The organism is Niastella populi (assembly GCF_002078015.1).
Taxonomy (GTDB): Bacteria; Bacteroidota; Bacteroidia; order Chitinophagales; family Chitinophagaceae; genus Niastella; species Niastella populi.
Genome location: NZ_LWBP01000254.1, coordinates 1 through 115,343, shown reverse-complemented (window position 1 = coordinate 115,343; position 115,343 = coordinate 1). Strand labels below are relative to the sequence as shown.

General features: G+C 45.3%; 109 protein-coding genes (1 of these 109 running past the window's edge). 50 read left to right on the top strand and 59 right to left on the bottom strand.

The window, feature by feature from the left end; all coding sequences use genetic code 11:
* The 4 genes from A4R26_RS35960 to A4R26_RS33260 form a co-directional block, all read right to left on the bottom strand.
* Positions 1-1,639, bottom strand: the 5' portion of a protein-coding gene (locus tag A4R26_RS35960) for an efflux RND transporter permease subunit (RefSeq protein WP_081171346.1). The gene continues 299 nt to the left of window position 1, outside the view; 1,639 of the gene's 1,938 nt are visible here — the first part of the coding sequence; the start codon lies at positions 1,637-1,639; its stop codon lies off the left edge, out of view.
* Between the two features lie 4 nt (positions 1,640-1,643).
* Entirely contained in the window at positions 1,644-2,924 is a 1,281-nt protein-coding gene (locus A4R26_RS35955; RefSeq protein WP_081171344.1) for an efflux RND transporter permease subunit, read from the bottom strand.
* Positions 2,925-3,011: 87 nt separating this feature from the next.
* Positions 3,012-3,623 (bottom strand): DUF3347 domain-containing protein, encoded by a 612-nt coding sequence (locus A4R26_RS33265; protein ID WP_165760504.1) that lies wholly within the window; start codon positions 3,621-3,623, stop codon positions 3,012-3,014.
* Between the two features lie 185 nt (positions 3,624-3,808).
* Positions 3,809-4,201, bottom strand: a complete 393-nt coding sequence (locus A4R26_RS33260) for an HYC_CC_PP family protein (RefSeq protein ID WP_133054861.1) — start codon at positions 4,199-4,201, stop codon at positions 3,809-3,811.
* A 305-nt stretch (positions 4,202-4,506) separates the two neighbouring features.
* Between A4R26_RS33260 and A4R26_RS33255 the strand changes: the two genes are divergently transcribed.
* From A4R26_RS33255 to A4R26_RS33240, 3 genes are all read left to right on the top strand, one after another.
* Complete coding sequence (locus tag A4R26_RS33255) at positions 4,507-4,812, top strand: response regulator (protein WP_107685932.1); 306 nt, start codon at positions 4,507-4,509, stop codon at positions 4,810-4,812.
* A gap of 308 nt (positions 4,813-5,120) precedes the next feature.
* On the top strand, positions 5,121-5,483 hold the full coding sequence (locus tag A4R26_RS33245) for a hypothetical protein (RefSeq protein WP_081171336.1): 363 nt from the start codon (positions 5,121-5,123) through the stop codon (positions 5,481-5,483).
* Positions 5,484-5,961: 478 nt separating this feature from the next.
* Complete coding sequence (locus A4R26_RS33240) at positions 5,962-6,717, top strand: DUF6089 family protein (RefSeq protein ID WP_081171334.1); 756 nt, start codon at positions 5,962-5,964, stop codon at positions 6,715-6,717.
* A gap of 98 nt (positions 6,718-6,815) precedes the next feature.
* Here A4R26_RS33240 and A4R26_RS33235 read toward each other — a convergent pair whose 3' ends face one another.
* The 6 genes from A4R26_RS33235 to A4R26_RS33210 form a co-directional block, all read right to left on the bottom strand.
* Positions 6,816-7,607, bottom strand: coding sequence for a murein L,D-transpeptidase catalytic domain family protein (locus tag A4R26_RS33235; protein WP_081171332.1), 792 nt, complete (start codon positions 7,605-7,607; stop codon positions 6,816-6,818).
* A 154-nt stretch (positions 7,608-7,761) separates the two neighbouring features.
* Positions 7,762-8,781, bottom strand: a complete 1,020-nt coding sequence (locus tag A4R26_RS33230; RefSeq protein WP_081171330.1) for an MlaD family protein — start codon at positions 8,779-8,781, stop codon at positions 7,762-7,764.
* Between the two features lie 50 nt (positions 8,782-8,831).
* Complete coding sequence (locus tag A4R26_RS33225; RefSeq protein ID WP_081171328.1) at positions 8,832-9,605, bottom strand: ABC transporter ATP-binding protein; 774 nt, start codon at positions 9,603-9,605, stop codon at positions 8,832-8,834.
* Positions 9,605-10,402 carry an MlaE family ABC transporter permease gene (locus A4R26_RS33220; RefSeq protein WP_081171646.1) on the bottom strand — a complete coding sequence of 266 codons (798 nt, stop codon included), beginning with the start codon at positions 10,400-10,402 and terminating at the stop codon, positions 9,605-9,607. Before A4R26_RS33220 ends, A4R26_RS33225 begins: the two co-directional genes overlap by 1 nt.
* Before the next feature lie 85 nt (positions 10,403-10,487).
* Complete coding sequence (locus A4R26_RS33215; protein ID WP_242675088.1) at positions 10,488-11,603, bottom strand: S8 family serine peptidase; 1,116 nt, start codon at positions 11,601-11,603, stop codon at positions 10,488-10,490.
* Positions 11,604-11,982: 379 nt separating this feature from the next.
* Positions 11,983-13,215 carry a DUF2264 domain-containing protein gene (locus A4R26_RS33210; protein WP_242675087.1) on the bottom strand — a complete coding sequence of 411 codons (1,233 nt, stop codon included), beginning with the start codon at positions 13,213-13,215 and terminating at the stop codon, positions 11,983-11,985.
* A 270-nt stretch (positions 13,216-13,485) separates the two neighbouring features.
* Here A4R26_RS33210 and A4R26_RS33205 point away from each other — a divergent pair, with 270 nt between their 5' ends.
* Positions 13,486-13,905: a response regulator gene (locus tag A4R26_RS33205; protein WP_107685934.1), complete on the top strand. Its 420-nt coding sequence runs from the start codon at positions 13,486-13,488 to the stop codon at positions 13,903-13,905.
* A gap of 32 nt (positions 13,906-13,937) precedes the next feature.
* Here A4R26_RS33205 and A4R26_RS33200 read toward each other — a convergent pair whose 3' ends face one another.
* Positions 13,938-16,541, bottom strand: coding sequence for a T9SS type B sorting domain-containing protein (locus A4R26_RS33200; protein ID WP_081171322.1), 2,604 nt, complete (start codon positions 16,539-16,541; stop codon positions 13,938-13,940).
* A gap of 391 nt (positions 16,542-16,932) precedes the next feature.
* Between A4R26_RS33200 and A4R26_RS33195 the strand changes: the two genes are divergently transcribed.
* Entirely contained in the window at positions 16,933-17,184 is a 252-nt protein-coding gene (locus tag A4R26_RS33195) for a hypothetical protein (RefSeq protein WP_081171320.1), read from the top strand.
* A gap of 67 nt (positions 17,185-17,251) precedes the next feature.
* Here A4R26_RS33195 and A4R26_RS35300 read toward each other — a convergent pair whose 3' ends face one another.
* The 3 genes from A4R26_RS35300 to A4R26_RS33185 all read right to left on the bottom strand — a co-directional run bounded on the left by A4R26_RS35300 (position 17,252) and on the right by A4R26_RS33185 (position 18,787).
* Positions 17,252-17,428, bottom strand: coding sequence for a hypothetical protein (locus A4R26_RS35300; protein ID WP_165760503.1), 177 nt, complete (start codon positions 17,426-17,428; stop codon positions 17,252-17,254).
* Positions 17,429-17,678: 250 nt separating this feature from the next.
* The gene (locus A4R26_RS33190) at positions 17,679-18,161 is read right to left on the bottom strand and encodes an acyl-CoA thioesterase (protein WP_081171318.1); all 483 of its coding nucleotides are present in this window, start codon (positions 18,159-18,161) and stop codon (positions 17,679-17,681) included.
* Positions 18,162-18,184: 23 nt separating this feature from the next.
* Positions 18,185-18,787, bottom strand: a complete 603-nt coding sequence (locus tag A4R26_RS33185) for a TetR/AcrR family transcriptional regulator (RefSeq protein WP_165760502.1) — start codon at positions 18,785-18,787, stop codon at positions 18,185-18,187.
* A gap of 304 nt (positions 18,788-19,091) precedes the next feature.
* On the opposite strand from A4R26_RS33185, the gene A4R26_RS33180 reads away from it, so the two are divergent.
* The 3 genes from A4R26_RS33180 to A4R26_RS33170 all read left to right on the top strand — a co-directional run bounded on the left by A4R26_RS33180 (position 19,092) and on the right by A4R26_RS33170 (position 22,666).
* On the top strand, positions 19,092-20,528 hold the full coding sequence (locus A4R26_RS33180) for an MATE family efflux transporter (RefSeq protein WP_081171314.1): 1,437 nt from the start codon (positions 19,092-19,094) through the stop codon (positions 20,526-20,528).
* Between the two features lie 117 nt (positions 20,529-20,645).
* Positions 20,646-21,680, top strand: a complete 1,035-nt coding sequence (locus A4R26_RS33175) for an AI-2E family transporter (protein WP_081171312.1) — start codon at positions 20,646-20,648, stop codon at positions 21,678-21,680.
* 197 nt (positions 21,681-21,877) lie between these two features.
* Positions 21,878-22,666 (top strand): murein L,D-transpeptidase catalytic domain family protein, encoded by a 789-nt coding sequence (locus A4R26_RS33170; protein WP_242675086.1) that lies wholly within the window; start codon positions 21,878-21,880, stop codon positions 22,664-22,666.
* Positions 22,667-22,853: 187 nt separating this feature from the next.
* Here the strand turns inward: A4R26_RS33170 and A4R26_RS33165 are convergent, their stop codons facing one another.
* Positions 22,854-23,510 (bottom strand): hypothetical protein, encoded by a 657-nt coding sequence (locus A4R26_RS33165; protein WP_081171308.1) that lies wholly within the window; start codon positions 23,508-23,510, stop codon positions 22,854-22,856.
* A 12-nt stretch (positions 23,511-23,522) separates the two neighbouring features.
* The gene (gene rpoN, locus A4R26_RS33160) at positions 23,523-25,010 is read right to left on the bottom strand and encodes an RNA polymerase factor sigma-54 (protein ID WP_081171306.1); all 1,488 of its coding nucleotides are present in this window, start codon (positions 25,008-25,010) and stop codon (positions 23,523-23,525) included.
* 236 nt (positions 25,011-25,246) lie between these two features.
* Here rpoN and A4R26_RS33155 point away from each other — a divergent pair, with 236 nt between their 5' ends.
* Positions 25,247-25,492 carry a hypothetical protein gene (locus A4R26_RS33155; protein WP_133054860.1) on the top strand — a complete coding sequence of 82 codons (246 nt, stop codon included), beginning with the start codon at positions 25,247-25,249 and terminating at the stop codon, positions 25,490-25,492.
* A gap of 32 nt (positions 25,493-25,524) precedes the next feature.
* Here A4R26_RS33155 and A4R26_RS33150 read toward each other — a convergent pair whose 3' ends face one another.
* From A4R26_RS33150 to A4R26_RS33125, 6 genes are all read right to left on the bottom strand, one after another.
* Positions 25,525-26,055 carry a hypothetical protein gene (locus A4R26_RS33150; protein WP_081171302.1) on the bottom strand — a complete coding sequence of 177 codons (531 nt, stop codon included), beginning with the start codon at positions 26,053-26,055 and terminating at the stop codon, positions 25,525-25,527.
* 85 nt (positions 26,056-26,140) lie between these two features.
* Entirely contained in the window at positions 26,141-27,358 is a 1,218-nt protein-coding gene (locus A4R26_RS33145) for a DegT/DnrJ/EryC1/StrS family aminotransferase (RefSeq protein ID WP_081171300.1), read from the bottom strand.
* Positions 27,359-27,791: 433 nt separating this feature from the next.
* Positions 27,792-29,360 (bottom strand): glycoside hydrolase family 10-like protein, encoded by a 1,569-nt coding sequence (locus tag A4R26_RS33140; protein WP_081171298.1) that lies wholly within the window; start codon positions 29,358-29,360, stop codon positions 27,792-27,794.
* A gap of 38 nt (positions 29,361-29,398) precedes the next feature.
* Positions 29,399-29,851 (bottom strand): MarR family winged helix-turn-helix transcriptional regulator, encoded by a 453-nt coding sequence (locus A4R26_RS33135; protein WP_081171296.1) that lies wholly within the window; start codon positions 29,849-29,851, stop codon positions 29,399-29,401.
* Between the two features lie 40 nt (positions 29,852-29,891).
* Complete coding sequence (locus tag A4R26_RS33130; RefSeq protein ID WP_081171294.1) at positions 29,892-30,365, bottom strand: DinB family protein; 474 nt, start codon at positions 30,363-30,365, stop codon at positions 29,892-29,894.
* A gap of 299 nt (positions 30,366-30,664) precedes the next feature.
* Complete coding sequence (locus A4R26_RS33125; RefSeq protein ID WP_081171293.1) at positions 30,665-31,696, bottom strand: radical SAM/SPASM domain-containing protein; 1,032 nt, start codon at positions 31,694-31,696, stop codon at positions 30,665-30,667.
* Positions 31,697-31,832: 136 nt separating this feature from the next.
* On the opposite strand from A4R26_RS33125, the gene A4R26_RS33120 reads away from it, so the two are divergent.
* Entirely contained in the window at positions 31,833-32,606 is a 774-nt protein-coding gene (locus tag A4R26_RS33120; RefSeq protein WP_081171291.1) for a glycoside hydrolase family 25 protein, read from the top strand.
* 359 nt (positions 32,607-32,965) lie between these two features.
* Entirely contained in the window at positions 32,966-33,202 is a 237-nt protein-coding gene (locus tag A4R26_RS33115; RefSeq protein ID WP_133054859.1) for a hypothetical protein, read from the top strand.
* Positions 33,203-33,508: 306 nt separating this feature from the next.
* Here the strand turns inward: A4R26_RS33115 and A4R26_RS33105 are convergent, their stop codons facing one another.
* The 9 genes from A4R26_RS33105 to A4R26_RS33065 form a co-directional block, all read right to left on the bottom strand.
* Positions 33,509-34,366, bottom strand: a complete 858-nt coding sequence (locus A4R26_RS33105; RefSeq protein ID WP_081171285.1) for a DUF6089 family protein — start codon at positions 34,364-34,366, stop codon at positions 33,509-33,511.
* A 184-nt stretch (positions 34,367-34,550) separates the two neighbouring features.
* Positions 34,551-35,465 (bottom strand): prohibitin family protein, encoded by a 915-nt coding sequence (locus A4R26_RS33100; protein WP_081171283.1) that lies wholly within the window; start codon positions 35,463-35,465, stop codon positions 34,551-34,553.
* A 147-nt stretch (positions 35,466-35,612) separates the two neighbouring features.
* Positions 35,613-36,038: a YybH family protein gene (locus A4R26_RS33095; RefSeq protein ID WP_081171281.1), complete on the bottom strand. Its 426-nt coding sequence runs from the start codon at positions 36,036-36,038 to the stop codon at positions 35,613-35,615.
* An 89-nt stretch (positions 36,039-36,127) separates the two neighbouring features.
* Positions 36,128-37,000, bottom strand: a complete 873-nt coding sequence (locus A4R26_RS33090) for a sugar phosphate isomerase/epimerase family protein (RefSeq protein WP_081171279.1) — start codon at positions 36,998-37,000, stop codon at positions 36,128-36,130.
* A gap of 99 nt (positions 37,001-37,099) precedes the next feature.
* A complete protein-coding gene (locus tag A4R26_RS33085) occupies positions 37,100-37,675 on the bottom strand; it encodes a gluconate 2-dehydrogenase subunit 3 family protein (protein ID WP_081171277.1) in 576 nt (191 codons plus the stop codon).
* A gap of 125 nt (positions 37,676-37,800) precedes the next feature.
* Positions 37,801-39,516 carry a GMC oxidoreductase gene (locus A4R26_RS33080; RefSeq protein ID WP_081171275.1) on the bottom strand — a complete coding sequence of 572 codons (1,716 nt, stop codon included), beginning with the start codon at positions 39,514-39,516 and terminating at the stop codon, positions 37,801-37,803.
* 225 nt (positions 39,517-39,741) lie between these two features.
* Positions 39,742-41,421, bottom strand: coding sequence for a GMC oxidoreductase (locus tag A4R26_RS33075; protein WP_081171273.1), 1,680 nt, complete (start codon positions 41,419-41,421; stop codon positions 39,742-39,744).
* Positions 41,422-41,472: 51 nt separating this feature from the next.
* Positions 41,473-42,363 carry a hydroxypyruvate isomerase family protein gene (locus A4R26_RS33070; protein ID WP_081171271.1) on the bottom strand — a complete coding sequence of 297 codons (891 nt, stop codon included), beginning with the start codon at positions 42,361-42,363 and terminating at the stop codon, positions 41,473-41,475.
* A gap of 102 nt (positions 42,364-42,465) precedes the next feature.
* Positions 42,466-43,773 (bottom strand): MFS transporter, encoded by a 1,308-nt coding sequence (locus A4R26_RS33065; protein ID WP_081171269.1) that lies wholly within the window; start codon positions 43,771-43,773, stop codon positions 42,466-42,468.
* Positions 43,774-43,948: 175 nt separating this feature from the next.
* On the opposite strand from A4R26_RS33065, the gene A4R26_RS33060 reads away from it, so the two are divergent.
* The 5 genes from A4R26_RS33060 (at position 43,949) to A4R26_RS33040 (ending at position 48,303) form a co-directional block, all read left to right on the top strand.
* Positions 43,949-45,115: a Gfo/Idh/MocA family protein gene (locus tag A4R26_RS33060; protein WP_081171267.1), complete on the top strand. Its 1,167-nt coding sequence runs from the start codon at positions 43,949-43,951 to the stop codon at positions 45,113-45,115.
* Positions 45,116-45,208: 93 nt separating this feature from the next.
* The gene (locus tag A4R26_RS33055) at positions 45,209-46,264 is read left to right on the top strand and encodes a sugar phosphate isomerase/epimerase family protein (RefSeq protein WP_081171265.1); all 1,056 of its coding nucleotides are present in this window, start codon (positions 45,209-45,211) and stop codon (positions 46,262-46,264) included.
* A 56-nt stretch (positions 46,265-46,320) separates the two neighbouring features.
* The gene (locus A4R26_RS33050; RefSeq protein ID WP_081171263.1) at positions 46,321-46,710 is read left to right on the top strand and encodes a c-type cytochrome; all 390 of its coding nucleotides are present in this window, start codon (positions 46,321-46,323) and stop codon (positions 46,708-46,710) included.
* 56 nt (positions 46,711-46,766) lie between these two features.
* Positions 46,767-47,486: a 3-keto-disaccharide hydrolase gene (locus A4R26_RS33045; RefSeq protein WP_081171261.1), complete on the top strand. Its 720-nt coding sequence runs from the start codon at positions 46,767-46,769 to the stop codon at positions 47,484-47,486.
* A 28-nt stretch (positions 47,487-47,514) separates the two neighbouring features.
* Complete coding sequence (locus tag A4R26_RS33040; protein ID WP_081171259.1) at positions 47,515-48,303, top strand: 3-keto-disaccharide hydrolase; 789 nt, start codon at positions 47,515-47,517, stop codon at positions 48,301-48,303.
* Positions 48,304-48,345: 42 nt separating this feature from the next.
* On the opposite strand, the gene A4R26_RS33035 is transcribed toward A4R26_RS33040, so the two are convergent.
* From A4R26_RS33035 to A4R26_RS33020, 4 genes are all read right to left on the bottom strand, one after another.
* Positions 48,346-49,677: a Gfo/Idh/MocA family protein gene (locus tag A4R26_RS33035; RefSeq protein ID WP_081171257.1), complete on the bottom strand. Its 1,332-nt coding sequence runs from the start codon at positions 49,675-49,677 to the stop codon at positions 48,346-48,348.
* Positions 49,678-49,713: 36 nt separating this feature from the next.
* Positions 49,714-50,583: a sugar phosphate isomerase/epimerase family protein gene (locus A4R26_RS33030; RefSeq protein WP_081171255.1), complete on the bottom strand. Its 870-nt coding sequence runs from the start codon at positions 50,581-50,583 to the stop codon at positions 49,714-49,716.
* Between the two features lie 294 nt (positions 50,584-50,877).
* Positions 50,878-51,549 (bottom strand): hypothetical protein, encoded by a 672-nt coding sequence (locus tag A4R26_RS33025; RefSeq protein WP_081171254.1) that lies wholly within the window; start codon positions 51,547-51,549, stop codon positions 50,878-50,880.
* Positions 51,536-52,051: an RNA polymerase sigma factor gene (locus tag A4R26_RS33020; RefSeq protein ID WP_081171252.1), complete on the bottom strand. Its 516-nt coding sequence runs from the start codon at positions 52,049-52,051 to the stop codon at positions 51,536-51,538. The genes A4R26_RS33025 and A4R26_RS33020 overlap by 14 nt, the downstream gene beginning before the upstream one ends.
* 256 nt (positions 52,052-52,307) lie before the next feature.
* Here A4R26_RS33020 and A4R26_RS33015 point away from each other — a divergent pair, with 256 nt between their 5' ends.
* Positions 52,308-52,661 carry an arsenate reductase family protein gene (locus A4R26_RS33015; protein WP_081171250.1) on the top strand — a complete coding sequence of 118 codons (354 nt, stop codon included), beginning with the start codon at positions 52,308-52,310 and terminating at the stop codon, positions 52,659-52,661.
* Here the strand turns inward: A4R26_RS33015 and A4R26_RS33010 are convergent.
* The gene (locus A4R26_RS33010) at positions 52,653-53,255 is read right to left on the bottom strand and encodes a transposase (protein ID WP_081171248.1); all 603 of its coding nucleotides are present in this window, start codon (positions 53,253-53,255) and stop codon (positions 52,653-52,655) included. The genes A4R26_RS33015 and A4R26_RS33010 overlap by 9 nt on opposite strands.
* 357 nt (positions 53,256-53,612) lie before the next feature.
* Positions 53,613-53,999 (bottom strand): transposase, encoded by a 387-nt coding sequence (locus A4R26_RS33005; RefSeq protein WP_165760501.1) that lies wholly within the window; start codon positions 53,997-53,999, stop codon positions 53,613-53,615.
* A 523-nt stretch (positions 54,000-54,522) separates the two neighbouring features.
* On the opposite strand from A4R26_RS33005, the gene A4R26_RS33000 reads away from it, so the two are divergent.
* The 3 genes from A4R26_RS33000 to A4R26_RS32990 all read left to right on the top strand — a co-directional run bounded on the left by A4R26_RS33000 (position 54,523) and on the right by A4R26_RS32990 (position 56,887).
* On the top strand, positions 54,523-54,867 hold the full coding sequence (locus tag A4R26_RS33000) for a hypothetical protein (protein WP_081171244.1): 345 nt from the start codon (positions 54,523-54,525) through the stop codon (positions 54,865-54,867).
* Positions 54,868-54,978: 111 nt separating this feature from the next.
* Positions 54,979-56,145 carry a sensor histidine kinase gene (locus A4R26_RS35530; RefSeq protein WP_207625878.1) on the top strand — a complete coding sequence of 389 codons (1,167 nt, stop codon included), beginning with the start codon at positions 54,979-54,981 and terminating at the stop codon, positions 56,143-56,145.
* Positions 56,138-56,887 carry a LytR/AlgR family response regulator transcription factor gene (locus tag A4R26_RS32990; RefSeq protein ID WP_081171242.1) on the top strand — a complete coding sequence of 250 codons (750 nt, stop codon included), beginning with the start codon at positions 56,138-56,140 and terminating at the stop codon, positions 56,885-56,887. The genes A4R26_RS35530 and A4R26_RS32990 overlap by 8 nt, the downstream gene beginning before the upstream one ends.
* 95 nt (positions 56,888-56,982) lie before the next feature.
* Here the strand turns inward: A4R26_RS32990 and A4R26_RS32985 are convergent, their stop codons facing one another.
* The 4 genes from A4R26_RS32985 to A4R26_RS32970 form a co-directional block, all read right to left on the bottom strand.
* Complete coding sequence (locus A4R26_RS32985; protein WP_081171240.1) at positions 56,983-59,343, bottom strand: ATP-dependent helicase; 2,361 nt, start codon at positions 59,341-59,343, stop codon at positions 56,983-56,985.
* A gap of 186 nt (positions 59,344-59,529) precedes the next feature.
* The gene (locus tag A4R26_RS32980; protein ID WP_081171239.1) at positions 59,530-59,883 is read right to left on the bottom strand and encodes a hypothetical protein; all 354 of its coding nucleotides are present in this window, start codon (positions 59,881-59,883) and stop codon (positions 59,530-59,532) included.
* Positions 59,884-60,054: 171 nt separating this feature from the next.
* Positions 60,055-61,920 (bottom strand): M1 family metallopeptidase, encoded by a 1,866-nt coding sequence (locus A4R26_RS32975; RefSeq protein WP_081171237.1) that lies wholly within the window; start codon positions 61,918-61,920, stop codon positions 60,055-60,057.
* 82 nt (positions 61,921-62,002) lie between these two features.
* Complete coding sequence (locus A4R26_RS32970) at positions 62,003-63,565, bottom strand: hypothetical protein (protein WP_081171235.1); 1,563 nt, start codon at positions 63,563-63,565, stop codon at positions 62,003-62,005.
* 602 nt (positions 63,566-64,167) lie between these two features.
* Here A4R26_RS32970 and A4R26_RS32965 point away from each other — a divergent pair.
* From A4R26_RS32965 to A4R26_RS32955, 3 genes are all read left to right on the top strand, one after another.
* The gene (locus tag A4R26_RS32965; RefSeq protein WP_081171233.1) at positions 64,168-64,407 is read left to right on the top strand and encodes a hypothetical protein; all 240 of its coding nucleotides are present in this window, start codon (positions 64,168-64,170) and stop codon (positions 64,405-64,407) included.
* A gap of 143 nt (positions 64,408-64,550) precedes the next feature.
* On the top strand, positions 64,551-66,800 hold the full coding sequence (locus tag A4R26_RS35950) for a helix-turn-helix domain-containing protein (RefSeq protein ID WP_081171231.1): 2,250 nt from the start codon (positions 64,551-64,553) through the stop codon (positions 66,798-66,800).
* A 20-nt stretch (positions 66,801-66,820) separates the two neighbouring features.
* The gene (locus A4R26_RS32955; protein ID WP_081171229.1) at positions 66,821-67,519 is read left to right on the top strand and encodes a phosphatase PAP2 family protein; all 699 of its coding nucleotides are present in this window, start codon (positions 66,821-66,823) and stop codon (positions 67,517-67,519) included.
* 19 nt (positions 67,520-67,538) lie between these two features.
* Here the strand turns inward: A4R26_RS32955 and A4R26_RS32950 are convergent, their stop codons facing one another.
* Entirely contained in the window at positions 67,539-68,006 is a 468-nt protein-coding gene (locus A4R26_RS32950) for an META domain-containing protein (protein ID WP_165760500.1), read from the bottom strand.
* Positions 68,007-68,145: 139 nt separating this feature from the next.
* Entirely contained in the window at positions 68,146-68,997 is an 852-nt protein-coding gene (gene ypfJ, locus A4R26_RS32945) for a KPN_02809 family neutral zinc metallopeptidase (protein ID WP_081171225.1), read from the bottom strand.
* Positions 68,998-69,287: 290 nt separating this feature from the next.
* Between ypfJ and A4R26_RS32940 the strand changes: the two genes are divergently transcribed.
* From A4R26_RS32940 to A4R26_RS32930, 3 genes are all read left to right on the top strand, one after another.
* Positions 69,288-69,896, top strand: coding sequence for a YceI family protein (locus A4R26_RS32940; protein WP_081171224.1), 609 nt, complete (start codon positions 69,288-69,290; stop codon positions 69,894-69,896).
* A 33-nt stretch (positions 69,897-69,929) separates the two neighbouring features.
* Entirely contained in the window at positions 69,930-71,243 is a 1,314-nt protein-coding gene (locus A4R26_RS32935) for a hypothetical protein (RefSeq protein WP_242675085.1), read from the top strand.
* A 78-nt stretch (positions 71,244-71,321) separates the two neighbouring features.
* Positions 71,322-71,918 carry a hypothetical protein gene (locus A4R26_RS32930; protein ID WP_081171222.1) on the top strand — a complete coding sequence of 199 codons (597 nt, stop codon included), beginning with the start codon at positions 71,322-71,324 and terminating at the stop codon, positions 71,916-71,918.
* Positions 71,919-71,927: 9 nt separating this feature from the next.
* Here A4R26_RS32930 and A4R26_RS32925 read toward each other — a convergent pair whose 3' ends face one another.
* Both A4R26_RS32925 and A4R26_RS32920 read right to left on the bottom strand, forming a co-directional pair.
* Positions 71,928-74,297 carry an ATP-binding protein gene (locus A4R26_RS32925; RefSeq protein ID WP_081171220.1) on the bottom strand — a complete coding sequence of 790 codons (2,370 nt, stop codon included), beginning with the start codon at positions 74,295-74,297 and terminating at the stop codon, positions 71,928-71,930.
* Between the two features lie 343 nt (positions 74,298-74,640).
* Positions 74,641-75,507: an OmpA family protein gene (locus A4R26_RS32920; RefSeq protein ID WP_081171218.1), complete on the bottom strand. Its 867-nt coding sequence runs from the start codon at positions 75,505-75,507 to the stop codon at positions 74,641-74,643.
* A gap of 1,167 nt (positions 75,508-76,674) precedes the next feature.
* Here A4R26_RS32920 and recA point away from each other — a divergent pair.
* Positions 76,675-77,679 carry a recombinase RecA gene (recA, locus tag A4R26_RS32905; protein ID WP_081171212.1) on the top strand — a complete coding sequence of 335 codons (1,005 nt, stop codon included), beginning with the start codon at positions 76,675-76,677 and terminating at the stop codon, positions 77,677-77,679.
* Positions 77,680-78,290: 611 nt separating this feature from the next.
* Here recA and A4R26_RS32895 read toward each other — a convergent pair.
* Positions 78,291-78,917, bottom strand: coding sequence for a T9SS type A sorting domain-containing protein (locus A4R26_RS32895; RefSeq protein ID WP_081171209.1), 627 nt, complete (start codon positions 78,915-78,917; stop codon positions 78,291-78,293).
* Between the two features lie 161 nt (positions 78,918-79,078).
* On the opposite strand from A4R26_RS32895, the gene A4R26_RS32890 reads away from it, so the two are divergent.
* The 5 genes from A4R26_RS32890 (at position 79,079) to def (ending at position 85,974) form a co-directional block, all read left to right on the top strand.
* Positions 79,079-79,531: a methylglyoxal synthase gene (locus tag A4R26_RS32890; RefSeq protein WP_081171207.1), complete on the top strand. Its 453-nt coding sequence runs from the start codon at positions 79,079-79,081 to the stop codon at positions 79,529-79,531.
* Positions 79,532-79,807: 276 nt separating this feature from the next.
* Complete coding sequence (gene uvrB / locus A4R26_RS32885) at positions 79,808-81,850, top strand: excinuclease ABC subunit UvrB (RefSeq protein WP_081171205.1); 2,043 nt, start codon at positions 79,808-79,810, stop codon at positions 81,848-81,850.
* 217 nt (positions 81,851-82,067) lie between these two features.
* Entirely contained in the window at positions 82,068-82,220 is a 153-nt protein-coding gene (locus A4R26_RS35295) for a hypothetical protein (protein WP_165760499.1), read from the top strand.
* 221 nt (positions 82,221-82,441) lie between these two features.
* Positions 82,442-85,309 carry a DNA polymerase I gene (polA, locus tag A4R26_RS32880; protein WP_081171203.1) on the top strand — a complete coding sequence of 956 codons (2,868 nt, stop codon included), beginning with the start codon at positions 82,442-82,444 and terminating at the stop codon, positions 85,307-85,309.
* Between the two features lie 80 nt (positions 85,310-85,389).
* On the top strand, positions 85,390-85,974 hold the full coding sequence (gene def / locus A4R26_RS32875) for a peptide deformylase (RefSeq protein WP_081171201.1): 585 nt from the start codon (positions 85,390-85,392) through the stop codon (positions 85,972-85,974).
* Between the two features lie 18 nt (positions 85,975-85,992).
* On the opposite strand, the gene tmk is transcribed toward def, so the two are convergent.
* On the bottom strand, positions 85,993-86,628 hold the full coding sequence (gene tmk / locus A4R26_RS32870) for a dTMP kinase (RefSeq protein WP_081171199.1): 636 nt from the start codon (positions 86,626-86,628) through the stop codon (positions 85,993-85,995).
* A gap of 230 nt (positions 86,629-86,858) precedes the next feature.
* Between tmk and A4R26_RS32865 the strand changes: the two genes are divergently transcribed.
* From A4R26_RS32865 to A4R26_RS32845, 5 genes are all read left to right on the top strand, one after another.
* Positions 86,859-89,468, top strand: a complete 2,610-nt coding sequence (locus tag A4R26_RS32865) for a hypothetical protein (protein ID WP_081171197.1) — start codon at positions 86,859-86,861, stop codon at positions 89,466-89,468.
* Between the two features lie 458 nt (positions 89,469-89,926).
* Entirely contained in the window at positions 89,927-90,439 is a 513-nt protein-coding gene (locus A4R26_RS32860; protein ID WP_081171195.1) for a hypothetical protein, read from the top strand.
* 106 nt (positions 90,440-90,545) lie between these two features.
* Positions 90,546-91,193 (top strand): DsbA family protein, encoded by a 648-nt coding sequence (locus A4R26_RS32855; protein WP_081171193.1) that lies wholly within the window; start codon positions 90,546-90,548, stop codon positions 91,191-91,193.
* Between the two features lie 19 nt (positions 91,194-91,212).
* Positions 91,213-92,166, top strand: coding sequence for a 1-phosphofructokinase family hexose kinase (locus A4R26_RS32850; protein ID WP_081171191.1), 954 nt, complete (start codon positions 91,213-91,215; stop codon positions 92,164-92,166).
* A 246-nt stretch (positions 92,167-92,412) separates the two neighbouring features.
* On the top strand, positions 92,413-93,501 hold the full coding sequence (locus A4R26_RS32845; RefSeq protein ID WP_081171189.1) for an amidohydrolase family protein: 1,089 nt from the start codon (positions 92,413-92,415) through the stop codon (positions 93,499-93,501).
* Positions 93,502-93,741: 240 nt separating this feature from the next.
* Here A4R26_RS32845 and A4R26_RS32840 read toward each other — a convergent pair whose 3' ends face one another.
* Positions 93,742-94,224, bottom strand: a complete 483-nt coding sequence (locus A4R26_RS32840) for a DUF6265 family protein (RefSeq protein WP_081171187.1) — start codon at positions 94,222-94,224, stop codon at positions 93,742-93,744.
* A gap of 164 nt (positions 94,225-94,388) precedes the next feature.
* Between A4R26_RS32840 and A4R26_RS32835 the strand changes: the two genes are divergently transcribed.
* On the top strand, positions 94,389-94,961 hold the full coding sequence (locus tag A4R26_RS32835; protein WP_081171185.1) for a DUF1579 domain-containing protein: 573 nt from the start codon (positions 94,389-94,391) through the stop codon (positions 94,959-94,961).
* A gap of 184 nt (positions 94,962-95,145) precedes the next feature.
* On the opposite strand, the gene A4R26_RS32830 is transcribed toward A4R26_RS32835, so the two are convergent.
* From A4R26_RS32830 to A4R26_RS32820, 3 genes are all read right to left on the bottom strand, one after another.
* Positions 95,146-95,646 carry an SRPBCC family protein gene (locus A4R26_RS32830; RefSeq protein WP_081171183.1) on the bottom strand — a complete coding sequence of 167 codons (501 nt, stop codon included), beginning with the start codon at positions 95,644-95,646 and terminating at the stop codon, positions 95,146-95,148.
* 20 nt (positions 95,647-95,666) lie between these two features.
* Positions 95,667-96,056, bottom strand: a complete 390-nt coding sequence (locus A4R26_RS32825; RefSeq protein WP_081171181.1) for a VOC family protein — start codon at positions 96,054-96,056, stop codon at positions 95,667-95,669.
* 148 nt (positions 96,057-96,204) lie between these two features.
* Positions 96,205-96,636 carry a DUF1761 domain-containing protein gene (locus A4R26_RS32820; protein WP_081171179.1) on the bottom strand — a complete coding sequence of 144 codons (432 nt, stop codon included), beginning with the start codon at positions 96,634-96,636 and terminating at the stop codon, positions 96,205-96,207.
* A 115-nt stretch (positions 96,637-96,751) separates the two neighbouring features.
* On the opposite strand from A4R26_RS32820, the gene A4R26_RS32815 reads away from it, so the two are divergent.
* Both A4R26_RS32815 and A4R26_RS32810 read left to right on the top strand, forming a co-directional pair.
* Complete coding sequence (locus A4R26_RS32815) at positions 96,752-97,882, top strand: sensor histidine kinase (protein WP_242675084.1); 1,131 nt, start codon at positions 96,752-96,754, stop codon at positions 97,880-97,882.
* A gap of 64 nt (positions 97,883-97,946) precedes the next feature.
* Positions 97,947-98,702: a LytR/AlgR family response regulator transcription factor gene (locus tag A4R26_RS32810; protein ID WP_081171177.1), complete on the top strand. Its 756-nt coding sequence runs from the start codon at positions 97,947-97,949 to the stop codon at positions 98,700-98,702.
* A gap of 285 nt (positions 98,703-98,987) precedes the next feature.
* On the opposite strand, the gene A4R26_RS32805 is transcribed toward A4R26_RS32810, so the two are convergent.
* Complete coding sequence (locus tag A4R26_RS32805) at positions 98,988-99,380, bottom strand: hypothetical protein (RefSeq protein ID WP_081171175.1); 393 nt, start codon at positions 99,378-99,380, stop codon at positions 98,988-98,990.
* A gap of 239 nt (positions 99,381-99,619) precedes the next feature.
* Between A4R26_RS32805 and A4R26_RS32800 the strand changes: the two genes are divergently transcribed.
* Both A4R26_RS32800 and A4R26_RS32795 read left to right on the top strand, forming a co-directional pair.
* Positions 99,620-100,309, top strand: a complete 690-nt coding sequence (locus A4R26_RS32800; protein ID WP_081171173.1) for a DUF5606 family protein — start codon at positions 99,620-99,622, stop codon at positions 100,307-100,309.
* An 87-nt stretch (positions 100,310-100,396) separates the two neighbouring features.
* Complete coding sequence (locus tag A4R26_RS32795) at positions 100,397-102,127, top strand: M3 family oligoendopeptidase (RefSeq protein ID WP_081171171.1); 1,731 nt, start codon at positions 100,397-100,399, stop codon at positions 102,125-102,127.
* A gap of 519 nt (positions 102,128-102,646) precedes the next feature.
* On the opposite strand, the gene A4R26_RS32790 is transcribed toward A4R26_RS32795, so the two are convergent.
* Both A4R26_RS32790 and A4R26_RS32785 read right to left on the bottom strand, forming a co-directional pair.
* Positions 102,647-103,063, bottom strand: coding sequence for a Fur family transcriptional regulator (locus A4R26_RS32790; protein WP_081171636.1), 417 nt, complete (start codon positions 103,061-103,063; stop codon positions 102,647-102,649).
* 26 nt (positions 103,064-103,089) lie between these two features.
* Positions 103,090-103,740, bottom strand: coding sequence for an SCO family protein (locus A4R26_RS32785; RefSeq protein ID WP_081171169.1), 651 nt, complete (start codon positions 103,738-103,740; stop codon positions 103,090-103,092).
* Between the two features lie 125 nt (positions 103,741-103,865).
* Between A4R26_RS32785 and A4R26_RS32780 the strand changes: the two genes are divergently transcribed.
* The 5 genes from A4R26_RS32780 (at position 103,866) to A4R26_RS32760 (ending at position 107,497) form a co-directional block, all read left to right on the top strand.
* Positions 103,866-104,258 (top strand): MerC domain-containing protein, encoded by a 393-nt coding sequence (locus A4R26_RS32780; protein WP_081171168.1) that lies wholly within the window; start codon positions 103,866-103,868, stop codon positions 104,256-104,258.
* Positions 104,259-104,407: 149 nt separating this feature from the next.
* Positions 104,408-105,004, top strand: a complete 597-nt coding sequence (locus A4R26_RS32775; RefSeq protein ID WP_081171634.1) for a NifU family protein — start codon at positions 104,408-104,410, stop codon at positions 105,002-105,004.
* A 327-nt stretch (positions 105,005-105,331) separates the two neighbouring features.
* Complete coding sequence (locus tag A4R26_RS32770) at positions 105,332-105,958, top strand: hypothetical protein (RefSeq protein ID WP_081171166.1); 627 nt, start codon at positions 105,332-105,334, stop codon at positions 105,956-105,958.
* Between the two features lie 72 nt (positions 105,959-106,030).
* Entirely contained in the window at positions 106,031-106,867 is an 837-nt protein-coding gene (locus A4R26_RS32765; protein ID WP_081171164.1) for a hypothetical protein, read from the top strand.
* Between the two features lie 75 nt (positions 106,868-106,942).
* Positions 106,943-107,497: an SRPBCC family protein gene (locus tag A4R26_RS32760; RefSeq protein ID WP_081171162.1), complete on the top strand. Its 555-nt coding sequence runs from the start codon at positions 106,943-106,945 to the stop codon at positions 107,495-107,497.
* Here the strand turns inward: A4R26_RS32760 and A4R26_RS32755 are convergent.
* Entirely contained in the window at positions 107,475-108,302 is an 828-nt protein-coding gene (locus A4R26_RS32755; RefSeq protein ID WP_081171160.1) for an SDR family oxidoreductase, read from the bottom strand. The two genes, A4R26_RS32760 and A4R26_RS32755, sit on opposite strands and share 23 nt — an antisense overlap.
* A gap of 106 nt (positions 108,303-108,408) precedes the next feature.
* On the opposite strand from A4R26_RS32755, the gene pnuC reads away from it, so the two are divergent.
* The 3 genes from pnuC (at position 108,409) to A4R26_RS32740 (ending at position 111,323) form a co-directional block, all read left to right on the top strand.
* Positions 108,409-109,077, top strand: coding sequence for a nicotinamide riboside transporter PnuC (pnuC, locus tag A4R26_RS32750; protein ID WP_081171158.1), 669 nt, complete (start codon positions 108,409-108,411; stop codon positions 109,075-109,077).
* Positions 109,078-109,086: 9 nt separating this feature from the next.
* Positions 109,087-109,617 (top strand): AAA family ATPase, encoded by a 531-nt coding sequence (locus A4R26_RS32745; RefSeq protein ID WP_081171156.1) that lies wholly within the window; start codon positions 109,087-109,089, stop codon positions 109,615-109,617.
* A gap of 62 nt (positions 109,618-109,679) precedes the next feature.
* The gene (locus A4R26_RS32740; protein WP_165760498.1) at positions 109,680-111,323 is read left to right on the top strand and encodes an ArnT family glycosyltransferase; all 1,644 of its coding nucleotides are present in this window, start codon (positions 109,680-109,682) and stop codon (positions 111,321-111,323) included.
* Here A4R26_RS32740 and mtgA read toward each other — a convergent pair whose 3' ends face one another.
* The 4 genes from mtgA to A4R26_RS32720 all read right to left on the bottom strand — a co-directional run bounded on the left by mtgA (position 111,324) and on the right by A4R26_RS32720 (position 115,120).
* Positions 111,324-112,028, bottom strand: coding sequence for a monofunctional biosynthetic peptidoglycan transglycosylase (mtgA, locus tag A4R26_RS32735; protein ID WP_081171152.1), 705 nt, complete (start codon positions 112,026-112,028; stop codon positions 111,324-111,326).
* Between the two features lie 80 nt (positions 112,029-112,108).
* A complete protein-coding gene (locus A4R26_RS32730; RefSeq protein WP_081171150.1) occupies positions 112,109-112,684 on the bottom strand; it encodes a hypothetical protein in 576 nt (191 codons plus the stop codon).
* Positions 112,685-112,783: 99 nt separating this feature from the next.
* Positions 112,784-113,425 carry a LysE family translocator gene (locus A4R26_RS32725; RefSeq protein ID WP_242675082.1) on the bottom strand — a complete coding sequence of 214 codons (642 nt, stop codon included), beginning with the start codon at positions 113,423-113,425 and terminating at the stop codon, positions 112,784-112,786.
* A 156-nt stretch (positions 113,426-113,581) separates the two neighbouring features.
* Entirely contained in the window at positions 113,582-115,120 is a 1,539-nt protein-coding gene (locus A4R26_RS32720) for a GH3 family acyl-acid amido synthetase (RefSeq protein ID WP_081171148.1), read from the bottom strand.
* Positions 115,121-115,343 lie beyond the last annotated feature (223 nt).

The window sequence follows — 115,343 nt, the reverse complement described above, 5'->3', positions numbered from 1 at the left end:
CCTTTTTGGCAACCAGCTGCTGCATGGCATCGTTCAAATAGATCACCATCACAATGCCCGTTTCCACTGCCAGGCCGAACAACGCAATAAACCCAACTGCAACGGCTACGGAAAGATTTACATCCCAGATCCAGATCATATAGGCGCCGCCGATCAAAGCAAACGGGATCGTTATCAGGCTGAGAAATGCTTCGCGCGCCGAATGGAATGCGAAATACATGGAGATGAAGATAATCAGCAACACCAGCGGCAGGATCGTTTTCAGGGTGCGTTCACTGCGTATGAGGTTCTCATACTGACCGCTCCATTCGAGATAATACCCTTTGGGCAGTTTGCTGATCATGGCATCCAGCTTTTCACGCGCTTCATTTACCGTACTGCCGAGGTCGCGTTCACGTACATTGAACAACACCGTACCGCGCAACATGGCATTTTCTGAATTGATCATTGGCGGGCCTTCTGCAATGGTTACGTCAGCCACCGCTTCCAGCGGCACCGGTCCATAATTCATCGTTTGCACCTGCAATCTTTTCAATGCAGTGAGGTTGTTACGAAAATCCTGGCCAAAGCGGGCATTTACCGAGAACCGCTGGCGGCCTTCGACCGTAGTGGTTAGTTTCATACCGCCCAATGCAATCTCAATTACGCGGTTCACATCGTCGACGCTTAACCCGTAGCGGCTGATCTCATCGCGTTTGATGTGAATATCGATGTATTTTCCACCGGTAATGGGCTCTACATACAGGTCTTTTACGCCATCCATGCCTTCCAGTTGTTTTTTGATGGTTTGTGCAAAAGCATAAATGGTATCGAGGTTTTGCCCATATACTTTTACGCCCACATCGGTACGAATACCGGTTGAAAGCATGTTGATGCGGTTGATGATGGGCTGCGTCCATCCATTGGTAACACCGGGTATCTGCAGTTTATTATTCAGTTCATTGATGATGTCGTTCTTTGTAATGCCGGGCCGCCATTCGGCCTGCGGTTTCAGCAGAATGATGGTTTCGATCATGCTGATGGGTGAATTATCGGTAGCGGTATTGGCGCGGCCCGCTTTTCCCAATACATTCTTTACTTCCGGAACTGTTTTGATGATCTTGTCCTGCACCTGAAGTATACGTTTCACTTCGCTGTTCGACACATCGGGCAATGTAACCGGCATAAACAGCAGCGAGCCTTCATCGAGCGGGGGCATGAACTCGCGGCCCAAACTCATCAGCAGCGGAATACTGATGGCCAGCGCGATTATATTTATGGCAATGGTTGTTTTGCGCCATTTTATACAGGCGCGGATCACCGGTTCATATATGCGCTCGAGGAACCTGTTTACCGGGTTGGCGGTTTCGGGCCGGAAGCGCCCCTTCATAAAAAAGGAGATCAGCACCGGCGCCAGCGTAATGACCAGCACGGCGTCAACCACCATGATGAAGGTTTTGGTAAAGGCCAGCGGATGGAATAATTTCCCTTCCTGCCCCGTTAACAGGAAGACCGGTAAAAACGAGGTGATGATAATAATGGTGGAAAAGAATACGCCGCGCGATACCTGTTTGCAGGCCTTTTCAATGATCTGCATTCTTACCAGTTCAGGAATCCGGTAATTATCCTTTCCGCGTAATTTGTTAAATAGTTTCGTCATTGCATCATGATTTTGCGCTTTGCTGCTGCTGGTATTCGGCCAGGTGGCGATAGGCGTTCTCACTCATAATTATTCCATTGTCGACAATAACCCCTATTGCCAGCGCAATACCGGTTAACGACATGATATTCGATGACAGCCCGATGGCATTTAATAATATAAAACTCACGGCAATGGTGATGGGGATCTGGATAATGATGCTCAGGGCGCTTCGCCAGTGAAACAGGAAGATGATCACGATCACACATACAACCGCCATTTCCTCTATGAGCTTTGTTTTAACATTTCCAATAGCGGCCTGGATCAGTTCGCTGCGATCGTATGCGGTTTTAAAGGTTACGCCATTGGGCAGGCCCTTCTCTACTTCTTTCATTTTTTCTTTTACCGCGGCGATCACCTTATCGGCATTTTCGCCGTACCGCATTACTACAATACCGCCTACAACTTCGCCCTGGCCGTTCTCATCAAAAATGCCCAACCGCAGATCACCGCCCATTTGAACCGTGCCTATATCTTTCACGCGAACGGGAATGCCATTGTAATTGCCGATAGCAATGCTTTCGAGGTCTTCCTTGTTCTTCACATATCCAAGGCCGCGAATGATGTACGCCATATCGCTCATTTCAAATTTCCGCCCGCCCACATCGTTATTGGCTTCTTTCACTTTGTTCATTACATCCATAAGCGACACGTTGTAAAACTGCAGCTTAACGGGATCGAGCACGAGCTGGTACTGTTTTTCGAATCCGCCAAACGAAGACACTTCCGCTACGCCGGGCACTGTTTGCAAGGCCAGTTTTATGTACCAGTCCTGCAACGCCCGCTGCTCACCGAGGTCCATTTGTCTGGCATCGAGCGTATACCAGAAAACATGCCCCACCCCGGTGCCATCGGGCCCCAGTGTAGGCGTAACGCCTTCGGGTAATAAACGCTGTGCATAATTGAGGCGCTCCAGCACGCGGGTGCGCGCCCAATAGATGTCGGTATTGTCGTCGAAGATCACATACACAAAACTCATCCCGAACATGGAGGTGGCGCGCACGTTCTTCACCTTGGGTATTCCCTGCAAATTGCTCACGAGCGGGTAGGTGACCTGGTCTTCGATGATCTGCGGACCGCGGCCCATCCATTCAGTAAAAACGATCACCTGGTTTTCGGAAAGATCGGGAATGGCGTCGATGGGATTTTTCTGTACGTTGATGAAACCCCACACCAGCAAGGCCGCAGCCATTGCCAGCACGATGTAGCAGTTCTTTAGCGACCAGGAGATTAGTGATGAGATCATTTTGAAATTTTGAATGTCGAATGTTGAATAACGAATGTAGAAGTGAACACCCTTCTAAGTTCTACATTCATTATTCGTTATTCATTATTATTGTATTTCCTCTTCCACGCTTCCGCATTCCATCATCTTGTCGCCGAAATAGGGGTTTCGTATTGCTTTGGTTTCGCTTAACCACATGGCGCCTTTACCATCTTTTGCCATTGGGCAATGATCGTGGTAGAGGGTTTTGCCACCGCCAAACGCTTTCACCATGGTATACAGGCTTTCGCTCATTATCGAAAACTGTTCGCGCTGGTGTTCGAGATCGCCGGTGCTTTTGGCAATATGTTCTGCAGTGGTTTTTAAGTTTTCTTCCTGCTGATCATACACTTTTTTCTGGTCGGCCGAAAGCAGCGACTTATCGAAACCTTTTATTGCTGCTGTTATTTTATTTGCCGCATCGCCGGCTTCGGCTGGTTTGGCGTTGGTGAGGGCGTTTTTTATCAGCAGGTAATTATCTGTTAACTTTTTTATGTGGCCGGCCACGGCAGCATCAACATTTGTAAAACTTGCCTTTACCACTTTTACTTCGGCATTTTCTTCAGTAGCAGCATGAGCTTCAGACGCATGCTCTTCTTTTTGGGTAGTAGATGCGTTATCGCCGCAGGAATATGCAATGATCGAAATGGCAGCCAGTACGCCAATGAATGACTTTTTCATTTTAAGCATTTTAAATGATGAACAATTTTAAAAACGTGTACATACGAAAATGCAGCCTATTGAAGGCAACAGCGCTTTTCTTATGCTACAATTTTATGTTTGATTACTGAATGGAGATGTAAGAAGGCATAGGTGTAATTAATGCCATCTGCCCAACAGAATGCCGGGGTTGTATAATCGGGAGATCAGATACGGAAAATGCAATAAAGAACACGAAGGGGCACCGTACTTCGCGGCGGCGCATTGGATAAAGGGTACGCTTCCGTTACAGAAGCGATAACCGGCGTTACAAAAAAAGGAAATGTGGTAATAACGGCAATACTAACCGGCGCGTCGGGCTGATACCGGCTTTCTGCCTTCTGGTCTTTTTCTACCTGCAGCCGCTGGTGTTTATCCTCACAACAACCATTCTTTTTGTTTTTGACCTTTTCCATACCGCAATTGCCGCAGGTATGTGTTTCCTGTATGGAAAGGTCCCAGGTTACCAGTTCGCCCATGCAATAATGCAGGTTTACCGTAGCGCCTATTGAGGTGCTTAGGTAAAAGATGGCTAATATGGACACGAGGAGCTTTTTCATTCCGGTGTAAAAGTATACTGTTTTTTCGGAAAGGAGTTTATAAAATTTGGTTGAAGCGTTATAGAATAATGAGGAGGAAAGCCTGGCTTCAGCACTGTGTATAACAAACATACTCAATTGGTTAGGCGGCTTTAGAATCCGACAACGGGTATCTGGACTTTTATCGGCGGTTTTCGAAGTAATCAACTATTCCCTTGTGAACCCAATTCCATCGGGGCTTCGCCTTTCAATTCCGCCAATCCGTAATCATCTCCGGGTAGCACCCTTCTTCCCTTGTAAACCTGCCAACTTATTAATCTGTTAACCTGTCAACCTGTTACTGGGTCGACGATGCGGTTTCTGCGGTTGAGTTATTACGTAATACGAAGGCAGACGGGCTGTTTATAGACATCAATATGCCCGATATTTCGGGTATCGATCTGGTACGTTCTTTGCAAGAAAAGCCACTGATCATCTTCACTTCGGCACACCGGCAATTTGCCATAGAGGGAATTGAACCGGATGCGGTGGATTACCTGCTGAAGCCTATCAATATAGAGCGGTTTACCAGGGCCGTATATTGTATCTGTTGCCATGGTAAAAGCCATTCAATAACCGGAAGGTACAATTGACAGCCCGAACTGAACTACCCATCAGCGACAGTTATGTGAGTTTTTTCAACAACCGGAAAAAAGTTGACAACAAAAAGTGTCTTTTCCCCGATACATTTGCCGGTTTCGTCTATAACATTATTGCGATATTTAATATAGGACCTAATTTTAGGGTGAAACAGGAGCAATTTTGTTTATACAGTAAGGTTACTATAGATTAGCTGTAAATCTTTCTTTTCGATAGTACAATGCACGCGATCCGGCAACCTGTTTATCCATTGTATCGTAGAAGAAAGAATCAGATAACATTTAATCCAAAAAACACCTGTATGAAGAAAACGCTCAGTTCGGCAACCGGCATCCTCCTGTTAATGACAGTTCTGGCAATTGCTTGTAAAAAAGACAGTGCCAATGATGATACGCCAGCCACAGTCGATTGCAATACCATTACCACCACCTTTTCCGCAAACGTTCTTCCATTAATGCAAACGAGTTGTTCAAAATCGAATTGTCACGAGGCTGCCAGTGTAAATGGGCCCGGAGCGCTTACAAACTATACACAGATCTTCAATGCGCGGGCACAGATCCGTACGGCGGTAGCAAGCGGCAATATGCCAATGGATGCAACGTTCAGCGCACAACAAAAAGCCATTATCACCTGTTGGATAGACGCTGGCGCGCCTAATAATTAAAAACCTTACCACACCGTAAAAGTGAGCTTCGAAAAAAGTGCAGCTATAAGCGCAATTGTAACCTTCAAACATCGTCAAATAAGTATAAAGAAATTATTGTAACTCGTTTTTCATGGGTGTTACTTTTAAAGTGCAAAGCCCTGTTTCAACAGGGCTTTTTCTATTTACCATTAAAAAAAATTATGCACGGTCGCACCGGCCATTAAACCTTTCTTAAAAACTGCCTTCCTACTATTTACAGCGGGCACCGCCTTATTTGAATACTTTCGATACAGTATATACCCGGCATTTTTTTTGTTGTTGATATTTCGCTGATAACCAGTACCCGTAAGTTTTTTAACATTTCATATTCACATTCTGTCAACGTCTTTGCGTTAAATTAAATTACTATCGACTACTTCTACTTTTAATTCACCATTTACTGTTCATCAAAACAATTTATTCATGGCCTCTTTCTACCCGACTAAAAAACCAATACATGAATTTGTTTTCCGGAAAGGCCATTGCGTTTACATTTATAGCTTGCAGTTTTGTTAGTTCCTTACGCGCACAGGTAATTGTTCCTAAACATGAAATAGGGATTGGGGGCGGCGTATTCGTTTATCAGGGCGATCTTACACCTGAAAAGGCAGGCGCATTTAAATCGCCTGGCTTTGCATTCAACCTTTTTTATAATCGCATTCTATCGCGTTCCTTTTCATTACGCACGAACCTGGCCCATGGCAAACTAATGGCCGATGACACCAATTACGATAGCCCCGAATGGCGGCAGCACCGCGCGTTCCGGTTTGGCGCCCGGGTAACGGAAATTTCAGAATTACTGGTTTGGAATATTCTGGGTAATAATTATGGTGAAAGAAAAATAATATCCCCTTATATTTTTGGCGGGGTAGGTCTTAGCGCATTACGCGTTACCCGCGATTTCAGCCGCATAAACTATGATTATTTCCCGCCTGATCACACGATGCTTCAGGGCCTGGCCACAGACTCGGCGCATAACCTGCCCGGCACCATTGCCGTTATTCCCGTTGGGGTTGGTTTGCGATACCCCGTCTCAAACAAACTATCGGTTATGGCTGAAGGATCGTACCGGTTCACATTCAGCGATTATATCGACGGATTCAGCAAATCGGTGAACCCCGACAAAAACGACTATTACGCCAATATTTCAATTGGGTTGATTTACACCTTTGGAAAAAGGAGCACGCTCGATTGCCCGGTTATTCGCAAATAATAATTCTTAGAACTGAGAACTAGTGACTATATGAAAAACCAAAAGTCCCCCGGCGAGGCCAGGGGACTTTTTTATTTATTATTACTTAAACAACTTTTCTACCCGTTTGCCGGCAACTGCGCCACCGGCGGATTGATCATCTTGGAATGAGCGATATAATTTGAATCGGGGCTGTATAAGAACAAACAGCTGCCATCTTTTATAGTATTGATAATAGCTTTATGTAATGATGGCGGTATGGCGGGGCAACCAAGGCTGCGCCCTAAAAAGCCTTTCATTGCAATTACTTTTTCATTTACATAGTTAGCTGCATGCATTACAATGCTTCTGTTATATGCATTGTCATTTATGCCGGCTTCCATGCCCTCGAGCCGCAATGAATAACCATGTTCGCCCTTATAAGTGTTTCCTGTTACGAAAAAGCCAAGGCTGCTTTTAAAACTGTTAAGGTCGTTTGAAAACCGGGTGGCCATTTCTTTACCGGAATTGCGGCCATGTGAAACGTATGTATTGAACAACAACTTTCCTGTTGTTACATCGATTATGAACAGTCTCTTTTTCGAAGAAGGCAGGCTAAAATCTACTATCGAAAGCAGATTGTTCTTTTTTAAGCCGCCGTTCGAAACCATATCGGTATATCCCTGTAAACCATAGTTAAATGCTTCCTGCGACAACCCAAGGCTATCGAGTTTCATTTGATTGTACAATAAACTATATTGGTTAACGGTGTTTGCGCCGGTAATAGCTGGATCTTTTACAGCAATAGCTGTATCGGCTTTTTTCTTATGCAACAGATCGGCAGCCGGAGCTGCGAACATAAAACATACTACAACCAGTAGTAACAGCGGAAAAATCAAGATCCTGAATTTGGGATAGTTGGATTTAGGCATTCAATTTCTTTTTGGCTTACACACCTGCCGGTTAATGAATATTGATTACAGTCATTATAACACCACCTGGTGCAAGTGGTTTGCCAAATAAACCCATTAAGGAAACTTTAACAGATATACATGTTGATGTTGTTGGCTGGCAATTGCCGCTTTCTTAATTATCTTTCTCTGCCGCCTCACGCATCTTTTCTTCTGCCTCCCTGGCCTTGGCCTCGCGTTTTGCTTTCTTTCTAAAATACCCGCGGAATAAAAAATTGTGCTGTAATGCTTCCAGGTCTTCATCGAGTTTGCGGCTGCCGGAATTCAGGTTTTCCAATATGGCTTTCAGGTCTTCCGCAGCTTCCTGGTCGTTCAGCAGTACACCAGCGGCACTATTGTCTGTACGCAACTGATCGCTAACGGTTTTCAGGTTAGATGTAAAGGAGTGGGCGGCGTTGGCGGCATCATTTATCTGTTTTACTGCAGCCTGTAAATTGGCCATAATAACCGTATCGTTCACCAGGCCATTCGCCAGGCTGCCCGGTTTTTCCAATTGGGCGGTATATGCTGCAATACGGCTGCTAAGTACCTGGCTGTTACGCGCCGCTACCTGTAAATTGCTGGCAGTACTGGCCAGGCTTTTATACAAGGTAGCATCGGTAAGCAAAGCGCCGGCAGTTCCTTCTCCACTTACCAACCGGTTGCTAACCGTTTTAAAATCGGTAGTTATGGCCACCAGGTTTTCATTGTTCTTTTGCAGGGTAGCCATCATATCGTCGGTACTCAATGTTTTTTCAACCATCAGATGTTCACCGCCCTCAATAGGACCGGCCTTTTCTGAACCGCCATAGATAACCACCAGTTTATTGCCTATAAATCCTTCGGCGCCTACTTTGGCCTTTGCGTCTTTGCGGATAAATTCCTGGGCCTTTCTTTCAATGTGCATGGTAACCCTTATTTGTGAATTGCCATTGAACTCAATCGACCTTACGACACCTACTTTCACACCCGAGAACCATACATTATCGCCTTTCTGCAAACCGTTCACATTGTCAAAAACAGCCTGAACGTCAATGGAAGGCGCAAATGTCTTTTTCTGTCCGCCAAGCGTAAAAACCCCCACCACTAAGATCAGCAGGCCCAGTGTTACAAACAGGCCAACGATCACCGTACGTTTATTTTTTTCTGTGCTCATCAGTAAACATTTTAGTTTGAACAAATCTGTTTGTTCAAATACATTTTCAATCAGGTTATAAAATTGTAATCATAGAAACTTTTCAGCCGCTCATCGCCGCTGGCAAAAACTTCTTCAAACGACCCCATTTGTACAAAACGGCCATCGAGCAAAACGGCTAACTTATCGCCGGTAGCCCTGGCACAGGTAAGGTCGTGCGTTATAATTATGGAACTGGTATTGAACCGCTGCTGCACTTCATTGATAAGATCATTTATCTCCATGCTGGTTATGGGATCAAGGCCAGCGGTAGGTTCATCATACAACATTATGGCCGGTTGCATAATAAGTGTTCGCGCAATGCCAATGCGTTTTCGTTGTCCGCCCGAAAGCTCGGCCGGCCACTGGTTTATGGCATGCGACAAACCAACCGCTTCAAGCGCTTTTTCAACTGCACTGTTGACCTGCGCCGTGGTTAAATGTTTTGAGTTGCGTAACAACGGGAATTCGAGGTTTTCCCTTACGGTCATGCTATCATACAATGCGCTGTTCTGAAATGAAAATCCAATGCGTAACCGAAGCTCTTCCAGTTTGCGGTAGCTTAAGCTGGCAACATTTTCGCCCAATACATTTACCGTTCCTTTGTCGGGCTTCAGCAATCCGGCAATGATCTTTATCAGCACCGATTTACCCGTACCCGACCGGCCCAGCACTACCACATTTTCACCCTGAAAGATATCGAGGTCGATACCCCGCAATACGTGGTTTGTTCCAAACGATTTATGCAGGTCGCGAATGGTAATAACCTGTTTTGTTCTGTCGATATGTTTTTCTTTTTTTTCCATCAGGGCCTGAACCAGTTTGTGATCTGTACAATTATTATTTCTTCTATAAATATCAGGAACATCGACATCACCACGGAGGAATTGGCCGCCCGGCCTACCCCCTGGGTGCCCTGCGTTGTATTATATCCCTGGTAACAACCAACAATACCTATAGTAAAACCGAAGATGACCGATTTGAATATTGATGAAAAAATATCAAGGAAACTGATAGTTTGAAAACCGTTCTCGATAAATGAAACAAAACTGGTTTGCTCATTGGCGTGTACGTTTACAAAGGCGCCTAACAAAGCCAACAATGCCATATACAACATCAGCAGGGGAACCATAAAGGTGGTGCTCAATATGCGGGTCACTACCAGAAACCTGAACGGGTTGGTAGCCGACACTTCCATGGCATCTATTTGTTCGGTCACTTTCATGGAACCTAATTCTGCCCCGATGTTGGAACCTACTTTGCCGGCAGTGATAAGGCCGGTAACCAATGGGGCCAGCGCACGGATAATGGCAATGGCTACCAGCGAGGGCAGCCAGGAGGTGGCGCCGAATTCAGATAACGAAGGGCGGCTTTGTTTTGTAAATACAATGCCCGTAATAAAACCGGTAAGTGTAATTAAGGGTAATGATTTTACGCCTATGGCATAACTCTGCTTTATTATTTCTTTGAACTCGTAAGGCGGTAAAAATACTGTGCGGAAAAAGCGGGCAATAAACTGCCCGAACGAATACACATCGGTAAAGAATGCATCCAGTTTTTTAGTCAATACATACCTGCGGGGTTGTCTTTGTTTCAATTTCATGGATGCATCATCCATCGAAATTTAACACCAGCTTTGTTGGGCAACAAATTCCCCAATATGTTTATAAAAACGAAGGAGTTAAAGGCTATTTGTGGGCAATAGGATCGGGACTGCCATCGGGGTCGTTTTTAGCTGTGCCTAAAGTAGTTATAGCGCTTCCTTTAAGCAATAACAAACCGGCTACATGCGGCGCAGCCATCGAGGTTCCACTGAAGATGGCGTATTTTCCATTTAAATAAGTGGAAGGAATTCGAACACCGGGCGCTGCAAGGTCCACCACATCATTTCCGTAGTTTGAAAAGGAGGCAAAATTATCGAGGCTGTCGACCGCAGAAACCGTGTAGATATTTGTACCATTCACTCTGCCGGGCGAGAAGCCATTGGCAGATTTGCCGTCGTTACCGGCGGCAATGGCAAAGTAGATTCCTTTGGCGGCTATTGACTGAACCTGGTTATCAAGGATGCTCGATACTTCATCTTCGCCCAAACTCATATTCACCACATCGCCTGCTTTTGCATTACTGCTGATGTATGATAAAGCCTGTACAATTGAACCGAGGGTGCCTTCGCCATCTTTATCAAAAACCCGGCAGGCAACCAGGCTGGCGCCTGAAGCCACTCCCAACACCCCTTCTGAATTATTCTTTGCACCGATAATGCCGGCTACATGGGTACCATGACCGTTTTCATCGGCTGCTGAAGTAACGCCGTTTATAAATGATTTGCTGCGGGTAGCATCGGCATTCAGATCGGGATGGCCGAAATCGATCCCAGAATCAATGATCCATGCGGTTTTGCCGGTGCCGTCGCCATAACCTACCCGGGTTACGTTCCAGGTAATTGTTTTGGGCTCAACCACCTGAAAACAAGCACCATAGGCAACGATACGGTCCTGTTCTATCATGCGAATGGATGTATCGGCTTTCAACCTGGCCAGTTCTGCACCCGATAAGCGGGCAATAAAACCACCCAATGCACGGCTGCCGGGAGCGCCGGAAAAACTCTTCCGCAATGCGGAACTGCTGATATTGTTACGTTTCAATAAATTATTACTGAATGAAGCGATGCGCGCAGTTGAACTTAAACTGCTGCTGGTTGACTGGTTGTAGGCTATAATGTACTGGTCGGGAATAAGCCTCCCGTTTCCAGTGCTTTCCTGCACCACACAATCGCTGGTTGATGCGCCATCATCTGAAGACATTGAATCATCTTTACGACACGCGGCGAACAATGTTACGCCGGCAATCACTGTACTGGTTATAGCTTTTATATTCATGCTGAATGGCTCCCTGGATTATAATAACGCGTTTCAATAATATTTGGCTGGGTGTCATCAATTGCTTTAACAACCTTTTACCATTTTCAATCAATTCCGCTCATAGGGCAAATCTCGAACCAATTGGCGAAAAAATGCCCGATCCGGTGAGGGTTCCAGCAAAAACAGCGTGTTAATACTTATTAAAATGGAACAAATTTCTTAGCGTGCAGGTGCAGCTGATTTTTCTATGACATTTGTCAATGCATTCAGTAAACACTGAATGGCATTACCAGGCGGCAGGGTTTGTTATTTCGCCGGTTCTTTAATTTTCTATTGAATGGTCAATGGGAATAGGTTCGCCCTTCCAGGCTTTTTTAGCGGTCCAGTCGGCATCGGCATTCTGCCAGAACGGATCGTTTGCGGGCAGGCCGAGCACCAAAAATACCTGTGAGCATAAATACAGGCTGCCCGTTGAAATATAGTGTTCGCCTACGCCGGGCTGATGGCCCACCAATCCTATAGTAAGCCATCCGTCTTTATCGAACGTACCGGGCGCTTCCATTTGTTTTTTTACTACTTCATACAAGGCGCATCGTACCTGCTGCGGCAATACATCGGCCGGCAACTGGCGCATGAGCGCGATCTTCGACAGTAATTGAAAGGCGCCAAACCGGTAAGCCAGCGAACGGCCAATGGGCGGGTAGGTGCCTTCGGGCGAGATCATGCGTTCCTGTACAGCTGCATACCGCCGGGCGCGGGTCAGTTCAAGATCCCAGATTTTGGTTTCTTTTTGTCCGCTCGCGATAAGCGCCTGCAGCACTTCGAGGAACATGGGCTGTATTACAAAGCTGTTGTAATAGTCCCAGTGAAAATTGGGGCCGTCGCCATAGGCGCCATCGCCCTTGTACCACTGCAGGTGTTGCGATACGGCATAGTCTATTCGCATTTTATCACAGCTTCCTTCAAACTGTAACAAAGCGGCTTCTACCATGGCGCTGAAAAAAAGCCAGTTGCTATGGCCGGGTGTTATCACTCTTGAACTTTTCAGCGCTTCCAGTACATTCTTTTTTGTTTTTGCATCGAGCCGGCCCCATAACTGGGTGGGGGCGCGCAACAGGGCCTGCGATAAAAATGCCGCATCTACAAGGGCTTGTCCGCCCTTATAAAAGTTCATATAATCGGGCGCTGCGGGGTCGGTGGCGTTGCGAATACCTGTCACAGAAAGATCAATGTATTTTTTGCGCAGTTTTCCTTCTTCGGTATTATCAGGGCCCAGTTCCAGCCAGGGCGCCATGCCGGCGAGCAAACGGCCAAAAGCTTCGAGGTAGGTATAGTTCTGCCGGTCGTTGGTCTTTGCTTCCACCGGCATTTTCTTTTTCAATTCATTTTTGCTTAGTGCGGTCAGCAGGGGATCGGCAATACGTACGAGGGATTGTACAAAGTATTCGCGTTGGCTGTTACCGGTTGCAGTTGATTTTTCAGTTTGTGCATACAGGCTTACAGGCAACAGCAGCACAATGAACAGGCGTTTTGTTTTCATTTCCAGTTGATTCATGAATCGTTGATTTAGCCTGCCGGAAGGGCATACAATCGTTACCGGCAGTATCGCAAAACCTGAAGATACAGGATTCAATAACAATTTCTGTCAACCTGCCGATTTCCCATTTTCCAGATGAAGAAATAATGGAATATTATGCAATGTTAAATGTGGCCATTGCCGGCACATGCGCTGCTCAGTATCTATTCCTGTTTCGCAGATTAAAAAATGCTTTTTACAGGGAAAATACCCTCAAAAATTGGTATTTTTATACTTATTATCAACCTCATGGACAAAACAAAAACCCTTTTCATAATCGATGATGATGAAGACGACCAGCTGTTCATTAATGAAGCCATGAAGGACCTGAACATTCCTTTCAACTGTTTCTTTGCCAACAATGGAGAAGTGGCGTTAAGACAATTAAAGGATGAAAGCATTCCACTTCCCGATTTTATTTTCCTCGATCTGAATATGCCGAAACTAAACGGTAAGGAATGCCTTATTGAAATAAAAAAACTTCCCCGGTATTCAACTGTTCCGCTTATTATTTACACTACCAGCAGCAACCAGAAAGACAAACAGGAAATTCTGCAGCTGGGTGCACATTTCTTTCTAACCAAGCCCACCCGCATCAGCGAATTGTGCAACTGCCTGCTGAATGTATTTTCTATGGATTGGAGAATGACAGCGGGAAAGCCAAATTAAATCATCGACAACTACAGCAGGAGTGACCAGGTTTATCTAACCAATACCAGGGTACCGCGTTGCATATACGGCGAACCCAGGTAATCAACGGCTTTTACTACCCAAACATATGTTCCGGAAGGCTGCTGTTTACCGGCAATGGTGCCATCCCAGCCATGTTCACTGGTTGTGGTGCTGAAAACCAGTTGCCCCCAGCGATTGTAGATCCGGAAGAAATCGATGCGGGACATACCTGCCGCAACCGGGCGTAAGAGATCATTGCGGCCATCGCGATTTGGCGAAAATGCATTGGGCACAAACACCGACGGCATTGTTTGAAATACTTTTACTTTGATATAGGCAGAATCAACACAACCTGCTTCGTTATACACCATTACTTTGTAAGGTATACCGGTTGAAGGCGTGCTGTAGACTGCCACCGGATTGGCAATAGCTGTATTTGATAAACCTGTTGCCGGCTTCCATTCATATTTCACGCCGCCGCTTGCCTGTAATTGTAATAACTGACCTGTAATTACCGTGGTATCTCTTCCTGCAAATGCGTTTATGGCAGGCAATACGCTTACCGTTACGGTATCATATCCCGGCTTGGGGCAACCCTTGTTGTCAAACGCCGAGAGCACATATGCCGTAGATTGTTCTGGTGATGCTATGGGGTCAAAGATGGTGAGACCGCTCAATGTGGAGCTGGGCAGCCAGGCAAAAGTCATTGCTTCGGTACTGCCCTTTAGCTGCGCCGAAGTGGCAAAACAAATAGTTGTATCAGGGCCGGCATCAGCAACCGGGTAAGGCACCGTTGTAACAACCACCCTGTCGAGCGCGGTACAACTGCCTATACTGGCCAATACCTGGTAACTGGTGGTGAACTGCGTTACGGCCAGGGGGTTGGCGGCGGTATGGTTCAGCACCTGGTTAACGGGCGACCAGGCATATTGTAACCCGTCTGACTGCAGGTGCAGCCGGATGGTATCGCCCTGGCAGATGGTGGTATCGTTCATAGCCTGCAGGTCAACATGATCAACTACCCGCACTTTTACCGAGTCGTGATTGATACATCCATTATCGTCGAGCTGTACTTTATAAGTTGTAGTGGTAACCGGGTTAACCGTTGGCGTTGCCGTATTGGGGCTCGTCATGGCAATAACCGGCCCCCAGCTAAAAATACCATTGCCAATTGCTTTCAGCTGAACGCCATCGGGTATACAAATAAGCGTATCGCGGAAGGCAAGCGAGAGCGGCGGTTTATCAACAACGTTAACGCTCTTATACACGGTATCGCGGCAGCCTTTTGTAGTAGTGGCCACCAGCTGCACGTTTTTCGTACCCATCGACTGGTAAGTGTAGGTTGGCGAAGGCTGGGCCGACCGGTCATTGCCGGTGCCATCGCCAAAGCTCCAGTTCCACGAATTTACCTGCCCGTACCTGGTGGTACTTGCATCGATGAACCGGGTTGGCTTTTTGAAACAAATGCCATCCACCGAAAAATCGGGCACAAAGCCGGGGTATACGTATGCAGTTGTGAATGACGAGTCGGAGCATTGCTGGTTACGGTTAATGACAAGTTTTACCGTGTACAAACCTGTATCGGGAAATGTATAACTGGTATTGGCACTGTTGGAAGTAAAAATTGAAACTCCGTTACTATTGAACAACTCCCAGGTGGTTGATGTAATAAGCGGACTTGTGCTCAGGTTCGATAAGGCAATGGTTTGTGAGCTTTTGCATAACATGTATTCAGCCGGCATGGAAGCGGAAGCGATGGTGCAGGCCGTTATGCGGATCTGCAGGTCCTTGCGCTGCGTGGCTATCACTACGCCGTTCCTGATCTCTTCTACCTGAACCGTTACCACATAAATACCATCGCCGGGTGCTATGCCTGTTATTAAGCCGGTGCTGGCATTGATCTTTACGTTACCGCCCAATGGTGCACCTGCGCCATAATTAGATCCGTATGGCACCGATGCATAGGGTGGCGGTGCAGGTGGAAAGTTGGCTCCGCCGCCGCCCGAGCCGCCGATATACGCGTTGGCAAATGAATACCGTAACTGATCTTTGTCGCCATCTTCTGCCGCAAAGCTGTAAGAGAAAGCGTTGTTGGCGCAAATGACAACCATATCATCGCCGGTAAAACGGGCGCTATGGTTTTGCGGGCCTGAAGCCTCCCGGCTGTTGCCCGGGATTTCACCAGTGTAGGTAGCCCCGATATTACCATAGCCCGGCGTTAAATTGTTGATGCCCTGTACCCGGTATACAACCTGTATGGCAATGATGTACCCTTCTGCTGCCGGCGGCAGGTTTACCGTAAAGTCATACAAGCCTATATCGTAGCAAACATTGGGCGGGTTGGTAATGCATTTGCCGGGATTGCTCAGCAGCAGCCTGTCCTGCCGCACCATGGGTATCGACATGTCCATAATATGAGCCCCGGTGCCCTTGTTAAAAATGCCGAAGAAAGCCGGGTTGGGAAGCCTGCGGTTACTATAGCAATCCATAAAAAGCTTAGCGGTGACCTGGTAAGTGTACTGGCCGTTGTTGATGCCCATGAAGGTATAATGCATTTCGCCGCCTGTGATATGATCGGCACGGGCGGCAGATAGCGTAAGCAGCAGCAGGCAGCCAATTACAGATCTCTTCATGCTTCTGGCAAAAAGTAGTTAGTAAAAATGCAGTAAAAGGGTCTTGATTAAAAAAAAGGGCAGTAAAATGTTCCTTGCCGTATCTAATAACACGCCTTATGAATATACGATTTTTTAGGAAGAAAGTTGCCCCGAATGTTGGCTGCTGACACCCCTGTGTAAAGTGAATTGAGAGCGTGTAAAAATTTCAGCAACAGGCTGATTATCACAACCGGTTAATACAAGAACTTCAATCGGGCAGGAACGGAATTGAACTATTTCATCAGTTAATAATCAGCTAATTTTCAATTTATTGTCCTGCAAACCCGATTATTCCGGCCATCACACGTTTACAATAGCTTACTCTGGAAAGATTATTGCGCACCTTTGTATTTGGTATAAAAGGGCGACCATGGAAACAGATTTTTCAACCATCATTAAGTGCACAGACGGGCAGGAACGGGAGTTTCATTTTGCCCGTATAAATTCTATAGCTATCTATTTTCACATTTCAGTTGTTGACAGCAGCGGCAGCCTGATTACCGCAACGCTGGCCCGTGATGAAAATGGGCGTTGGAAATTACATGAGCCTGAATTACCCGGTTGGTTCATTACAGCCGAGCCCGAACTTGGCAACCAGGTTGAACATAAGGCCGGCCGGTAAATAAAAAAGGAACCGGTAAAAACCAGTTCCCGGAACCCTTATGTTATGACTGAAAGAAGCTACTATGTTAACTCAGTACCACTTTCTTGCTGGCCAGTACATACACCCACATTGCTGCAGATAAAAAGCTGGTGAGTACCAACAGTGCAGAAAAAGCATAATGTCCATGTTGAAATAAAGGTACACTTACTAAACTGGCAATTACTATCAGTACGATGGTAGTGAGGGTAAAGAACGTTTTCATATTTAATGTTTTTAAAGTGATTATTTTTTTTACCTGTATAAAGCGTGTTGCTTTTATGTACTAATAGAAGGCGCAAAAGCCAGGAAGTTTATTAAAGAAATGCTAAGAAGAAAAGTGTATTGCTAAGGGTTAAAGCGGAAGCAAAAGGTATTAGTAATTCCTTAACAGAAGGGCTTTAAACGACAAAGCCCGGAAGCGGAAAGCGTTCTTATTCGCTCTCTGCTTCCGGGCCGTTACTTATATGGTATTGTCAATGCACCGGGTTCTGCAGTGATTTTATTCTTTCGGTAAGGCCACCGTGAATATTTACATCAGCTACTTTTACTGCAGTTGCAAATTCCATAAACTCTGCAGTATGTTCTTTCCTGCGCCCGGTCTTTACATCTATACTGGTGAAGTTGGTCCACATAATGGCTTTTAACGTCGTCTGGCTTTCATCATACATTAACATTTCAACCAGCAAATGCGAATCGGCAAGCTCAATAAGCCTCGATTCAATACATACGGTTTCATTATAAAAAGCGGGACGCAGGTATTGTATATCGTGCCGGCGCACTACCCAGGCAATGCCTTTTTTATGATACTCGGTCAGGTTGATCTGGTAAGCCTGTTTCAAATGATCTTCACGGGCATTAAGCATGTAATCGATATAACGGGCGTTATTCAAATGCCCCATAGGATCGCAATCACTGAACCGTACTGTATAAAATGTTTTTGGTTGTGAAGTTTGCATATAATTAAAGTTATCTGTGTGGTTTATTCTGCATTGTTCATGTATTCCGTTTCCATGCGGTTCTTCAGGTTTTCAAGTAACCTGTTCAATACCGTTACATCATCGAGCACCTTGGCCATCATAATACCGCCTTCTATTTGGGCAAAGATCAGTTCGGCTTCTTTCTTCACATTCAGATCGCTCCTGAATGCGCCTTCCTGGATACCCATTTTTAGAATATGTTGCAGGGAACCGATCATTTCCTGCAATGCCTGGCGCGCTTTCTTTTTCAGGAACGGATACGCATCATCGGCATCCACCGCAGTGTTCAATAGCGGGCAGCCGCCATCGACAGTTGGCGATACCGTATAATTTTTATAATACTGAAGAATGACCAGCAACTTGTCAACACCCGTTTTTTTGGCGCGTATCTTCTGGCCTATATCATCTTTCAACTGGTTGTAGGAATACTCGAATGCAAGTGCGGCAATTTCATCCTTGCTTTCAAAATTGCCGTACAATCCGCCTTTGGCCAGCCCGGTGGCTTTCATGATATCGCTCATGGATGTGCCGGCATAACCTTTCTTATTGAACAGCGGCGCGGCTTTGGCAATAATGAATTCTTTTGTCTTTTCTGATTTCGTCACCTCACAAAAATAAACCGATCGGTCTAATTTACCAAGCAAATTATTTTCCCTGGGTTCGGGCGTCGAAAATCCGTTTTCATCCTTTATTAATAGGGGCCTGGCCCATTGAGGGCAAAAAAAGTTTTGGTTATTACCGGCGTTGGCTACCTTTGCCTCTCCTCAATGAAACGAACCATGAAACTTTAAGATACAGTTCGCTGCAGCATCAGGCATGTTTCACGAACACTTAACTCCAGCATTTTTTTAGTCAGCGCTTGCAGCGCCTCATTACCTTTTATTGTATTACTTGTTAAACAGGATCTGTATGGTTGACCAAACATCCAACGTAGGCACATCTCCGCGCGAGCGCGGGGTCAAAACTTTTTTCTCTTTATTCAAACAGGCATTGTCGGGACAGGAGCAGGACTATACGCAGGGTAGTATCCGCCGCGCCGTGTTCTTACTGGCTGTACCCATGATACTCGAGATGTGCATGGAGTCGGTTTTTGCGGTTGTGGATATTTTTTTTGTAGGGCGGCTGGGCATGAATGAAGCCGTTGCCACAGTGGTGCTAACCGAATCGGTGCTAACCATTGTTTACTCACTGGCCATAGGCCTGAGTATGGCAGCAACGGCGATGGTAGCCCGCCGTATAGGAGAAAAGAACCCCGAAGCTGCATCGAAAGCGGGCACGCAATCATTGCTGATCGCTTTTTTTGTAACTGTTATAGTTAGTATCACCGGCTTGATATTTGCGCCTGATATTCTGAAACTGATGGGCGCTTCGGCTGAAACCATTCGCATAGGCACCACATTTACCCGCATCATTTTTGGCGGCAGCATTGTTATCATGTTGCTGTTTTTGATCAACGGTATTTTCAGGGGAGCCGGCGACGCGTCTATGGCTATGCGTTCGTTATGGATCGCCAATATCTGTAATATCATTCTTTGCCCGGTACTGATACACGGCGCAGGTCCTATTCCTGCATTTGGTATTACCGGCGCCGCTATGGCTACCACTATTGGCCGGGGTATCGGCGTCCTGTACCAGTTTTATCATTTATTCAGCGGCAAACGCGTTATTAAAATAAAGACGTCAGATTTTTTACCCGACTGGCCAATTATTAAGTCCATCAGTAATATAGCCTGGACGGGTACTGCACAGTTCCTGATCGCTTCTGCCAGCTGGATGGTACTGGCGCGTATTATGGCTGAGTTCGGCGATACCGCTGTAGCCGGTTATGGCGTTGCCATTCGCCTGATCATGTTCTTTTTATTACCTGCATGGGGGTTGAGCAATGCTGCCGCCACGCTGGTTGGTCAAAACCTGGGCGCGCAGCAACCGCTACGGGCCGAACAATCGGTTTGGAGCACCGTACGCTATAATACCATCTTCATGATCTTTGTAACGCTGGTGTTCCTGTTGTTCGCGCAACCGATCGTAGGGTTTATGAACAAAGACGTTACCGTTGATTCATATGCTGTACAGGCATTACGCATCGTAAGCCTTGGTTATATCTTTTATGGCATAGGCATGGTTGTTACCAATGCCTTCAACGGGGCTGGCGATACCAAAACGCCTACGCTGATCAATGTCTTCGGCTTCTGGTTGTTCCAGGTGCCCATTGCCTACCTGCTGGCGATCGTGTTCAAACTGGGGCCCAAGGGTGTGTTTATTGCCATTGTACTTGCCGAAACAGGCATTTCCATTGCCGGTATCATTCTTTTCAAAAAAGGCAACTGGAAGAAGGTTAAAATATAAAGTTCTTATATCTTAAAAATGCAAAGGGCGGGTCAACTTCAAAAGGGTACCCGCCCTTTTGCTATTAAAGGAACGGCATTTGCAATTATTATTTATTTTTAATCCACAACAACCTTCATGAAACAAATTCCCAATAACGCTATCCGGCAGGTACTGATACTGGCCACCATTATTACGCTCGGTATTGTTCTGTTCAACCAGTTAAAGACCCTGATCCCGGCTTTTTTGGGGGCATACACTTTATACGTGCTGCTGCGCAAGTGGATGTTTATTTTGCAGGGACAATACAAATGGAAAAAAAGCCTGACGGCGGCCCTGCTGATGCTGTTATCATTCCTGATCATTCTGCTGCCTATTTTACTGGTGGTTAACATGCTCACTTCAAAAATTGCCTTTGCTATGGAGCATTCACAGGAAGTGCTTTCCTCTTTGCAATCCTATATCGAAAAAATTGAAGCCCGGTATAAGATCCAGATCCTTACCAGCGCCAACCTCGAAAAAATTGCAACCTGGGGCAGTAATACTGTGCCGAAGATCCTTGCCTCCACTTTCGATACTATTTTCGGCATAGTGATCATGTATTTTATTTTGTACTTCATGCTGGTTGACGGCCGTAAAATGGAATCGAACTTTTACGACTGGGTACCGGTTAAAGACGAGAACACGCTGTTATTACGCAGGGAGCTTAACAGCATGGTATATTCGAATGCCATCGGCATTCCCCTCATTGCCATCCTGCAGGGTATAGTTGGCCTGATCGGTTACCTGATATTAGGTGTAAATGAACCCTGGTTCTGGTTTGTGATTACCTGTATCACCTCCATGCTGCCTGTGGTGGGAGCGGCTATTGCCTATGTTCCGGTAAGTCTGCTGTTCTTTGCCGGCGGTCAATCAGCAAAAGGCATCATTATGCTCTTATACGGTTTCGGAATAATTGGCACTGTCGATAATCTTTTCCGTTTCTGGGTACTGAAGCGGCTTGGCGATGTGCACCCGCTGATCACCGGTTTCGGAGTTATAATAGGGGTAGGACTATTTGGGTTTATCGGCCTTATTTTCGGACCCATCCTCATTTCACTTTTTCTCGTACTCATTAAGATCTACGCCAACGAATTCAATATCGAAAAAAGGGATGCGGCCGGCCCCGGGTAAATGTACTAAAAGCAACTGGCGGTCAATAGGGGAATTCCCTTATTGGGAAATACTCCAATATACATACTGCTTCAATTATTTCGGAAAACACTGGTTTTCTGCCTGAAAACGCGAAAATATTTTCGGAAAAGCTTCGTTCTATTCCCGTATTTCGTAGAAAATAATTGTTGCAAACCGATTTTTAAGTTCAAATACCTATGAAACGGACATATAAGAAAATGTCATTTGGTGTGTTGTTGTGTTTTTTAGCAGTATCGCCGGTAATTTCAGCCGGCACAGAGGAAGAGGTAAAAGAACCAGATGTGACTGCCACATCTAAAATGGAGTTTCGGGCGCCTATTCCGGCAACAGCAATGGAAATTGTAAAGTCAACCGCAGAGGCATTCGCTTCGGAAGCGATGTTGATGTACAACGAAATGAACCTGAAAAAGCTTGGCCTGTCGCCAAAAGCCTTTGAATATGCGCTGAAGGGTTACAAAAACCTGGTTGAACGCGGCAAGGTGATGAAAGATCAGGTGCTTTCCATCTGCGATTTCAGTCAGTCATCGCGCAGAAAAAGATTTTACGTAATCGATATGGAAGAAAAGAAAGTGCTTATCAATACCTGGGTAGCGCATGGCCGCAATTCAGGTGGCGAATTTGCCCGCTCTTTCTCCAACAGTCCCGAATCACATAAAAGCAGTCTTGGTTTTTATGTTACCGGCAACACGTACTACGGCAGCCATGGCCTGGCGCTGAAAATAGAAGGGCTTGAAAAGAACATTAACGACAAGGCCGACGAGCGGAATATCGTCATTCATGGATCAAATTATGTAGGCGCCAGCTTTTTAGCACGCAGCCCCATCAATGGCCGCAGTTTCGGATGCCCTGCACTTCCGCAAAAAGAAACCGGAAAAGTTATTCAAACTATAAAGGATGGTAGCTGTTTGTTCATTTATCATCCCACCAAAAACTATATTCAAAAGTCTAAAGTTCTGAATGGTTAAGTAGTAACACTACTTCAGATGGTTTGAAGCCCGCCCGACTGAACGTCGTTCGGGCAAGGTTAGAAGCTCAATATAGGATCGTACCCTATGATTGGGCTTTTTTTATGCACAGAGGCAAAAAAGGGCTTTCCTTTTTTGCCTCGTTGTATTATTGTGTTGTTGCCTTTTTGCCTCGTTGCCTGTTTTACTACAACCAGCGTGCAATTACCTGGCAAAACGCACCGGCAAAAAGGCCTAAATATATTTCTGCGGGTGTATGATCTGAAACAATGAGGCGCGAGGTACAAACCACCCCGGCAATTAAAATAGCTATGGAAAAATAGATGCCGGTTACATCCGACTGGTTGAAAGCATGCAGTAAAAAGAACATGGCGAAACCACCAATGGCTATAGCGTGCATGCTTACCTTATTCACGATATTCAAAAACCAGGCGGCGCAAACGGCGAGGAATGACCCTAACAGGAAATCAATAAACGGCCCGGGATTTTCTTTTTGCCTGTGAGCAACATACCAGGCCCAGAAGTAAAAGATCATGGCGGCGGCATACGGGATGATCCTTTCTTTTTGCGTACGCAGGTGCATCGATTGTATCAGTTTCAGCCGCCACATCAGGAACACGGCAAAACCGGGTATGAACGCGGTATTGAAAATAACAAAAATGAGCCGGAACAAACTGTACTTCGTATTAAACCCGGCAAATGTATACGGATCGATGAACACCAGGAAGGCGGTTACACAGGCCGGAATAAATAACGGATGAAATACCCAGGAAAAAAAATGGGCTAATGCCCTGATGGGCGCCGGTTGTTTCGCAGGCTGTGCCGCAAGCGGTGTTGTTGACATAACTTACTTCTATTACAGTTCTTTCCTTAACCGGGCCACAGGAATATTCAATTGTTCGCGGTACTTGGCAACGGTTCGGCGTGCAATATTATAACCTTTTTCCTGCAATAGCTCGGTGAGTTTTTCGTCGCTCAATGGTTTCTTCTTGCTTTCGCCTTCTATGAGGTCGCTGAGTATTTTCTTTACCTCGCGGGTAGATACCTCTTCCCCACTATCGGTACTGAGTGATTCGCTAAAGAAGAACTTCAACCTGTAGGTGCCGAATTCGGTTTGTACAAACTTGCTGTTGGCCACGCGGCTTACGGTAGAGATATCGAGCCCGGTGCGTTCGGCAATATCTTTCAGGATCATGGGCTTCAGCGTAGTTTCATCGCCGGTGAGGAAAAATTCGCGCTGGTAGCTCATGATGGTTTCCATTACACTGCTCAGCGTATGCTGCCTTTGTTTAATGGCATCTATGAACCATTTGGCGGCATCTATCTTCTGCTTTATGAACAGGATAGCTTCTTTCTGGCGTTTGTCTTTTTTACTGCCCTTATCGTATTCGCGCAGCATGTCGCGATAGCCTTCGCTGATGCGCAGGTCGGGCGCGTTCTTTGAGTTGAGCGTGAGCTCGAGCTTGCCGCCGTTGTTGTATACGAAGAAGTCGGGCACCACATAACTTTCCGCCTTGTTGATATCGCCATGATTACCGCCGGGTTTCGGGGTAAGGCGAATGATATGGCCGATCACATCTTTCAAACCTTCATCATCGAGGTTCAACCCGCGTTGAATTTTGTCGTAGTGTTTCTTGGTGAACTCATCGAAGTAATCGGTAAGCACATCGATGGCCTTGTCGACATTTCTGCCGCCAATCTGCTGCCGGTGCAATTGCAGCAACAAACATTCCTGCAGGTCGCGGGCGCATACTCCCGGCGGGTCGAACTGCTGCACCAGCCTGATCACCTTTTCCACTTCCTGTTCGTTGGTATCGATGTTCTGGCGGAAAGCGAGATCGTCGACGATGGCCGCCGTTTCGCGGCGCAGGTACCCATCATCGTCAATACTGCCCACTATCTGTTCGGCGATCCTGCGTTCTTTATCGTTCATCTTCAACATGCCCAACTGGCTCAGCAGGTGTTCATGGAACGATGTTTCTATTTTATACGGAACAACTTTCTTGTCGTCCATTTCGGGATAGTTATCATCCCGCAATTTGTAATCTGCTATTTCTCCGTCTTCATCTCCTACGTACTCGCTAATGTCGATATTATCATACTCATCCTCACTGCCATCTACATCAAAATCCTCTTCATCGCTGCTGTCGAATTCATCTTTCGTCTCATTATCATACTCGTCATGGCTTTCTTCAGACACTTCCAAAGCCGGATTTTCTTCCAGTTCTTCCTTAATCCGTTCTTCAAGGTTAGCCGTAGGCACCTGCAGCAGTTTCATGAGCTGAATCTGCTGTGGAGAAAGTTTTTGTAAAAGCTTTTGCTGTAAACTTTGACTCAATGCCATGTGCGTCAATATTTTATTCAGTTTGTCGCTAAAAAAATTTTAAAAAAATTTGCGGCAACCACAAAAATCAGGCCGTAAATTTACAGACAAATGTAATCAACGTTGTGAAACGATTTTATAAAATTATTGTCTTTGCGGCTTTTTGTTTTCGGCCGGGGGTTATTTCGGCTCAAAACCAGGTAAATATAACATCTGGCAGGGCGTTATTTTCTCCGGACAAAGTGGCGCCGGTTTCTATGTATAAGGTACCTAAAAAGTTACTAACAGCTGGTTTTCATATGTTAAGCCATCGTAAAATAGTGTTTTCACCTGATTTTCAGGCCCGCCCGGCGGTGGTAAACACAATAGGTAACAATTATTACACCTCGCGGTTTGGCTTTTTTTGTAAAAAGGAGCTGATGTTTGAAAAAGCGACAAAGGTCCCCCTGCGGTTCCGGATTGGCTCGCTTGATTATGTGAACAGGCTGGAATATGGGAAGTGAAGTTGGCTTGTTGACGGGTTAACGAGTTGACCTTACTTCCTCACAATCTTATTAATGGTAGTTACATCGTTCTGGAAGCCTTCGAGTGTTTTCAGTGCCTGCTTCGGGGTGTTATCCTTAAAATGTTTCTGCAGCCATAATCTGGAGCTATCGGGTTCGCGCATTGCGCGGTATTGATCTTTCTGGGAATAGCTTTCGGCAAACACCGCGCCGGCCTCATACATGCGGCGCAATGTCAAATACAGGGTATCGCCCTGCGTACTATTGATGACCAGGCTATCGACCATTTCTTTTTTATTACCGGTCATTTCGGCCCTTGTCAACGCCATTTGCGTTTTCATGATCCATGAAGTGGCATCGAGGAAAATAATGGAGAGATCGTTATTCAGATAGTGGGTCTTTCTAAGGCTATCGAGGCGGTCCTGCGCTTTGCGGGCTGAATCACTCATATTACCTGCTGCAGCGCCGCTTTGCGAATCCTGACTTTTACAACCGGCCATTATCAATAATGCAACTAGGCATACATACAGGCCTGTTTTTACGGCATTAGCGGTTCTTTCCATTTTTAAAGTACGCTGGTTTTACAACGTTTGGAAGATGATATCCTTACATCATCTTCCAAACGTGTGCCCTGTTTTAAAATTATCGTTAAGCCGAGATCTTTTGCGCAGCCAGTACTTTCTTCACTGCCGCTACAATTTTCTCGCCTTTTTCTTTGATCTGTTGTTCGCTTATCAGCAATGAGATCTGGGTTGAAACACCGCGGCTCATCACGGCGTCGCTTGGGCCAAAATCTTTGTTGGCCTGCTGCATAATGGCGGCTTTATATTCAGGATGCAGCGCGTTGAGGGTAACGCCCTGCTTCAGGTGCTCCCATTTGCGAATGTAATGCCAGTTGTGATCGAACCAGTAGAAGTTACCGCCCCATGCATTCTGTGCTTTTAATTCGGCCACCACCGCCTGCGTGAGTTCGGTTGTTGGCAGGAACCAGCTCAGGAACGTGCAGCTGTCACCCGCTTCATCGAGCACGCGGCGGAAGCTGATCTCGGGCAACTGGGCCAGAATGGCTTTCAACTGGCTATGGCCAGCGCGTTGTTTGGCGAGGAACTCGTCGATGCGGCTGAATTGCGCCAGCCCCACAGCGGCATGCAGTTCAGAAATGCGATAGTTATAACCGAGGTAGGGATGCAGATCGGCGCCGCGGTCGACCCCGATATGGTCGTGACCATGATCGCTGAATCCATCGCTTTTCAGATACACATCTTCGCGGTTGGTAACAATGGCTCCGCCTTCACCGCAGGTAACGATCTTCACAAAGTCGAAGGAATAGCAACCGGCATCGCCGATGGTACCAAGGTATTTTCCTTTATAAGTAGCGCCGGTGCTTTGACAGGCGTCTTCGAGCAATATTAAATTATGTTCTTTACAGATCTGTTGTAATGAATCCATATCGGCCTGGGCGCCGCACATATGCACGGGCATTACGCATTTTGTTTTTGGCGTAATGGCCTTGCGAACCGCGTCGGGGTTCAGGGTGAGGGTATCGTCAACATCAACCAGCACCGGCAGGGCGCCTACACTGATGATAGATTCAAAACTGGCCACAAACGTGAAGGTGGGCATTATCACCTCGTCGCCATAGCCTATTCCCAAAGCGCCTAATACGGTTGAAAGGGCAGTGGTGCCGCTCGACACCAGGTGGGTATACCGACAGCCGAATTTTTTGCTGATGGTAGCTTCCAGTTCTTTTGCTTTCCAGATCCCTTTACGCGCCCCGTCGAAACCAAACCGCATAAGGATACCGGTTTCCAGTACATCATTTACTTGTTTGCGTTCATCGGCGCCAAATAGTTCAAAGCCAGGCATATTGAATTTGTTTATGGTTTATTGTTTGTTGTTTATGGTTGTTTCCGGTTCAGGGCACCCGGCCCTTTTCGGCAACACCAGCCTAAAGCTGTAATTTCCCCGGGCAACACTTTTTAATGCTTTCACTATTAACGTTAAATGCCCTGATTATTGGTGAGCAAAGGTAGAATTTTCGGGTGATAGTGGGGGAAGAGTTAACAGGTTGACGAGTTAACAGGGAAGTTGAAATGTTGAAAGTGTTGATAGCGTTGATAGATGAAAGGCGGCTCCGTTACCGGCTGGCTGAGCCGTAAGGCGAAGCATGCCTTTTATGGACGATAAAAGGCTCCCTTGCGGAAGCCTTTATAATCTTTAATCCCTTTATAATTTGCCTTTCGACCTTCACCTGTATCTGCTTTCAGCTTGTAGCGTGCGGCTTGCAGCTGTATTCAGCTTACTTCGCCGCGGTATTCGATTCCCTGTTCAACGTCCAGCCCAGGCGGTCAACCTTAAACGCTTCCAGCTTTATAGGCCAGTTGGGGTAAGGTTTGCTTTCGGTATTCTCATCATCGAGGCAGGTTACGTAAAACCGTACGAATTTCCTGTCGGTTCGCAAGGGCGCATAAAAAGTACAGGTGTCGGCCGGATCGAAACGACTTCCTATCAGTTGCGCATTGTAGAAGTTATTGTTATTGAATTCCTCGTTGTAGCAGGCGTACAAACGGTAACATTTTATCTTTCTTTTTTCCGAAGCGAGTTTTTTCACTTCTATCCGCAACACCGTATCAACCGGTTTTATCGACACCACTTCGGGCATTCCGGGGCGGCCTTCATCGATCCAGGGCATGGGCGGAACCAATGCGGGTTCTTTATAATAATTATAACGCAGGCTGTCGTTCCAGCCGAGGGGGTTCTTCAGGAATGAGGCGGTGCTGAAATAGATGGCGCCCTGAATTTCGGGGTATTTGCGCATTGCCTGGATCTGACGGGGGATCTGTGTTTTATCGCGCCAGGCAGGGTTGCTGCCGGCTTTGAAGATACCCAGTCCTACATAACAATGTTTGCCGTAGCTGTGTTTTGCCCACCAGTCGAGCAACACTTCATACGCCGCCCGCGGATGGCCGAATTCAAAATATATCTGGGGAGCTACGTAGTCGATCCAGCCGTTCTTCAACCAAAGCAGGATATCGGCATACAGCTCGCTGTAATTTGTCATCGATTGGGTTTCACTGCCTTCGGGGTCCTGGCTGCGGTTGCGCCAGATAGCGAAGGGAGAGATGCCGAAGCGGCAAAACCGGTTCTCGTCCTTAATGGCATTGCTGAGTTTCAGGATGATAGAGTCGGTATTGCTGCGGCGCCAGTCGCCGAGGTTCAACCCGTTCCCGTATCTCTGATATGATTCTTTATCAGGGAACTCTTTACCCGAAATGGGGTATGGGTAGAAATAGTCGTCAAAATGAACTGCGTCAATATCATAGCGGCTTACGATATCGCGGATCACATTCACCACATAGTTCTGGGCTTCCTTGTTTCCGGGATCGAAGTACCGGGTTCCGCCATAGGTGAGGAACCACTCAGGATGCATTTTGGTAATATGGTTGGCTGCGATGGATGATTTACCGATCGCAAATTCTGCCCGGTAAGGGTTGCACCAGGCATGGAACTCCATACCCCGCTTATGGGCCTCTTCAACCATGAATGCCAGGGGATCGTAATAGGGAGCAGGCGCCTTGCCTTGCTTACCGGTAAGCCATTGGCTCCAGGGCTCATACTGAGATGGATAAAATGCATCGGCGCAGGGGCGTACCTGTACGATAACGGCGTTCAGGCCATTACGCTTATGCATTTCAAGCAGATTGATGTATTCTGCTTTCTGGCTTTCAGTATTAAAATTTCCACGTGTGGGCCAGTCAATGTTATCTACTGTAGCGATCCACGCCGCCCTAAATTCGTATTTAGGTTGCGCTACTACATTAAACACTAGAAAACAGGCCACTACCATCAGGCGTGTAGTTCTTTTCATATTCGGATTAAAGATTAACGGATGTCACTAAAGTACGGTTATTCTGAACTTCTTATTTTATCCAGTAAATTATTTAACAATTTTGCTTCTTCTTCGCTCAAATTTCCGAGCATAGCGTCCATTTGCTCGTTATAGCTGTCGAGCCTGTCGAGCAACTGCAAACCGGTATCGGTAATGGTAACATCTACCAGCCGGCGGTCGGTTTTGCATATTACCTTCTGTACCAGTTCTTTCTTTACCAACCTGTCAACAATCCGGCTGGTATCGCTCATTTTATCCAACATCCGTTGACGGATCTGCAGGGTTGACAGCGGTTTTCCGGCTCCCCGCAAAATGCGGAGAATATTATATTGCTGGGAGGTAATATCTCCCTTTTCAAAAAACTGTTTGGTCTTTTCTGTAATCCAGTTGTAAGTAAAGATCAAATTGACCACTGTTTTATGATACTCGTTCCGGAATTTCGGCTGTTGTATATCTTTTTCAATACTCATGGTCTCCACAGTAATTATAATTAGTTGTTAATCAATAATGTTACCCAGGGGCGGTCGACCTCGTTAGCATAAAAATGCTGAATAAATGATGCGCTTCATGCAGCAGGAAAAACTCAGTCCATTCGGCAATGGTCAACAACCCGTATTTAGGGTGGCGTCCGGTTTTACGAACCGACGCATCGGTTAAGCCAAAAAGATAATTAGTAATATCGGTTCGTTGCGATCTCAGACCATCAAGCAATTCACTTAACGGTCTCTTGCAATCTGCGATAAATGCCGGGTCATTATCGGCTATATACCGCCCGAACAATGGATCATTTTCCTGCTGTATAATTTGCATCCGCTGCAAAAAAACAGGCTGATACGAAACCAGGTGGGCTACCTGTTCAAACGGACTCCATTTATCGTTATGTATACGTTGCCGCAATTGTTCTTCTGAAAATCCATTCAACAATTCATAAATGGTTTCATGCTGATTTTGCAACCGGCTACAAACAGATGCAGACAAGGACATGTTAATTACGATTTAACTTGTTCTGCGGTCAGGCATGGGGAGGATCAGGTTTTCCTTGGTTTAGTTTCAGCTGCACGCGCCAGCTGTTTTATGTTGGGATTTGTTCCCGGGTTGTAAGGGGTTTTATCTGGTCTGGTCTACAGGGCTGACCTGTTATACTGCTAAACCTATTTTGTTTTTCGAAATTACATTATTTCTTATTCCATTACCACTTTTACATCGACTATTCCACGTTTTTCATTACTCTTACCCAACTCACATTATATACTTTCACTTATCATATAGGGATTTCCGCAAAACTAATCGCCCCATACTCTTGTACCCTCACTGCAATTGGCGCAAATGTCAATATTTTTTCGTCCCAACAGCACCTGCTCCCGAAATCGTTTATACTTATCGTTATGCCAAACCTCTTTAAAGCTTTTTCCCTTCAGGTCGCCCAGCGGATGTTGGGCGTCTTTATCAAAACAGCAGGGTACTACCAGTCCATCCCAGCTTATAACCGTTGCATGCCATAACCGCCAGCAATGGTTACTGAGGGCATTCTTTATTTCCATTTCCCCCTGTTTGTTGCGGCGGTAGCGGCTGAACCGGCTAATGGTCGGTATCAGTTTATTGGGGTCGTTCCCGTAATCATATACCTGGGCTGTTTTAAACCGCACTTCATCTACCCCAATTTCTTTAGCCAGCCGCTTTACGTCTTCTATCTGATGCTCGTTAGGTTTTACAACCAGGAACTGGAAAAACACGAACGGCGTTTTACTCTTTAATTCCTTTTTCCACTTAACTATATTCTTTGCCCCCTCCAGTACCTTATGCAATTTTCCGCCCACCCTGTATTGCTGATAAACATCCTGGGTAGTTCCGTCGATAGAAATGATCAACCTGTCTAACCCGCTTTCTACCGTTTTACGGGCATTTTCTTCGGTAAGGTAATGCGCATTGGTCGATGTGGCTGTATATATACCTTTTTCCGATGCATACTTTACCATCTCAAGAAAAGCCGGGTTCAGATACGGTTCGCCCTGGAAATAAAATACCAGGTACAGCAGATCGCGCGACAACTGATCGATCGTCTGTCGAAAAAAATCGTTTTGTAACATCCCGGTGGGGCGGGTAAACGCCCGTAAACCACTGGGACATTCCGGACAACGCAAATTACATGAAGTGGTAGGCTCGAAAGAAATAGAGATCGGGTAACCCCATTGAACAGGCTTGCCGGTGATTTTACTTATATAATAACTACTTAAAACCTTACCAGCATTCCATGCCCGGCGGGGTGTTAACCTCGATATCAAATTGAAACTATCGTGCCAGTTAATTGCGGGCATAGAAGTGTAAAATTAGGGTTCGGCGGCTTAAAGACAATGTTTTATGTACGGATACGTTTAAAAGAGTTAAATTTTTCCACTTCAACAGATTATATCATCGCTTTGTTTAAGCGCTCCAATATATTTGTGAAACCTTATGGCAAATAAAAAAAAGGTAGCCATTGTTTGGAAGATCGTCGTTAGCCTGATCGTAGCAGCAACCATTTTCATGCTGGTATTCAGGGCGTATGAATGGTGGCAGGAACGAAGAGCTCATTTTACCCGGTATGAAGCATTTGGCATTGAAATTCCCACCCGTTATACAATTCATGGCATCGATGTAAGCCGCTACCAGGAAACTATCGACTGGGAAAGCGTAAAATCGATGAATGTAGAAGGCGTAAAAATGGGTTTTACCTTTATAAAGGCTACAGAAGGCGTTGAAAGCCAGGACCGCTTTTTTAAACGGAACTGGAAGAGAGCCAAAGAGGCCGGTATGGCCCGCGGCGCCTATCATTTTTTTATAGCTACAAAAAACGGAAAAGCACAGGCCGAGCATTTCATTAAAACGGTTGAACTGCGGCCAGGCGACCTGCCGCCCGTGCTCGATGTGGAAGCCACCTACGGCGTACCCTGGAAAAAGGTACGCGAAAGGGTGAAGGAATGGCTGGCAACAGTTGAAAACTACTACGGAGTTAAACCCATCATATACGCCAATGTTGATTTTTACCAGCAGGTGCTGAAAGATGAATTCGACGGCTATCCCTTATGGGTAGCGCATTACCTGCAGAAAGAAAAACCCCGTATTTACCGCGACTGGCATTTCTGGCAATACAGCGAGCAAGGCCATGTAAACGGGATCTTCTGTAAGGTCGATTTCAACGCGTTTAGCGGTGATTCCACCGATTTCAAGAATTTACTGATCAATTAACGCGAAAGCGTGCGCCCGTTGAACCAATTTGCCTTCACAACATGTAATTTTATTGTTGGCTTTATTGGTTTCTGCTATCGTTTAAGCGGGCACATGGGCATGTTTTTCTTTTGAATGACAGAAAATGTTTTTTGTGTGCGTTTTAGAAATAATTTGATAGTGCAATTCTTTTTGAGCAAGAAAAAGGAACAGGGGCGCGGAACTTTTTTCAATGCGCTTAAAAAATTTTCAGGGACGCCATTTTTTTGGATGAAGAAATACCTGGTGATAAAAATTTTAGCGGGGCACAAAATACCCGGGAACTTTCTTCTTTTCTGAAATTGAGTTGTTATTCTACAATCAATAATAATTTTTTCAGTATGAGCATGATGGAAGATGATGTCAGGGATTTTCTGAAACGGATCGTTTGGACGGTTTCGTCGGGGTTCTTATGGCTTACCATCACGCTGGGCATAGGCGCGTACAATGATCTGCTGGTACCTAACCCACGTATTAGCATAGGCAATATTATTTTCTACATCTGGGGAGTGGGCAGCCTTGCGGCGCTGATCTATATGTATACGCGCATCTGGAAGAAGAAATTTCCGCATGGGTAGAATACAGCTGCAAGCCGTAAGCCGTAAGCCGCAAGCTGTAAGCCGCAAGCCAATACAAATACAGGCTAAAGGCGAAGGACTAAAGCCCCAAGCGAATACAATACAGCTGCACGCCACACGCCATGCGCGAATACAGACATTGGACGTACAAACAACCTACCGCCTTCTGTATTTCACTTCTACATTCTACATTGAAAATTCGATATTCAACATTCAATATTCTCTCATTCGTTTCCCAAAAAAAAGGCTTCCTCATAAAAAGGAAGCCTGAAAATATTATAAAATGGCTTTATTTCTTCCCGGTGGTTAAAACCTTGTAGCCGGACAACCAACTTTTTTATCTCTATGGTAGGCAGGTAATCCTGCTATGCGTCTGTAGGTATCAAAAAACAGTCCGCGAACAGTAACGGTAAGGGCCATGTAATAATAACCGTCTTTTACCCCTGAACCGCCACGGGGTGTTTTGGCTGCAGGATATGCACCGGCGCCAACCTCATCGCCACGGTAAGCCAGGTCAACTGCCGTTTGCCCTTTTGCAGCAAGCAACGCACCCTGATCGGCATATTCGGTACTCACATCATCGAGGTGATCGGTAAATAATTTGCGATAACCCATTTCCAGTCCAACCCGCAGGTCTTCACTGATCACATACGTAGCGCCAATGCCCAATGGAATATTCAATTGGGTCAATTTATATTCTTTCACCCCGGGTATTACACCCTGCCCCTCGGTGCTGAGGGGTTTCAGGAAAGTTTTTGCCCCATCGGCATTGCGGGTGAACGGGTTAAAATGGTATACACCCAAACCGGCATAAATATAGGGTGTGAACCACGAGTTGTTCAGGCTTAAAATATTGTATTGCATGCCCAGCTCCCATTCAAACAGCCGGGTTTGAAAGTTCAGGTTGCGCGCCTGCATGCTGGCGGTACCTTTTTTATCGTCGCCCTGCAGGGAGGTTAGCGTGAAGTAGGTACGGGCGGTAAAATGTTCCGACAGGTCGTATTGGGCGCCCAATGAGCCCAGGAATTTGGCTTGTTTTAAAGTAATGTTCTTCGATTGCAGATCACCCTGATAGTTAGCAATACCCACACGAGCCGAAAAATGGAAATTCTGAGCGGTTGTTGCCAGGGGCCAGCAACATAAGAGCATGATAATCTTTCTCATTAATATTCAATTAGGATATAATCTGTTCAGGCGCACAAATCTACGGTTTGGTTGACACCCTTAAACGGTTTGACAGTTATTTTATTACTCCCGCACCCCCGTTCAATTGGCGGGGGTAGCACCGAAACATTGAATATTGAGCGCAGGGCGAGCCACTTTGAAAGGTAACCCGCCCCGTTAACGATTACTGCTTCGCGTCCAGGATCACCGGCGTATTTCCCCTGCCCATGATCACCATTTTGGCATTGCCCGAGGCCGCCAGGTCCTTCATGGCCTTTATTTGCTCATACTGCAACTGGCGGTCGGTAAGGCTTTCATTTATGATACGCTGGTAATCGGAAATACCCTGCGCTTCTACGCGTTTGCGTTCTGCCTCCTGCCGTTCTTTGGCCAGTACAAACTGCATTTTTTGAGCATCCTGTTCGGCGGTGATCTTTTGTTCAATGGCCGTTTTAACCATTTGCGGCAGTGTTATATTGCGCACCAGTAATTGTTCAAGTACCAGGCCGCGGCTTTTGAAATCGGTTTCTATACTTTTAAAAATACGGGCCTGAAATTCATCGCGTTTCGAAGAGTACAACGATACCGCTTCATAGTAAACCGCATTATCGCGGATCTTGGTGCGGGTAAGCGGGCGAACTACCTTGTCGGTATAATTCAAACCGATTTCGCGAACGATATTGGGCGCATCGGCAGGCAATACCCTGTACAAAACCGTGAGATCAATAATAACTTCAAGCCCATCGGCGGTAAGGGCGCGAATGGCGTCATCGTTCGATTTCTGGCCTTCGTCATGCACGCCGCTCATTGTGTAATTCTGGGTTTTAACGTCCATTTCCTCAACTACAAGCAAAGGATTTATAAAGTGCAGCCCACTGCTCAACACATCGTTCTGCACCTTACCGAAGAGCTTTTTTACACCCACTTCACCTGCTTCGATCTGGATAACGCAGGAAATAAGGACCCCAATTAGAATAATTATACCGCCGATGATACGAATGGGCAGGGAAAAACGCCTGTACCTGTAATTCCATTCGCTATTACGAACTATCGCCAGTCCAACAAGAAATACGATAATCCCGATAATTATAAGAGCCATAATTGTATGGTTTAAGTTCGCCCAATATGGCCGCCATCGATTGTGGTTGTCATAACGGTGCAAACGAGGTTAAAATGTTAAGCAGTTACTGCACATTGAAAAGTTATCGCCAGGGTTTCCCTGTTATCGCATTATCAAATCATCACATTAACTGCTATGGTCAGCGACTATTACCCAGCTTCCGTCTACCTTTCTGAAAAGCAGATCGTAGTGGCCGCCCACGTCGCCAATTGTTCTTTTCAAATGCCATTTTCCAACAACGTAGTAATAATCGCGGGAGAGGCGTTGTACTTTAACGAGGTCAAAAACCAGGGTACCCATTGCTTCGGCACTGCCGTAATTTTTTTTGTAATTCATTAGTGTATTCTGGTACCCATACGTTACACCGCTTTTGCCAATAAACATTAAAGAGTCGTGTTTCCAGTACCCTTTCATGAATGCTTCTATATTTCCGGCGTTCCAGGCAACGGTTTGATCGCTGAGTATTTTGCGAATGGCCAGTTCGTCTTTATCCTGCGCCCGGGTTTGCTGTAATAAGAAAAAGGCGAGAATAAACAGAGGCAAACTTCTCATAATATGTGTAGTTTGTTTAAAGTTAAGCAATAAAAAAAACCCGGAAGCAGTAAACTGTCTCCGGGTTTGCTGATATGTGAGATAACATTTTACAACTTCAGCTTCTTCATATACGCCGCATCTGCGGCAGCGCTTTTCAGCGGGGTGCTGTTATCATAACGCTCCTGCTCAACGATGAAATATTCCATGCCTTTTGAAGTGCTGGCTTTCAGGATCTTTTTGAAATCGATATTGCCTACCCCCAGGTCGATCGATGCATCGTGATCGCCGGCAGCGGCATCTTTTTTCCTGTCTTTCACATGGCACAGTTTCCAGCGGCCGGGATATTTGTCCAGCCAGGCAATAGGATCTGCACCGGCAGTTACCACCCAGTAAATATCCATTTCAAAATCAACAGTGTCTTTGTTGGTGTTTTGCATCAATATATCCTGCGGTAACTGGCCTTCCATTGTTTCAAAGCTGTAGCCATGATTGTGATAGGCGAACTTCAATCCGTTCTTTTTACAGATCTCGCCGCAGGCATTGAACTTTTCAGCAGCCCTTTTAAAATCATCGAGCGACTTGTTTGCACCGCCAAGGCTCGGACAAATCAAATATTTCATCCCTATTTCACCGGCCTGCGCTGCCTTTGTTTCGAAATCATTGTTGATATTACAATGGCTCGAAACGATGGTCATGCCCAGTTCATCCATATATTTTTTGAACTCTTTATTGCTCATACCCCAAAACATACCCTGCTTGCCTTCATAGCTTTCAATTTGTTTATAGCCAAAGGAAGCTACCTGTTTCAATACGCCTTTGGGATCGTTCGGCAAATCGGTGCGGAGGGAATACAACTGCAAACCAAATTTTTTAATGCTTCCTTTGGATGCAAAGTCATCCATAGAGAAGGCCGATCTTCCGATTAATAACCCCGACGCCAGTGTTCCGGTTGCTTTGAGAAAACTTCTTCTGTTCTGCATGAAATTGGTTGTTTATTTAATCCTGTAAAACATCAAATGATGAATGCCAAAGTGATTTCACTTCTACATTCATCATTTATAATTCAATATGTAAAATTTTTATAAGGCCCAGGCTTTGTCGCCTTTTTTATAAGGAATGCACGCATCGAAGCGGCCGGGAACCGGCACATAGCGCAATGCCTGTGTAGCGCCGGGTTCAGAAGTGAAGTAACCCAACAGGGTCAACTGTTTCATCAATGTAAAGAAGTGCGGATCGTCTTCTTTATTTTTATTCTTTGCGTGTTCTTTTTGTTCTTTGTCGAGTTCGGTCAGCAGTTGTTTGCGTTGTTCGGGGGTGATCTTCATAAATGCGTTGCCACCGAATTTTTTCCTGCTGTCTTCGTTGATCTTATTCATGCCATCCAGAAATACTTTCTGGTTCTTTTCATCATAGCAGTCTTTTACCATAACGGTCATGAATGTACCCACCTTCGCAGCTTTGGCGCCGGGCGTATCGGTAGCAGGGATAATTGTCTCCGCTACTTCATCAAGGTAAGCAATATCGTCAGCAGTAAAGTCAACAGACTGTCCAACCTTTTTATCGGAACTGGTGCAACCGCTCAGAAAGAATTCAGCCCCGATCACCGTTCCCCCCAACAACAAAGCAACACGGGATAATGCGTCTCTTCTGTTCATAATTATTAATTTGAAGTATGAATCGTTTTGAGAATTTGATTATTAAAAACAACTTTTAGCCGTTCAACCTGGCTTACATTACTTTTGAGCCCCGCATAAAAACATTATCACATCAGCTAATTGACTTACAGGTTTCCTTTCTTCAATTCATTCACCGCAAAATCAGCAGCTCTTGCCGTAAGCGCCATATACGTTAACGATGGGTTCTGGCAGGCCGATGATGACATACATGCGCCATCGGTAATGAACACATTCTTTACATCATGCATCTGGTTATTGCCGTTCAGCACAGATGTTTTAGGATCTCTTCCCATCCGGGCCGTACCCATTTCGTGGATACAAAATCCGGGCGGCGGATCGTTATCGAATGTTTTTACGTTTTTCAGTCCTGCTTTTTCCAACATCTCTGCCGCACTATCTATCATGTCTTTGCGCATGATCTTTTCATTTTCCCTGAACTCACAATCGATATCGAGCGTTGGCAGCCCGTATTTATCTTTTTTGTCTTTGTTCAATGTTACCTTGTTCTCATAATAGGGTAAGTGTTCGCCCCATGAGCCCAGTTGCATCGTCCAGTTACCGGGTTCGGTAAGCGCTTCTTTCAGTTCAATACCTATTCCATCTGCGTTACTTACTCTTCCGCGCTGAGCGCCGCCCTGGTAACCAAAACCGCGTACATAATCGCTGCGTTTTGTACGGTCGTTCACATTCCTGAAACGCGGAACATATATACCATTCGGTCTTCTGCCATAATAATACTGATCGGCGAAGCCCTCGTATTCTCCTCTGGCGCCCACTCCGTAGTGGTGGTCCATAAGGTTATGGCCTACCTGCTGGCTGCTGTTACCAAAACCATTCGGGAAAACATCCGACACGGAGTGTAACAGAATTTGTGCAGTGCCAAGGGTAGAAGCGTTCAGGAATACTATTTTGGCATAATACTCTTCGGTTTTCATGGTTTCCGCATCGAGGATGCGTACGCCGGTAGCCCGCCTTTTATCTTTATCGTACAGTACGTCGAGCACTATCGAGTTTGGCCGCAGGGTAAGATTTCCGGTGGCTTTGGCAGCAGGCAGGGTAGCCGAATTACTGCTGAAATAACCTCCGAACGGACAACCCTGGTGGCATTTATTGCGATACTGGCACGGACCGCGATCACCCACCTGTTTTGTATGGTTGGCAGAACGGCCCATGATCATTACCCGGTCAGAATAATTCTGCTTTAAGCTGGCAGCCACATGCTTTTCGAGGCAATTCATTTCCATTGCAGGTAAAAACTCCCCATCGGGCAAATGCGCGAGGCCATCTTTATTACCATTTATACCGGCGAACTTCTCTACATAACTGTACCACGATGCCAGGTCTTTGTAGCGAATGGGCCAGTCGACCCCATGCCCGTCTTTTGCATTGGCTTCAAAGTCGAGGTCGCTCCAGCGATAGCTTTGACGGCCCCACATCAGTGAGCGGCCGCCCACATGGTAACCACGGATCCACCAGAACTTTTTAACCTGGGTATATGGATTCTCTATATCGTTGACAAAGAACTTTTTAGAAACCTCATCATAAGCATAACACTTGCTTTGAATGGGACTATTCTTTTTATCTTCTTCAGTTTGTTTCAAATGGTGGGGCAGTTCCCAGATGTTCTTTTCTGTTCCCGCATAGTCTTTAATGTGTTCAACATTTCTACCCCGTTCCAGCACCAGTGTTTTCAAACCTTTTTCGCATAATTCCTTGGCGGCCCAGCCACCACTTATACCTGAACCTACTACAATGGCATCATACGTATTTTGTGTAGTCGCTTTTGTGTTTAGGTGTACGTTTAAAGAGTCTCCCGGCATGTTCACTAATTTGATAATGTGATAACTCGAAAATGTGATAATTGAAATACAGGATTATAGACGATTTCAATTTATAATATGGCAGCATGTAATTTAAATAATTTTTTTAATTGTCTTTTCAACAACAAACTGCCGGCTTTTAATTATTCTCTTCGAAATGGATGCATTATCACAACCTGTCCCGCTTTGCGGGATTATCCAATTATCGAATTATCACATTCTGTTTTATATGTTACCTTTCTTTAATTCACTCACAGCATGTTCGGCGGCGCGGGCCGTCAATGCCATGTATGTAAGTGAAGGGTTTACGCAGGCGGCGGAGGTCATGCAGGCGCCGTCTGTTACGTATACGTTGGGCGCGTCCCAAACCTGGTTGTGCGCATTGAGCACCGATGTTTTACGGTCTTTACCCATCCGGGCCGTACCCATTTCATGAATGCCCATGCCCATGAAGTAATCACTTTCAGTGCCTTTTACGTCCTTCAATCCGGCGGCTGTGAGCATTTCAATGGCATCGTTTTTCATATCGACGCGCATTTTCTTTTCATTCTCCTTCAATTCACAGTCGATGGCCAGAACGGGAAGGCCCCATTTGTCTTTTTTCGTTTTATCGAGCGAGATCTTGTTTTCGTGGTAAGGCAGTATTTCACCGAAGGCGGTCATCCCCATCGACCAGGGGCCTGGCTCTGTCAATGCGTTCTTCAGTTCGGCGCCAATATTCATTTCAGCGATCAGGCGGTTCCAACCCTGGCGGCTGGCGCCACCCTGGTAGCCGAAACCACGGGTATAATCTCTTTTATCGCTGCCAACATTGCGGAAACGCGGTATATAGAAGCCTGTTGGCCGGCGGCCGAAATAGTATTTGTCTTCGTACCCTTCAGCAATTCCTTCGGCGCCTACTCTGAAATGGTGGTCCATAACATTGTGGCCCAATTCGCCGCTGCTGCTGCCCAAACCGCCGGGCCATATGTCGGTGGCGGAATTGAACAGCACCCAGGTACTGTTGAAAGCCGAAGCGCAAAGGAAAACCACTTTCGATTTGAACTCGTAGGTCTTATTTTCCTGTGCATCCATCACTTCTACACCGGTGGCTTTTTTCTTGTCTTTATCGTACAACACTTTTGTTACAATAGAGAAAGGACGCAGCGTAAGATTGCCGGTTGCCATGGCTGCCGGTAATGTAGAGGACTGTGTGCTGAAATAACCGCCGAACGGACAACCCAGCCAGCACTTGTTACGGAACTGGCATTTGGTTCTACCCGGTAATTCCTGCGTAATATTGGCCACCCGGCCTATAAATAGATGTCGCGATCCCTTGTAGTGTTCTTTAAGGCGGGCAGCTACATCTTTTTCAACACAGTTCAGTTCCATGCCCGGTTGAAATTGTCCGTCGGGAAGCACGGCAAGACCTTCCTTGCTGCCGCTGATGCCGGCGAATTTTTCAACATAATCGTACCAGGGCGCTATTTCTCTATAGCGGATAGGCCAGTCTACGGCTGTGCCTTCTTTGGCGTTCGCTTCAAAATCGAGATCGCTAAAGCGATAGCTTTGACGGCCCCACATCAGCGAACGGCCGCCAACGTGATAACCGCGAAACCAGTCGAACCGTTTTGTTTCGGTATACGGACAATCCTTTTCGTTTGTCCAGTAATTGAGGTTGGTTTCATTGAGCGGATAATCCCTGTTCAATACGGGATAGTCCTTTATCATTTCCTGGGTTTTGCCGCCGCGATGTGGAAATTCCCAGGGGGCTTTATTGGCGTTTTCGTAACCTTTTATATGTTCAATATTTTCGCCGCGTTCAAGCAACAATACTTTCAATCCTTTTTCGGTAAGCTCTTTTGCAGCCCAGCCGCCACTGATACCCGAGCCAACTACAATAGCATCATAAACATTATCTGCCATAGTTCAATCGTTTTTATTTAAAAAGAAAGACGTGAGAATTAATAACAGGTACTATACATCACAGATCTTAATCGCTTTTTCAAGCGATACCAGCTTTTCTTCATTCGTTTTGCGGGCCGGTATGAACTCCTGCGCCACATAACCTTTGAACCCGGTTTCGAGAATGGCCTTCATGATGGCCGGGTAATACAGTTCCTGCGTTTCGTCAATTTCATTTCTGCCCGGAACACCGCCGGTATGGTAATGCGCAATGTATTGGTGATTGTCTTTGATGGTGCGAATGACATCACCCTCATCTATCTGCATATGATAGATGTCGTACAATAATTTGAAGTTCTCCGATCCTATGCGTTTTGCCAGTTCCACGCCCCAGGCGGTTTTATCGCACTGGTAGTCTTTGTGGTTTACTTTACTGTTTAGCAGTTCCATTACAAGAACCACATTATTCTTTTCGGCGATGCTCATGACCTGTTTCAAACCTTCTGCACAATTGTTCCACCCGGTTTCATCGTCTATACCGCGCCGGTTTCCGCTGAAGCAAATAAGGTTTTTATACCCAGCTTTTGCAACCAGGGGAATCATTTCGGTATAGTTCTTTATCAGTTGTGTGTGGAATTTTTTATCGTTCCAGCCGTCTACCAGGTTTATTTCTGCACCGTTGCACATGGAAGAGAACAGACCGTGTTGTTTCAAAACAGGCCAGTCTTTGGGGCCAACGAGGTCAATTGCGCTGATTCCCATTTTTTTGGCAGCAGCAGCAAATTCATCCAGTGGAATAGAACTGTAGCACCAGCGGCACACAGCATGGTTGATATTTCCTTTCAAGGCGGTTGATTTAGTTTCTTCGGGAGTGGTAAAAGACGAAAGCATATTTGCGGTACCCAGGGCGGCAGTACCCGCTACCAGGTTTTTAATGGCAACTCGCCGCGATTGATTGGCCATGTTTATAAATGTTAAGATTGAAATTTACAAATTGTTCTCACAAAATCGTTTAAATGTAGAACCGCAGACGTTAAAATATTACAAAAGGTTAAGATAATACTATTATGCGCTAACAGGTGTTAACTGTTCGGCCTTCTTTCTGCCCCGCATGTAGAATACTAATGCCGCAAATGCCACTACCAGTATTATTGGAATAACCAGGGTAGTATCCAATATTTGCGGACCGGCCGCTTTTTTCGCTTCTGCAAGCGCATTGGCCATTTCAGATCCGGCAGGTGCATCGGTATAAACTTTCAGCTCGGCATCGGCTGGTAATTTTTCGCCCAACAGTTTATCGTAGTGGCTTCCCATGAACATCATATAAATTGACACGGCAAACATTCCTGCACCACCCATCAGGTTCAGGCCTACCGCTCCTGTTTTGGGAAGGTTCTCCGAAACAAAACCCAGCATGGTTGGCCAGAAGTAACAAACCCCCATACCGAATATAAGGGCGCCTACGAAAACCATGTTGCCGGTAGTGTGGCCCAGCAAATAAATACCCAATGCAGAAAGTACCGCCGAAATGAGCAATACACCCTGCGGTGATAAACGATGCACTACAGGTTCGGCAAGACCGCGGCCAATTACCATTACACCCGTTTCGAGGGTAAGTATCAGTATGGCATTGTCGGTTACATTCTTCAATAATACATCGATCCACTGGCCGGTAAACAATTCGGTGATCGCTGTACCGAACATGCAAATGATCATGAAAATGAACAGCGGGTTCAATAATGATTTATACATTTCCCCGGTTGATACCCCTGCCGCCACGCGCTCTGTTACGGGGAATTTCAACCGGCTTACCATATAACCATAAATTAACGTTGGTATAAGCATTACGGCCACCTGTATCTGCCAGGGTTCCCATCTACCTATAGAACCAATACCCGCTTTATTATAAAGGAACACGATGAGTGTGCCTATTACAATTCCGCCGGGGAACCAGAGGTGGAAATGATTTAATTTCGTGGTTTTATTATCAGGGTAAATAGCTGCTACCAACGGGTTACAGGCAGCTTCAACAGTACCGTTCGCTATTCCTATCAATAAAGTGGAAAGGAACAGGGGCCAGTACCCGCTGGCAAACACGGTCAATAAAATACCTGCAGCATGAAACAAACAGGCGAGCAGCAATAATTTTTTCATCCCGATGGCATCCACTACCATTCCACCAATAATAACGGCCAATGGAAAACCCCAGAAAGCGGTTGCGGCTATGGTACCTAATTGAGAGGCGTTGAGATGGAATTTTGTACCTAATTCGCTTAAGATACCGGCGCGGATGCCGAAAGATAAAGAGGTTACTAAAAGAGCTAAACAACTGGCCCAGAAAAGCTGGCCGCGATTGAACGTTGGTTGTTGCATGGCAAGAAATCTTTTTGGTTAATATATGGTTGGTAATTGATATTTTTTAAAGTTTTTACCGAACCACCGTAACTTTATCGAACGCAATTGTAAATTCGTTAGATTCAAATAAGCATGTAAATGTAATTTTTTATTTCAAAACAAATCCTTTTTCACATTTTCTAATTAATATTTCATGAACAGAAAATTAAGAATGGGAATGGTAGGTGGAGGCAAAGATGCCTTTATCGGCGCTGTTCACCGCATTGCTGCCAATATGGATGGACTTATTGAACTATCCTGCGGAGCATTAAGTGTAAATCCTGACGTGGCCATTGCATCAGGAAAAATGTTATTCCTGCCCGAAGACCGCATATATACCAATTATGAAGATATGATCAGGGCAGAAAGCAAGTTACCGGCCGATAAACGTATGGATTTCGTAACCATCGTTACGCCCAACTTCGCACACTTTGCTCCTGCTATGATGGCGCTCGATCATGGCTTTCACGTGGTGATAGAAAAGCCAATGACCTTTACGCTCGACGAAGCTAAACAGTTAAGCAAAAAAGTTGAAGAAACAGGTTTGCAACTGTGCCTTACACATACCTACTCCGGCTACCCGATGGTTAAACAGGCGCGCGCCATGGTACAGGGCGGTGCATTGGGTAAAGTAAGAAAAGTAATTGTTGAATATCCGCAGGGCTGGTTAAGCCGTTTGTCGGAACGCGAAGGCAATGCGCAGGCTGCGTGGAGAACCGATCCCAAAAAATCAGGTAAGAGCGGTTGTATGGGCGATATAGGTACGCATGCCGCTCACCTTACTGAATATATCACCGGTTTGAAGATCACACATCTTTGTGCCGACCTGAATACAATGGTAGAAGGCCGCCATCTCGATGATGATGGTAATGTGCTATTAAAATTCGATAATGGCGCAGCAGGCGTTTTGGTTGCTTCTCAGATAGCCGCCGGCGAAGAGAACGCTTTAAAGATCCGCATTTATGGCGAGCTGGGTGGCGTAGAATGGGCGCAGCATGAACCCAATACCCTCATTGCCAAATGGCTCGATCAACCGACGCAGATCTTACGCGCGGGCGCAAACTATACCGGCGTATTGTCGTCTTTTGCAACGCATAACTGCCGCACCCCGGGCGGTCACCCCGAAGGTTACCTCGAAGCATTTGGCAATATCTATCGCAACTTTGCTTTGACATTATCTGCACATATCGATGGCGGGCAGCCGACGAAAGAAATGCTCGACTTCCCACGTGTTGAAGAAGGCGTTCGCGGTATGGCGTTTATCGATAACGTTGTTAAGAGCAGCGCAAGCAAAGAGAAGTGGACGTTGTTTGAGGTGTGATAATCGTCACAAAACGCAAACCATTGATGCCAGGCTGCACAAGGCTGGCTCCTGATACCTAATTTCAATTTCCAAATCTCAAAGCGCCATTTAATGAAAACGTTAAAAGGACCCGGATTATTCCTCGCCCAGTTCATGGGCGATCAGCCACCATTCAATTCACTGAAATCAATTTGCCAGTGGGCAAAAGGCCTTGGCTTTGCAGGTGTGCAGATCCCTACCTGGGACAGCCGTTGCATCGATCTGCAAAAAGCCGCCGAAAGCAAAACCTATGCAGATGAAATAAAAGGCATCGTGAATGAGATCGGTCTTGAAATAACGGAGCTGTCAACCCACCTGCAGGGACAGCTTGTAGCCGTTCACCCTGCTTACGATACGCTGTTCGATGGGTTTGCCCCGGAAAAATTCCGCAACAATCCCAGGGCCCGCACCGAATGGGCCGTTCAGCAATTACAATTCGCAGCCAAAGCCTCTCAAAACCTGGGATTGAACGCGCATGCCACTTTTAGCGGCGCGCTGTTATGGCCTACGGTTTATCCCTGGCCCCAACGCCCGGCAGGTTTGGTTGAAACAGGATTTAAAGAACTGGCCAACCGCTGGCTGCCCATCCTGAACACCTTCGATGAGAACGGTGTTGACCTTTGTTATGAGATCCATCCCGGGGAAGACCTGCACGATGGTATCTCCTACGAAATGTTCCTGCAGCATACCAATAACCATCCAAGGGCCTGTTTGCTGTACGATCCATCGCACTTCGTATTGCAATGCCTCGACTATCTGGAATACATCGACAATTATCATGAGCGTATCCGCATGTTCCATGTAAAGGATGCGGAGTTCAACCCAACGGGTAAACAGGGCGTGTATGGCGGTTACCAGAACTGGATCAACAGGGCCGGCCGTTTCCGTTCACTGGGCGATGGCCAGGTCGACTTCAAATCTATCTTCAGCAAACTGGCCGCTTATGATTATGCCGGCTGGGCGGTGCTGGAATGGGAATGTTGTATCAAACATCCTGAAGACGGTGCCAAAGAAGGTGCGGTGTTCATCATGGACCATATTATACGTGTAACAGAGAAAGCCTTTGATGATTTTGCCGGTACCGGAAGCGATGAAAAATTTAACAGATCGGTTTTAGGATTAAAATAATGTAATTTGCTAAATATATAACTTGCACAATTCTGTGAACTAAAACTTTTGTTTCGATGAAGAAATACGTTGTTTTTGCTGCTCTTTGTACAGCACTGGTTGCCTGCAACTCATCCGATGGCACAAAAAGCGGTGATAAAAAACCAGCAGAAAACGCATCAGCGGATGGTGCTGCAACTGCAGCCAATGATAAAGCCCTGGAAATGATCGGTGCGCTTGATTGCACAACCTGTCACAAGATCAGCGAAAAAAATATAGGCCCGGCCTATACCGAAGTGGCGAATAAATACGAATCAACAGAAGAGAACGTTACCATGCTCGCCGATAAGATCATCAAAGGTGGTTCAGGCAACTGGGGTACAGTGCCAATGACACCGCACCCCGCACTGAGCGCAGACAGCGCAAAAGAAATGGTTCGCTACATTCTCTCTTTAAAAAATCAGTAAATCATACAACCCCTGCTCCCTTAAAAGCGGGGGTCTCTTTTTACGCTCAAAATCACATGAAGAAGTTAATCATCGCCTTATTTCCGATCGCATCGCTCGCATGCCACACCGCCGGTAAAACAACAGATTCAGCTAAGGGATCATCAAAGAAAGAGGATGGCTGGCAGGTTTTATTCGATGGCACTTCAAAAAATGCCTGGCATATTTACAACAATAAATCCGATGGTTCGGCGTGGACGGTAAAAGACGGCATTTTATACCTCGACCCTGCAGCCAAAAAAAACGGCGCAGGCGGCGGCGACCTGGTCACCAATGAAGAGTATGAAAATTTCCACCTTAAACTGGAATGGAAAATTGATTCTGCCGGTAACAGCGGCATCATCTTTTTAACACAGGAAGATCCTAAATACGGCCAGTCGTATTTAACCGGTCCCGAAATGCAGATCATTGACAACAACGGCCACCGCGATGCAAAGATCAATAAACACCGCGCCGGCGATCTGTACGATCTTATTACCAGTGCTCCTGAAAATGTTCATCCCTGGGGTCAATGGAATTCAATAGAGATCAGGATCAATAAAGGCCAGCTGGAGCTTTTTCAAAATGGCGCCAAAGTAGTTGCCACCACCATGTGGGACGACAACTGGAAGCAACTGATAGCAAACAGCAAGTTCAGGAACTGGGCCGGCTTTGGCATGTTCCGTAAAGGCCGCATTGCCTTACAGGACCATGGAAATGGCGTAGCCTTCAGAAATATTCAGATCAAGCGGTTATAATTCGCTTTTCAACTAAAATCATCTACATATGCGCACAACTTTTGCTTGCCTGATCATTGCAGGCGTTATTGCAGGTTGCCAGGGTGGTAACGGCGGTTCAGAACAACCGGCAGCCGACTCAACAAAAACAGATACTATGGCAACTGCTTCTTCCGATATGACCAATAAACTGACCGACGCAGAAAAGAATGAAGGATGGCAACTGCTTTTCGATGGCACATCAAAAAGCAATTTCCATGTGTTCAATCAAAAAACTGACGGCAGCGCCTGGCAGGTGAGCGATGGCGCCCTGTACCTCGATACTACCAATATAAAAGACGGTAAAATAGCTGGTGGCGGCGACCTGCTCACCAATGAGGAATACGACAACTTCGACCTTAAACTCGAATGGAAGATTGCACCAGCTGGTAACAGCGGTATCATGTTCTATGTGCAGGAAGGATCGAAATACGGTGAAACCTATCATACCGGCCCCGAAATGCAGGTGCTGGATAATGCAGGCCATCCCGATGCAAAGATCACGAAACACCGCACAGGCGACCTGTACGATCTTATCACCAGCTCACCCGAAACGGTTAAACCCGTCGGCGAATGGAACCAGGTTGAAGTGATCTCGAATAAAGGCGCGCTCGAGTTTCATTTGAATGGAACGAAAGTGCTCGCCACTACGATGTGGGATGATGCCTGGAAAAAAATGATAGCCGCCAGTAAATTCAAGCAATGGCCAGGCTTCGGTTCTTTTCAAAAAGGAAGAATTGCACTGCAGGACCACGGCAATGCTGTATGGTACCGGAATATCAAGATCAGAAAATTATAAGGCAGGTGTGCCACACCTTTGAGGTGTGGCACACTTAATTACTTACACCTTCGGAAGTTTGTACCCGTTATGATACTCCTTCGCCAGGTACAGACCGTTTACCTTTTCATCGGTAAATTTATCTTTGGCTTTATCCCACACCAGGCGTTGCCCGCTTCTGAATGAGATATTACCCATTTGGGCAACCGTGGCAACATGCGCCCCGGCCTGAATGGAGCAATTCAGCTCTTCCATCTTCCTCGACTTCACCACATCGATGAAATTCACCCAGTGATTGTTCAATCCGTTATCTGATGGTTTTACAAACGACTTGCTGGCTTTATTGGTGCTTTGCGGCTCTTCCAACACCTCCCAGCCACCACGATGCAATACCAGTGTGCCATTGTTGCCTATAAACGCGATCCCGTGGTTTCGGCCGTACGATCCATTGTCGATACCCATGGCAGAATCCCAAACGAGATTGAATTTATCGAACTCATACAGCGTGGTGAGGGTATCGGGTGTTTCCTGGCTCAGATCGGGATAAGCGAATTTACCGCCCAGTGCGGCAATTGATTTGGGCACATCGGCTTTCATGCCCAGCAGGGCATAGTCGAGCAGGTGCACACCCCAGTCGGTCATTAAACCGCCGGCATAATCCCAGAACCAGCGGAAATTAAAATGAAAACGGCTGGCATTGAACGGCCGTTTCTCGGCTGGCCCCAGCCAGGCAGCATAATCAACACCTGCCGGCGGGTTACTGTCGGGTACAACCGCGGCCGGCTTCATCCACCCCTGGTAGCACCATACCTTCACGGTTCTTATCATTCCCAGCTTGCCGCTTTGTACATAATCAACGGCATCTTTAAAATGCTGCTGGCTGCGTTGCCACTGGCCGGCCTGCACCACTTTATTGTAGCGCTGCTGGGCAGCCACCATTGTGCGGCATTCTATAATTGAGTTACCCACAGGTTTTTCTACAAATACATCTTTACCTGCTTCGCAGGCATGTATCATTTGCAGGGCATGCCAGTGGTCGGGCGAACCAACAATTACAATGTCGATATCTTTCTGATCGAGCAGCTTACGGTAATCGGCATAGGTTTTCACCTTTGATGTATCGATATTTTTCTTTGCCAGGTCGGCCATTCTTTTATCGAGCACGTTCTTGTCAACATCGCATAAAGCGCCCAGGGTTACGCCGGGTACTTTCAGGGCCGCAGTTACATTGGCCCAGCCCATGCCATTGATACCAATGGCACCGATAACCAGCTGGTCGCTGGGGGCGATTCGATTTTTGAATATGGCAAATGCGTTGTTATCGAGTGCAGACAGTACTGTACCCCCGGCAAGCAATGTACCCGCCTGTTTCAGGAATCTCCTTCGTTGCATCATAGAAATGGTATTAGGTAATGTTGTAGGATAATATGTTTACTTGACTATATTCTTTTTCAGGTAGGCGATGCTTTTGGCGGTACTTTGTAACGGATCGCCGGGGCACATATCCTGTTCTACAAAGAAGTATTTCATACCGCTTTGTCTGGCGTAGTTAAAGATCTTTTTATAGTTGATAACCCCGCTGCCTACTTCGGTAAAGTTTTTCGCCGGAGTATTGTCCATATCCTTTACATGCCACATGGCAAAACGGCCCGGATGTTCGGTAAACAGGGCCAGCGGGTCTTTACCGGCTTTCGATACCCAGTAAATATCCATTTCAAAGAAAACCAGTTTGGGATCCGTTCCTTTCAGCAGGATATCGAAACCGGTTGTACCTCCAACCGGCTGCAATTCAAAATCATGGTTGTGATAGGCGAGCTTTATGCCTGTTTTTTTACATGTTTCCCCGGCCTTGTTAAGTGCGGCGGCTATTTTTTTATAATTATCGGCATCAGCGCGGTATGGTTCTTCGAGCCAGGGAATTACAATGAATTCCTGCCCCAATGCTTTGGCATCGGCAACTGCCGGTTTCCACTTTTCTTCCCAGCCGTTTTGTAAGAATATGCTGCCGGGGAAAGTATGGCCGCTTGGGGAGGCAAGCCTATTGGCTTTAAGGGTTGCCTTTAGTTCGGCCACGTTCATACCAAACCATTTACCATCGTCATAGCCATAGGTTTCAACGCATTTATAACCCTGTGCGGCCACTTTGGCTAAGGTACCTTTGGCATCTTTACCCATTTCATTTCGGAGTGTATATAGCTGGAGCCCGATCTTTTTTGGTGCAGCGAACCATTCATCTTTACTGATAAAAAAACTGGCGGTAAGCAGGGACGACTGCCTGAGGAAATCCCGACGAGTAGGCATAACGAATCGTTTTTAAGGAGTTGAAATTACTTAAAAATAAAGTACAATACTACCAACCCCCTGAAGGGAGTAAAAACTGTTGGATACAAGATGATTAAAGCTAATGTATGGTTGCGTGACCGTCTCCGGTAACAGGGGAGTAAAACCGGTTATAGATTACCGGGAAAGGGAAATTGATAAAACGGCCGATGAGCTCAATAAAAAGCCCTGGGGCCGGGCCGAACGGGCCTGTTAAAAGCCGTAAAGTTGAGAAAATGAAAAGTTAAACAGGAATGCCTGGAGAAGTTTTCTCCACTATGCTTCTTCATCCATTTGCATCAGCAGGTCTTTCAGTTTCTGAATATGCTGGCCGTATAATTTTCCAATCAGCCAGCGGTTCAGGAAATAACTGCCAACCGTAAGCACAGCGCCTATTGAAAGAAATACAATAAAAAAACGGTGATTACTGATATGTTGTGCAATAGGCATTTGTGAAACGGAAGTTTGCGCCTCCAACGGTACGTCTACGAGATGGGAATTACCTTCCTGGGCATTGAACAGGATTATGATACCGGCTGCAAAATAAGCCAGCGGCGTAAGTATGGTACCTGCGATAAAATAGAAGCGAACATATTTTTCAAGTGTTCCCAGTTGCTGTTTCAGGTTCGAGCGCACTTCGCAGGCCACACATTCCATTTGTTTCAGCAACTTGCTTTTGCGGTAATAATAAAACAAAAAAGCCCCGCCCACCAGGGCCAGCAATACAGCCAGCTCGCTGTACATTCTTTGAAAGGTGGTAATATACCATATAGTTAATGAGTATATGATCAAAACGGCGATGAGCTCGCGGTTGAGGTTGCGCTTCAGCCTTGCAATGGTACCTTGCGAACGCTTATGCAACATGGATGAAATCGGCACTTCACTGCCCGGACGAATGTCTGTTTCATCCAGATTTTTCCAAATATCTTTCAGGCTATCTAACTCCATGTTCTACAGATTTTGTGAGTTTACGTAATTTTTCTTTGATCCGGTTCATTTTCACGCGCAGGTTATTCTGATTGATCCCCAAAATTTCTTCCATTTCTTCGTAACTCTTGTCTTCAAGGTACAGCATTACAATAGCCCGTTCTATTTCAGTAAGATGATTTATAGCTTTATAAAGTTGCTGTAACCGTTCTTCTTTTTCGTTGCTATATTGTATGTCTTGTATCTCTGTTGGTAATAATTCTGGTTCTACGCTTTTAATTATCTTCTTTTGTTTACGCAGGTCAGAAATGGCGGTATTTAGTGCAATACGGTACAGCCAGGTGCTGAACTTGGAGTCACCCCTGAACCGTGGATAGGCACCCCACAGTTGTATTACGATCTCCTGGAAAAGGTCCTGTTTATCGTAATCGGATGTGCAATACAAGTTACACACCTTGTACAACATAGCGCGGTGTTGGTGCACCAATGCCACAAACTCATCCTGGTTAAGTTTTGCCTGCAATTGGGTTGGTTTTAGCGAAAAGATACTCAATTGGTCGGCGAATTGCTTAAAAAATTACAGGCAAAAACGCCGATATTATTAAATAAAATGTGAAAGCCTTCCCATTGAGTAACCGTTAATAGGGTTTTCGCGGCCAATTTACAACAAATTCGACCCAAATTAACTGAAATTGTTATTTAACTACCTGATTGCCAGTTCCCTTATCAACTTGTTAACCCCGTAAACTTTTCAACTTGCGCCCCCTATCTTCGCGCACATGAAAAAAATCTACCATCTGGGCACCTGCACCACCTGCCAGGCGATCATCAAAGAAACCGGTATAGACAAAAAAGGGTTTGAGATGCAGGATATTAAAACCGAAAAGATCACACCGGCCCAGCTCGATGAAATGAAGAACAGGACCGGCAGTTATGAATCGTTGTTCAGCCGCCGCGCCATGAAATACAAGGAAATGGGTTTGAAAGACAAACCGCTTACGGAAAAGGATTACCGCCAGCTCATTCTCGAGGAATACACATTCCTGAAACGGCCGGTTGTTTTTGTGAATGATAAGACCTTTGTTGGCAGTGAGAAGAAAACCATTGAGGCATTAAAGAACGCATTAAGCTGATCCGTTCTTCAGCAACGCCATCCGTAACGCCTCGAAATTTATTACCTGCACTTTAACAAGCCCCGGCTTACCGGCATAATCGGTAGCCGAACTGTACAGGTAATGTTCGGGACTGTCTACAATGCCATCGCGAATGGGATTTTCATGAATGTACAATACTCTTTCCTGCAGTTTATATACCTGCCTGAAATCTATAAAAGAAGGATTGGTGCAGGTTTGCCACAATTGAAATTTTTCTATTTTCTTGAGACTAAGGCTGCAGCTTTCGAACCGCTGCAGCATCCACGAGCGGCGCAGGTCGGGCTCAATATCTATGGCTTCGAGTATTTTTGTAGTGGTATATCGTTTGAACTCTTTCTCAATCACTGCCAGCCCCGACCCGTCCTGGGCACGGGCCAGCATGTGCAGGTGATTGGTCATCAGGCACCAGGCGTACACGGTGAATTTTTTCGCTTCGATACAGTAGTTTAATGCGTCAACGATGATCTGTTTATAGGTAGGTCGTATAAACACATCGATCCAGTCCACTACATTAAAAGTCAGGTAAGAACAGTCTTGTTGTTTAAGACCCTGGTCTTTATTCTTATTAATCATAGGAGCATTGCTTTATCAATGTTCATTAATAAACAAATACTTCGGCGAATCCTCGGGGTAAATAATAAAACCGTGCTGTTAATTTGGTACCGGGTGCGGAACGAACAATCAGGCTAAAGTTATAGCAGAGACAAGGGAGTGTAATATACAAAATGTTGTTTAGAAAACGACCGGATGTTAATAGCTTCAGCTAATAATAATGTTTGAATAATACTGTTAGCCGTAACAATGCTTTAACGATATATCGGTTTAGTTCTTTGCTAATTGTTTTATTAAAGGATAATAAATACCTGCCCGGCCAATGAACCGGCCGGTAGATCAAATGCTTGCAGAGGTATACGGAGGCTGTTTTAAATACTATTGCCAGGGCGCCAGCTTAACCCGTTGGTGAGGATGGGCGCTGCTGTAAACATAATGATGGGGATCGTCTACCAGCCTGGTGGTGACCGGCAGGTTTACTACTTCGGTAACATGTTGTGCAAACAGTTCGGTACTATCCAAAACAACCGGATGATTGCCAAATTGCCAGAAGTGATGTTCCGCATCGTGCTGGTACCGGTTGCTGTAATAGCTGAACAATCGCATCATCCATTCTTTTCTTTTTTCGTCAGGATTTTCTGCAATTGATTTCAGCACCTGTTTAGCAGTACCGTTTTTAAATTCCCTTAAAATGGTAGAAATGTGCTTCTTTTTTGAAGAGGCAATAATAGTGATGTAGCTGGGCATTAACACGTATTCATACACATGGAGGTTTTTGTTGTCAATACAATGGTTTAGGTTGTCAATTAAAATTTCGCAATAAGAGTGGCAGGTGAATACGTCTATCCAGCCAGACACGCTTAATGTTACATAATAAGAGCCGAAGGGTGGGGGTTTTTCGTACATTCATATAAGGTAGTAAAGTTTTACCATTTAATCAATCCCGTATCAGGTCTTTATACCAAATACCGGTAATTTTGATACGGATCAACTATTACGGGCTACAATTCAACGACTTAAACCCGTAGCAATCCGATTTTGCACGTTTCGCGTCGTATTGAAACATCCTGCTAATAATTTTGCTGCAGCGTGCTGACTACACAGCACGTACTTGTCGAGCCCATTCGTATTTCGTCGACCAGATCACTTGGTCCTGCATTTTTCTCTTTGTCTACCTACAACCGCTTTCTAACATAGTATTGAAGCCTGTCAGCCACTTTACAATTGGGCAGGCTTACTAATGCAATAGTTTTACGGTGTTCTGCATTTTTCAGTTAAAACTATAGTCATGAAAATAAAATTGATCATATCGGCGATCATCGGATTGCTGATGCATGCCGCTGTTTTTGCCCAGGATAATACAGGGGTTTCACCGGAATGGGTATCGGAGAAGGGATGGTGGGTGGTTGAAAGCAATATTCATTCGTTCAAACACCACATCGTTTATTTTTATAACAATGACGGGGTGCTGGTTTATAAAGAAAAGCTCGAAGGCGTACGGTTGAAACTCAACAAACGTTCTACCAAAATGCGCCTGAAGAAAGCGCTTGAAACTACGGTACAGGCCTGGGAGCAGCAGCATCAGGTTAAAGAAAACGGATCGCTGGTTGTAAATATCCTTAAAGGGAAGTAGCCTGCTCAATATCCCACACTCCAAACATTTTTGTCGACGAAAAATTGATGTCTGGCGATATTAACATGCCGGCGGGTACATTTCCGCAAAACGAAATGTAATTTTAGGTATATGCAACCGACCGAACAATTCCCTTTTATTTTTTCACAAGAACGCAAATACCGCGTAAGGCGGCACCTCGCGTTCTGGGGTTTCTGGTGGTTGTTCCAGGGCGTGTTGTACTCGGTGATCGGTTATACAGGTAAACCCATTTATTCCGTTCGCCTGCTCGATTCTTTTGCCGAATCGGCAGTGTATATGATAGCGCATATCGCCCTGTCATTTGCCCTCATGTATTTTGTAATTCCGCGGTTCCTGCTGAAACAAAAATACTGGCTCACCGGCATGTGGGTGTTGATCTGTTTTTTGGGTGCGGCGGCCATTTCCACCATTTTATCGGCCACTATCATTCCTGAAATTCAGCAACTGATCATGAAAGATGACGCATTCGGCCAGTACCTGAAAAAAAGAGCCACCTTCCAGGTACACCTGTCGCTGATGGCCGGGTTGCGGGGCGCTATTACCATTGGCGGTATTGCGGCTTCCATAAAGCTGATGAAACTATGGTATGTAAAAGAACAACGCAACCTGCAGTTGCAAAAGGAAAATGCCGAGGCGCAATTGCAATTGCTGAAAGCCCAGGTTCATCCGCATTTCCTGTTCAATACGCTCAACAATATTTACTCGCATACGCAGAACACCGCACCTGTAGCATCGCAGTTGGTGATGGGTTTGTCAGATATGCTGCGTTTTATGTTGTACGAATGCAACCATAGCCAGGTTCCGCTTTCGAAAGAATTAAAAATGATCAGGGATTATATTTCGCTCGAACAGATCAGGTACGACGATCACCTCGATGTTCACATCGACCTTCCCGGCAATACCGATAACCTCGCCATTGCGCCGTTGCTACTGTTACCGCTGGTTGAAAATTGTTTCAAACATGGTACCAGTCATATGATAGAACAGCCCTGGCTGAGCCTGCATGTTACACTTGAAAAAGACAGGATGAATGTGAAGCTGATGAATGGCAAAACCAATGAGGTTATAAACAATAAATATAAAGGCATTGGTATTGTGAATGTACGCAAACGCCTCGATCTATTGTACCCCGGCAAACATGAGCTTACCATCACCGATGAAGAAGAGGTGTTCATTGTAAACCTGTGGCTGCAGCTGGAAAAATTGCCGCTTACCAAAAAAGAAACCGGTAGCTTTAAGCTAGCATATCATGGATGAAACCAAAACCATACGTTGCCTCATCATAGATGATGAACCGCCGGCCCGCGAGATCATTCGCCGCTATGTGCAGGAAATTCCTACACTTCAACTGATGGGCGAATGCGCCAATGCCATTCAGGCACTTACCGTTCTGCAACAGCACCCTGTGGATCTTTTATTCCTCGACATACGCATGCCGCAGTTGAACGGCACCGATTTTATAAAAACACTGAAGCACCCGCCCAAAGTAATTTTTACCACGGCCTTTTCTGAATATGCACTGGAAGGGTATGAACTCGATGTGGTAGACTACCTGATGAAACCCATCCGGTTCGATCGTTTTCTGAAAGCGGTTAACAAAGCCTTTCCGCTCAATGGAGCTGCAGCACCGTCTAAACCTGCAGTTGTGGCGGCCGTGATAGAAGAAAAGAAAAATGAAAGTTTCGTTTATTTCCGTGCCGATCGTAAGATGGTGAAAGTTATGCTCGATGATATTTTGTATATCGAAAGCATGAAAGACTATATTAAGGTGAATACGGTACAGGGTGTTATCATCACTAAACAATCTATCAGTTCGGTTGAGGCCATGCTGCCCGAAAAGTTATTTATAAGAACTCACCGCTCGTTTATCGTTTCCATCAACAAAATAAAGTCCTTCACCCATGAGCTGGTTGAAGTGAATAAAACCGACATTCCCATCGGCAAGCTTTTCCGCAATGGCGTAATGAAAGTGTTTTCACCTGCAGTGGGCAGCAAATAGATCAAATAACAAAGGACAACCAACGTGTGCCGGTTGTCCCCCCCGTTACACCTGCCCGTCGCCGGGCAGGCCTGTAATCTATTGTTTATTGCTTATTATTCTATGATCCTCAACCTGGCATAGTTAAGCATGATCTTCTTTTCACCATTCAGCTCAAACTTTACGGTAGCAATGGGATTGTGCGCGCTTCCTTCCATTTTTACCACTTCGCCAAATCCGAATTTCTGATGTTCAACCCGCTGTCCTACCTGTAAATTCGAAACATCACTGGCCACAAAATCGGCTGAAGGCACATGCTCTACCGGTTTGTTTTGTGGCTTGGGCGATATGTAAGAAGGAGTAGTTGATGTTGGTGTAGATGCTTTTTTCGAAGGCGGCGGGCCATACCGTTTTTCTGCCTGGTTGGCCGACTGACCGCCACCCCAGCCGCCGCCATTCATTCTGTCGTAGGCGCTGCGGTTGCCAATGCCCTGGTTACGCATACCGCCACCGGCAAAACTTCTGTCAACATATTGCTCAGGCAGTTCTTCCAGGAAACGGCTGGGCTCATTCTGCACCAGGTTACCAAAGCGGTAACGGGTATTGGCATAAGAGATCCAAAGCCTTTCCTTGGCCCTTGTAATTACAACATAGAACAAACGGCGCTCTTCTTCCAGCTCTTCGCGGGAATTTATAGACAACGCATTCGGGAAAAGCATTTCCTCCAAACCCGCGGCAAACACACAGCCGAATTCCAGGCCTTTGGCGGCGTGGATCGACATAAGTTTCACTGTATCGGCATTGGGGTCTTTTTCATCGGCATCTGTAAGCAGGGTGATCTGTTGCAGATAAGAACCCAACCCCTTGTCATTCACTTCGCCTTCTTCGGTATCGGGACTTTCAGTCCATTCCTTGATACTGTTCAGCAACTCCTGTACGTTTTCGTACCGTTGAACGCCTTCGGTACTTTTATCGTTGAATAATTCCTTTACAAAATTTGTTTGCTTACCAACATGCACGGCCACATCATAGGCATTCTTGCTTTGCAGCATGCTGGCGAAGCTTTTGATCATTACCACAAAATTTTCAATCGCCTCGAGGGTACCGGCTTTAAAACCAACCTCGCGTGCACGCTCAAGCACTTCCCACATGGAAATGTTGTTCTGATTGGCAACCAAAACAGTTTTATCGATGGTTGTTTTACCAATACCGCGCACAGGGTAGTTAATGATCCGTTTCAGCGCTTCCTCATCGCGCGGATTGACGATCACCCGCAAATAGGCAACATAATCCTTGATCTCCTTGCGCGAATAGAAGCTAAGACCGCCGAACATGGTATAGGGAATACCCATACGGCGCAGGCTTTCTTCAAATGCACGGCTTTGCGCGTTGGTTCTGTATAAAATAGCGAAATCGCGGTTGTTGTAATGATTGCGCAGTTTTTGTTCCTGAATGGTATCTGCCACATACTTACCTTCATCGTTATCGGTATTTAACCGCACCAGTTTTATCTTTTCGCCTTCGCCTTTTTCTGTCCAAAGGTTTTTGGGAATTTGCCCTTTGTTATTCTTGATCACCTCGTTGGCTACATCGAGAATGCTTTTTGAGCTGCGATAGTTTTGCTCCAGTTTTACCACTTTGGCGTCTTCATAATCTTTCTGGAACTGCAAAATGTTTTCAATGGTGGCGCCGCGGAAGCTATAGATACTTTGCGCATCGTCACCCACCACGCACACATTTTCATGCATGGCGCCCAGCAGTTTTATTACTTCGTACTGTGCGGGGTTGGTATCCTGGTACTCATCTACCAGAATGTATTTGAATTTGCGCTGGTATTTGCTGAGTGATTCGGGAACGTTTTTCAACAGCTCGTAAAACTTCAACAACAGGTCGTCGAAATCCATGGCGCCGTTCTTATAACAGCGTTTTACATATGCGTCATAGATCTGCGCTATGGCCGGGCGGTTGGTGCGCATGTCTTCCTGTTGAATAGCGTAATCATTCGCATATTCTACCGGGCCCACCAATGCGTTCTTTGCGCCGGAAATGCGGTTGTACACAGCCGCAGGCTTGTAGTGTTTGTCATCGAGGTTCAGCTCGTTCACTACCGTTTTTATCACACTCTTCGTATCATCTGTATCGTAAATGGTAAAATCGTTGGGATAGCCAATGCGATGCGCTTCGCCCCGTAAAATGCGGGCAAACACACTGTGAAAGGTACCGATATACAAATTTCTGGCTTCGCTGTTTTGAAGCACTTTCTCGATACGTTCTTTCATTTCCTTTGCCGCCTTGTTGGTAAAGGTGAGCGCCAGAATGTTAAATGCATCAACACCTGTAGCCATTAAATGCGCAATGCGGGTGGTAAGCACTTTTGTTTTTCCACTACCGGCGCCTGCCACAATCATCAATGGACCATCTCTATGTAAAACGGCTTCACGCTGTTGCGCGTTTAAACCCTGTAAATAATCTTGCATTTATGCAAGTTAATGCCTCTGCCGGTTATTTGTAGCGGAAAAAAAATATTAAATAGGTGTAGTTAATAACTAGTCATTATCTGTACAAAACTGAAGATACAGGCATAAAAAAGCCCTCCGGATCATCGGGGGGCTCCGTAATTCATTATGGTTCGGGAGAAATAGGTTAAAGATTGAACCAATTGCTTACGCCGTTGTTTCTTCCAGGGCCAGGGCTTCTGGTTGAGGCGTGCAATTTTTGATGCTTACCTGGAACTTGGTGTTCAGGCTGATAGCGTAATTGTTCGTTGCAAACAGCGTTTTGCAAGTAGCATCTTCCAGCATTACAGTAGCCAGGTCCATGGCCAACTGTGAAGTGCTTATCACATTAGCTACTTTGCCGTTGGTAAACTCAATGGTGAATTTGTACCCGGCTTTGCGAGCAACGCCGGCTTTTTCAAAATCTGGACGATTGAGGTTGAGCATCTGATCACCTGCGGCCGATTTCTTCATTAAAATTCTCAGAATGGGCAGGTATTTAAGCCAAATGTGAGTATACATTATAATAAGCGGTTTTACTATGGAAATAATAAACTAAGGAAAATGGCAGCAAGCGTCTGCAAAGATGCAAATTTAATTTGCTAAAAACGAATGAAAAATTAAAAACCTATGAATGTTTTTCCAGCCGGTAGTTGCAAACCCTTACTGCCTAAGCTACATGAAAAAAAATCCTCACTTATTATTCCACACATTATTCTTCCTGTTAACATCAGGAACATAGGTACTGCCCAGTGAAATTGACTTAACAGACGTTTTTGCAGGAAGTGTCAAGGTGACTGTATTTGCTTTTTCCCACACTGCTACAGAACGATGCAGTGTAGTTTTTGTTCCATCGGCATAGGCAACTGTTAAATCGACCGGCACCGGCTTATGGCCAACACAATCTACTGTTACGGAGTAGTTTGTTCCCGCTTTAACAACTTTTTTTATCGACAGATCGGGTACGCCGCCATCGATAAACCATCTTTTCCAAAACCAGTTGAGGTTTTTTCCCGAACCGGTGTTCATGCAGTTAAAAAAATCGAACGGAATGGGGTGTTTGCCTTTCCATTGCTGAATGTAGTAATGCAGTGCCCTGGTAAAAAGCGAATCACCCAGCATGTCTTTTACGTATAAATAGCCGAGGGCCGGTTTCGGATACGAATTAACGAAATAATTGGAGCCGCTTATCTGCGTAGAAAGTGTGGTAACGGGCGAATCGTTCTCCGATCCGGCCAGCCGTTCATACCCGCCAACGCCATAATCGTCAACAATACTGCTGTCGATGACCGGCGAAATGATCCATTCGCCGATGGTGGCCCAGCCTTCATCCATCCAGCCGTATTTCGTTTCGTTGGTGCCCATGTAAAACGGGAACATCATATGAAAAACCTCGTGATCGACCAGCTCGATGGTTTCAATGCGGCTGGCGAGCGGATTATCGTTCACCATCATCGGGTATTCCATTTGATCGAGCCCGTCAACAATAGTGACATGAGGGTAAGGGAACGGCCAGCGCGGAAATACGTAGCTCATGGCCCAAACCGTTTTACGGCCAAAATCAACCACTTCATAATAATCTTTGTGCGCCGGGTTGAAAACCGCATCTACCCGCGTTCTTCTTTTCGTGGCAGGGTCAACTTCGACACTTGTCGATTTCCACATATAATGGTCACTTACAGCGAACGCAAAATCGGTAACGTCGTTGGCTGAAAACTTCCAGGTGTTGAATGCGTTCTGGCGGGTGATGTTCTTTTGCAGCAGATCGGCCGAATCAATAATGTTAATAACGCCATCCTGCTTTTCGGCTGCCTGTAACCGCTGGCAATGCGTTTCGTTCAGTACGTCTTTGCAATTGGTAAGATCGCCGGTGGCCCACACTACAAAATTCACCGGTACCGTAACGGCCACATTGAAATTGCCAAAATCATTGTAGAATTCCTGGGGCCCGGTATACGGCTCCATATTCCAGCCATCCACATCGTCATACACGGCAATCCGGGGAAAGAAATAAGCCACGAAATCGGCGCCAGGTTCGATTTCACCGGTGCGGATATGAGAGGTTTTATTCAACGTATATGCGTATTGAATACTAAAACGCATAGTGCCGCCGGGCGCGAGTGAGCTAACCGGAACGCTCATGTTGGTTCCATTTATTTGCAGGCGGCTGCTATCGACGGTTGTGTTGTTATATTGGAACGATGAAATGTGAACGCCCTCCGTAATATCGGCAGGTTTTACGGGCATCAGGCGCACGCTTCCTTTTTTGTAGAGATTGGGGTACAGTTTAAAAACGATCTGCTGCAGCGTGTTTGGACTGTTATTAACATATTCGATGTCGACCTTGCCGGTAAGCAGCCGGGTTTCAGGATTAAAATTGATGTCGATGTTGTAGTTACCCGTATTCTGCCAGTATTTGGGGCCGGGCTGGCCGCTGTTGGTGCGGGTACCTTTTTCATAAGCCCCCACAATATTGCGGGGCATGGTCAACGTTACCTGGGCATTTGCTCCATAAAAACTTATCAGCGCTATTAAGATCAGGAACCGGCGTATTGACATAATGCATGTTTTATTGAAGATAATTAAACCGGCAGGAAAATAAAAAATCCCGCTGTGTGCGGGATCTTAATATCTGGTCAGATCAGGCTTTGGCCAAAAGCCGGTGCCTGCTCTTTAAATATTTTTCATATACAATGTCGCGCATAGGCTTCTGGTATACTTTACTTTCCGTCCAGGAAATAATATCGAGGTAAGCAAATGCCCTTGTTTCAAACGGGTTTTTTTCAAGATGTTTGATCTTGTTCAGGAATTTCTCCAGCTCTGGTTTCAATTCCCGCGGACTAACCCCAAATGAATGTCGAAGGAATTTCAGCATCTCCTCTTCCACCACCGTTATGTTTTTCATACGCGCCATAAAGCGGAATACCGATTTGGAGAGCGATTCCATCAACTCATAATTACCCATTTCATAATGGGCAAGCATGTGCAATAACCGGGCGTAACATTGCAGATCTACCCGCAGGTCGAGCGGGCCGTTGATAATCCTTTGCAGGTAGTCGATACATTTTTCAAAATCGCCGTTCCCGAAATACAGAGTTGCGATCTTGTAATTGAACACCAGAATGCGGTGCTGATCTACAAACAACGCATACTCTTCCAGCTTTTCTTCTATTTCAGGCACCAGGGCCAGTCCTTCGCGGAAAGTGCCCTGCATCAGGTGCTGGTTTATTTTCGCGCTGTTTATATAAATAAATGTATGCGTGCGGAAATTATCGTGGTGCGTGGCAACCGGCGTTCTGGAGAACTCTTCAAACTGCCTGAGCGTAATTTCAAACTGCTTGAAGTTACGCAGGTCGAAATGTGCGTTAAGCAGGTTGTGCATTCCCTTTATATAGTGGCCTGTTTCCACTTCTTTCATCAGGGGATGTTCTGTGTACAGGTCGATCCACTTTTGACCGTAGCGGTAATACATCAGGAAATCCTGCTTTATAAATGCATACCAGCTATAGCTCTGGTACAGGTACAGCCGTTCGTAAAAGCCGTTTACGACATTCATATCGGCAGGCAGGTATTCTTTAAAGAATTTTCGCAGTTCCTGCTCGTCTTCGGGATTGCGGGCATGGCCATTGAGCACAAACCAGCGATACATGAGCAGGGCGAGGTTCGAAAGCCGGGTAACGCGGTCGATATGACTGCTTATTTCCTGCGCTTCCTCTGCTAAATGAAGTGTTTTTTCGGTAGAACTGCGGGTGATGTGAAGCGTTTCGATCTTCTTTTCCAATGAGATCACCTGGGCCAGGAAATTGAACTTCTGGTTGGCGCGCGCGATCTCCTTAGCCTTTTCAAGAATTTTAAGGGCTTGCAGTTTTAATCCTTTATTATAAAGCACCCGCGCATGGTCGAGGTGTTCACTGAGCTGAAGATCAATATTTTCGGTAGCCTTTAACAGCCTAAGGCTGGCCAGTAACTGTTTATATAAATGTGTTTTTATGTTGGCAAGTTGCGGCTTTTTGATGTCTGGTAACTTCTTAAGCAACAACTTTTCGTCATACTCGGGTAATTTATCCAACGCGTCGAATAACCGTATGATCTTCAAGTCTTCGTTTGCCGAACTTCTTTTTATATAAAGTTTAAAGTGCCTCTTTTCCGACTTCTCCAGTGAATGAACCAATTGAAACAATGCATCTGTAAATCGGTTGGACATAATTATGAAATTTGCCTGAAACTCAGTACCGGTAAGGGTTTTAGGTTTTCTTTCACACTCTTGGCGTAATAAAACCGGTAGTAAGATGTTTCGAAAGATACGGATTTACATCCTACTTTTGATTCAGCAAATGAGCAAATGGTTATGGGAAGCAATCGTTAGAGTTATAGCAATCATTAGAGGCTCAAAAAAGAATACGGCAAGTTAATACCCAGTATTCAAAAAGACAAATAGATTTATCTCTTTTTTCATATGGCAAGCAATCGTTAGAGGCCAGCTGTTTCTACAGGTGGCTTTTTTTATTTGCCTTTGCTAATATAGCTGTTTTTTTCAATTTTCCGCGTTTTCTGTGATCTAAATCATATAAAAAAGGCAGTTTTTTTTTATTCGGGCCTTAAAACATGACATATCAACTCTTCCTTTTTTCATTATTCGCATCTGATTTTTTTATTTCAAGCCCGCAACACAATAAAAAACTATATTTTATAAATCGTAATATCTTAGCCTGAGCGGTAGGCTCCACCATTTGTGACCCCTCAAAACCGGCCCAAACAATGGGCCCGTTTTCATTTTAAAACGATACTCTATCATATGATTTCACCATGTTTTCATATGAAAATGGTACCCTGCCATATGAAAATGGTACCCTGTCATATGAAAATGGTGCTCTGCCATATGAAAATGGTACCCTATCATATGAAAATGGTACCCTGCCATATGAAAATGGTACCCTATCATATGAAAATGGTAACCTGTCATATGAAAATGGTGCCCTGTCATATGAAAATGGTGCCCTGTCATATGAAAATGATGCGCCGGGATATTTTTTCAGGGCACTTTGAAATAAACATTGATACCCCCAATAACGGAGCCATAACCTGCCCTGCTTATTTATCATCATTATAAACGGATTGCGCCAATCTTATAGCTGCCTTTTTCTCACCTTTACCGGTCATTACTTATCTTGCCTCAAAGTGTGTGAGTTATGGCTTTTTCCGGAGATTCATCCAATCATTTGTTCCAACTGGCTGTTCGGTTTGTGAATCAAACTAACCGCCACATTTTCCTTACCGGAAAGGCTGGTACCGGAAAGACCACTTTCTTAAAATACATCCGGGACAATACTTTTAAAAAACTGGCCATCGTGGCGCCTACCGGCGTGGCCGCCATCAACGCCGGCGGGGTTACCCTGCATTCTTTTTTCCAGTTGCCGCATGGCTCGTTCTTACCGGTTCAGCAAACCGGCTGGAACAGCAATAACTCCTTTAACACGCCGCACACGTTGTTGAAGAACCTCCGGCTCAACAATGATAAAAAGGTATTGCTGCAGGAACTGGAACTGCTGATCGTTGATGAAGTGAGCATGCTGCGGGCCGATCTGCTCGATGAAATTGACTGCATTTTGCGTCATGTTCGTAAAAAGCAGTTTGAGCCTTTTGGCGGCGTTCAAATGCTGTATATAGGCGACCTGTTTCAATTACCCCCTGTTGTTAAAAACGAGGAATGGGAAATTTTACGTCAGCAATACCGAAGCCCTTTCTTTTTCGATGCCCAGGCCCTGCAACAGAATCCGCCGCTTTACCTTGAACTGAAAAAGATCTACCGCCAGCACGAACAGGAGTTCATTTCAGTGCTCAATAATATCCGCAACAATAAAACCACCCAGGCCGACCTCGACCTGTTGAACAAACATTACCTGCCCGGTTATGAAAGCAGCGGTACAGAAAGCTATATTACCCTTACCACGCATAACGCAAAGGCAGATACTATAAACCAGGTGCAGCTTGAAAAACTGGCTGGCGACGGAATTGAATGCAAAGCCGAAATAACCGGCGACTTCAACGAGCGCGCTTATCCTGCTGATCTTATACTGCAGCTGAAAGAACGCGCCCAGGTCATGTTCATCAAAAACGACAAGGGCGAATCAAGAAGGTTTTACAATGGAAAGATCGCCACTATTTCGCGTATTGCCGGCGAAGAGATCTATATCAGGTTCGAAGGCGATGAACACGACATGCTGCTGGAGAAAGAAACCTGGCGCAACATCCGGTACCAGTATAATCAGGAAGAGGACAGCATTGAGGAAGATGAAGTAGGCGCCTTTAAACAGTACCCCATCAGGCTGGCCTGGGCCATTACCATTCACAAAAGCCAGGGCCTCACCTTCGATAAAGCCATTGTAGATGCCGGTGCGTCGTTTGCGCCCGGACAGGTTTACGTAGCCCTGAGCCGGTTAACTTCCCTGGCCGGCCTCGTGCTTTATTCGCGCATACAACCCTCCAGTATACACACCGATGAACGGGTAATTGAGTTTACCCGGCTCGAGAAAGAAGAAGATCAGCTGGCACAGGAATTACAGCAACAACAAAAGATATTTATAACCCGCTCCCTGGTGCAAACATTCGACTGGTTAAAGCTGGCAGAAGGCATGGAAATGCTCTATGAAAGTTACGAAACCCGCCAGGTACCCGATAAAAACCATTGTGTGCTTTGGGCAAAAGCCTTGCTCGATACCGTTTTGAAACAACAGGAAATGGCCGGTAAGTTCTCGCGGCAACTGGAGCAGTTGCTACCTAACGCAATGCAGGATGGCTACCAGTTCCTGCATCAACGCGTTTCGGCAGGAAGCACCTATTTTTTACAGGCTATGGACGAAATGGAAACGTCAATCAAAAACCACATAGCCGAAATAAAAGTAAAACCAAAGGCCAAAAAATATGTTGCCGCGTTACAGCAATTGAACCTGCTGCCACAACGAAAAAAACAACAACTGAACCAGGCTGTACAAATTACCGAAGGGTTGGTGAAAGGCGTAAATACCAGTGAGATCCTCGAGCTGGTAGAACAAAAAAGAACGGAAGTAATTAATCGGGAGCAGAAGGAGACCATGGAAAAGAAAACGGCGAAACCACAAAAAGGCGATTCGAACCGGATAAGCCTGCAGTTGTTTAGGGAAGGTAAAAGCATTACAGAAATTGCAGCAATACGGGAACTGGCCCCTTCTACCGTTGAAAGCCATCTGGTTTCGTTTATAAAAACCGGTGAGGTAGATGTAAAAGACGTGGTTCCTGAACATAAAGTCGCTCTCATTCTCCAAACCGTGGAAGAATTGAATTTACCAACACCCGCTTCATCGCCGGTAAAGGAAAAACTGGGTGAGGATTTTTCATGGATAGAAATAAAGGCGGTGCTGAGTTACAGGGAATGGTTACAGGTAAGCAAAGCAGCCGATTAACAGGCAATAATCAATAGCGTATGACAAAAACAAGTCTGCCGCCCGAAGAAAAAAAAGTAGCCGACAAGGTCGTCATTTTTTCAAAAGAGCTGATCATATTGCTGGCGGCCTTTGCCGTTAGCCTCTTCACTTTTATATTCATCGCCTTCCGCGTTTTTTATCTCGATAAAACCGGGGCCGATGAAAAAGCTTTTGCCTTTGCACGTTCTATAGTTAATGACAGTACCACCAAACTAATGGAGATCGTCACTTTTTTTGGATCGCATTACTTTTTAATTCCCGCCAACCTGTTGGTGTCTTTTTATTTTTTGCTCACAAAAAAATCGCGGTATTCAATAAAAGTTAGCGCTATCGCACTTAGCAGCGTACTGATCATGTTGGGGTTAAAATTATTATTCAACCGCCACCGCCCCCTTATCCCTTTGCTGGAACCGGCCAGAGGCCTGAGTTTTCCCAGCGGTCATGCCTTTATGAGCGTTTGCTTTTATGGCCTGTTGATGATCATCATCTGGCGCGAAGAAAGACCCCACCCTGTTCTAAAATGGGTGTTACTGATTTTGGTTGTTGCCCTGCTATTGTTTATTGGCTTTAGCCGTATTTATTTACGGGTGCATTATTTCACCGATGTGGTGGCCGGCTTTTGCATCGGCTCGTTCTGGTTGTTGCTGAGCTCCTTCCTCATCGACCGTATAAGACCGGCCGGACTGAAACAAGCCTGAGCCTCCGCCACCATATATACTATGCTTTATTGATCACCGGCCTGGTGGCCACTTTGCGCGTCCACCTTGACAATTCTGTTTGATTGAACATCAGTGTCAGTATCCCGTTCTGCAATTTGTAACTATTCGCCAGTAACAGGTTTTCGATAAAGGCTTTCTCATTATAGCCTATGCATGCCATCTTGGTAGTAACGATCCGCTGATTGAATTGAATGGTGGTATCGGTAAAATCAAAGGTGCCGTTCATATTGTTACAGCCTGTATTACCGGTGAACCGTTTTGTTGAAAGGTCGAGATGTAAACGGGGAATTTTACCCGCTGCCGTATCGGAGGCTATAACGGGCTGTAAAAACCATACTCCGCCCAATCGGGTAGTATCTTTTTGAGCCGGTGAAGCCTGCGCCACCGGTGTGTCTTTTTTTGCCTGAATAGTACTATCGGTAGTGGGTAAATTATTGCCAGGGGAACCATTACAAGACAGTACCATTATGCTTATAAGTAAGGTAAACGGTCTCATACCTTAGGCAACTTAAAAAAATATGCCAGGGAGAGGACAGTATTTTGGGATTGCGGGATGTAGGGATTTTGACATAAAAAATCTCAAAATCCCTACATCTCTAAATCAATCAATTTAAAGACGGATCCTGGAAGGTATTACCCTGGCTTATATCACCGGTTTCAAACCCTTTTTTAAACCAGTACATGCGCTGGGCAGACGTACCATGGGTAAATGATTCGGGAACAACCCGGCCCTGGGCTTGCTTTTGTAAGCGGTCGTCGCCAATGGCATTGGCCGCATTAAGGGCCTCTTCAATATCGTTTGCTTCAAGAATGTTTTTCGTCCGCTGGGCATGATGCGCCCAAACGCCCGCCAGGAAATCGGCCTGCAGTTCGAGCATCACACTGTATTTATTGTATTCTTCCTCACTCACACGCCGGCGCAGTTGGTGCATTTTATCGCTGGTACCATTCAGCTTTTGAATATGATGGCCAACTTCATGCGCTATCACATAGGCCATGGCAAAATCGCCGGGAGCGTTCAATTTATTCTGCATGTCTTCAAAGAACGACAGATCGATATAAACCTGCTGATCGCCGGGGCAATAGAAAGGGCCGGTAGCGGAACCCGCCATTCCGCAGGCGCTTTGTACCGATTGTCTGAAAAGGACCAGCGTGGGTTCTGTATATGATTTGCCTGATTGTGAATACAACTGATTCCAGACATCTTCGGTATCAGCCAGTACTACTTTTACAAAACTGGCCCTTTCGTCATCGAGCTTTTTTTCTTCGGCAGACATTTCCTGCTGCGGACCGCCCTGCGGTAATGCTTCATTCACCGCAGAAGTGTCGCCAAGTACGAAAAACCTTACCAATAGAACTATTACGCCAATAATGCCACCGCCAACTGCCAGTCCACCCCCTGAAATACCTCTACGGTCATCAACATTAGAGCTTTCGCGCCGTCCGGTCCATTTCATAATAAATCATTTATAGTACAAAAATAGTCTCCTTCCCCATAATTAAAAACTTTGTTCCCTGTTAGCCAAAGCCCAACAGCCCGCCGAACCTGATAAACGACAGCAAAACGGGTGATGCCGCCTGACCATCGTTTCCCCTCATCGCCCAAAAACATGATCTAATCTACCTGCGCTCATGATCATCTTCATGTTTTGGCTTGACATACATCAATACCGCCTCACCTTATCGCATATAGCTTTGTGATATCAAACTAACCCAAACCATCTCCAAATACTTTAAAAGGTTTACTATGAAACGTTTTCAATCCAGGCTGCATGTAATAAGGATCGCTGCACTCACCTTTATTATTTATAGTGTGAGCCTGTTCAATACCGTTCACGCACAAACAACCTATCAAACCGCCGGGCCTGTTAAAATCAAGATCCAGGGAACCTCCAATATCCACGACTGGGAAATGAAAACTGAAAAAGGCAACAGCACCGCCGTATTCGTTACAGATGCAAATGGCGTTATCAACGGGCTTACCTCACTAACGTTCACCATGCCCGTTGAAAGCCTGAAGAGCGAGCACTCAGGCTTGGATAAAAATGCATACAAGGCAATGCAAAGCAGTAAATATGCATCGCTTTCTTTTACAGTTTCGTCGGCCTCCATAAAACCTGCCGGAAACAACTTCCAGGTTTTTTCAAAGGGAAAGTTAACCATCAGCGGCGTTACCCGCGATGTGGATGTAACAGGTACCGGTACTGTAAATCCCGATAAAAGCATTGCACTTAACGGTTCCTACAAACTTAAAATGACATCTTACAACGTTACTCCACCCAGCATTATGCTGGGCGCTATAAAAACCGGTGACGATATCACCGTAAACTTCAACCTCCTGTACAAAGCCAGATAAACTAACTATTTAAACAATTTAAAATTTACTGTCATGAGATACACATCCTTGCTTTTAAAAGCTTTCACCATCGCCGCCTGCTGTATGCCTGTGGCCCTTAAAGCGCAGTTCAGCGACAGCATAGGCTATATGCGCTACAACGATCAAAGAGGCATCAATGTATTTGAAACGTCAAAAGAAACGCCTATTGAATTTACCGGCATCAAGATCCGGCTCGGCGGTGGTTTCACCCAAACGTTCCAGGGACTGAAACACGAGAACAGCTACGGTAAAAACACCAACCAGAAATTGTATGGAATAACTCCCGGTTTCAATACCGCATCGGCAAATTTGACAATGGATGTTGCTTTGGCCGACGGTATCAGGTTAAACCTTACTTCATATCTTTCTTCAAGACACCATAACGAAACCTGGGTAAAAGGCGGCTACATCCAATTCGACAAATTGCCTTTAAAAGGAAAACTCTTCGATGACATCATGAAAGTTACCACCATCAAAGTGGGTCATATGGAGATCAACTATGGCGATCAGCACTTCCGCAGGTCAGATGGCGGTCACACCTTCTACAACCCATTTGCAGAAAACTATATCATGGATGCGTTTGCTACCGAAATAGGCGGTGAAATATATGTTCAGAAATATGGTTTCACCGGTATGGTGGGTGTTACCAACGGATTGATAAAAGGTAATGTTGACTCGGTAGCCGTTACACCGCAGGATGACAACATTCGCAAAAGCCCGTCGGTATATTTGAAAGGTGCATACGACAACCAGATCACCGATAAAGTACGGGTGCGTTTAGCCGCTTCTTATTACCATAACAGCAGCGCTGGTAAAAACGGCAACACACTGTTTGGCGGCGACCGTACCGGCTCCAACTACTTTATGGTGCTTGAACCAACATCCGGATCATACACAGCTAACTATGCCTCAGGCCGTTTGAACCCCGGCTTCAGCAAAAAGATAGATGCCGCCCAGTTCAATGCCTTCGTAAAAGTTGGCGGAGCCGAACTGTTTGGCACATATGAACAGGCCCGCGGTCGTACAAATGCAGAAACCTGGTCAAGAAAAATGAACCAGTTTGCCATCGATGGTGTTTACCGCTTTGGTTGCAAAGAGAACCTGTACGTAGCAGCCCGTTATAATACAGTAAAAGGAAGATTACAGAATATAGATGACAATATTACTGTAGAACGGATTGTGGGAAGCGCAGGCTGGTTCATTACCCGGAACGTGTTATTGAAAGGTGAGTATGTACAGCAGAAATATCTCGATTTCCCCGTCGGCGATATTCGCAACGCTGGAAAATTCTCCGGGTATGTGATTGCAGCTACTGTTGGATTCTAGCATTACTCTCACAAAGCCTCCCATTGTACCGGGAGGCTTCTTTTTTTCTTTTATGAACTTTATAAAATCCTTTGGGCCATGTTGTTCATAATACTCTTCCATCTTCTTTTTGGTACGCCCCTGCCGGAAAACAATGCGGCCAATCCATTGGTAAAACGCTGGGTAGTGGCCGGCAACAGCTCACTCAATATTGAAGGCCGTTCGAACCTGAGCCCCTTTTGCTGCGAGGTTACCAAATACCTTGAATCAGACACCCTGCAGTATATAAAGAATGAAGCTACCCGCCAGCTTGTTTTCAATAACAGCCGGCTTACAGTAAATATCAATGACTTTGATTGTCACCAACGGCTCATTACAAATGATTTCAGAAAAACATTAAAGGCCGATCAAAACCGCTTTCTTAAAATACAGTTCATTTGTCTCGATGCTTTTGATCCGCAGCATCCGCAAACCGTTCGGGGCAAGGTAGATATCCTGCTGGCCGGGCGAATTAAATGCACTACCATAGATTTCAAAACCAGTGTAAGCAATTCCGGTCTTATTCAAATGAATGGAACAAAAACACTGTTATTCTCGGAATTCAATTTAACACCGCCCAAGAAACTCGCGGGGTTTATAAGAATAAAAGAAGAGATCAAAGTAAATTTTCAATTGTACTTCAAACCGCTGGCATAAGCGCCCACCTTAGTTCTTCAGGTGTTTCAACAACACCCTGAACAGTTCATCGGGATTAAATGGTTTCACTACTATATCGGTAAGTCCCGCGCTTTGCACATCCTTTTCCACCTCGGCCGGCAGGCTGGCCGTCAATGCGATCACCGGCAGCGTTACTCCGCGGGCACGCAACCTGCGGGTTGCCTCAAAGCCATCCATAACGGGCATATTCAGGTCCATCAGCACCAGGTGATATTTTCCGGGTTGAATTTTCTCCAGCGCTTCCTGGCCATTATTTGCCACATCCACCACTGCACCACTGCGTTCGAGCAACGCCTGGGCTACCAGAACATTGAAAGGATTGTCTTCTACAACCAATATGGAAACATCCTGCAATTGTTTATCGGGTTCCTGCTGCGGACCGGGCTGCTCTTCCTGCATTACCGGTTCATCGCTTACTGTAAATACCTGGCTGAAATAAAAGACCGATCCTTTTCCTGGTTCACTTCTTAAATTAAGCACCACGCCCTGTAATTCAAGTATGCGTTTTGTAATAGCGAGGCCCAGACCGGTTCCGCCATAACTGCGCGAAGTGGAGGAGTCGGCCTGTGTAAAACGATCGAAGATCAATTGCTGTTTATCGGGTTCAATTCCAATACCGGTATCGGAAACCCGAATGGTAAGGGTTATATGCTCTTCAGTTATTTTTTCTGCCTGTATCGACAGCGTTACCGAACCCGCTTCGGTAAACTTTATGGCATTATGTACCAGGTTATAGATCACCTGGCTTGTGCGGGTAGGATCGCCGATTATCTTACGGTTGATACGGGGATCGGTTTCGGTAGTTAAAGTAATATTCTTTTCCGCCGCCTTGCTGCTTAATCCGCCGGTAATGTGTTGTGCTATGGAAGCGATATCGATCGGAACCATTTCAAAATTGATCTTCCCGGCCTCTATCTTATTATAATCGAGAATATCGTTTACGATCGACAACAGGTTATTAGCCGAGAACAATAGAACATTCAGGTTCTTCTCCTGGTCTTTTCGCGGGGTACTTCTCAGTAACAGGTGGGCCATGCCGATCACCACGTTCAACGGGGTGCGTATTTCATGCGACATGGTTGACAGGAATTCCGTTTTGGTGCGTAAGCCCTGTTCGGCTTCATCGGCCGCTTTTTTAAGCGTATAAGCAAACCGGTGCGATAACACCAGCGACTGCAGGAAGAAGAAGATCACATAACCGGCAAAAACGATCCATTTATCGGTGCTTACGATCTGGAAATAATTTAAGTTGATAATCAAAAACACCAGCAGCATTACGCCGCAGCTCATCAATGCAAACACCGCTCCCACGCGTTTAAATTGTACGGCCCTGATACAGGAATAAAAAGCAAAGCCTATGTATAAGAACATTACGACCAGGAAGGGTATAATGCCTTTTGTAAAGATCCATGGCGGCGATACAGCAATTACAAGCGCATAGAACAGGCAAATGTACACTACTGCGTTTACGATATACCTGTTGGCATCTTTGGGGTATACGCTGTGAAAATAGCGGGAGAAGAGGGCTACCCCAAGTGTAAGGCTTAAATATTCTATCCGTATCGTTACGAACCAGCTAAGGCCGGGAAACACGGAATGCAATACATACAAACTGGTGCCTATCATCCGGTAGCTGTACACGATACAGAACAAAGAAAAATAAAGGATGGCTTTGTCGCGGCTGCCAAATGCATAAAAGCCAAAAAAGAAGAGCCCGCCCATAAACAGGCAACCCGCCAGCAGCAGATCATAGGCCCGGTCGCGTTGCAGTTTCAGATGCAGTTCATCGCTTTTGCCAACAAAAAGCTGTTTATAGGTTCCGCCCTTGGAGTGCCAGAAGTTGGCAACCTGCAAAAGCAGGCGAACCGTATCGGCGGCGGCAGGAAGATTAACGGTTTGGGTGCTCCAGAATGGAACGGCGGTTTGTTCCGTTGAATCGGGCCTGCCATTGGATAGCAGTAATGAATCATTTACAAACAACCGGTACGAGCAATACACATCGGTCATGAACATAGCCAGGCTGGGCCGGTCTTTTGGCAAAAGAATAGTGAGCGCATAGGTAGCATATCCTTCTACCGGCAATGTTTCGCCATGCAGTTTGATTTTGTTCCACAAAGAAGGATAGGCAACATAATCGGGTGGGCTTACTATTGAATCGCCGGGCCATAATAACTGCCGCCAGTAAAACTGCCATTCCCCGTTGAGGGAAGCCGGCTGGTCGTGAAGGTTTGCAGAACGCAGGTCGAGAACACCTTTTTTAGCAGTAATTCCGGTCAATGGCTCATCCTTTGCCAAACAAGCTGGCAAATGGCCCAAAATAGTCAGGGCAATCAGAATGATCCATCCGAAATGCTTCATAACAACCGGTTAGGGCGCTTTCTACAGGGTTTAGTTACTCAAACGAATCACATTCGAAAAAATGATCAATGGGCAACAAATTAATCGCATTCACAGGGTTTCGGAAAATAATGGCGGCTTTGTTCGAATAAAATTAAACATCATCCAACAAATTAGGTAAAATCACTTAAATCAATAGCCGTATTCAGGTACAGGCATATTAGAGGAGGATTAAAATAGAATTTATTACTTCATCACGATAGCTTTTTTTATCAGAGAACCGCCGGTTGCCTGCAATAATCTGCATAAAAAAAGCCACTCCGCTTAAGCGGAATGGCCCAATATTGTTTTCTAACACATTACTTTATTTTTTCGTCTCAAGCAGTTTAAAGAACTGATCGAGCTGCGGTAAAATAACGATCCTTGTTCTGCGGTTGGCAGCACGGCCGGCAGGGGTATCGTTAGGTGCAACCGGTAAATACTCGCCGCGACCGGCAGCTGCAATATGTGCAGGGTTCAAACCGTATTGATTTTGCAGCACGCGAACCACGGCAGTAGCACGGTGTACGCTCAGATCCCAGTTGTCGAGCAGTACGCCTTTGGCAAATTTCACATTGTCGGTGTGGCCTTCTACCATGAATTCGATATCGGGTTGCGCCTTTAACACTTTGGCTACTTTGCCCAACACTTCATTCGCTTTTGGCGTGATCACATAGCTGCCGCTGTTGAACAGCAGTTTGTCAGAGATATCGATGTATACTACACCTTTATCAACCTTGATATTGATATCTTCATCGGCCAGGTTGCCTATTGCGCCCTTCAGGTTCATCACCAGCGCCATGTTCAATGAATCTTTACGCGCCATGGATGCCTGCAGATCCTGTATATACGCATCTTTAGCACCGATATTCTCAAGTGATTTCTTAATGCTTTCAGCTTGTGATGAAGAAATAACCGACAGGTCCTGCAATTGCTTTAAGGCCTGTGAATTGTTTTGTTTCAAGAACTCGTTTTGTTTCTTCAGGTTGTCGATCTCGCTCTCGAGCGTTGCTTTATTACGGGCATATTCTGCTTTAGCGTCTTCGCAGCCTTTCAGGTCGCCCTGTAATTTTACATAGTTAGTATTCAGCGCTTCGTATTTTGCTATTTCGCCTTTATATTTTTTTGAGCTAACACATGAAAAAAGTAACAGAGAAGAGAGTCCTGTAAATAACACCTGCTTACATTTCATATAATATGTTGTTTTAATTGTTTTGCCAATACTGCACGGCCACTCATTGTTAATGGCCCCTTACGCAAGTATTGTGCCTGGCAGCCGCAAAGGTATAGATTGAACGCATTATCACTCATTCAAATTTGTTTAAATCAGGAATTTAAGATCGTTTTAATAAATTTTTTTTTACTAATAGCAGTTATATAATAGAAAGTGCCTGTTTTTATTAACAGATGCAACCTTCAGATGGCAGGGAATAGTCATGGATAATTGGCCTTGCCTTTTTTCATTTGCGGGCACCTGCAAAACCAAACTAACGGCCAATAATAATCGTTACTTGCTTCTGCCTGGTTACATAAAAATCACTCCTTATAAACTTCACTTACTATTTGAAAAGGCCAAAAACCCGGAACGGGCATGTGTGAAACCCGGGATGAATGACATAATCCATGTGTCAACCATGTGTCAAACATATGTGTTCCATTGGTAAAGTATACCATTTGGCACATGGCCGGTACAAGGATGACACGAGGTTCATACATGGTATATGTATCGGATAACAGCATCTGACAATGACGAAATTACCATCCCGGCTGCAGGTTCTGCGTGACTGCGAAAGAATTTTACCGAAAACGGCTGCAAGCGGCCTGCCGGCACAGGCACCAGATAGCAGCGTGTTTAATTTGTAATTAACACATTGTCATCGCAGAGCTGCCGGTAAACAGGTAAGCATACAACAAATGATCATATGAGAACGTACCGTGAATAAAAAATACCACTAAGTGGTATTGACTGGTATGGAGAATTATTGTCACTTTGTTAGCACCTGCATGGTTTCAGCCATTGCCTTTTCCAGAAGTAGTTTTCTCAGAAATTTCATGTGGGTAACCCTGCTACGTCGCGCTGGCAGGGTTTTTTGTTTTTTACCGGTTTCCGGTATTCCGGTAACCGGGCAGGCCAACATGTCAGGATTCCTGAAATCTGTAAACAGCACGAATATAAAGATGCTGGTAACGGGAAACCGGTAACCCGGCAACTGATCCATATAATATAGTATTTCTCCCGCACCAACCTTCTACCCCAAAATAATTAGCCCCGGAATACTAAAATAATTAGTGTTGATAATATAATTTTCTCTACATTTGGCAATCGGTAAATTTGAAAGAACTATAAAAACAACTCATCATGGCAGCAGAAAACGAAAAAGCGAAAGCGCTTAAGCTCACTATAGATAAAATTGAAAAAGACTTCGGTAAGGGCAGTGTGATGATGATGAATGAAAAGTCACAGGACCCTATGGAAGTGATCTCCACCGGTTCAATCGGTCTTGACTCGGCCCTCGGCGTTGGCGGTTTACCAAAAGGCCGTATCGTTGAGATCTACGGACCAGAGTCTTCCGGTAAAACAACTATTGCAATACATGTTATTGCCGAAGCCCAGAAAAAAGGCGGTATGTGCGCCATCATCGATGCGGAGCACGCATTTGATAGCCTGTATGCCCGGAAGCTGGGGGTAGATGTAGACAACCTGCTTATCTCTCAACCTGATTATGGTGAGCAGGCCCTTGAAATAGCCGACCGCCTTATCTTATCTGGCGCCCTCGATGTAGTAGTGATAGACTCAGTAGCAGCCCTGGTGCCTAAAGGCGAGCTGGAAGGTGAAATGGGTGACAGCAAAATGGGTTTACAGGCCCGTTTAATGTCTCAGGCCCTGCGTAAACTTACCGCTACCATCAATAAAACAAATACCATTTGCATCTTCATTAACCAGCTGCGTGAAAAGATCGGTGTAATGTTCGGTAACCCCGAAACAACCACCGGTGGTAACGCCCTGAAGTTCTATGCATCGGTTCGTTTGGATATTCGTCGAATGGCCCAGATCAAAGACGGCGACGAAGCCATCGGTAACCGTGTAAAAGTAAAAGTGGTAAAAAATAAAGTAGCTCCTCCTTTCCGCGCCGCAGAATTCGATATCGTGTTTGGCGAAGGCGTTTCAAAAACCGGTGAAATACTCGATATGGGCGTTGAACTGGGTATTGTAAATAAAAGCGGAAGCTGGTTCAGCTATGACTCGAACAAACTCGGCCAGGGACGTGATGCGGTTAAACAGTTATTGAGTGACAATCCTGAGCTCTCAAACGAAATTGAAGTAAAGATCAGGGAAAAGATCAAAGAAATGCAATCAACTTAATAGATATTGGATCAGGCAGCGTAATACCACTCTCAATAAGGTATTACAGCTTTTAACAGCCGATTCCGACCAGGTTCAGTTGAATTATATGGGTTAGTAAGTAAATAGTCCCGGTTTAAACCGGGACTATCTTTTTTTAATACCTTATGTAAAGTAATATATATCGGGTGGGTAAGCGGTGAGGATGATAAAGCGCTGTGCTTATAGTGTTAGGTACATTATTGCCGGTGTCGTTAATTCAACCCATGCTCACCTGCGCATATCCGGCATAAAATAAAAAGGGGTCTGAATAGAAATTCAACCCCGCTTTTAAAATCCAATATCCTATGAAAAACCGAGGTAAAAATAATGGGGAATTCTGATATCTGCAATACCATTTTGTGGTAATAGTAAAAATACCAAGGTATTTGGTGGATTTAATACCTGGTTTTCCGTATAAATACATGGAATGTTTATGTCTGTAACGATAAGAATATCAATTTACTACATATTAGTATCTGGCTCGTGTTCCTTCTGAATGGATACGTATCAGGAAAGTTATTGACATTTTCAAACAGCGTGTCAATAAAGCTGCTATTATCGGTTGAGCATGACATCGGTCATTCATCCCGCTAGTTCTTCAGCAATTTTTCCTGGGTTAAAAGTCCTGTAGTATGATTGTTGATTCGCAGAAAATAGATGCCTTTTTCAAGCGTGCTTACATTGATGGTTTGAAGGCCCTGTAAGCTGTTTATAGCGAGGCGTTGCTTGCCAATGGCATCAACGATTTGAATATCGAGTAAGGCTTCAGAACGTATGATAAGGATATTGTCAACCGGGTTTGGGTAGAACCGGAAAGAAATATCACCCGCAATAAGCGCTTCTGCCGATTTTGAATAAGCAGGTTGCGAATCCTTTCCCGAAAACTTCACGCGGTACAGGCTGCGTCCTTTCGGGGGCGCCTCATCTATCCACTCATTGGTGGATCTAATATCAGATTGCTTTAAAACAGCCACCACTTCAAAATTACGACCGCCCGTGCTGCGTTCTATAACCGCAAAGGCAAGCGAGGTATCTTCGGGCTGCTTCCAACCCAGGATAACCCTTGCGTTCTCAAATATGCTTAATGAAAGATCAGTAATAAAACCTGAGGTATCTGCAGGAAAATGGTTGGCCAGCGGTGAAACCGTTGGTTCTTCCTGCGCTGTACATACGAATACAAGCAGGCATAACAAATATACCAGTGCGCCTTTCTTCATGGAATTTAATGGGTCAAAATCAAGAACTTCACTATTAACAATTTCTGTGCCCGAATGTGGAAAACGTTTAAAGCGCTAATAAAATTCAACGCCGGGAGTTAAAGTTTTTCAAAAGTCATTTACCTTGTTCCCCTTATAAATTCAACCAAGAACACAAGTTTATGCTTAGAGTCAGAAAACTAAACGCCCGTAAACGAATAGCTTTGGTAGCACACGACAATAAAAAGAAAGACCTTATTGAATGGGCAGAGTTTAATAAGACCGTATTGGCAAGGCACGAATTGTATGCGACCGGCACTACCGGTAAATTATTGGAGAACGCGCTCGACCGGCCGGTAAGAGCCTTGCTCAGCGGACCTTTGGGCGGCGATCAGCAAATTGGCGCCATGATAGCCAGCGGCGATATAGACATGCTGATCTTTTTCTGGGACCCCATGGAAGCACAACCGCACGACAGCGATGTAAAAGCCCTATTACGGGTAGCCATTGCCTGGAACTGTATTGTTGCCAACGACCGCGCTACCGCCGATTTTATACTCACCTCGCCTTTGATGATGGAAGAATACCTGGTGAACATTCCTGACTACACCAGTTATCTGAACCGGAAAGTTTAACGTTATGTACGGTTGGCCCGATTACAGCGAAACGCCAGGCAGTATGCGCTGCACATTCAACCTTCCAAAAAGATCATCACAGACAATACAGGCGCCTGCGGAATTAATGGGCGCCCAACACCAGCCGCATTTAATTCTGCTCAAATACCTGAACAATTAAAAGCCTGATCCGTTCTATATAGGCCCCTTTCCAAAGCCATCAAACTTTGGAAAGGGTTAAGGCGGTAAATTTGTGTACATTTTGCACTTATTTCCTGGTCCTATCTATATAATATTATGGCTTTCAAACTCTTTGCTCCATATCAACCTGCCGGCGACCAGCCGGAGGCCATTCGCCAGCTCACAGCCGGGCTCCGCGATGGTGAAAAATATCAAACCCTGCTGGGGGTAACCGGCTCTGGTAAAACTTTTACCATTGCCAATGTCATTCAGCAGGTACAAAAACCAACCCTGGTGCTCACCCATAACAAAACCCTGGTGGCCCAGTTATACGGTGAGTTCAAACAATTCTTCCCCGAAAACGCCGTTGGGTATTTTGTAAGCTATTATGATTATTACCAGCCCGAGGCCTACATGCCTGTAAGCGATACCTATATTGAAAAGGACCTCAGTATCAACGAGGAATTGGATAAACTGCGCCTGCAGGCCACCACCGAGCTGCTGAGCGGCCGCCGCGACATTATCGTTGTGGCCTCGGTAAGCTGTATATATGGTATCGGTAACCCTGCTGAATTTGAGAACGGGATCATTCGCATTCACCAGGGCCAGGTGATCAGCCGGCAGGGCTTTTTGCATGCGCTTGTCAATTCCCTGTATTCGCGCAGTACGATCGATTTCAACCGCGGAAATTTCAGGGTGCAGGGCGATACGGTTGACATCAACCTGCCTTATGTTGACTTTGGTTACCGCATTACCTTCTTTGGCGACGAAATTGAGACCATAGAAACCCTCGATATAAAAACCGGTAAACGGATCGGCATGGTTGAAAATGCCGCCATCTTCCCGGCCAACCTGTACCTGGCGCCCAAAGACATGATTACGCAGATCCTGAGCGAGATCCAGGATGAGAGTGCCGCCCAGGTAGAATACTTTAAAAGCGTTGGAAAATTTATTGAGGCACAACGCCTTAACGAAAGGGTGAATTACGATGTTGAAATGATTCGCGAGCTGGGGTATTGTAATGGGGTAGAAAACTACTCCCGCTTTTTTGACCGCCGCTACCCCGGCACCCGCCCATTCTGCCTGCTCGACTACTTCCCGAAAGACTTTTTATGTGTAATTGATGAAAGTCACCAAACCGTTCCGCAGGTCAGCGGAATGTATGGAGGCGACAGAAGCCGCAAGCTGGTGCTGGTTGATTATGGTTTCCGCCTGCCTTCCGCACTCGACAACCGCCCTCTGAATTTTCATGAGTTTGAATCCATGCTCGATCAGACAATCTTTGTTTCGGCCACCCCCGGTGATTACGAACTGGAAAAAACAGGCGGCGTTGTGGTTGAACAGGTGGTGCGCCCGACGGGTTTGCTTGACCCGCCAATTGAAATTCGACCCAGCGTAAACCAGATCGACGACCTGCTCGATGAAATTGACAAACGGGTAAAGAAAGGCGACCGCGTTCTGGTAACCACCCTTACCAAACGGATGGCGGAAGAAATGGACAAATACCTGCACCGCATCAATATAAAATCAAAATATATCCATAGCGAGGTAGATACCCTGGAAAGGGTAGAGATCCTGCGCCAGTTGCGCCTTGGCGACATTGACGTACTGGTAGGGGTGAACCTGTTGCGTGAGGGTCTCGATTTGCCGGAAGTTTCGCTGGTAGCCATCCTGGATGCCGATAAAGAAGGTTTCCTGCGTAATGAAAAATCACTGACCCAAACGGCAGGCCGTGCTGCCCGTAACGTTGACGGACTGGTGATCTTTTACGCCGATAATATGACGGAAAGTATGCAGCGCACCATCGATGAAACCAGCCGCCGCCGCGAAAAACAGATCGCGCACAATACCCTGCACGGTATTATTCCAAAAACGGTGAAGAAATCGCGCGATCAGGTGTTTGCCCAAACCTCTGTACTCGATATTAAAGGATACGACCCGGCCAACCCGCATGCGCTGGCGCCAAACGAAGACCTGGTTGCCACCGCTGCCGCAGAAGAGCAGGTCGTTTACCAAACCATTCCCCAAATGGAAAAAGCGATTGCCAAAACCAAAAAGGAAATGGAAAAAGCGGCCCGCGACCTCGACTTTATGGAAGCAGCCCGCCTGCGCGACGAAATGTTTTCATTGCAAAAGCAATTGCAGGAAATGAAGGGGTAGCCCCCGGCCCCTTAATGAGAGAGGGTTCAGAAAATGCGTTGAAGTTTATATACATAAGGAGCGCCCAAACGGGCCTTCTTTTTTGGTTCTTACCATTAGGGTCAGGGCATGGCGACTGCCCCTACAAAAAAATTTCTACTCCTGAATAATATTATCCACATAAGCCCGTTCTTAATGCGTTCGCAATCAACCCCTAAACCCTATATCTTTTATCCGTATGAGAGCCCGTCGTATGCGCCGTCGCCTGTTTAATGCGTTTGCATTTGCATGCCTGGCATTTGCACTTTACCTGATCGCCTTTGCAAAAGAAGAAACTGTACAACCAAACCAGGCAGCCCAGACAACAACGGGCGTGGCAAACGCCCGCTAAAAACGTTCCTTTCAAAACTTCATTCTTCAAAACCTGTTTATAACAGGTTGAAGACATCATATCAGGTTAATTAGCCATCGGGATCATTACCGGTATAACAATCGGGCCGATGGGCTAATTAACCGTTTTTGCATTTGCCCGTTTTGTGCTAAAATCAGCGCCATTTTCAGCGCCATAATCCTACCTTCGGGGCATTGTGAAAAATAACCGGAGGATACCATATGGAGAATCAATCAAATGAAAAGAAAGTTTTTTTGCTCGATGCACTGGCGCTGATTTTTCGTGCCTATTACGCCCTTATCCGAAATCCACGCATTACTACAAAGGGCAAGAATACCAATGCCCAGTTTGGTTTCATAAATACCCTGCTCGACCTCATCAATAATCAAAAGCCTACCCACATGGCCGTTTGTTTTGATACGCAGGCGCCAACCGAACGGCATACCGAATTCACCGATTACAAAGCCAACCGCCAGGAAGCGCCCGAAGACCTGATGGCAGCCATTCCCGATATTAAAAAACTCATCCGCGGTTTCAATATTCCGGTACTGGAAGTTGATGGTTATGAAGCTGATGACGTTATTGGTACCCTCAGCAAAAAAGGGGCTGCCGCCGGCTACCAGGTTTTTATGGTTACGCCCGACAAGGACTACGGTCAACTGGTTGACGGCAATATAAAAATTTACAAACCCGGTTACCAGGGCGGCGACGCCGAGATCCTCGGCGCAAAAGAGGTTTGTGAAAAATGGAATATCAGGGAAGTGCACCAGGTGATCGACATCCTCGGCCTTATGGGCGATGCCGTTGATAACATTCCCGGCATTGCAGGCGTAGGTGAGAAAACCGCCGCCAAATTGCTGAACGAATACGGCACGCTTGAAAATGTGCTTGAAAATGCCGACAAAATAAAAGGCGCGCTGGGCGAAAAAGTGCGTAACGGAAAGAATGCCGCCATCCTTTCAAAAAAACTAGCCACTATCATAACCGATGTACCCATCGAATTTCATGAAGAAGATTTCAGGCTGAAAGAATGGAACCGCGATCTGCTGAAAGAAGTCTTTATTGACCTGGAATTCAAAACAGTGGCCAAACGTATTTTAGGCGAAGAGATTGCCATTGTACCGGGCGCAGCGCCGCAGGGCGTGCAAACCGACCTGTTTGGCAATGCAGTTGAACCGGACAAAGCAAAACCGGAAGCCAAAGCTAAGAAAGCGGAAGAGGCACCGGCAGATGAGGATCGGGGAGAGAATGGCGATATAATGCCTGCAGGAAAGAACATTCACAACACCGCACATCAATACCGCACATTACAGGAAGAAGAAGCTATAACAAAACTCGTAAAAGAACTACTGGAAGAAAAGGAAGTTTGCTTCGATACCGAAACTACCGGCATGGATGCCAATGATGTGGAACTGGTGGGCATGAGTTTCTCCTTCAAACCCGGAGAAGCGTATTATGTTCCCTGCCCGGCCGACCAGGAAGCAACCAAAAACATCCTCAAATATTTTGAACCTGTTTTTAATAAAAAAGATATTCTCTGGATTGGCCAGAACCTGAAATACGACATGCTCGTTTTGAAATGGTATGGTTACGAGTTGCAGGGTGAAACCTTCGATACCATGCTGGCGCATTATGTAATTGAGCCCGATGGCAAACGCAGCATGGATATGCTTAGCGCCCGCTTCTTAGGTTATGAACCTGTGCATATTGAAGAACTGATAGGCAAAAAAGGAAAGAACCAGCTGAACATGCGCGATGTGGCTATCGACAAAATAAGCGACTATGCCGCTGAAGACGCCGATATTACCTTACAGTTGAAACAGGTGCTTTCGCCTTTATTGAAAAGCAGGGAAGTAGAAAAAGTATTTCACGAAGTAGAGAACCCGTTGGCAAAAGTGCTGATGGATATGGAATACGAAGGCGTAAAAGTAGATGTTGATTTTCTGCGCGAATATTCAAAAGAACTGGAACGCGAAGCGGCCCTCGCAGAAGACAAGGTGTACGAACAGGCAGGTGTAAAGTTCAACCTGGCCTCGCCACGACAGTTGGGTGAAGTGCTGTTTGAAAAACTGAAACTCGACCCTAAAGCGAAAAAGACAAAAACCGGCCAATATGCAACAGGTGAAGATGTGTTGATGAAACTGGCCCACCAGAATAAGATCGTGGAAGACATCCTGGTGTTCAGAGAGCTTACCAAATTGAAATCGACCTACGTAGATTCACTGCCCGAACTGATCAACCGTAAAACCGGCCGCGTGCATACATCCTATGCACAATCGGTAGCGGTAACGGGCCGGCTGGCAAGCAATAATCCCAACCTGCAGAACATACCTATTCGCACCGAAAGAGGCCGTGAAATTCGCAAAGCTTTTATTCCCCGCGACAGCAATCGCATATTGATCTCGGCCGACTATTCTCAGATAGAGTTGCGCATTGTTGCCGGCATCAGCGGCGACCCGGCCATGTGCGAGGCTTTCAAAAAAGGCGTGGATATTCACACCGCCACCGCGGCTAAAGTATATGGGGTAGAAGAATCAGCCGTTACAAAGGAGCAACGTTACAAAGCCAAGAGCGTGAACTTCGGTATCATTTACGGACAGGGCGCTTTTGGCCTCGCCGATAACCTCGGTATCAGCCGCACGGAAGCCAAAGAGATCATCGATAACTATAAAAAACAATTCTCCGGTATTCAGAAGTATATGGATGATACCATCAACTTTGCCCGCGAGAACGGTTTTGTGCAAACGATCATGGGACGCAAACGCTGGCTGCGCGACATCAATTCATCTAACTTTACCGTACGGGGTTTTGCAGAACGAAACGCCATCAACTCCCCTATTCAGGGCACGGCGGCAGATATGATCAAACTGGCCATGGTGAAGATCTATCATGAGTTCCGCAAACATAAATTTGAATCGAGAATGATACTGCAGGTGCATGACGAGTTGGTTTTCGATGCGGTTAAAGAAGAAATGGATACCATAAAACCCATCATCCTCGATTGTATGCGGTCGGCACTGCCATTACCCAATGAAGTGCCTGTTGAAGCAGAGGTAGGATCGGGCGTTAACTGGCTCGAAGCGCACTAAAAAGCACCAAACATAAGTAAACAAAACCCTGGCTGAATAACAGGTTCAGCCAGGGTTTATTTAAAAAAACGATTAGTCATATGCAACTGCCAATCCTGGCCTATGGCCACGATATTCTTCGAAAACAATGCGATGAAATTGATCCATCCTATCCCGGCCTCGACAAACTTATCGACAATATGTGGGAAACCATGTATGGCGCCAATGGTTGCGGCCTGGCAGCCCCGCAGGTAAATGTACCTGTTCGATTGTTCGTGGTAGATAGCAAATCAACCCACGACAGGATGGATGAGGTTATACGGGAAGATCATTTCGTTCGGGAAGATACCGGTATTGTGGAAACTTTTATCAACGCAAATATCCTTGACGAATCTGACGACGCCTGGATCGATGAAGAAGGCTGCCTGAGCATTCCCGCGCTAACAGAACGGGTAAAACGCCCCTGGAGCATTACCATTGAGTATTTCAACCGGCAGTTCGAAAAACAAACAAAGACCTTTTACGGCACAACGGCGCGAATGATACAACATGAATACGATCACACCGAAGGAGTGCTGTATCTCGATTACCTGAAACCGCTCACCCGCAAACTATTGCATGGGAAACTGGAGAAAATTGCCAAAGGTCAGATAAAAGCAAAATACCCGATGCAGTTCGTGAAATAATTTACCGCTTCTCCCGGCTTATTTATCCCGCCCGAGCATCGATTGCACTTTCTGCCAAATGTCATGAGCGATCAGGTCGGGAGAACGGTTTCCGTCTACACTATAAACATTTTCGGCTGATCCTGCTTTTTCAAATGCCTCCATATATTTCGACCGCACCAGTTTCAGGCTGTCGAGCGTTTCGAATAACTCAACGTTCTCTCTGTTGGTATGTACCCGGTGCATGCTTACTTCCGGCGCCACATCGATGAAGATATTTACATCGGGACGAAGAATTTCAGCGGCCATGGCATTTGCCTGAATTACCCAGTCGATGTTCATGTGAGCGCCCTGGTAAGCGTAGGATGAAAACAGGTACCGGTCGGTGATCACGGTATATCCTTCCTCGAGTTTTTTCACAATACCATAATCCTCATTCAGCAAATGATCTAACCTGTCGGCAACGAACAGCCCCGCAATGACGCGGTGATCGGCCCTGGCGTTCCCTTTCAGAATATCCCTGATCAGCTTACCTATCTGGTTATTGGTAGGCTCAAAAGTGCTATATACTTTATATCCCCGGTTCGATAACTGTTCCGTTAACAATTTCGTTTGAGTGCTTTTGCCGCTACCGTCAATTCCTTCCAGGGCAATAAATAAGTTTTTCCGCGTCATAATCGATCAAAAATACACGTAAAAGACTAAATGACAGTGCGCTAAAGATTCCCTTGTTAAAAAGGGATTAATTTGTCAATAGAGAACCACTCCTTTAACAGTTGTTTTGTCTAATATTTTGTCAATGTTGGGATATTTACAAACCTCTAACTAAAACTGCCGTCTAATGGTAGTAAATTAAAGCAATATTTCCCCGTTATGGATTTTTCTAAAAATATAAACTTCCCCATATGAAGATCTTTACATTGATGGCTGTGTTGTTGGGTAGCATGATCACTCATTTGGCTATGGCCCAGGATAGCTGGCCCAAAACAACAACCACTTCCGAAGGGACCATTATTAAACTTTATCAATGGCAGCCCGAGTCGTTTGCCGACAATACACTAAAAGCCCATGCGGCTATTTCGGTATTGGAAAACGGCAAGTCAGAACCTGTTTTCGGTGTAGCCTGGTTAAAGGCCTCAACCGAAACCCGGGGCGATCAGGTGAGCGTTAAATCAATTTACATTACCAATATTAAGTTGCCTGGCGAAAGTGATGAAAGCAAACTCGAAAGCCTGGCCAACACCATTGAAGACAAGGTTGCATCCTGGGATATTGAATTTGCGAATAAGGACCTGCAGGCATCCCTTGACCTCAACAAACAGCAAAACGCCCTTGCCACGCAAATTAGTAACACCCCGCCCAAGGTTATTTACACCAACGTACCTTCCATTCTGGTATCTATCGACGGAGCTCCTAAACTGCAGGCCAATAAAGACTGGGGCGTAGAAGCAGTGGTGAACACCCCGTTTGTGCTGGTAAAGAACCGCGATGATAAGTTTTACCTGTACGGGGGTAAACACTGGTATACAGCTCCCGAAGCAACAGGCCCCTACAAACTGATCACCGGCATTCCAAACAACCTCAATAAAATTGAATCTGCCATTAAGGAAGCCGACAAGAAAAATCCTGAAGAGAATAAAGAAACTGACGCCAACACCATTTACAACATAGTGGTAACCACAGAACCGGCAGAACTGATACAATCAAAAGGGGAAGCGAATTTTTCAGCAGTAGACGGAACCGGTTTGTTGTACGTATCCAATTCAGAGAATGATATTTTCATGGACATTAACTCGCAACAATACTATGTGTTGTTGTCGGGCCGCTGGTATAAATCAAAAACCCTTACTGGTAACTGGCAATATGTAGCGGCAGATCAACTGCCTGCAGACTTTGCCAAAATTCCCAAAGGATCATCAAAAGACAATGTACTTGCCAGCGTTGCAGGCACCGAAGAAGCGAATGACGCTATTGCCGAAGCGCAGGTTCCGCAAACCGCAAAAGTGGAACGCAGTAAAGTGCGCGCCGATGTTGATTATGATGGCGATCCACAATTTGAAGCAATCGATGGCACCGATATGTATTACGCCACCAATTCACCGGCATCGGTAATCCGCTGGCGTAACAGGTATTACACCGTTGATAACGGCGTGTGGTTCGAATCATATAACGCAGTTGGCCCGTGGGTGGTGAGCGTAAGCCGGCCTTATGCGGTGGCACTTATTCCGCCCCGTTACCCGGTTTATTACATGAAGTATGTTGACATCTACGATGTAACGCCCGATTATGTTTACATGGGGTATACACCCGGTTACCTCAATGCATATGTATATGGGCCAACCGTTGTATACGGAACCGGTTATTACTATCGCCCCTGGTATGGCCGTTATTATTATGCGCGTCCTTATACGTGGGGATTTGGTATCCGCTACAATCCGTGGTTTGGCTGGGGATTCGGCGGTGGCTTTGGCTGGGACTGGTTTAATGTCAGCATCAGTTTTGGTAATGCCTACCCTTGGGGTTATTGGGGTTATGGCGGCTGGTGGGGCGGTCCACGCGTTTATCGCCCCTGCTACTACGGCCCTTCATACCACTACCGTGGCGGTTACTATGGGTATAACAGTTACAGATCTTACCGTCAATATAACAACGTAACGGTAGTAAATAACTACTATAGCAATACCAACATATACAGGGGAAGAAATGGCATTGTAACCCGTGATTATGGCCGCGGTGGTTACGACAGAGGCCCGCGTTATGGCAGTGGCGGCCGTGGTGGCCGCATGGGTTTTGCCGATAATGGACGAGGTTATAGCGGTGGCCGCTTCGACAGAAATGGCCGCCCCGACGCCGGCGGCAGAATTGCCACGCCACAAAACGGCGGTTTCAACCGCGATCGTTTTGCCCGTCCTGATGCAGGCGGAAGAAGAAGCTTCGATTCGCAGAACGGAATTTACAACCGCGAACGACTTGCCCGCCCAGATGCAGGCGGAAGAAGAGGTTTCGATTCGCAGAACGGAACCTATAACCGCGAACGACTTGCCCGCCCAGATAACAACGGAAACGTCAGGGGTTGGAGAAATAACAATGATCAACAAGGTGCTATACGCCCGGGGCAGGGCCAGCGATTTGCCAATCCCAATGGCGGTAACCGCGATTGGAACAATAATCCGGGCCGCACGCCAGAAAGGATCCGGCAATTGCCCGGCAGACAGCCAGGATCAACAGATCGCCCTTCCGGCGGCTGGCAACAACCACAACAACGCAATTTCTCAAGGCCTTATGGCGGTAATAGCGGCGATGGCGGCAATAGAGTGTTCTCGCCAGGTCGTGGCTCACAACCACAGGGCGGTGGTTTTAGCCCGCGTGGCGGTGGTAATAGCGGTGGCTTCGCCCCCCGTGGCGGCGGCGGAAATGGCGGGGGCTCAAGACCCTCCATCGGCTCCAGGGATAATGGCGGGGGCAGTTCATCAGGCGGTGGCGGCGGCCGCGGTGGAATAAGAAGGCAGGGATAACATTCTTTTATAAAACTAATTTTGCAGTCCTCCCGATTAATTGCCGGGAGGACTTTTTTTGTTCTTCAAAAGCCAAACTTCTTCTCATGCAATCAGAAAGCATCATTCGCGGTCAGGATATAGATCTTGAGCGACTTACAAATGATCATATATTCGAATTGGAATCAATTGCATTTGACGCACGCAGCTGGCAGCATCTTCCCTACAACATAACAAACAATCTTTCAAAACATTCATTCCCGAACAACTTCAGAAAAATCTGAACGCATAACAGATCACGTATGTGATGCGGAACCCGGCGGCCATCTGCAAAAAACATCGCCTGAAGTATTGATTAGTAAATGATTGCTAAAGGTTTTTTTTAAGTAAACATTTCACTTTTACAGAAATAATATTGATCTTTCGGCGTTCTATTTACAGAAAGTCGTTTCTGTGAATTATACCCTTAATCTTATACTATGAAACGAATTTTAGCTTCTTTAATCATTTGCTTTCTATTCATCATTACCTTGTACGCGCAGTACGATACTTCGCAGTTTACCGGTGTATGGGTACTACAATCTGTTAAATTTAAACATCCCGTCGACCTCAATAAAGATGGTTACCGCTCTTCCGATGCCTTTTGGGAATTTGACGAATGCAGAAAAGATCAGCAACTTGAATTGTTTCCCGATTTAAATGCCAAAACATATTATGGTTCAAATAAGACCGGTTGTACAAATGAAGTAAAGTTGTACAAATGGAACATTAAAGAAGAACTGGTTAAAGAAGTGAAATATGAATTGGGAAAAAGAGTGGTTGACGAAAGAAGACCAACCGTACTGAAGCTTAATGACGCTACCGGCAATGATGCCAAAGTGTTTGTAGTTATTGGTGTTGATGAAAATATTCTTACTTTGAAAGGGCTTGTAAAAAGCGGTTCGAACAGTAGTGAGGAGGCGATCCTCATTTACAGGAAAAGAAAAAAATAACAGCAGCGGATATACAACTGCCACTATCGTAAACGGCTATCTGTGAATGCATAGATAGCCGTTTTTATTTTGAGATTGAAAGGTTCGACGTAAATTCACGGTCATTATGGAACCAGTGATCTTTTATTGCTACGATGCTTATTGCAACTGGTGTTACGGGTTTAGCCCGGTTATGGAAAAAATAGCCGGTGAATTCGATAGCAGGCTGCATTTTGAAGTGCTTTCAGGCGGCATGATCTTACCCCAAACGCCCAGGCCTATAAGCGTAATGGCTGATTATTTTCTACAGAACTGCCAAACGGTTGCCGAACATACCGGCGCGGAATTTGGAGAAGATTTCCTGTGGCATATTAAAAACCCCCATCTCAGCGACTGGTTCCCCAATTCAGAAAAACCGGCCATTGCCTTGTGCGTGTTCAAAGAATTTCATGCCGGTAAACAGGTGGCCTTTGCAGCCGATCTGCAATATGCATTACAGTATGAAGGCCGCGATCTGTGCGATAATGAAGCATACCGGCATTTGCTTGAAAAATATGCCATTCCGGCCAATGCATTTTACGATGCTTTAAAAGATCCCGCATATAAAGAAAAAGCCCACCACGAGTTCTCTATATGCAAACAGTTGCAGGTTACCGGCTATCCGGCCGTGTTGATGCAGGTAAATGAAGCGAAGTTCATGTTACTGGCATCGGGTTATACAAAGTATGAAGTTTTAAAACAACGGATAGAAAGCGCTTTGAAAGATATCAGTTAAGTAAATTAAAAATACTACCATGATCGTTACAATTACAATGAACCCTGCCGTAGATAAAAGCACCTCTATAGATAAACTGGTGCCGGAGAAAAAAATGCGTTGCAGTGAGCTGATAACAGAAGCCGGCGGCGGCGGTATCAATGTCAGCAAGGCTATAAAGGAATTGGGCGGCGAGTCGCTGGCCGTATTTCCATCGGGTGGCATGAATGGAAAATTGCTGGAGAATTATTTATCACAAAAGCAGATCAGCTTTAAAAGCATTCCCATTGCCCATGAAACGCGGGAAAACATCGTGGTTCGGGAAACGGATACCAATTCGCAATACCGTTTTGTGATGCCGGGCGCTGTTTTATCGGAAAAAGAAGCTCATGCCTGTTTTGAATTATTACAACAACTGGAACCGCGTCCCACCTGTATTGTTGCCAGCGGTAGCTTACCGCCCGGTATACCGGATGACTTTTTCGGTCAGTTAGCCAGGGTAGTGAAGCAGTTGAATGCGCGGTACATCATAGATACGTCGGGCAGGCCGTTACAACTGGCTGCGAAAGAAGGCGTATACCTGTTAAAACCAAATTTAAGCGAGTTGTGTGCATTGGTAGGTAAAGAACACCTGGAGGTAAATGAAGTGGATGATGCGGCTATGGAGGTTATAAAACAAGGTAGTTGTGAAGTAATGGTAGTTTCCATGGGGGCCACCGGCGCTCTCCTGGTTACCCGCGACGGATGCGAGCATGTGCCTACGCCAACGGTAAAAAAACAAAGCACAGTCGGCGCCGGCGACAGTATGGTAGCCGGTATGGTTTGGATGCTGGCACAGGGCAAATCGATTTCAGAGACCGTTCGTTTTGGCGTGGCCTGCGGTACCGCTGCCACAATGAACCCCGGCACACAATTGTTTAAAAAAGAAGATGTATACCGGCTATATGACTGGATCAATAAATATGCTGATACATATAAAATGAAACTCGATTAGTTTACAACCTTAAGACGGTCATCCTTCTTGCGAATTGGCAATAGTAAAATGCAAAGGTGGGTCACTATTCAGAGGTGAGCCACCTTTGTAGGTAAACCGGCATCGGCGAATCGGCAACCGGCAAACGTGAAATAACATAAAACCGCTGCACGTTCCAAATGCCCGCGAGCCTACCCACCATTCACCTTTTTGATCACCGGTTTTACAATTCTACCAATACCATTTAAATTGGCATAAATTCTTAGCATGCGAAGCCTTCTTATCATCACCGGTTCCCTGCTGGCAGTTCAATTGGCCAGTGCGCAAACGTCACATATGGATTTTGAAAAATACGCCCCCACTTCAACCCTGGTGGTGCCCGAACATAAAATTTCCCGCGCCCGTTTTCCATTTATCGATGTGCACAATCACCAGCGCGCCATGTCGGCCGGCGATCTCAAAGGGCTGCAGGCTGAAATGGACAAACTGAACATGGCGGTGATGGTTAACCTCAGTGGTGAAAATGGCAGCCGTCTTCAAAATAAGATCGATAATATTCGCTCAACGAGCCCCAAACGTTTTATTGTTTTTGCCAATGTAAACTTCAGCGGCATTGGCGAACCCGGCTGGACGGAGAAAGCCGTTAAACAACTGGAAGAAGATGTAAAGTATGGCGCCAACGGATTGAAGGTTTTCAAAAACCTGGGGCTGTCAGTTAAAGACAATACCGGCAAACGGGTAACAGTCGATGATCCGCGGCTCGATCCTGTCTGGGCCAAATGCGGCGAACTGAAAATACCGGTGCTTATTCATACAGCTGATCCTAAACCTTTCTGGGACCCCGAAGATGAGCACAACGAACGCTGGCTCGAGATTACTTCTCACCCGGGCAGAAAAAGAGGCCCCAACGATCCTGCTCCCTGGGAGGTACTGATTGAAGAACAGCACCGCATGTTTAAAAAACATACCGGAACCACTTTTATTGCCGCGCATTTTGGCTGGTACCCCAACAACCTCCCGAAACTCGGACAACTTATGGATGAAATGCCGAACGTAGTTGTGGAGTTTGGCGCTGTGATCGCGGAACTGGGCCGTCAGCCACGGATGGCACGCCGGTTCTTCGAAAAGTACCAGGATCGTATTCTCTTTGGAAAGGACAGCTGGGTGCCTGAGGAATATGCCACTTATTTCAGGGTGCTGGAAACCGAAGATGAATATTTTCCATATCACAAAAAGTATCATGCCTTTTGGGCTATGTATGGCATGGGTTTACCCGATGCTATTCTGAAAAAAATATATTACAGGAACGCACTGCGTATTATTCCCAATATCGACAGATCGCAATTCCCCGAATAAAACAATTCGCAAAATATATAAAGCCTGATGGCCCTGCATGCAGAACCGTCGGGCTTTTTTATTTATGAGCTGCCAAAGAAACCACCGGCGGTCAGGCTTTCTTAATTACCCAAACTGGCAATAGTAACCATTCAACCTGCCCGTCTTACCGGGCAGCTGCCATTATCAACTTATCAACCCTGGCAACCTCTTAACCAGTATTACACAAAACCAGCCAGTCGGTTAACTTTTCAACCTTCCTCAATGCACCCTGATATAATTAAAATCCGAGCTCATTTCTTTTCCATTCTTACTGCCCTCAATGCGCGCCCTCAGATCATTCATTGATACCAGCTCATAGATCACCCGCTGCGGATAATCGTGTTCCCTGTTCTCAAACACATACCGGTTGCCAATGCAGGATACCAGTTTGAACGGAACCGGTTGTTGATTGTTCTGATCGCTGACCACCGGTGTATAAAAGATGTCATTGCCCTGTAAAGAAAGAACCACGTTCTCAAGTACTACAGTATCCTTATTGTTGAGCTTGTAACTACGTCCTGTAAGCCCGCTATCGCTTCTCACCTGCCATTCTTCGTATATGGTACCGCGTTTTGTATCCATCTTCCATAACCCGGTTAAACCCTGCAGGGGTTTAAATTCTTTGCCTGAATAAGATTGTTGCGCCATCGAGCAGGTTATACTCATTATCAGGATAGAAATGGTAACAGTATACTTTTTCATAACGCCATGTTTTGATATTACTTATAACTGAAGGTACGAAAGGTAACCGGTTCACTTCTGTTTTCATCGGGCTGCATTCCTGCTTCATCATGCTTTAATTGATACTGATCAGTTTGAACATTGGTACCTCTTTTGATTTTGTAATTTTAATAAAACTAACAGTTATGAAAAAACTAGCCATCGCGGCTTCGGCCGTATTGTTCATTGTCAACAGTTTTAATGCCGGTGCGCAAACCCAGGACCAAATGAAAGCCTGGACTGATTATATGACGCCTGGTGATGTTCACAAAATGATGGCCAAATGGGATGGAAAATGGAATGAGGATGTAACCTTCTGGATGCAACCAGGTGCACCTCCTACCAAAAGCAAATCAACCTGTGTAAACAAAATGATATTGGGCGGGCGCTATCAGCAAAGCACGCATAGCGGTAACATGATGGGCCAGCCTTTCGAAGGCCAGGGAACGCTGGCCTGGGACAATGCCCGTAAAATGCTTATCAGTACCTGGATAGACAATATGGGAACCGGTATTATGTACATGGAAGGCACCTGGGATAATGCAACAAAAACGGCCACAATGAAAGGCAAAACAATCGATCCCGCAACCGGAAAGGATATGGATGTAAAACAAACATTTGCCGTTGTTAACGACAATACCCAAAAGATGGAAATGTTTATGACCCAGGACGGCCAGGAATTCAAGACCATGGAAATTACGCTCACAAGAGCTAAATAATTATTATTGATAATGCGCGCATTACAGGCGCCCCGACATTATCGGGGCGCTTTTTATTGTTTTAACAGTAAGCCCCCCACCTGCCCGCACCCCCGGCATAACACCAGCCCGGGCACAAAATAAAAACCCGGGCAAAAACCCGGGAATAGTATAAAGCGTTTTACATTGTATTTCCATTCGGCAATCAGCTGTTCAACATCTCTTTCTGTCTTTGTTTTTTATTGCGCAGATCAATTCCGCCTTCTAAGATCGACTTCAGGTTTGCGAGATAGAACGTCCAGCCGGTTTTGCAACCCACATGAAAATTAAACCTGCCCTGTTCATCGGTCGGTACTTCATCCTGCGTTAACTCAACAATACTTTCACCATCTTCTTCCTTTATGGTAACAGTAACAACGCCTGCCTTACCAAAACTGAGCTTCAAATGGTCCTTGTTGTTCGTTTCGAGAATTTGTCCATTTTCAACAGAAGTATCAGGATAACCATGCCATAACCATTTATAGGTATCCCCGGTAACGATCTTTTCTTCTGCCGATCTTTCCACTCCATTTTTATCCTTGTATTCACATAACCTGAGAAACCAGCTTTCCATACCACCGCGGGTTGCCCAGGCCTGGTAAATGGTTTCAACAGGTGCGCCCACATTTATGCGCGTTACAAAACGGCTCCAGTCTATTGTTGTCATAAATAAAAAATTTTGTTTTTCTATTGCGCCGGAATGGAATGTATTCCAATGCGATTCCCTTCGGTATCTATAAACACAGCCATATGCCCGTATTCGGGTGCAATTTCGGTTTTTGGAACAATTATTTTTCCACCTGCATGCGCTACTTTATCCAATATCCTTTGTACATCGGGGTTGCCATTTAAATATAATAGCGGTCCATCAGTGGCCGACGGTTTGTGAAACGTGCCGCCTGTATCGGCCAGCGCTCCGGTTACCCCGCTCATTTGATCATCAACCGGGAACACCCGCATTTTTATATTAGGCAAATCGATAGCGTTTAATCGTATGCCAAATACTGTTTCATAAAACTGTTGTGCCCGGTTAAGATCGGTTACCGGAATTTCGAACCAGCTGATAGAATTATTCATAAACGAAGTATTATAATTTAAAGATAAGCCTTCCGGGTTTGTCGTGATATGATGCAGTTCGCCTGCCCGCTAACCCGCAAGGTTTTTCATGGCTATACCTGTTTATGTACCGGAGATCTATAACAACAGTTGCGGTAATTCTTCCTTCTTATCGCCAGGCGCCTATGATGGCGCCCATCAGTATCAATGCAACCACACTATAGAACCCGTTTATGAATATCAATCGCCAGGGTTTTAATTCAAACAAACTATGTATGGCTATGGCGCTAAACGTCCAGATGCCGGCAAGAAGACCGGCAATAGCGCCCCAGGTTATATCGGTTTTTGCTGCACATTGCGGTGGACAATCGGCCGGCGTTGATAAAAACATAGCGAGGTTAACGGCCATCAGCAGGGAAAATATAAGCGTGAAGCCAAAGACCTTTCCTTTGTTGCCTTTTCTGATCTCTTCTTCGGTGAAGTTGTTGTCCTTCATCCAGGCCTTGCCAAAAAGACCGGGCGAATACCAGATACCGCCAACTACAAATGAAGAGATGCCGGCCACCAGTACGGCCCACCAGTTTATTAAAGGCATTGTCATAAACATTTAGTTTTTTAAAATATCCCCCTCTTATCCCGTCAATGGCGGATATAAGTGGGGATTGCTTATTACAATATATTTCTCATGGCTGATTCGCCCGGCAGATTTTATGATTATGTCAAATCTATTTGCTAATTTTTATACCTTCAATGAAAAGGGAATCAGGCTGGAAAAGCAGGCGATCAATATCAATAATAAGCCGATCAAAAAACCGGGCGGCGCCGAACGTTTAAATGACATCGGGTTCAGGGTAATTCTTATACCTGCATTTGGCGTAGTTATTCCGCTGATAACGGGGATGGTAAACGATCAAACGCCTTCAACCTGGAAGTTCAAGCTCAGTTTTTTATTTACGATCGGTATCTCCTTTTTAATATGGGAGGGAAACCGTTACCTGCTGTTCACCCTGCGCAGTTATTTCGACTGGTTCAACAAACCGGTTCGTAAAATAATAGTGATTGTTTTCACTATTTCATTCTATACCATTCCCATCAGCGCTTTAATGCTGGTGATATGGTATAAGATATTTAATGATGGAATAGTGAACTGGGATCTAATAACCACCACCATACTTGTTATAATGATATGTGTATTGTTCATTACACATATATATGAAACGGTGTTTCTGGTGCGGGAAGCCGAAAATGAAAAGCTGAAAAAAGAACAACTGGAAAGAGCGAGAGCCGAGGCAGAACTGGAAGCATTGAAAAACCAGATAGATCCGCATTTTATATTCAATTCGCTGAATACGTTATCGCACCTTATTGAAAAAGAGCCGGCCAAAGCCAAACAGTTCAATGATAACATGGCAGATGTTTACCGGTACATTCTTCAAAACAAAGCCCGTGAGCTGGTATTACTGCATGAAGAAATGTTATTTTTAACCGACTATTTTTCTTTGCTGAAGATCAGGTTTGAGCAGGCCGTACAATTACAAATAAATATCGACCCGGCGTTGTTCGATCAGTATTTGATACCACCCATATCTTTACAGATACTGGTTGAGAACGCCATCAAACATAATGAGTTTTCCGATGCCGTTCCCCTGGTAATTACCATCGACATGCAAAACGATGAACTGATCATACATAACCAGGTACGGAAAAAAATACTGCGTAAGGCATCTTCGCGTATTGGGTTGAACAACCTCGGCGAACGCTATAAATTAACCACCAGTAAGGAAATAAGTGTAACAGCATCAGCCAGTGATTTCACCGTTTCGTTACCGGTTCTAAAAATTGCCTGATGTAGACCCGATGTTCTCCTGCCCACAAGTGGCCGGGGGCCAAAAACCAAATAAATGATCTCAGATGAAATGCGTTATTATCGAAGATGAAAAACCGGCAGCAGAAAAATTAATTTCTCTACTTGCTTTAAGCAATCAACAGGTGTATGTTGAAGCAGTGCTGGGCAGTATCAACGAAGCTATGGAGTGGCTGCAACATCACCCCACACCTGAATTGATATTTATGGATATTGAATTGACCGATGGCCTTTCTTTTAAAATATTTGAGCAATTCAATATTGAATGCCCGGTTATTTTTACAACAGCGTACGATGAATACTGGCAGGAAGCTTTTGAACATAACAGCATAGATTACCTGTTAAAACCTATAAAACCCGAAAAGCTGGATGCCGCGCTAAATAAATACCATAAGCTAAAGCAACATTTTACGGCTAACTATCAAAGCCTTTCCCAGTGGCCGGCTACACAGCCGCAAACTGGTTTTAAAAAGCGGTTCCTGGTAAAACGGGGAACCGATTACATAAGTATCAAGGCAGAGGAAGTGGCTTATTTTTATGCAACCCATAAACTGGTTTGTATGGTTGACAGCAGCGGGCAAAAATTTATAATGGATCAGTCGCTGGCCGATATTGAAACCCAGGTTGATCCCGCGGCTTTTTACCGCGTGAACCGCAAATACCTGGTAAATATGAGCGCGATCAAAAGAATAAAGGCATACCCTAAAAGCAAACTGCTGCTCGAAGTTGTGCCGCTGGTTACTGAAGATATTATAATAAGCCAGGAAAATGCCGCTGCTTTTAAGCAGTGGATGGGGCAGTAATACTAATGTGATAATCCAGCAAAGCGGGACAGGTTGTGATAATGGAATACAGAGCTGAACCTGATCGCCGGCCTCCCTGCGAATTGCAGGCCGTTAAAGCCAGGGCATAGCGAAATAAGCAAATAGAAGAATAGGACAGAAATCTGAAAATTCGGTCGGCCAGCATCATTATATTAGTTCAAACGTCAGGCGGCCCCACTCACCATTCACCTTTCCATTGACCAATAAAAAACCCCGATAATATAAACTACCGGGGTACATCCTATAACGTGTGCATCAAAGACATTAGTTGTTGCCGCCGCCACGGTTACCACCGCGTTGAGGGCGCAAAGAAGGCTCTATTTCATCCTTCCATTTCTTATATTGATCTTCGGTAAAGATCTTTTTCAGCTTTTCATCGCGCTCTGCGACCAGTTTTTGATTTTTTTCACGCATCTGCTCGCGGTCAGGAGCCCCGCCGGCACGCATTTCCTCAAACATTTTACCCTGACCCCTGAAAAATTCCATGAAAGTGCTATCGCTTTTGGTCGTCTGTTCATTATCCAGCTTCAGGTCAACCAGCTTTTCTTTAACGTGTTTTAATCTTTCTTCGGGCGTACGGCGTTGAAAACCGCCCTGCGCCTGCACGGCAATGGCGCCGGTTATTGCAATCGCTAATAATAATATCACTTTTTTCATGCTATGAGATTTAGTTTAAGGAAAGTATATAAAAGTTGGATGCCGCCAGGGCAAAAAACCTGCGCAGGATCATAAAATATTGTATGGGAAGGTCAAAAAATGCTCCCCGGGCACCCAAATTGGCCAAAACACGGGGGTTTTGGGGCTCGTTTTACCGGTTACCATCTTTCCGGACTATTTTGGAACACCGTTTGCCAAAATCAGATTATCTTGCAACTCCTTAAAAAATTTGTATTGATATGGAATACGCTAAAATTGTTGCTGTAACAGGTTTACCAGGATTATTCGAATTGGTGAGCAGTAAATCTGATGGCGCTATTGTAAGGTCACTGGAAGACAAGAGCACAAAATTTGTTTCGAGCAGGATACATAATTTTTCTCATCTCGAAAGCATTGAAGTATATACAGTTCGCGATAATGTGAATCTGGTTGATATTTTCACCGCTATGGATAACAGCGGCGAAAAGCTGCCCGATGAAAAAGATAACGCCGCCGTTAAGAATTATTTCGAAAAAGTATATGCCGACCTCGATTTTGACCGTGTATATTCGAGCGATATGAAGAAAATGATAAAGTGGTTTGGCGTTCTGAAGTCAAACAATATTGAGATCAAACTGAGAGAAGCGGCTCCGGAAGAAGAACCGGTTGAAGAGGAAGTTGCTGTTGAAGAAAAAGCTTCCGTAAAAGAAGAAAAACCTAAGGCTGCTAAAAAAGAAAAAGAAGCAGCAGGCGAAGAAGAAAAGAAAGAAGCAGCGCCTAAGAAAAAGGCAGCGCCTAAAGCTAAGAAAGAAGAAGACGAAGCCGGCGAAGAAAAGAAAGAAGCGGCACCTAAGAAAAAAGCAGCGCCCAAAGCCAAAAAAGAAGAAGGTGATGGGGAAGAAGCACCCGCTAAAAAGAAAGCAGCTCCCAAAAAAGACGCTAAGAAGTAATTTAATAAACTTTAATAAACTAAAGCTACAGGCTGCTGGTTTTTATACCGGAAGTTTGTAGCTTTCTTATTTTAAAAAGGTGAACTAATGAATCATACTGCAGACATAAAAAAATTGCCCCGGCACTTTTTGCCGGAGGATTTTACGGTAACTACCTGGGATAATCTTGAGCCATATTTCAAAAACCTGCTCGACAGGCCGGTTAACACTAAAGCCGGCCTGGAAAAATGGTTGCACGATATGAGCGAGCTGGAAGCCGTGGTGAGCGAAGACGCCTGCTGGCGCCAGATAAAAATGACCTGCGATACCGAAAACAAATCGCTTGAAGAAGCATTTGTGTTCTTTGTTACCGAAATACAACCCAAAATTCAGCCCTATGCCGATAAGCTGAATAAAAAACTGGTTGAAAGCCCTTTCGTAGCAGAACTCGATAAGCAAAAGTATTTTACCTACCTGCGGAGCGTTGGAAAAAGCATTGAGTTGTTTCGCGAAGAAAATATTCCCCTCCAATCTGAACTGGCCGTACTGGCCCAGCAGTTTGGCACTATTGCCGGCAAAATGACGGTTGAAGTGAACGGTAAGGAATACACTCTGCAACAGGCCAGCAAGTTTTTGGAAAGCCACGATCGCAGTTTACGCGAAAGCGTTTACCGCAAGATCAATGAGCGGCGCATTCAGGACAAGGAAGCACTGAACAACCTGTATACGCAACTGGTGCAGAAAAGGCATCAGGTTGGTAAAAATGCCGGGTTCGATAATTACCGGGATTATAAATTCAAAGAGCTGGGCCGGTTCGACTATACAAAAGAAGACTGCTTTCAGTTTCATGAGGCAGTGAAACAACACGTGCTGCCGTTGGTAAACATTATCAATGAGCGCAAAAAGAAAAAACTGAACCTTACTTCCTTACGCCCCTGGGATTCAGAAGCAGAACCGGAAGGCGTTGCTCCACTAAACCCGTTTAGCACCGGTAGTGAGTTATTGGAGAAAAGTATTCAATGCTTTGATCGGGTGCATCCCTTTTTCGCCGATTGCCTGCGCAAAATGAGCGAAATGAAACGCCTCGATCTCGACAGCCGTAAAGGCAAAGCTCCGGGTGGGTATAATTGTCCGCTCGCCGAAACCGGCGCCCCCTTTATATTTATGAATGCGGCCGGACAAATGAGTGACGTTACCACAATGGTACATGAAGGCGGCCATGCGGTGCATTCATTTCTCGCCCATCCATTGGAGTTAACTTCCTTTAAAGAATACCCAATGGAGATAGCCGAAGTGGCCAGCATGTCGATGGAATTGTTCAGCATGGATGCCTGGGATGTTTTCTTCAATAAAGAAGAAGACCTGATCAGGGCCAAAGAACACCAACTGGAAAGAGTGATCACCATCTTCCCCTGGATTGCCACCATTGACAAATTTCAACACTGGGTATACGAAAATCCTTCTCATACCGAAGAGGAGAGAGCAAAAAAATGGATGGAGATCCTGAATGAGTTTTCTAGCAGTGTTATCGATTGGGAAGGCCTTGAAGGCTATCGTACATACGCCTGGCAGCGCCAGCTTCATTTATTTGAGGTTCCCTTGTACTATATTGAATACGGTATTGCTCAGCTGGGCGCAATTGGTTTGTGGATGCAGTTCAGAAAAGACAAATCAGCAGCGCTTAATAACTATATGATGTCTTTACAACTGGGCGGCACCAAAACGTTGCCTGAACTTTACAAGGCAGCAGGACTGGTTTTTAATTTTTCACCCGACTATATAAAGCAGTTAATGGAGTTTGTGAAAAGCGAAATGGACAAACTAAACGTTCATCCCTAGCCGGGAAAAAAATACCCAGTTCATGGTATGCGAAATATTAATTCATTCTATTATATTTGTAGCACTAAAAAAATTTTGACCAGGGTAGCAATGCTACCTGCCATCATAAAATAGCTACTAATCAGAGCCTTAACCAAAAGTCCCGGTGTTTCTACATCGGGGCTTTGTTTTTTCAGGCATTTAAAGTTTTGTTAACAACACTGAATAAATGAAAATCAATGCCGACGGGCATTTCATTTGATTCAGGCAAAATTGTTTAAGCATTGAGTTTTGCAAATCTTCGCAGCAATTTTAATTCCGCTTTAATTTTTCACGCCTTTTCTTTCAGTATCTAAAAACCGGTTATGGTATACCGATACTCATAAAGGAAAACCAACCGGGAATCTGGAGGGATTGCCAATATCCGGCCTCCCTTATCAATCGCGGATGCCCTTTTTGCCCGTTGTTTATTACTTATGCTTATGACTCTTCCGCTGCCGGATAACCGGAGATAGCGATTTCATGATCTTCGTCAAGCTTTTAGCGACATGCTGCACACAATCCGGTTACTACCATCTGGTAATCGTGTGGTAAGAACCCACCCGGTAATTTTACTTGAGGAATATGAACATCGGCCAGGCAAATTGTTTTTGCGCATTTCTGGCAAATAAAATGAACATGGTCATCGTGGTGATGGCCTTCGCTGCAATTGTCTTTGCAAAGAGCGTATAGTACCGAATTATCTGATGTGGGAATAGTATGAATAATGCCTTTCTCAAGAAATGTTTGCAGGGTACGGTATACGGTTACCCGGTCGAATTTTTCACCGGTCTTTTTTTCAATATCCCCATGGGCCAGCGCCCCATTGCTCATTAAAAACAATTCCAGAATGCGCTTCCGGCTACCAGTTACGCTTAACTGATTTTTCCGTAGTATTTCGTCTATCTGTGCCTCCATTTGTGAAAACATTAATCCAGGCAGTATTAACTGCCGAAAATATTATTTGAGAAACGCTCGCCTGTATTTCTTTCCCGCAACAGCTTCTTTATATCCTTTCTCAGCTCTTCCAGCTCATCTTTCTTCAGGCCGTCGTAAATTTTGCGAACCCGCCCTATCCTGTCTACCAGGGCAAAAAACTGAGTATGCAAAAATTGGTCATTTATATTTTGCAGGTTGTTCTGCGGATCGTCGAGCACATAGCTGTTGCGCGCAGCCAGGTACAGGCTGTCTTTCCTTCCCGTTAAAAATACCCACTGTTGGGTATTTACCTTCATTGAATCGGCATACCATTTCAACCTGCCTACCGTATCATTATCGGGATCAACGGTGTGCGACAGGATCATAAAAGCCGGCTCATTCTTATACTCCTCATAGATCTTCTTCATATTGCTGTTCAACTGCGGGCAAATGCTTGGGCAGGTGGTAAAAAAGTATTCCGCCACATACACTTTGCCTTCTACCGTTCTTTCTGTTACCTGGCGGCCATCCTGGTTTGTAAAACTAAAAGGCTTCACCTTGTTCACCACGGGCAGTTTAACGTCGCCAAAGCCAGGTATTACCTGGGTCATGGCGTAATAAAACCCAACCGCCAGCACTATAAAAAATGCAATATAATAGATCGCTTTCCGACTCATATCAGGGATGATTTTTCAGGCCTCAAAGGTACGGCTACCCATTCCGCCTTCAATGAATTTATTTTATAACGAATCTTTTTGCAACAAAGTTGCATGCGAAATAATTTACTTCTTATCTTCGGGCCATGAATTTTAGAGTAAACTGGGATGCGATGGGTGTGGCCGCTTCACTTGCCTGCGCAATCCACTGCGCAATATTACCCCTTCTTTTAACCAGTTTGCCTGTTTTAGGCATAAACATCATTGAAAATGAGGCGTTTGAGTATTTTATGATCCTCGTGGCCTTTGGTATCGGGGTATACTCATTACGGCATGGCTATAAAAAACATCACCATAGCGCGCTGCCCATTATCATCTTTGCTATTGGCATTACCGGCCTGATCGCCAAGCAAATATGGCATCAATACCAGTTATGGATACTGCCTGTTGCTGTTTTAATGATCGTAACCGCCCATTTAATGAACTTCAGGGCCTGCCGGGTACATAACCATGCGCACGAAGATGATTGCGATCACTAACCCTGCCTTTACCGGTTTCAACCCGCCCGCAGGCAATTTTCAGCAGTTCCCCGCCTGACCTTCATCCCCGGTTTAAAGATTTTCAAAATAAGAAACAATTGCAGCGGGCATTTGTTATTTTTGTATTCAACTTAAACGAAGGAAGTATCATGATCAAAACAGGAAGTCCAGTCATAAGTATATATACCGAAATGACGCCTAATCCGGAGACAATGAAATTTGTGGCTAATAAGTTGTTGTACCCCGGCAAAAGCATTGATTTTCCAGACCTGGAAAATGCAAAGGCCTCGCCGCTGGCTACCGAATTATTTGGTTTTCCCTTTATAAAAGCTGTGTTCATTGCCAGCAACTTTGTTACGCTTACAAAAACCGTTGAAACCGACTGGAATGATGTTATTCCAACCATACGCCAGTTTTTGAAAGAATACCTTGAAGAAAATAAAGTAGTGATCAATGAGGAAGAGATTGCTACAATTAAACAGGAAAGCTCTAATACAGTAGCCGCCGATGACGATGACGTGGTTAAACGTATTAAAGAATTACTGGAGAACTACGTAAAACCGGCTGTTGAAATGGATGGCGGTGCCATTCAGTTCAAAAGCTATAACGACGGTGTTGTAAACCTGATGTTACAAGGTTCATGCAGTGGCTGCCCTTCTTCAATGATCACATTGAAAGCAGGCATTGAAGGCATGATGAAGCGTATGATCCCCGAGGTTAAAGAAGTAGTGGCTGAAGCAGAATAATAATTGTAACCGGTTAATATATTACACGTTCTTAAGGTCCCGCCGTGTGGCGGGACCTTTTTTTATACATACGTGAAGGCAAAAGGGACGATGAAAGCAATCACATGGCTTAACTACCGATTAAACCATTAGCCAAACAAACGGTCATAAAAAAAACATATACGGTACTTACAGTACCATCTTTTAGGGTTACTCCTAACTGAACAGCTAAAATTTTAATGGCACTGATTTGTTTCAACAGGCGGCATTTTCTTATGCAACCGGTTGAAGAGGGCAACTTTTGTCTTAACCTGAAAACGACTATTTATTTAACTAAAATCAAGAATTATGAAAGTACACATCCTGTTTATTACTACTGCAGCAGCCACGATAATTGGTACTGCAGCGAAAGCGCAACTTAACCTCGGCGCCACTACTTCGGCCAGCCTGCGTAGTGTTACAAGCATCAACACCGGTGGCGTAGGTTCCGCCGTTCAATCAACCCGTACCTCTGTTCAAAGTGCCACTCAAAAATCAGTGAATACCACCAGATCAGTTGCTTCCAACACGATGTCCACAACAAAAAATGCAGTGGCCGGTATTAATAATAAGGCAGGTCAAAATACCAATGCCAGCGTACATACCGGCATTGCCATTCAAAACAATACCAATACAAATGCAGCTACACTTTCCGGTGATAATGTTCTCGCGGTTTCAGCCGGCACAGATAAAGCGGTTAGTATTTCCGGTAACTCAAACAATGCAGCTTCTGAACAGGTAAGCGGAGCCGTTGTAGAGAATGTTCAAAAAACAAAAGAAGTTGCCGTGTCAACAACCCGTCAAACTTCAGGAAAGGTAAAAGCAACCACAACCAATACGGTAAGTGCCGTTAAGGAAACAGCATCAAACACATCTGTATCATCTTCTTCTGCAGTAAACAGTGAGGCCGCTGTAAAAGCAGGCAAACAACAATAGTGTTTCTGTGACCATAAGCCTTTCCCGCCCAAAGCGGGAAGGCTTTTTTAACAGCACCCTCAATTTGTTTTTATGAAAAGAGTAACCGCCCTTTTTCTACTTGTTATTACCTGCCTGGCAGTTCATGCCCAGCAAGCCGACTCAATTACCACCGAAAAGAAAAAGACAATAACGATCACTGCCGGTGTTGGCTATAATTCCGGATTGAATTATTATGGACGTACCGACAGTCTGAAAAGCCAGGGTATTTATCCATTTGCAGGTATTGCATTGAACAATGGATTATACCTGTTCTCCAGTTTTATATTTATCAACAATGCAGTGGCTACTACATATGGCGCTACTACCATAGAAGCGGGGTATAAATTCAAAAACAAAAAAGGGAACTGGCGGGGAAATATTTTCGGCACCCGCTTTTTCTACGATGCCGGGGTTAACCTTGTACAATCGGTAGTGAAAGCGCAGGCCGGTATAAACCTGGTTCACAACAATAAGATCGTAGGCATTTACGGTGGCGCTGATGCGAAATTCAGCAACCAGACCGACTTTGGTGCATATGCCGGGCTTGACCATGCTTTCCGGTTCGATCCGGTTGGAAAAAAAGGCGTGATAGTGATCAGTCCTGCCGCTTACAGTTATTTTGGAACACAGCGCTTTTCAAAAACCTGGATGCAGGAAAAACGTTTTCTTTTTCTTCCCATTGGTGAGCAGGCTGTAACCGAAAGCAGCAGCCGTTTCAGCGTAATGTCGTACGAGTTCTCCTGCCCGGTTGTGTATGGGATCGGGAAAATGAATCTCATTTTAACGCCTGCCTGGGTTATTCCGCAAAACGTAATTACCTCCAATGGCCTTGCACAAAAAGCCGATAACCTTTTTTACACAACTGCAGCTATCCGCTTCGACTTTTAATTTTACGACGGTAAAATATCAACCATGCTTGGCTGTATTGCGGGAATGCAGTAAATTCAGCAAAACAGCAGGTTTATGACCTTTCTGTATATTTTAGGGGCATTAGTGGTTGTGACAGTGCTACTCCTGATCATAGCACTATTTTTACCAAATGGGTATTTTATAGAGAAGTCGGCTATAATAAAAAAGCCATGCGCTTTTGTGATGGACAAAGTAGCTGATTTTCATAATCACATTCAATGGAATCCCTGGCAGCCAAAAGGCGCTCAAAGTAAACCCACCATAACCGGTACGTCGAAAAGGCCCGGGCATAAATATTCTTGGAAAGATAGCAAGATCGGCACGGGCAGCCTTACCCTTCGTGATATCGATGAAAAGCATATTCACTTCGATCTGGAATTTATAAAACCAATAAGAACCATTGCCCGCGATAACTGGCTTTTTGAAGACTGGGGTATCGGGGAAACAAAAGTTACCTGGCAAAACAGTGGCATGTTGCCTTATCCCATAGGCCGGTTAATGGGCTTTGTGATCCATAAAAACCTGAAGCGTCAGTTTGCCGAAGGATTGATCAATCTTAAAAAGTTTTGCGAATTGTACGATGGTACTATTCCGGTACGGCATTTCTAAAGATCTTAAAGGCCAGTGTGGGAAAAAGACGCATCAGGTGTATTGCCATCCATTCCTGCGACAAAGGGCGGCCAACATATTTTTCAAATTTTCCTTTTCGTATTGCCTTCAGAATCTGCTGCGCCGTTTTACCGGCCGGGTAACCGTTCCCAATATTCTTCCCCAGCTCATTTAACTTCCCGCCCGAAGCAGTAACCGCATTCAGTGAAACCTGCGTTCTTATATACCCCGGCATTATCAACGTAACTTTTATATTATCGCGCCATACTTCTGCACGCAGGCAGTCGAAAAAACCATGCAGGGCATGTTTGGCCGCAGCATAGGCTGAACGCATAGGCGTTCCTATTTTTCCCATTACACTGCTGATCGCTATTATGTGACCCGTTTTTCGTTGCTGCATGTGCGGCAATAAAAGGCGGGTAAGCTCTATATAGCTGAAATAGTCAACTTCCATTACTTTCCGTTGCACAGCCGGCAGGGTATCCTTTACCTTCGATCGCTGGCTAATGCCACCGTTATGGATCATAATGTCAATTTGGGCAAACGCGCCAATGGCTTCCTGTACTTTTGCGGGAAAGGAACCGGCCGCCTCCAGATCGAGCGGAAGCACATATACATTCGATGCACCGGTCTGCCCGGACAACCCGTTCTGACAGGCCTGCTGCTGCACACGTTTCAACTCTTCTTCCCGGCGGGACGAAATAATGACGTTTGCGCCCTGTTTTACAAGTTCATAGGTAAGCGCTTCGCCAATACCCGAAGAAGCGCCGGTAATCCAAACGGTTTTATTGGAAAAATAACTCAAGGGGTAAAATATTTAATGGCCAAATATCGTAAAACAGGCCGGAATGCAGAGAATACCTCATCCGTTATTATATTGTCAATAGAATTAAATTGCATTTTTTTACACAATGACATTCGAGCAGTTCCTGAACCAATTTGTAGAAGGCATGCGCGCCACCACACTTCCCGAATACATTGCGGTGTTTTCGGGCATTGCGAGCGTATGGTTCTCACGCATTGAAAATATATGGGTATACCCGGTGGGCCTTATCAGCACCGTCATTTATATATTCCTGAGCGCCGAGCGGAGTTTATATGGCGAGGCCAGCGTTAATCTGTATTATACTGTTATGAGTATATACGGCTGGGTGCTTTGGCTGAAAAAAGACAGGCAACAACACTACGTGGTAACGGTGCAATTCAGTAACCGGCGCGAATGGTTACAACAATTACTGTTCTTTGCCTTTTTCTATATCGCGATCTTCAGCGCGCTCACCTGGCTGAGAAGAGCATTCGACTCGGCCACTATTCCCTGGGCCGATGCTTTTGCGTCTGCTACCGCATTCACCGGCATGTGGCTGATGGCTAAAAAGAAAGTGGAAAGCTGGTACTGGTGGATAGCTACTAACATTGCCTCCATACCTTTATACTTCGCCAAACAATATGTTTTTACCAGCGTATTCTACTTCATCTTATTTGTAATGGCCGTATTTGGTTTGTTTGAATGGAAAAGACGGGCATTGCAACACGGTAAAGCATTTCAGGAAGGGGCTGAACTTCAGGGCAAAAAACATTAAAAGATTTTGATGAAAAAAGTAGTGATCATTGGTCCGGAGTCAACGGGAAAAAGTACGTTAAGCGAACAGCTGGCAAAACATTATAGCACCAGTTGGGTGCCGGAATTCGCCCGTGAGTACCTGATACAACATGGCACTGAATACACTTATGAGGATTTGCTTACCATTGCCAGAGGCCAGCTGTTGCTGGAAGAAAGCTATATCGAAAAAGCCACACCTGCCTCAAAGCTGCTGTTTATCGATACCGATCAATATGTAATGAAAGTGTGGTGCGAATTTGTTTTTGGTAAATGCCACCCGTGGATACTGGATCAGATTACAAAAAGAAAATATGATTTATACCTTTTATGCAATATTGACCTGCCCTGGACACATGATGCATTAAGAGAGTATCCCGACCTGGCTCCGCGGCAGGAATTATATGCGATATACAAAAACATACTCACTGATCAACCGGTTCCCTGGGTAGAGATATCGGGGAATTATGATGAACGGTTCCAAAAAGCCATTCAGGCGGTAAACGATTTATTTATACAATAGAACCGTTTCAATTGTTGCTTTGTTGATGCAATATGCAAAACGCGCTGCTAAGAAATCACAGGTTGGTTTTCTATGTCGGATGGGCGTTATTGAGTTTTATACAAGCTGCTAATACTGAACTCTTCGACGATGAGGCCTATTACTGGGTGTATTCCCGATTTATCGATTGGGGGTATTTTGATCATCCTCCCATGATCGCCGCTATGATAAAAGCGGGTTACGCCATTTTTCAAAACGAGGTGGGCGTTCGGTTATTTGTTCTGATATTAAATACAGCCACTGTATTTGTTGTACATCAACTTACCTGTAAAAAAGACGATCTGTTATTTTACGCGGTGGCCACCTCTGTTGCCGTTGCTCAGGTAGGCGGTTTTATTGCCGTACCTGATACGCCATTGTTATTCTTCGTAGTACTTTTCTTCTGGCTTTATCAACGGTTCCTTCAAAATAATAATATTTCCAACGCCATCCTGCTGGGTATATGTATGGCGTGTATGTTGTACAGCAAGTATCATGGCGTGCTAGTTATATTTTTTGTACTGCTATCGAACCTGAAATTATTTGTAAACATAAACACATATGTTGCGGCACTGGTTTGCCTGGTACTTTTTGCCCCGCACCTGTACTGGCAGTACCAGCATAATTTTCCTTCTATTCAATTCCATTTGTTCGAGCGCAATGCGGCAAATTACAGGTTCGCTTTTACAATCGAATACCTGGTTGCACAAATAGCTTTTGCCGGCCCCGTCATTGGTTGGTTCCTGTTATGGGCAACCTTCCGCTACCGCCCATATTCATATCTTGAACGGGCCATGCAATTCACCCTGGCAGGCACCTATATAGTTTTTCTTTTAAGCACCTACAAGGGACGCGTTGAGGCTAACTGGACAGTGGCAGCCTTTATACCGTTAATGGTGTTAAGCCATCGATATCTGGTAAAGAACTACCGTTTACAAAAATGGATCTATAGAAGTATACCCATCACCCTGCTGGTTATCATAGCAGTGCGGCTTTATATCATGTCGTGGTTTCCGCCAATACCGTGGATAAAACGCAACGAGTTTCACGGTAACCGTACATGGACAACCGAGATGCACAGGAAAGCGGGCAATCTGCCTGTAGTGTTTATCGATACTTATCAAAAGGCATCGAAGTACTGGTTCTATTCGGGGATGCCGGCGTTTTCATTGAACTCGCCATATTACCGCCGAAACAATTTCAATATGTGGCCGGTTGAAGATTCATTGATGGGTAAAACGGTTTATATGGATGTGCCCGATAACAACGATTATTTCAGGCGGCTTTTCAACCCACATGGCTGGCCCTTTCCGCAGGATGGTATTCATCAAAATTTCTATTCCTTTTCGCGGGTATTATTTACTGAAATTAAATGCACCGCGGTGAAAAAGGGCGCCGTTAAAGTAAATTCGAAGGTTTCGGTTCCGGGCAATTATATGCCTTTATTTCAACAACCTGCTTATTGCCAAACGCCTGTATGGCTGGTGCTATACGAAGACGGTGATGTAAAAACATTGATCAATTCGGGAGCCACTGTTCAAAAGCTAACAGGGGTCAGTTTTGAGCTTACCATACGTATTCCGCGCGATGTGGTTGCAGGAACATATAGTGCCCGGTTATGTATCGGCTCCATGCTGCCGGGATTTCCATCAATTAACAGTACCGAGTTTGAGCTGTGTGTTGAATGATCATTGCAGGATCTTTTGAATATCGGGATCGTTTTGCAGAAAGGCCATTTGTTTCATCACCCAGGGGTACCGGTTGGCAACGTACCTCGACAAAGGCTTTACGGTATATTTTTTTGGATTAGGCATGCACGATGCTATCATGGCCGCTTCCTGGCGGGTGAGCTTTTTGGCAGGCTTCTTAAAATAATTTTGTGCCGCCGCTTCAATTCCAAATATCCCGGGGCCCATTTCAGAAACGTTCAGGTACATTTCCATAATGCGTTGTTTACCCCATAACAATTCGATCATAAAGGTGAAATATACCTCAAGGCCCTTGCGGAACCAGTTGCGGCCCTGCCACAGGAAAACATTTTTGGCAACCTGCTGGCTAATGGTTGAAGCGCCTTTTATACGATTGGGTTTCTTTTTGTTATATTCCATTGCCTTATTGATGCTCTTCCAGTCGAACCCATTATGATCGGGGAATAACTGGTCTTCAGCGGCAATGAACGATAAGCGGCCATAGGAAGAAACCTGCTTCATGTCGACATAATCCCGCTTTAACCCATTGCCGGTAAATAAGCTACCCAACTGTGTTAAGGTAAAAGGCGGGTCAACCCACTTTAAAAGGAGGATATAAAAAAACTGAAAAAGTATCAGAAAGATCAAAGTCCGTTTAATTATGCGCCAGATGCGAAGGGCTTTTTCTTTCGTTGTAGTTGACATGAGTAAGGAACTTCTTTGGCCTGCAAGATAACAATTTTGATTGCTGTTCCTTTAACGTTATATAAGCCCGGTATATTTTCTTATTTTGAATTTTTCACATATACCACTTTGTATTTTCCCCCGGCTTTGTCGCTTTTATTCTGAAAGTAAGTTATTGCAAAGCCTGTTGCGGCTACGCCGGCAGCTATCCCTAATGGAACTATCTTATTATTTGCAGTGATAGATTCCTTGCGGTAAGCGGTGTTTACCAGCTCGAGGATCAGGAAACCCACGCCACCCACCTTCATCAGGCGGGGAAGGGTTATTTGGGCAAAACCCCGTTTGCGGCCCCAGGTATACCGGCTCGTATAATGAAAGGTCTTTATTTCATGATAGTCTATACCAATGGTGTACGAGAAGGTATCGAGGGAAGAACCGAATTCGGTACCCGTTAAACGGCGTTCCTGTTGAAGAACTATTATAGTGTCGTTTCGAATATCTTTTATAAATCCATTTATTGAAAACCCGTTATATGTTTGTGCAGCTAGAAAAGCGCCCGGATAATAGGTCTTTATCGTTCTGTTATTGCGTTTTTTTAATACGACAAAATCGGAGGTTTGTGATAAGGTCACTTCTGTTACAGATAGCAGTAATATAAATAGTAAAGCTTTCTTCATTCGGCAACAAGTTACAGAGCGCCTTTTTGTAATTTAACTAATGATTTGTTAAAGAGACCGGCCGCAAATGGCAGCCTTGAACAAGCCAACCTGTACAGATCAATTCATGATCCTGTCGGGCATGAAAAAAGAAGCATAAAAAAGCGCTATCCCAAAACCAACCAGTATCACGCCAGACACTTTATTTATCAATGAAATGTTATGCAGGGTAAGCTTGTTGCGCAGTTTACCGGCCAGCATCACTTTAAAGATATCAGCAGCTATATTAACAGCCAGGCAAACGGAGAAGATCAGCAGCCGTTGATTGAAAGTATATTTTGCGAAAGCAGATGCGGTTCCCAGCCAGAAGAGAAAAATACTGGGGTTAAGGGTATTCAGTAAAAACCCGCTTGAAAGGATCTTCAACATATCGAGTTTGCGAACCTTCAGGGCATTGCCGTCGGCATCGGTTCGAAGGGTTACTTTTTTGAAGAACAGATAGTAAACGCCAACCCCTACCAGGAAGGTGCTGCCCAAATAACCGATGACATTCTTATAAGCCATTAGCCCGGTAACAAAAGAGGAGAAGGCATTGCTTACTATAACAAGAACAATATCACTGATCCATACCCCGGTAACAAAGGCCAGCCCGCCGGTATGTCCATTATTTAAACTTTGCTTAATTACGGTAAATATTACGGGCCCTACAGAGAGAGCAAGGATACATCCCAGCGTTAACCCACTAATTATGGCTTGCCACATGCCTTATAAATATTCCGATTTTAGTTATACGTGTACGCAAGGTAGGTAACATATTGGGGATTTCTGATTTCGGGAATTTAGAAGATTTAGAGATTTCTTACTACCACGGGCATTTCATAAAATCTCAAAATCACTAAAATCGAAAATCAGAAATTTTTATGCTGGTTTCGAAATGGTACCGGTTTCAATAAATGTTGCCCAGTCTTCGAACATCTTACCTTTCATAACACGTGGAAATTTGTGTTGTCCGCCTATCTTTCCCTTTAAATGCATAAACTCCATGAACTTTGAAACAGGTAAAACGTTCAGATATACCTCCTTCAGCGCACTGTTTCTTTCTACGGCATAGTCGTCGTTCAATTCTTTGAGGCTGTCGTCAATTTTCTGACGCAGTAATTCAGGATCAACTGCATCGTCACAGGCAATCCACCATTGATGGGCAAAGAACAAACCATGAGGAATACCGGCTACTGTATATTCAGGAATGTTTACATTCAATTCTTCACTGGCCAGTTTTATGGCCTTATTCATATTATCAACACTAAGGTGTTCGCCTACAAGGCTCAAAAAGTGTTTGGTGCGGCCGGTGATGATAATTTCGCAACGCTCTTTATCAACAAACCGAACCGTATCGCCAATCAGGTAACGCCATGCGCCGGCAGTAGTGCTTAGCAAAATGGCGTAGTCTTTCCCTTCCTCCACCTGGTGTATCATCAGTGCTTCCGGGTTTTCAACCAGGTTGCCGTCAGCGTCGAAATTATCGTTGTTGAACGGAACGAATTCGAAGAAGATATGATCATTCAGGGCCAGCTTCATGCCATGCGTATCCTGGCGGTCCTGGTATGCAATAAACCCTTCCGACGCCAGGTAGGTTTCAATAAACGTAAGCGGTTTGGCCACCAGTTTATTAAAGCCGTGTTTATAGGGTTCGAACGAAACGCCGCCATGAACGAAGAACGCAAGGTTCGGCCACATGTCGTGAATGGAATTCAGCTGATAACGTTCAATGATCTTTTCCATACACATCTGGATCCAGGCCGGAACGCCCACCACAAAACCAATGTCCCAATTGGGTGCTTCTTCAACAATGGCTTCAATTTTACTGTTCCAGTCACGGGTACGGGCAATCTTTTTCCCGGGTTTATAAAAAGGGGAGAACCAGAACGGAACCTTTTTGGCGGTTATGCCGCTAAGGTCGCCGGCGTAGTAACCCGGACCTTTTTGCAGGTCGGTACTACCGCCCAGCATTAGCCATCCTTTGCCAATACTTTTTACAGGAATATCGTGGTAGGTGCGTAAAGAAAGCAATTGCTTTATCATGACGATACGGTTACCCCGCATCAGGTCGTTTGTAATGGGTATATACTTACTTGCAGATTCGGAAGTTCCGGAGCTAAGGGCAAAATATTTGATCTTTCCGGGCCAGCAAATATCCCTTTTTCCTTCAAGGGTTTTATGCCACCATTCAGCATAAATCTTGTTGTAATCATAGGTAGGGACCAGTTGCTGGAATTTTTTCCCGGCGTGTTTGCTCAATAGGATCTCATCGAACCGGTATTTTTGACCGAATTCGGTAAACCGGGCTTTTTTCAGCAATTTCTTTAGCACCCTTATCTGCTGCCGCCTGGGTGATTTCGCTGGTAATCGCAACGCACGGGCAACCGACCGGGGTAAAGAGATATCAATTAGGGCCATTAATTAACTGCCCGTTTGGTCAGGCATTAAACCAAAATTAAAGGTTTTTAGCCTGATATATTGCACATTTTGCAAAGATTAGGGAATGCTGCATGGGGCAAAAGAAAAAAGCCGCCGGTTAGGGCAACTTTTTTTAATTTTCATTATTTGGGAAAATTTGAGTTGGCAAAAACCGGCTTTTTTTGTAAGAACTTGTAGATTCCTGTCCATGTTGACCCACCGT

Excerpts from the sequence above, each read along its gene's own strand:
- A4R26_RS32820 (WP_081171179.1), bottom strand. The coding sequence starts at position 96,636 with ATGACAATGCCTTTAATAAACTGGTGGGCCGTACTGGTGGCCGGCATC.
- A4R26_RS33195 (WP_081171320.1), top strand. The coding sequence starts at position 16,933 with ATGGAAACAGATTTTTCAACCATCATTAAGTGCACAGACGGGCAGGAA.
- A4R26_RS32860 (WP_081171195.1), top strand. The coding sequence starts at position 89,927 with ATGAAACGAATTTTAGCTTCTTTAATCATTTGCTTTCTATTCATCATT.
- tmk (WP_081171199.1), bottom strand. The coding sequence starts at position 86,628 with ATGACGCGGAAAAACTTATTTATTGCCCTGGAAGGAATTGACGGTAGC.
- A4R26_RS33130 (WP_081171294.1), bottom strand. The coding sequence starts at position 30,365 with ATGTCCTTGTCTGCATCTGTTTGTAGCCGGTTGCAAAATCAGCATGAA.
- ypfJ (WP_081171225.1), bottom strand. The coding sequence starts at position 68,997 with ATGAAATGGACCGGACGGCGCGAAAGCTCTAATGTTGATGACCGTAGA.
- def (WP_081171201.1), top strand. The coding sequence starts at position 85,390 with ATGCAACTGCCAATCCTGGCCTATGGCCACGATATTCTTCGAAAACAA.
- A4R26_RS35300 (WP_165760503.1), bottom strand. The coding sequence starts at position 17,428 with ATGAAAACGTTCTTTACCCTCACTACCATCGTACTGATAGTAATTGCC.
- A4R26_RS33265 (WP_165760504.1), bottom strand. The coding sequence starts at position 3,623 with ATGAAAAAGTCATTCATTGGCGTACTGGCTGCCATTTCGATCATTGCA.
- A4R26_RS32790 (WP_081171636.1), bottom strand. The coding sequence starts at position 103,063 with ATGGAGGCACAGATAGACGAAATACTACGGAAAAATCAGTTAAGCGTA.
- A4R26_RS33240 (WP_081171334.1), top strand. The coding sequence starts at position 5,962 with ATGAATTTGTTTTCCGGAAAGGCCATTGCGTTTACATTTATAGCTTGC.
- A4R26_RS33125 (WP_081171293.1), bottom strand. The coding sequence starts at position 31,696 with ATGCCCGCAATTAACTGGCACGATAGTTTCAATTTGATATCGAGGTTA.
- A4R26_RS32825 (WP_081171181.1), bottom strand. The coding sequence starts at position 96,056 with ATGAATAATTCTATCAGCTGGTTCGAAATTCCGGTAACCGATCTTAAC.
- A4R26_RS32845 (WP_081171189.1), top strand. The coding sequence starts at position 92,413 with ATGCGAAGCCTTCTTATCATCACCGGTTCCCTGCTGGCAGTTCAATTG.
- A4R26_RS33140 (WP_081171298.1), bottom strand. The coding sequence starts at position 29,360 with ATGAAAAGAACTACACGCCTGATGGTAGTGGCCTGTTTTCTAGTGTTT.
- A4R26_RS32850 (WP_081171191.1), top strand. The coding sequence starts at position 91,213 with ATGATCGTTACAATTACAATGAACCCTGCCGTAGATAAAAGCACCTCT.
- uvrB (WP_081171205.1), top strand. The coding sequence starts at position 79,808 with ATGGCTTTCAAACTCTTTGCTCCATATCAACCTGCCGGCGACCAGCCG.
- A4R26_RS33225 (WP_081171328.1), bottom strand. The coding sequence starts at position 9,605 with ATGGAAAAAAAAGAAAAACATATCGACAGAACAAAACAGGTTATTACC.
- A4R26_RS33100 (WP_081171283.1), bottom strand. The coding sequence starts at position 35,465 with ATGGCTCTTATAATTATCGGGATTATCGTATTTCTTGTTGGACTGGCG.
- A4R26_RS32930 (WP_081171222.1), top strand. The coding sequence starts at position 71,322 with ATGTTGTTCATAATACTCTTCCATCTTCTTTTTGGTACGCCCCTGCCG.
- A4R26_RS32760 (WP_081171162.1), top strand. The coding sequence starts at position 106,943 with ATGACCTTTCTGTATATTTTAGGGGCATTAGTGGTTGTGACAGTGCTA.
- A4R26_RS32955 (WP_081171229.1), top strand. The coding sequence starts at position 66,821 with ATGACAAAAACAAGTCTGCCGCCCGAAGAAAAAAAAGTAGCCGACAAG.
- A4R26_RS35295 (WP_165760499.1), top strand. The coding sequence starts at position 82,068 with ATGAGAGCCCGTCGTATGCGCCGTCGCCTGTTTAATGCGTTTGCATTT.
- A4R26_RS33155 (WP_133054860.1), top strand. The coding sequence starts at position 25,247 with ATGTATAAGGTACCTAAAAAGTTACTAACAGCTGGTTTTCATATGTTA.
- A4R26_RS32935 (WP_242675085.1), top strand. The coding sequence starts at position 69,930 with ATGAGATACACATCCTTGCTTTTAAAAGCTTTCACCATCGCCGCCTGC.
- A4R26_RS33220 (WP_081171646.1), bottom strand. The coding sequence starts at position 10,402 with ATGAAATTGAAACAAAGACAACCCCGCAGGTATGTATTGACTAAAAAA.
- A4R26_RS33030 (WP_081171255.1), bottom strand. The coding sequence starts at position 50,583 with ATGCCTACTCGTCGGGATTTCCTCAGGCAGTCGTCCCTGCTTACCGCC.
- A4R26_RS33075 (WP_081171273.1), bottom strand. The coding sequence starts at position 41,421 with ATGGCAGATAATGTTTATGATGCTATTGTAGTTGGCTCGGGTATCAGT.
- A4R26_RS32815 (WP_242675084.1), top strand. The coding sequence starts at position 96,752 with ATGTCAAATCTATTTGCTAATTTTTATACCTTCAATGAAAAGGGAATC.
- A4R26_RS33235 (WP_081171332.1), bottom strand. The coding sequence starts at position 7,607 with ATGCCTAAATCCAACTATCCCAAATTCAGGATCTTGATTTTTCCGCTG.
- A4R26_RS35950 (WP_081171231.1), top strand. The coding sequence starts at position 64,551 with ATGGCTTTTTCCGGAGATTCATCCAATCATTTGTTCCAACTGGCTGTT.
- A4R26_RS33045 (WP_081171261.1), top strand. The coding sequence starts at position 46,767 with ATGAAGAAGTTAATCATCGCCTTATTTCCGATCGCATCGCTCGCATGC.
- A4R26_RS32950 (WP_165760500.1), bottom strand. The coding sequence starts at position 68,006 with ATGGTACTGTCTTGTAATGGTTCCCCTGGCAATAATTTACCCACTACC.
- pnuC (WP_081171158.1), top strand. The coding sequence starts at position 108,409 with ATGACATTCGAGCAGTTCCTGAACCAATTTGTAGAAGGCATGCGCGCC.
- A4R26_RS33165 (WP_081171308.1), bottom strand. The coding sequence starts at position 23,510 with ATGTCAACAACACCGCTTGCGGCACAGCCTGCGAAACAACCGGCGCCC.
- A4R26_RS33090 (WP_081171279.1), bottom strand. The coding sequence starts at position 37,000 with ATGCAGAACAGAAGAAGTTTTCTCAAAGCAACCGGAACACTGGCGTCG.
- A4R26_RS32810 (WP_081171177.1), top strand. The coding sequence starts at position 97,947 with ATGAAATGCGTTATTATCGAAGATGAAAAACCGGCAGCAGAAAAATTA.
- mtgA (WP_081171152.1), bottom strand. The coding sequence starts at position 112,028 with ATGTCAACTACAACGAAAGAAAAAGCCCTTCGCATCTGGCGCATAATT.
- A4R26_RS33230 (WP_081171330.1), bottom strand. The coding sequence starts at position 8,781 with ATGAGCACAGAAAAAAATAAACGTACGGTGATCGTTGGCCTGTTTGTA.
- A4R26_RS32990 (WP_081171242.1), top strand. The coding sequence starts at position 56,138 with ATGGATGAAACCAAAACCATACGTTGCCTCATCATAGATGATGAACCG.
- A4R26_RS32830 (WP_081171183.1), bottom strand. The coding sequence starts at position 95,646 with ATGACAACAATAGACTGGAGCCGTTTTGTAACGCGCATAAATGTGGGC.
- polA (WP_081171203.1), top strand. The coding sequence starts at position 82,442 with ATGGAGAATCAATCAAATGAAAAGAAAGTTTTTTTGCTCGATGCACTG.
- A4R26_RS33175 (WP_081171312.1), top strand. The coding sequence starts at position 20,646 with ATGAAACAAATTCCCAATAACGCTATCCGGCAGGTACTGATACTGGCC.
- A4R26_RS32940 (WP_081171224.1), top strand. The coding sequence starts at position 69,288 with ATGAAACGTTTTCAATCCAGGCTGCATGTAATAAGGATCGCTGCACTC.
- A4R26_RS33170 (WP_242675086.1), top strand. The coding sequence starts at position 21,878 with ATGAAACGGACATATAAGAAAATGTCATTTGGTGTGTTGTTGTGTTTT.
- A4R26_RS32770 (WP_081171166.1), top strand. The coding sequence starts at position 105,332 with ATGAAAGTACACATCCTGTTTATTACTACTGCAGCAGCCACGATAATT.
- A4R26_RS32780 (WP_081171168.1), top strand. The coding sequence starts at position 103,866 with ATGAATTTTAGAGTAAACTGGGATGCGATGGGTGTGGCCGCTTCACTT.
- A4R26_RS33010 (WP_081171248.1), bottom strand. The coding sequence starts at position 53,255 with ATGATTAATAAGAATAAAGACCAGGGTCTTAAACAACAAGACTGTTCT.
- A4R26_RS33135 (WP_081171296.1), bottom strand. The coding sequence starts at position 29,851 with ATGAGTATTGAAAAAGATATACAACAGCCGAAATTCCGGAACGAGTAT.
- A4R26_RS32835 (WP_081171185.1), top strand. The coding sequence starts at position 94,389 with ATGAAAAAACTAGCCATCGCGGCTTCGGCCGTATTGTTCATTGTCAAC.
- A4R26_RS33105 (WP_081171285.1), bottom strand. The coding sequence starts at position 34,366 with ATGAGAAAGATTATCATGCTCTTATGTTGCTGGCCCCTGGCAACAACC.
- A4R26_RS33145 (WP_081171300.1), bottom strand. The coding sequence starts at position 27,358 with ATGCCTGGCTTTGAACTATTTGGCGCCGATGAACGCAAACAAGTAAAT.
- A4R26_RS32925 (WP_081171220.1), bottom strand. The coding sequence starts at position 74,297 with ATGAAGCATTTCGGATGGATCATTCTGATTGCCCTGACTATTTTGGGC.
- A4R26_RS32805 (WP_081171175.1), bottom strand. The coding sequence starts at position 99,380 with ATGAAAAAAGTGATATTATTATTAGCGATTGCAATAACCGGCGCCATT.
- A4R26_RS32720 (WP_081171148.1), bottom strand. The coding sequence starts at position 115,120 with ATGGCCCTAATTGATATCTCTTTACCCCGGTCGGTTGCCCGTGCGTTG.
- A4R26_RS33040 (WP_081171259.1), top strand. The coding sequence starts at position 47,515 with ATGCGCACAACTTTTGCTTGCCTGATCATTGCAGGCGTTATTGCAGGT.
- A4R26_RS32800 (WP_081171173.1), top strand. The coding sequence starts at position 99,620 with ATGGAATACGCTAAAATTGTTGCTGTAACAGGTTTACCAGGATTATTC.
- A4R26_RS33085 (WP_081171277.1), bottom strand. The coding sequence starts at position 37,675 with ATGAACAGAAGAGACGCATTATCCCGTGTTGCTTTGTTGTTGGGGGGA.
- A4R26_RS33035 (WP_081171257.1), bottom strand. The coding sequence starts at position 49,677 with ATGATGCAACGAAGGAGATTCCTGAAACAGGCGGGTACATTGCTTGCC.
- A4R26_RS33000 (WP_081171244.1), top strand. The coding sequence starts at position 54,523 with ATGAAAATAAAATTGATCATATCGGCGATCATCGGATTGCTGATGCAT.
- A4R26_RS33210 (WP_242675087.1), bottom strand. The coding sequence starts at position 13,215 with ATGAATCAACTGGAAATGAAAACAAAACGCCTGTTCATTGTGCTGCTG.
- A4R26_RS33095 (WP_081171281.1), bottom strand. The coding sequence starts at position 36,038 with ATGAGAAGTTTGCCTCTGTTTATTCTCGCCTTTTTCTTATTACAGCAA.
- A4R26_RS33120 (WP_081171291.1), top strand. The coding sequence starts at position 31,833 with ATGGCAAATAAAAAAAAGGTAGCCATTGTTTGGAAGATCGTCGTTAGC.
- A4R26_RS33065 (WP_081171269.1), bottom strand. The coding sequence starts at position 43,773 with ATGCAACAACCAACGTTCAATCGCGGCCAGCTTTTCTGGGCCAGTTGT.
- A4R26_RS33205 (WP_107685934.1), top strand. The coding sequence starts at position 13,486 with ATGGACAAAACAAAAACCCTTTTCATAATCGATGATGATGAAGACGAC.
- A4R26_RS35530 (WP_207625878.1), top strand. The coding sequence starts at position 54,979 with ATGCAACCGACCGAACAATTCCCTTTTATTTTTTCACAAGAACGCAAA.
- A4R26_RS32765 (WP_081171164.1), top strand. The coding sequence starts at position 106,031 with ATGAAAAGAGTAACCGCCCTTTTTCTACTTGTTATTACCTGCCTGGCA.
- A4R26_RS33260 (WP_133054861.1), bottom strand. The coding sequence starts at position 4,201 with ATGAAAAAGCTCCTCGTGTCCATATTAGCCATCTTTTACCTAAGCACC.
- A4R26_RS32795 (WP_081171171.1), top strand. The coding sequence starts at position 100,397 with ATGAATCATACTGCAGACATAAAAAAATTGCCCCGGCACTTTTTGCCG.
- A4R26_RS33150 (WP_081171302.1), bottom strand. The coding sequence starts at position 26,055 with ATGGAAAGAACCGCTAATGCCGTAAAAACAGGCCTGTATGTATGCCTA.
- A4R26_RS32775 (WP_081171634.1), top strand. The coding sequence starts at position 104,408 with ATGATCAAAACAGGAAGTCCAGTCATAAGTATATATACCGAAATGACG.
- A4R26_RS32890 (WP_081171207.1), top strand. The coding sequence starts at position 79,079 with ATGCTTAGAGTCAGAAAACTAAACGCCCGTAAACGAATAGCTTTGGTA.
- A4R26_RS33115 (WP_133054859.1), top strand. The coding sequence starts at position 32,966 with ATGAGCATGATGGAAGATGATGTCAGGGATTTTCTGAAACGGATCGTT.
- A4R26_RS32920 (WP_081171218.1), bottom strand. The coding sequence starts at position 75,507 with ATGAAATGTAAGCAGGTGTTATTTACAGGACTCTCTTCTCTGTTACTT.
- A4R26_RS32725 (WP_242675082.1), bottom strand. The coding sequence starts at position 113,425 with ATGTGGCAAGCCATAATTAGTGGGTTAACGCTGGGATGTATCCTTGCT.
- A4R26_RS32965 (WP_081171233.1), top strand. The coding sequence starts at position 64,168 with ATGTTTTCATATGAAAATGGTACCCTGCCATATGAAAATGGTACCCTG.
- A4R26_RS32785 (WP_081171169.1), bottom strand. The coding sequence starts at position 103,740 with ATGAGTCGGAAAGCGATCTATTATATTGCATTTTTTATAGTGCTGGCG.
- A4R26_RS33055 (WP_081171265.1), top strand. The coding sequence starts at position 45,209 with ATGAAAACGTTAAAAGGACCCGGATTATTCCTCGCCCAGTTCATGGGC.
- A4R26_RS33080 (WP_081171275.1), bottom strand. The coding sequence starts at position 39,516 with ATGCCGGGAGACTCTTTAAACGTACACCTAAACACAAAAGCGACTACA.
- recA (WP_081171212.1), top strand. The coding sequence starts at position 76,675 with ATGGCAGCAGAAAACGAAAAAGCGAAAGCGCTTAAGCTCACTATAGAT.
- A4R26_RS32970 (WP_081171235.1), bottom strand. The coding sequence starts at position 63,565 with ATGTCCAACCGATTTACAGATGCATTGTTTCAATTGGTTCATTCACTG.
- A4R26_RS33215 (WP_242675088.1), bottom strand. The coding sequence starts at position 11,603 with ATGTCTTCAGATGATGGCGCATCAACCAGCGATTGTGTGGTGCAGGAA.
- rpoN (WP_081171306.1), bottom strand. The coding sequence starts at position 25,010 with ATGGCATTGAGTCAAAGTTTACAGCAAAAGCTTTTACAAAAACTTTCT.
- A4R26_RS33015 (WP_081171250.1), top strand. The coding sequence starts at position 52,308 with ATGAAAAAAATCTACCATCTGGGCACCTGCACCACCTGCCAGGCGATC.
- A4R26_RS32855 (WP_081171193.1), top strand. The coding sequence starts at position 90,546 with ATGGAACCAGTGATCTTTTATTGCTACGATGCTTATTGCAACTGGTGT.
- A4R26_RS33190 (WP_081171318.1), bottom strand. The coding sequence starts at position 18,161 with ATGCAAACTTCACAACCAAAAACATTTTATACAGTACGGTTCAGTGAT.
- A4R26_RS32745 (WP_081171156.1), top strand. The coding sequence starts at position 109,087 with ATGAAAAAAGTAGTGATCATTGGTCCGGAGTCAACGGGAAAAAGTACG.
- A4R26_RS32730 (WP_081171150.1), bottom strand. The coding sequence starts at position 112,684 with ATGAAGAAAGCTTTACTATTTATATTACTGCTATCTGTAACAGAAGTG.
- A4R26_RS35955 (WP_081171344.1), bottom strand. The coding sequence starts at position 2,924 with ATGATCTCATCACTAATCTCCTGGTCGCTAAAGAACTGCTACATCGTG.
- A4R26_RS32985 (WP_081171240.1), bottom strand. The coding sequence starts at position 59,343 with ATGCAAGATTATTTACAGGGTTTAAACGCGCAACAGCGTGAAGCCGTT.
- A4R26_RS32980 (WP_081171239.1), bottom strand. The coding sequence starts at position 59,883 with ATGTATACTCACATTTGGCTTAAATACCTGCCCATTCTGAGAATTTTA.
- A4R26_RS32840 (WP_081171187.1), bottom strand. The coding sequence starts at position 94,224 with ATGAAAAAGTATACTGTTACCATTTCTATCCTGATAATGAGTATAACC.
- A4R26_RS33050 (WP_081171263.1), top strand. The coding sequence starts at position 46,321 with ATGAAGAAATACGTTGTTTTTGCTGCTCTTTGTACAGCACTGGTTGCC.
- A4R26_RS33060 (WP_081171267.1), top strand. The coding sequence starts at position 43,949 with ATGAACAGAAAATTAAGAATGGGAATGGTAGGTGGAGGCAAAGATGCC.
- A4R26_RS32975 (WP_081171237.1), bottom strand. The coding sequence starts at position 61,920 with ATGTCAATACGCCGGTTCCTGATCTTAATAGCGCTGATAAGTTTTTAT.
- A4R26_RS33245 (WP_081171336.1), top strand. The coding sequence starts at position 5,121 with ATGAAGAAAACGCTCAGTTCGGCAACCGGCATCCTCCTGTTAATGACA.
- A4R26_RS33025 (WP_081171254.1), bottom strand. The coding sequence starts at position 51,549 with ATGGAGTTAGATAGCCTGAAAGATATTTGGAAAAATCTGGATGAAACA.
- A4R26_RS33180 (WP_081171314.1), top strand. The coding sequence starts at position 19,092 with ATGGTTGACCAAACATCCAACGTAGGCACATCTCCGCGCGAGCGCGGG.
- A4R26_RS33070 (WP_081171271.1), bottom strand. The coding sequence starts at position 42,363 with ATGGCCAATCAATCGCGGCGAGTTGCCATTAAAAACCTGGTAGCGGGT.
- A4R26_RS33200 (WP_081171322.1), bottom strand. The coding sequence starts at position 16,541 with ATGAAGAGATCTGTAATTGGCTGCCTGCTGCTGCTTACGCTATCTGCC.
- A4R26_RS32865 (WP_081171197.1), top strand. The coding sequence starts at position 86,859 with ATGAAGATCTTTACATTGATGGCTGTGTTGTTGGGTAGCATGATCACT.
- A4R26_RS32895 (WP_081171209.1), bottom strand. The coding sequence starts at position 78,917 with ATGAAGAAAGGCGCACTGGTATATTTGTTATGCCTGCTTGTATTCGTA.